At 72.1% G+C, this 115,343-nt stretch carries 104 protein-coding genes and 1 riboswitch (2 of these 105 running past the window's edge); of the genes, 31 read left to right on the top strand and 73 right to left on the bottom strand.

The genetic code is table 11. From position 1 onward, the window contains the following. Both Van01_RS02455 and leuE read left to right on the top strand, forming a co-directional pair. Window positions 1-561 carry the 3' end of a bifunctional pyridoxamine 5'-phosphate oxidase family protein/GNAT family N-acetyltransferase gene (locus Van01_RS02455; RefSeq protein WP_203998849.1) on the top strand. The gene continues 684 nt to the left of window position 1, outside the view, so 561 of the gene's 1,245 nt are visible here — the last part of the coding sequence; its start codon lies beyond the left edge, outside the window; the stop codon is at window positions 559-561. After that, the gene (gene leuE / locus Van01_RS02450) at window positions 558-1,220 is read left to right on the top strand and encodes a leucine efflux protein LeuE (protein WP_203998846.1); all 663 of its coding nucleotides are present in this window, start codon (window positions 558-560) and stop codon (window positions 1,218-1,220) included. The genes Van01_RS02455 and leuE overlap by 4 nt, the downstream gene beginning before the upstream one ends. A gap of 50 nt (window positions 1,221-1,270) precedes the next feature. On the opposite strand, the gene Van01_RS02445 is transcribed toward leuE, so the two are convergent. From Van01_RS02445 to Van01_RS02400, 10 genes are all read right to left on the bottom strand, one after another. Beyond that, a complete protein-coding gene (locus Van01_RS02445) occupies window positions 1,271-2,212 on the bottom strand; it encodes a sporulation protein (RefSeq protein WP_203998843.1) in 942 nt (313 codons plus the stop codon). 11 nt (window positions 2,213-2,223) lie between these two features. Continuing rightward, on the bottom strand, window positions 2,224-3,291 hold the full coding sequence (locus Van01_RS02440) for a hemolysin family protein (RefSeq protein WP_203998839.1): 1,068 nt from the start codon (window positions 3,289-3,291) through the stop codon (window positions 2,224-2,226). After that, window positions 3,288-4,640, bottom strand: a complete 1,353-nt coding sequence (locus Van01_RS02435) for a hemolysin family protein (RefSeq protein WP_203998836.1) — start codon at window positions 4,638-4,640, stop codon at window positions 3,288-3,290. Before Van01_RS02435 ends, Van01_RS02440 begins: the two co-directional genes overlap by 4 nt. Window positions 4,641-4,805: 165 nt before the next feature. After that, window positions 4,806-5,141, bottom strand: a complete 336-nt coding sequence (gene mnhG / locus Van01_RS02430; protein ID WP_239098816.1) for a monovalent cation/H(+) antiporter subunit G — start codon at window positions 5,139-5,141, stop codon at window positions 4,806-4,808. Beyond that, entirely contained in the window at window positions 5,138-5,401 is a 264-nt protein-coding gene (locus tag Van01_RS02425; protein WP_203998833.1) for an MrpF/PhaF family protein, read from the bottom strand. Before Van01_RS02425 ends, mnhG begins: the two co-directional genes overlap by 4 nt. Then, on the bottom strand, window positions 5,398-5,994 hold the full coding sequence (locus Van01_RS02420; protein ID WP_203998830.1) for a Na+/H+ antiporter subunit E: 597 nt from the start codon (window positions 5,992-5,994) through the stop codon (window positions 5,398-5,400). The genes Van01_RS02425 and Van01_RS02420 overlap by 4 nt, the downstream gene beginning before the upstream one ends. Further along, window positions 5,991-7,493: a Na+/H+ antiporter subunit D gene (locus tag Van01_RS02415; protein WP_203998827.1), complete on the bottom strand. Its 1,503-nt coding sequence runs from the start codon at window positions 7,491-7,493 to the stop codon at window positions 5,991-5,993. The genes Van01_RS02420 and Van01_RS02415 overlap by 4 nt, the downstream gene beginning before the upstream one ends. A gap of 22 nt (window positions 7,494-7,515) precedes the next feature. After that, complete coding sequence (locus Van01_RS02410) at window positions 7,516-7,977, bottom strand: Na(+)/H(+) antiporter subunit C (RefSeq protein ID WP_203998824.1); 462 nt, start codon at window positions 7,975-7,977, stop codon at window positions 7,516-7,518. Further along, a complete protein-coding gene (locus Van01_RS02405) occupies window positions 7,974-10,811 on the bottom strand; it encodes a Na+/H+ antiporter subunit A (protein WP_203998821.1) in 2,838 nt (945 codons plus the stop codon). The genes Van01_RS02410 and Van01_RS02405 overlap by 4 nt, the downstream gene beginning before the upstream one ends. A 148-nt stretch (window positions 10,812-10,959) precedes the next feature. After that, window positions 10,960-11,340 carry a hypothetical protein gene (locus Van01_RS02400; protein ID WP_203998818.1) on the bottom strand — a complete coding sequence of 127 codons (381 nt, stop codon included), beginning with the start codon at window positions 11,338-11,340 and terminating at the stop codon, window positions 10,960-10,962. Between the two features lie 180 nt (window positions 11,341-11,520). Here Van01_RS02400 and Van01_RS02395 point away from each other — a divergent pair, with 180 nt between their 5' ends. After that, a complete protein-coding gene (locus Van01_RS02395; RefSeq protein WP_239098815.1) occupies window positions 11,521-16,071 on the top strand; it encodes an ATP-dependent helicase in 4,551 nt (1,516 codons plus the stop codon). An 8-nt stretch (window positions 16,072-16,079) separates the two neighbouring features. Here Van01_RS02395 and Van01_RS02390 read toward each other — a convergent pair whose 3' ends face one another. Beyond that, window positions 16,080-16,694, bottom strand: coding sequence for a hypothetical protein (locus Van01_RS02390; protein WP_203998815.1), 615 nt, complete (start codon window positions 16,692-16,694; stop codon window positions 16,080-16,082). Between the two features lie 192 nt (window positions 16,695-16,886). Here Van01_RS02390 and Van01_RS02385 point away from each other — a divergent pair, with 192 nt between their 5' ends. Further along, window positions 16,887-17,789, top strand: coding sequence for an SAM hydrolase/SAM-dependent halogenase family protein (locus Van01_RS02385; protein ID WP_203998813.1), 903 nt, complete (start codon window positions 16,887-16,889; stop codon window positions 17,787-17,789). Window positions 17,790-17,815: 26 nt separating this feature from the next. Next, window positions 17,816-18,058 carry a CPCC family cysteine-rich protein gene (locus tag Van01_RS02380; protein WP_099847069.1) on the top strand — a complete coding sequence of 81 codons (243 nt, stop codon included), beginning with the start codon at window positions 17,816-17,818 and terminating at the stop codon, window positions 18,056-18,058. An 87-nt stretch (window positions 18,059-18,145) separates the two neighbouring features. Here the strand turns inward: Van01_RS02380 and Van01_RS02375 are convergent, their stop codons facing one another. Beyond that, window positions 18,146-19,348: a DUF8814 domain-containing protein gene (locus Van01_RS02375; protein WP_203998810.1), complete on the bottom strand. Its 1,203-nt coding sequence runs from the start codon at window positions 19,346-19,348 to the stop codon at window positions 18,146-18,148. Between the two features lie 110 nt (window positions 19,349-19,458). Between Van01_RS02375 and Van01_RS02370 the strand changes: the two genes are divergently transcribed. Next, window positions 19,459-20,262, top strand: coding sequence for a DNA-formamidopyrimidine glycosylase family protein (locus Van01_RS02370; RefSeq protein ID WP_203998807.1), 804 nt, complete (start codon window positions 19,459-19,461; stop codon window positions 20,260-20,262). Window positions 20,263-20,600: 338 nt separating this feature from the next. Next, the gene (locus tag Van01_RS02365) at window positions 20,601-24,275 is read left to right on the top strand and encodes a hypothetical protein (RefSeq protein ID WP_203998804.1); all 3,675 of its coding nucleotides are present in this window, start codon (window positions 20,601-20,603) and stop codon (window positions 24,273-24,275) included. Window positions 24,276-24,315: 40 nt separating this feature from the next. Here Van01_RS02365 and pspM read toward each other — a convergent pair whose 3' ends face one another. From pspM to Van01_RS02330, 7 genes are all read right to left on the bottom strand, one after another. After that, window positions 24,316-25,098: a phage shock envelope stress response protein PspM gene (gene pspM, locus Van01_RS02360; protein ID WP_203998801.1), complete on the bottom strand. Its 783-nt coding sequence runs from the start codon at window positions 25,096-25,098 to the stop codon at window positions 24,316-24,318. A 23-nt stretch (window positions 25,099-25,121) separates the two neighbouring features. Next, complete coding sequence (locus Van01_RS02355; protein WP_203998798.1) at window positions 25,122-25,982, bottom strand: PspA/IM30 family protein; 861 nt, start codon at window positions 25,980-25,982, stop codon at window positions 25,122-25,124. A 182-nt stretch (window positions 25,983-26,164) separates the two neighbouring features. Further along, on the bottom strand, window positions 26,165-26,623 hold the full coding sequence (locus tag Van01_RS02350) for a helix-turn-helix domain-containing protein (protein WP_099847075.1): 459 nt from the start codon (window positions 26,621-26,623) through the stop codon (window positions 26,165-26,167). A gap of 274 nt (window positions 26,624-26,897) precedes the next feature. Further along, a complete protein-coding gene (locus tag Van01_RS02345) occupies window positions 26,898-27,407 on the bottom strand; it encodes a CinA family protein (protein ID WP_203998795.1) in 510 nt (169 codons plus the stop codon). Window positions 27,408-27,466: 59 nt separating this feature from the next. Continuing rightward, complete coding sequence (pgsA, locus tag Van01_RS02340) at window positions 27,467-28,057, bottom strand: CDP-diacylglycerol--glycerol-3-phosphate 3-phosphatidyltransferase (RefSeq protein WP_203998792.1); 591 nt, start codon at window positions 28,055-28,057, stop codon at window positions 27,467-27,469. Window positions 28,058-28,128: 71 nt separating this feature from the next. Next, entirely contained in the window at window positions 28,129-29,616 is a 1,488-nt protein-coding gene (gene rimO / locus Van01_RS02335) for a 30S ribosomal protein S12 methylthiotransferase RimO (protein WP_203998789.1), read from the bottom strand. A gap of 57 nt (window positions 29,617-29,673) precedes the next feature. Next, window positions 29,674-30,597, bottom strand: a complete 924-nt coding sequence (locus Van01_RS02330) for an ornithine cyclodeaminase family protein (protein ID WP_203998774.1) — start codon at window positions 30,595-30,597, stop codon at window positions 29,674-29,676. A 90-nt stretch (window positions 30,598-30,687) separates the two neighbouring features. Continuing rightward, a riboswitch (guanidine-III (ykkC-III) riboswitch) is annotated at window positions 30,688-30,754 on the top strand. 58 nt (window positions 30,755-30,812) lie between these two features. Between Van01_RS02330 and Van01_RS02325 the strand changes: the two genes are divergently transcribed. Both Van01_RS02325 and Van01_RS02320 read left to right on the top strand, forming a co-directional pair. Next, window positions 30,813-31,127 (top strand): DMT family transporter, encoded by a 315-nt coding sequence (locus Van01_RS02325; protein ID WP_203998771.1) that lies wholly within the window; start codon window positions 30,813-30,815, stop codon window positions 31,125-31,127. Between the two features lie 83 nt (window positions 31,128-31,210). After that, window positions 31,211-31,438, top strand: coding sequence for a hypothetical protein (locus Van01_RS02320; RefSeq protein ID WP_099847079.1), 228 nt, complete (start codon window positions 31,211-31,213; stop codon window positions 31,436-31,438). 369 nt (window positions 31,439-31,807) lie between these two features. Here Van01_RS02320 and Van01_RS02315 read toward each other — a convergent pair whose 3' ends face one another. Both Van01_RS02315 and Van01_RS02310 read right to left on the bottom strand, forming a co-directional pair. Then, complete coding sequence (locus tag Van01_RS02315; RefSeq protein WP_239098814.1) at window positions 31,808-32,107, bottom strand: VOC family protein; 300 nt, start codon at window positions 32,105-32,107, stop codon at window positions 31,808-31,810. Then, complete coding sequence (locus Van01_RS02310) at window positions 32,100-34,547, bottom strand: FtsK/SpoIIIE family DNA translocase (RefSeq protein WP_203998754.1); 2,448 nt, start codon at window positions 34,545-34,547, stop codon at window positions 32,100-32,102. Before Van01_RS02310 ends, Van01_RS02315 begins: the two co-directional genes overlap by 8 nt. A gap of 112 nt (window positions 34,548-34,659) precedes the next feature. Between Van01_RS02310 and Van01_RS02305 the strand changes: the two genes are divergently transcribed. Next, window positions 34,660-35,139 carry a type III secretion system chaperone family protein gene (locus Van01_RS02305; RefSeq protein WP_203998739.1) on the top strand — a complete coding sequence of 160 codons (480 nt, stop codon included), beginning with the start codon at window positions 34,660-34,662 and terminating at the stop codon, window positions 35,137-35,139. Beyond that, window positions 35,136-36,773, top strand: coding sequence for a type III secretion system chaperone family protein (locus Van01_RS02300; RefSeq protein WP_373306191.1), 1,638 nt, complete (start codon window positions 35,136-35,138; stop codon window positions 36,771-36,773). Before Van01_RS02305 ends, Van01_RS02300 begins: the two co-directional genes overlap by 4 nt. 51 nt (window positions 36,774-36,824) lie before the next feature. Here Van01_RS02300 and Van01_RS02295 read toward each other — a convergent pair whose 3' ends face one another. From Van01_RS02295 to Van01_RS02270, 6 genes are all read right to left on the bottom strand, one after another. After that, window positions 36,825-38,009, bottom strand: coding sequence for a S1 family peptidase (locus Van01_RS02295; RefSeq protein ID WP_203998734.1), 1,185 nt, complete (start codon window positions 38,007-38,009; stop codon window positions 36,825-36,827). A gap of 166 nt (window positions 38,010-38,175) precedes the next feature. Continuing rightward, window positions 38,176-39,867: a ribonuclease J gene (locus tag Van01_RS02290; RefSeq protein WP_203998731.1), complete on the bottom strand. Its 1,692-nt coding sequence runs from the start codon at window positions 39,865-39,867 to the stop codon at window positions 38,176-38,178. 52 nt (window positions 39,868-39,919) lie between these two features. Continuing rightward, entirely contained in the window at window positions 39,920-40,846 is a 927-nt protein-coding gene (gene dapA, locus Van01_RS02285; protein WP_203998728.1) for a 4-hydroxy-tetrahydrodipicolinate synthase, read from the bottom strand. Between the two features lie 79 nt (window positions 40,847-40,925). Beyond that, on the bottom strand, window positions 40,926-41,669 hold the full coding sequence (gene thyX / locus Van01_RS02280) for an FAD-dependent thymidylate synthase (RefSeq protein ID WP_203998962.1): 744 nt from the start codon (window positions 41,667-41,669) through the stop codon (window positions 40,926-40,928). A 62-nt stretch (window positions 41,670-41,731) separates the two neighbouring features. Then, on the bottom strand, window positions 41,732-42,355 hold the full coding sequence (locus Van01_RS02275; RefSeq protein ID WP_373306190.1) for a DUF2752 domain-containing protein: 624 nt from the start codon (window positions 42,353-42,355) through the stop codon (window positions 41,732-41,734). Next, on the bottom strand, window positions 42,352-43,581 hold the full coding sequence (locus tag Van01_RS02270) for a winged helix-turn-helix domain-containing protein (protein WP_203998725.1): 1,230 nt from the start codon (window positions 43,579-43,581) through the stop codon (window positions 42,352-42,354). The genes Van01_RS02275 and Van01_RS02270 overlap by 4 nt, the downstream gene beginning before the upstream one ends. Window positions 43,582-43,659: 78 nt before the next feature. Between Van01_RS02270 and Van01_RS02265 the strand changes: the two genes are divergently transcribed. Continuing rightward, the gene (locus tag Van01_RS02265; RefSeq protein ID WP_203998722.1) at window positions 43,660-44,214 is read left to right on the top strand and encodes a GNAT family N-acetyltransferase; all 555 of its coding nucleotides are present in this window, start codon (window positions 43,660-43,662) and stop codon (window positions 44,212-44,214) included. Here Van01_RS02265 and Van01_RS02260 read toward each other — a convergent pair. After that, a complete protein-coding gene (locus Van01_RS02260; RefSeq protein WP_203998719.1) occupies window positions 44,110-45,399 on the bottom strand; it encodes a glycosyltransferase family 87 protein in 1,290 nt (429 codons plus the stop codon). The genes Van01_RS02265 and Van01_RS02260 overlap by 105 nt on opposite strands. Window positions 45,400-45,434: 35 nt before the next feature. Here Van01_RS02260 and Van01_RS02255 point away from each other — a divergent pair, with 35 nt between their 5' ends. Beyond that, a complete protein-coding gene (locus tag Van01_RS02255; RefSeq protein WP_203998716.1) occupies window positions 45,435-46,016 on the top strand; it encodes a GNAT family N-acetyltransferase in 582 nt (193 codons plus the stop codon). Between the two features lie 14 nt (window positions 46,017-46,030). Here the strand turns inward: Van01_RS02255 and Van01_RS02250 are convergent, their stop codons facing one another. The 7 genes from Van01_RS02250 to truB form a co-directional block, all read right to left on the bottom strand. Continuing rightward, a complete protein-coding gene (locus Van01_RS02250; protein WP_203998700.1) occupies window positions 46,031-46,504 on the bottom strand; it encodes a GNAT family N-acetyltransferase in 474 nt (157 codons plus the stop codon). A gap of 69 nt (window positions 46,505-46,573) precedes the next feature. Then, on the bottom strand, window positions 46,574-47,347 hold the full coding sequence (dapB, locus tag Van01_RS02245; RefSeq protein ID WP_203998697.1) for a 4-hydroxy-tetrahydrodipicolinate reductase: 774 nt from the start codon (window positions 47,345-47,347) through the stop codon (window positions 46,574-46,576). Window positions 47,348-47,452: 105 nt separating this feature from the next. Further along, on the bottom strand, window positions 47,453-48,832 hold the full coding sequence (locus Van01_RS02240; RefSeq protein WP_373306199.1) for a M16 family metallopeptidase: 1,380 nt from the start codon (window positions 48,830-48,832) through the stop codon (window positions 47,453-47,455). 122 nt (window positions 48,833-48,954) lie between these two features. After that, the gene (locus Van01_RS02235) at window positions 48,955-51,315 is read right to left on the bottom strand and encodes a polyribonucleotide nucleotidyltransferase (protein WP_203998694.1); all 2,361 of its coding nucleotides are present in this window, start codon (window positions 51,313-51,315) and stop codon (window positions 48,955-48,957) included. Between the two features lie 221 nt (window positions 51,316-51,536). Next, a complete protein-coding gene (gene rpsO / locus Van01_RS02230; RefSeq protein ID WP_099847095.1) occupies window positions 51,537-51,806 on the bottom strand; it encodes a 30S ribosomal protein S15 in 270 nt (89 codons plus the stop codon). A 193-nt stretch (window positions 51,807-51,999) separates the two neighbouring features. Continuing rightward, entirely contained in the window at window positions 52,000-52,929 is a 930-nt protein-coding gene (locus tag Van01_RS02225) for a bifunctional riboflavin kinase/FAD synthetase (protein WP_203998679.1), read from the bottom strand. Between the two features lie 52 nt (window positions 52,930-52,981). Then, on the bottom strand, window positions 52,982-53,866 hold the full coding sequence (gene truB, locus Van01_RS02220; protein WP_203998664.1) for a tRNA pseudouridine(55) synthase TruB: 885 nt from the start codon (window positions 53,864-53,866) through the stop codon (window positions 52,982-52,984). A 144-nt stretch (window positions 53,867-54,010) separates the two neighbouring features. Between truB and Van01_RS02215 the strand changes: the two genes are divergently transcribed. After that, on the top strand, window positions 54,011-54,331 hold the full coding sequence (locus tag Van01_RS02215) for a hypothetical protein (protein ID WP_203998661.1): 321 nt from the start codon (window positions 54,011-54,013) through the stop codon (window positions 54,329-54,331). Here Van01_RS02215 and Van01_RS02210 read toward each other — a convergent pair whose 3' ends face one another. The 10 genes from Van01_RS02210 to rimP form a co-directional block, all read right to left on the bottom strand. Beyond that, window positions 54,332-55,663: an MATE family efflux transporter gene (locus tag Van01_RS02210; protein WP_203998658.1), complete on the bottom strand. Its 1,332-nt coding sequence runs from the start codon at window positions 55,661-55,663 to the stop codon at window positions 54,332-54,334. 526 nt (window positions 55,664-56,189) lie between these two features. Next, window positions 56,190-56,399 (bottom strand): DUF6186 family protein, encoded by a 210-nt coding sequence (locus Van01_RS02205; protein WP_203998950.1) that lies wholly within the window; start codon window positions 56,397-56,399, stop codon window positions 56,190-56,192. Beyond that, window positions 56,399-56,806: a hypothetical protein gene (locus Van01_RS02200; RefSeq protein WP_203998953.1), complete on the bottom strand. Its 408-nt coding sequence runs from the start codon at window positions 56,804-56,806 to the stop codon at window positions 56,399-56,401. The genes Van01_RS02205 and Van01_RS02200 overlap by 1 nt, the downstream gene beginning before the upstream one ends. A 63-nt stretch (window positions 56,807-56,869) precedes the next feature. After that, the gene (locus Van01_RS02195) at window positions 56,870-57,865 is read right to left on the bottom strand and encodes a DHH family phosphoesterase (protein WP_239098820.1); all 996 of its coding nucleotides are present in this window, start codon (window positions 57,863-57,865) and stop codon (window positions 56,870-56,872) included. Between the two features lie 158 nt (window positions 57,866-58,023). Then, window positions 58,024-58,524, bottom strand: a complete 501-nt coding sequence (rbfA, locus tag Van01_RS02190) for a 30S ribosome-binding factor RbfA (protein WP_203998652.1) — start codon at window positions 58,522-58,524, stop codon at window positions 58,024-58,026. Window positions 58,525-58,656: 132 nt separating this feature from the next. Then, complete coding sequence (locus tag Van01_RS02185) at window positions 58,657-58,950, bottom strand: DUF503 domain-containing protein (RefSeq protein ID WP_203998649.1); 294 nt, start codon at window positions 58,948-58,950, stop codon at window positions 58,657-58,659. 91 nt (window positions 58,951-59,041) lie between these two features. After that, window positions 59,042-62,029, bottom strand: a complete 2,988-nt coding sequence (gene infB / locus Van01_RS02180) for a translation initiation factor IF-2 (RefSeq protein WP_203998646.1) — start codon at window positions 62,027-62,029, stop codon at window positions 59,042-59,044. A 115-nt stretch (window positions 62,030-62,144) separates the two neighbouring features. Then, entirely contained in the window at window positions 62,145-62,453 is a 309-nt protein-coding gene (locus Van01_RS02175) for a YlxR family protein (protein WP_239092964.1), read from the bottom strand. Window positions 62,454-62,469: 16 nt separating this feature from the next. Then, window positions 62,470-63,513 carry a transcription termination factor NusA gene (nusA, locus tag Van01_RS02170; RefSeq protein ID WP_203998643.1) on the bottom strand — a complete coding sequence of 348 codons (1,044 nt, stop codon included), beginning with the start codon at window positions 63,511-63,513 and terminating at the stop codon, window positions 62,470-62,472. Then, a complete protein-coding gene (gene rimP / locus Van01_RS02165) occupies window positions 63,510-64,151 on the bottom strand; it encodes a ribosome maturation factor RimP (protein WP_203998630.1) in 642 nt (213 codons plus the stop codon). Before rimP ends, nusA begins: the two co-directional genes overlap by 4 nt. Window positions 64,152-64,319: 168 nt before the next feature. Between rimP and Van01_RS02160 the strand changes: the two genes are divergently transcribed. The 7 genes from Van01_RS02160 to Van01_RS02130 all read left to right on the top strand — a co-directional run bounded on the left by Van01_RS02160 (window position 64,320) and on the right by Van01_RS02130 (window position 70,817). Then, window positions 64,320-64,823 (top strand): hypothetical protein, encoded by a 504-nt coding sequence (locus Van01_RS02160; protein ID WP_203998947.1) that lies wholly within the window; start codon window positions 64,320-64,322, stop codon window positions 64,821-64,823. Window positions 64,824-64,854: 31 nt separating this feature from the next. Continuing rightward, entirely contained in the window at window positions 64,855-65,286 is a 432-nt protein-coding gene (locus Van01_RS02155; protein ID WP_203998627.1) for a ferritin-like domain-containing protein, read from the top strand. Window positions 65,287-65,371: 85 nt separating this feature from the next. Continuing rightward, on the top strand, window positions 65,372-65,953 hold the full coding sequence (locus Van01_RS02150) for a PadR family transcriptional regulator (RefSeq protein ID WP_099847106.1): 582 nt from the start codon (window positions 65,372-65,374) through the stop codon (window positions 65,951-65,953). Next, window positions 65,950-66,768 (top strand): ABC transporter ATP-binding protein, encoded by an 819-nt coding sequence (locus Van01_RS02145; protein ID WP_239098813.1) that lies wholly within the window; start codon window positions 65,950-65,952, stop codon window positions 66,766-66,768. The genes Van01_RS02150 and Van01_RS02145 overlap by 4 nt, the downstream gene beginning before the upstream one ends. Further along, entirely contained in the window at window positions 66,765-69,485 is a 2,721-nt protein-coding gene (locus Van01_RS02140; protein WP_239098812.1) for an ABC transporter permease, read from the top strand. The genes Van01_RS02145 and Van01_RS02140 overlap by 4 nt, the downstream gene beginning before the upstream one ends. Before the next feature lie 28 nt (window positions 69,486-69,513). After that, window positions 69,514-69,990 (top strand): nitroreductase family deazaflavin-dependent oxidoreductase, encoded by a 477-nt coding sequence (locus Van01_RS02135; RefSeq protein ID WP_099847108.1) that lies wholly within the window; start codon window positions 69,514-69,516, stop codon window positions 69,988-69,990. Between the two features lie 107 nt (window positions 69,991-70,097). Next, window positions 70,098-70,817: a nucleotidyltransferase domain-containing protein gene (locus Van01_RS02130; RefSeq protein WP_373306198.1), complete on the top strand. Its 720-nt coding sequence runs from the start codon at window positions 70,098-70,100 to the stop codon at window positions 70,815-70,817. Between the two features lies 1 nt (window position 70,818). On the opposite strand, the gene Van01_RS02125 is transcribed toward Van01_RS02130, so the two are convergent. Both Van01_RS02125 and map read right to left on the bottom strand, forming a co-directional pair. Further along, window positions 70,819-71,535, bottom strand: coding sequence for a VIT1/CCC1 transporter family protein (locus tag Van01_RS02125; RefSeq protein ID WP_203998624.1), 717 nt, complete (start codon window positions 71,533-71,535; stop codon window positions 70,819-70,821). Further along, window positions 71,532-72,389 (bottom strand): type I methionyl aminopeptidase, encoded by an 858-nt coding sequence (gene map, locus Van01_RS02120; RefSeq protein ID WP_203998621.1) that lies wholly within the window; start codon window positions 72,387-72,389, stop codon window positions 71,532-71,534. Before map ends, Van01_RS02125 begins: the two co-directional genes overlap by 4 nt. A 94-nt stretch (window positions 72,390-72,483) precedes the next feature. Between map and Van01_RS02115 the strand changes: the two genes are divergently transcribed. After that, window positions 72,484-72,798, top strand: a complete 315-nt coding sequence (locus Van01_RS02115) for an STAS domain-containing protein (protein ID WP_203998618.1) — start codon at window positions 72,484-72,486, stop codon at window positions 72,796-72,798. A 51-nt stretch (window positions 72,799-72,849) separates the two neighbouring features. On the opposite strand, the gene Van01_RS02110 is transcribed toward Van01_RS02115, so the two are convergent. The 5 genes from Van01_RS02110 to Van01_RS02090 all read right to left on the bottom strand — a co-directional run bounded on the left by Van01_RS02110 (window position 72,850) and on the right by Van01_RS02090 (window position 80,702). Continuing rightward, complete coding sequence (locus Van01_RS02110) at window positions 72,850-76,554, bottom strand: SpoIIE family protein phosphatase (protein ID WP_203998615.1); 3,705 nt, start codon at window positions 76,552-76,554, stop codon at window positions 72,850-72,852. A 174-nt stretch (window positions 76,555-76,728) separates the two neighbouring features. Beyond that, window positions 76,729-77,496 carry a 3-oxoacyl-ACP reductase gene (locus Van01_RS02105; RefSeq protein WP_203998612.1) on the bottom strand — a complete coding sequence of 256 codons (768 nt, stop codon included), beginning with the start codon at window positions 77,494-77,496 and terminating at the stop codon, window positions 76,729-76,731. 2 nt (window positions 77,497-77,498) lie between these two features. Further along, a complete protein-coding gene (locus Van01_RS02100) occupies window positions 77,499-78,854 on the bottom strand; it encodes an aldehyde dehydrogenase family protein (RefSeq protein ID WP_203998609.1) in 1,356 nt (451 codons plus the stop codon). A 129-nt stretch (window positions 78,855-78,983) separates the two neighbouring features. Next, on the bottom strand, window positions 78,984-80,348 hold the full coding sequence (locus Van01_RS02095) for a glutamine synthetase family protein (RefSeq protein ID WP_203998606.1): 1,365 nt from the start codon (window positions 80,346-80,348) through the stop codon (window positions 78,984-78,986). 93 nt (window positions 80,349-80,441) lie between these two features. Beyond that, entirely contained in the window at window positions 80,442-80,702 is a 261-nt protein-coding gene (locus tag Van01_RS02090; protein ID WP_203998602.1) for a YciI family protein, read from the bottom strand. A 59-nt stretch (window positions 80,703-80,761) separates the two neighbouring features. On the opposite strand from Van01_RS02090, the gene Van01_RS02085 reads away from it, so the two are divergent. The 3 genes from Van01_RS02085 (at window position 80,762) to Van01_RS02075 (ending at window position 83,952) form a co-directional block, all read left to right on the top strand. Continuing rightward, window positions 80,762-81,445 carry a Crp/Fnr family transcriptional regulator gene (locus Van01_RS02085; protein ID WP_203998598.1) on the top strand — a complete coding sequence of 228 codons (684 nt, stop codon included), beginning with the start codon at window positions 80,762-80,764 and terminating at the stop codon, window positions 81,443-81,445. Window positions 81,446-81,664: 219 nt separating this feature from the next. Further along, window positions 81,665-83,089 carry a rifampin monooxygenase gene (gene rox / locus Van01_RS02080; protein WP_203998595.1) on the top strand — a complete coding sequence of 475 codons (1,425 nt, stop codon included), beginning with the start codon at window positions 81,665-81,667 and terminating at the stop codon, window positions 83,087-83,089. A 182-nt stretch (window positions 83,090-83,271) separates the two neighbouring features. Next, complete coding sequence (locus Van01_RS02075) at window positions 83,272-83,952, top strand: DNA alkylation repair protein (protein ID WP_203998591.1); 681 nt, start codon at window positions 83,272-83,274, stop codon at window positions 83,950-83,952. Between the two features lie 221 nt (window positions 83,953-84,173). On the opposite strand, the gene Van01_RS02070 is transcribed toward Van01_RS02075, so the two are convergent. The 4 genes from Van01_RS02070 to pcaF all read right to left on the bottom strand — a co-directional run bounded on the left by Van01_RS02070 (window position 84,174) and on the right by pcaF (window position 89,052). After that, the gene (locus Van01_RS02070) at window positions 84,174-84,674 is read right to left on the bottom strand and encodes a DUF456 domain-containing protein (protein ID WP_203998588.1); all 501 of its coding nucleotides are present in this window, start codon (window positions 84,672-84,674) and stop codon (window positions 84,174-84,176) included. A 72-nt stretch (window positions 84,675-84,746) separates the two neighbouring features. Beyond that, window positions 84,747-86,909 carry a putative bifunctional diguanylate cyclase/phosphodiesterase gene (locus Van01_RS02065; protein ID WP_203998585.1) on the bottom strand — a complete coding sequence of 721 codons (2,163 nt, stop codon included), beginning with the start codon at window positions 86,907-86,909 and terminating at the stop codon, window positions 84,747-84,749. Window positions 86,910-86,913: 4 nt separating this feature from the next. Next, entirely contained in the window at window positions 86,914-87,732 is an 819-nt protein-coding gene (locus tag Van01_RS02060) for an SAM-dependent methyltransferase (RefSeq protein ID WP_203998582.1), read from the bottom strand. Between the two features lie 117 nt (window positions 87,733-87,849). After that, on the bottom strand, window positions 87,850-89,052 hold the full coding sequence (gene pcaF / locus Van01_RS02055; protein WP_203998579.1) for a 3-oxoadipyl-CoA thiolase: 1,203 nt from the start codon (window positions 89,050-89,052) through the stop codon (window positions 87,850-87,852). A gap of 102 nt (window positions 89,053-89,154) precedes the next feature. Between pcaF and Van01_RS02050 the strand changes: the two genes are divergently transcribed. From Van01_RS02050 to Van01_RS02040, 3 genes are read left to right on the top strand one after another with little or no spacing between them, the layout of a single operon-like run. Then, the gene (locus Van01_RS02050; RefSeq protein WP_203998576.1) at window positions 89,155-90,120 is read left to right on the top strand and encodes a glutathione S-transferase family protein; all 966 of its coding nucleotides are present in this window, start codon (window positions 89,155-89,157) and stop codon (window positions 90,118-90,120) included. After that, window positions 90,113-90,835: a DUF998 domain-containing protein gene (locus Van01_RS02045; protein WP_239098811.1), complete on the top strand. Its 723-nt coding sequence runs from the start codon at window positions 90,113-90,115 to the stop codon at window positions 90,833-90,835. Before Van01_RS02050 ends, Van01_RS02045 begins: the two co-directional genes overlap by 8 nt. A gap of 28 nt (window positions 90,836-90,863) precedes the next feature. Then, the gene (locus Van01_RS02040) at window positions 90,864-91,931 is read left to right on the top strand and encodes an NADH:flavin oxidoreductase/NADH oxidase (protein WP_203998569.1); all 1,068 of its coding nucleotides are present in this window, start codon (window positions 90,864-90,866) and stop codon (window positions 91,929-91,931) included. 64 nt (window positions 91,932-91,995) lie between these two features. Here Van01_RS02040 and Van01_RS02035 read toward each other — a convergent pair whose 3' ends face one another. The 8 genes from Van01_RS02035 to Van01_RS02000 all read right to left on the bottom strand — a co-directional run bounded on the left by Van01_RS02035 (window position 91,996) and on the right by Van01_RS02000 (window position 102,632). Beyond that, a complete protein-coding gene (locus Van01_RS02035; protein WP_203998566.1) occupies window positions 91,996-95,712 on the bottom strand; it encodes an ABC transporter ATP-binding protein in 3,717 nt (1,238 codons plus the stop codon). Window positions 95,713-95,822: 110 nt separating this feature from the next. After that, complete coding sequence (locus tag Van01_RS02030) at window positions 95,823-96,662, bottom strand: GNAT family N-acetyltransferase (RefSeq protein WP_203998551.1); 840 nt, start codon at window positions 96,660-96,662, stop codon at window positions 95,823-95,825. 186 nt (window positions 96,663-96,848) lie between these two features. Next, window positions 96,849-98,021, bottom strand: coding sequence for a flavodoxin-dependent (E)-4-hydroxy-3-methylbut-2-enyl-diphosphate synthase (ispG, locus tag Van01_RS02025; protein ID WP_203998548.1), 1,173 nt, complete (start codon window positions 98,019-98,021; stop codon window positions 96,849-96,851). 9 nt (window positions 98,022-98,030) lie between these two features. After that, a complete protein-coding gene (locus Van01_RS02020; protein ID WP_203998545.1) occupies window positions 98,031-99,281 on the bottom strand; it encodes a M50 family metallopeptidase in 1,251 nt (416 codons plus the stop codon). Next, window positions 99,281-100,492 (bottom strand): 1-deoxy-D-xylulose-5-phosphate reductoisomerase, encoded by a 1,212-nt coding sequence (dxr, locus tag Van01_RS02015; protein ID WP_203998542.1) that lies wholly within the window; start codon window positions 100,490-100,492, stop codon window positions 99,281-99,283. The genes Van01_RS02020 and dxr overlap by 1 nt, the downstream gene beginning before the upstream one ends. A gap of 100 nt (window positions 100,493-100,592) precedes the next feature. After that, entirely contained in the window at window positions 100,593-101,264 is a 672-nt protein-coding gene (locus tag Van01_RS02010) for a Uma2 family endonuclease (protein ID WP_203998539.1), read from the bottom strand. 303 nt (window positions 101,265-101,567) lie between these two features. Next, window positions 101,568-102,221, bottom strand: coding sequence for an endonuclease V (locus Van01_RS02005; protein WP_203998536.1), 654 nt, complete (start codon window positions 102,219-102,221; stop codon window positions 101,568-101,570). A 27-nt stretch (window positions 102,222-102,248) separates the two neighbouring features. After that, window positions 102,249-102,632 (bottom strand): hypothetical protein, encoded by a 384-nt coding sequence (locus Van01_RS02000; RefSeq protein ID WP_203998533.1) that lies wholly within the window; start codon window positions 102,630-102,632, stop codon window positions 102,249-102,251. A gap of 269 nt (window positions 102,633-102,901) precedes the next feature. Here Van01_RS02000 and Van01_RS01995 point away from each other — a divergent pair, with 269 nt between their 5' ends. Both Van01_RS01995 and Van01_RS01990 read left to right on the top strand, forming a co-directional pair. After that, window positions 102,902-103,780 (top strand): YhjD/YihY/BrkB family envelope integrity protein, encoded by an 879-nt coding sequence (locus tag Van01_RS01995; protein WP_203998530.1) that lies wholly within the window; start codon window positions 102,902-102,904, stop codon window positions 103,778-103,780. A 67-nt stretch (window positions 103,781-103,847) separates the two neighbouring features. Beyond that, complete coding sequence (locus Van01_RS01990) at window positions 103,848-105,446, top strand: phytoene desaturase family protein (protein WP_203998503.1); 1,599 nt, start codon at window positions 103,848-103,850, stop codon at window positions 105,444-105,446. Here the strand turns inward: Van01_RS01990 and Van01_RS01985 are convergent. Then, window positions 105,435-107,003 carry a Rieske 2Fe-2S domain-containing protein gene (locus Van01_RS01985; protein ID WP_203998500.1) on the bottom strand — a complete coding sequence of 523 codons (1,569 nt, stop codon included), beginning with the start codon at window positions 107,001-107,003 and terminating at the stop codon, window positions 105,435-105,437. The genes Van01_RS01990 and Van01_RS01985 overlap by 12 nt on opposite strands. 190 nt (window positions 107,004-107,193) lie before the next feature. Between Van01_RS01985 and Van01_RS01980 the strand changes: the two genes are divergently transcribed. Beyond that, a complete protein-coding gene (locus tag Van01_RS01980) occupies window positions 107,194-107,415 on the top strand; it encodes a DUF2631 domain-containing protein (RefSeq protein ID WP_099847142.1) in 222 nt (73 codons plus the stop codon). 159 nt (window positions 107,416-107,574) lie between these two features. On the opposite strand, the gene Van01_RS01975 is transcribed toward Van01_RS01980, so the two are convergent. The 8 genes from Van01_RS01975 to Van01_RS01940 form a co-directional block, all read right to left on the bottom strand. Then, window positions 107,575-108,693, bottom strand: coding sequence for a DivIVA domain-containing protein (locus Van01_RS01975; RefSeq protein WP_203998498.1), 1,119 nt, complete (start codon window positions 108,691-108,693; stop codon window positions 107,575-107,577). 31 nt (window positions 108,694-108,724) lie between these two features. Then, window positions 108,725-109,876 carry a dual-specificity RNA methyltransferase RlmN gene (rlmN, locus tag Van01_RS01970; RefSeq protein ID WP_203998494.1) on the bottom strand — a complete coding sequence of 384 codons (1,152 nt, stop codon included), beginning with the start codon at window positions 109,874-109,876 and terminating at the stop codon, window positions 108,725-108,727. A gap of 104 nt (window positions 109,877-109,980) precedes the next feature. Continuing rightward, window positions 109,981-111,282, bottom strand: a complete 1,302-nt coding sequence (locus tag Van01_RS01965; RefSeq protein ID WP_203998491.1) for a phosphatidate cytidylyltransferase — start codon at window positions 111,280-111,282, stop codon at window positions 109,981-109,983. Window positions 111,283-111,562: 280 nt separating this feature from the next. Continuing rightward, entirely contained in the window at window positions 111,563-112,120 is a 558-nt protein-coding gene (gene frr / locus Van01_RS01960; protein WP_203998934.1) for a ribosome recycling factor, read from the bottom strand. Between the two features lie 81 nt (window positions 112,121-112,201). Continuing rightward, a complete protein-coding gene (gene pyrH, locus Van01_RS01955; protein WP_093401681.1) occupies window positions 112,202-112,969 on the bottom strand; it encodes a UMP kinase in 768 nt (255 codons plus the stop codon). A gap of 154 nt (window positions 112,970-113,123) precedes the next feature. After that, window positions 113,124-113,951 (bottom strand): translation elongation factor Ts, encoded by an 828-nt coding sequence (gene tsf, locus Van01_RS01950; RefSeq protein ID WP_099847146.1) that lies wholly within the window; start codon window positions 113,949-113,951, stop codon window positions 113,124-113,126. Window positions 113,952-114,084: 133 nt separating this feature from the next. Further along, on the bottom strand, window positions 114,085-114,969 hold the full coding sequence (gene rpsB, locus Van01_RS01945; RefSeq protein WP_203998488.1) for a 30S ribosomal protein S2: 885 nt from the start codon (window positions 114,967-114,969) through the stop codon (window positions 114,085-114,087). A 295-nt stretch (window positions 114,970-115,264) separates the two neighbouring features. Continuing rightward, window positions 115,265-115,343 carry the 3' end of a hypothetical protein gene (locus tag Van01_RS01940; protein WP_239098810.1) on the bottom strand. Its footprint extends 866 nt past the window's final position, so 79 of the gene's 945 nt are visible here — the last part of the coding sequence; its start codon lies off the right edge, out of view; the stop codon is at window positions 115,265-115,267.

Here is a 115,343-nt window from a genome sequence, read left to right as displayed (position 1 = left end):
GAGCCGCTCGATGAGGCCCACACCGACGAGTTGTACGCCGCCACCGACGACGCCGAGGTCTGGCAGCACCTGAGCCGACCGCTGCCGACCGGGCCGGAGCAGGTGCGTGAGGTGATCGTCGCAGCGCTCGCCGAACAGCACCGGCAGGAGCGGGTCGCCTGGGCGCAGCGCTGCGCGGTCACCGGCGCGATTGTCGGCACCACCTCGTACTACGAGATCGACCCGGAACGTCGGTCGGTGGCGATCGGGCACACCATGCTCGGCCGGCCCTGGTGGCGCACCGGGATCAACACCGAGGCGAAGCTGCTGCTGCTCACCCGGGCCTTCGAGGAACTCGACGCGGTGCGGGTGGTCTGGCACACCGACATTCGCAACGAGCGCTCGCAGCGTGCCATCGAACGACTCGGCGCGACCCGGGAGGGTGTGCTGCGGATGCACCGGTTGCGGCCCGACGGCTCGTGGCGGGACACCGTGCAGTATTCGATGACCGTCGACGAGTGGCCGAAAGCACAGGTCAGCCTGCGGGAAAGGCTTCGCTCTCACGCCACGTCGGCCCGATGATGTCGGACGTGCTGGGAATCACCGACCTGTGGACGTACGTGCTGGGCACCGTGGCCATCGTGCTGCTGCCCGGCCCCAACTCGCTGTTCGTCCTCTCCACCGCCGCCCGCCGTGGGGTCGGCGTCGGCTACCAGGCGGCGAGCGGCGTCTGGGTCGGTGACGCGATCCTGATGTTCCTCTCCGCCGCCGGGGTGGCCTCGCTGCTCAAGGCGTACCCGCCGATCTTCCTCGTGATCAAGTACGCGGGTGCCGCGTACCTGGGCTATGTGGGGTTGACCATGCTGCGCGGCGCGTGGCGGCGCTGGCGGGACCGCAACGACCCGAGCACGCCGCGGCTGATCGACGCCGCGGAGCCGGCGGCGACCCGCAGTCCGTTCCGCAAGGCGCTGGTAATCAGCCTGCTCAACCCGAAGGCGATCCTCTTCTTCGTCTCGTTCTTCATCCAGTTCGTCGACCCGACCTACTCCTGGCCGGCGCTGTCGTTCCTGCTGCTCGGCCTGATCGCCCAGGTGACGAGCGCGCTCTACCTGACCGCGCTGATCTTCGCGGGCACCTTCCTGGCCGCCCAGTTCAGCCGACGCCGCCGGCTGGCGGCCGGTGCGACAAGCGCGGTGGGCGCCCTCTTCCTCGGCTTCGGCCTCAAACTCGCCCAGGGCTGACGAACCGCGCCGGCACTCCCAGTGATGGGGGCGTGCCGGCGCGGGCGGTGTCAGGTGCCGCCGCCACCACCGCCGCCACCGCCCTCGCCGCCACCGACACCGGCGCCGCCCGCGTCGCCCCCGGGTTCCGGGCCGGGCGGTAGCGGCCGGTCGGGCGGACGACTGACGTGGGCCGACTCGGAGACAGGGGCCGACCAGTCGGCATGCGCCGCGGCGGCGGCGTGCCTGTTGATGGCCTCGCGCAGCCACCCGTCCACGGTGCTCACCCAGTCCCGCTTGTCGGCACCGACGTGCCAGATCCGGAACCGGCTGATGCTGGTGTGGGTGATCCCGGCCAGCGCCAACCGCCTGTCACACCAGAGGATCACCTCCAGTCCTGCGGAGTTGGCCACGAAGATCACCTCCAACTCGGTGATCGGCCCGGCGTAGAGCGGACCGACCCAGAAGCCCCACCGCTGATGCAGCGGCAGGGCCTGCTCCACGCCGGGCAGCCGAGCGTCGACGAGCCCGGACTGGCGGACGCTGAAGCCGAGCGTGTCCAGGGCGGCCAGCACGTGCTGCTGGGTCGGCAGTGGGTGGACGAAGACCGGCACCATCGCGCCCTGGTCCAGCGTGGCTTCGATCGCCACCTCGGTACGCAGTCCCATCCGCAGGCTGAGCAGCGGCACTCCACCCAGCGTGGTCACCGGCGTCTCCCACGGCACCGGGAACTCGAACGGAATCGAGCGGGCCCGTCCGGCCCGCAGCACCAGGGCGCCGGCCACCTGCGTCTGGTGGAACTGCACCAGCCGGCGGGGAGCCTCCGGATCGTCCGGCTCGGCCGCGCTGACCAGGCCGAGCCGGACGTGCAGGACCGGCACGTCGACGGAACCGGCGATGAGGTTCACCCGCCCCGGCAGTCGCAGGCCGGGGCGGGTGCTCGGGTTGGCCAGCGCGGTCTGCACCGTCAGGCCCGTACCGCCCGACCCCGGTGACACCCCCGTCAGCCGCACCCGTGTGCCCCCTATCTGAGCCGGCGTACCGCGCGTGGAATCGGATCGGTCTCGTCGTCGAACTCCCCGATGACCTCCTCCAGGAGGTCCTCCAGGGCGACGAAGCCGACCGGCCGGGTCGGACCACCGCCGTTGCGGACCAGCGCGAGTTGCGACTGCCGGGCCCGCATCACGGCGACCGCCTCGGTCACCGTGGCGGTGTCGGGGATCGTGATGGCGTCATTCATCAGGTCGGCCGCGATGGCGTCGGGTCGGCCGGCCGTGGCCCGCACCGCCTCCCGGACGTGCACCAGGCCGCAGACGTGACCGGCGGCGTCCAGCACCGCCAGCCGGGACCTGCCGCTGTCCCGGCTGACCTGCTCGATGCGGTCCACCGGATCGTCGCGGCGGACGGTCACGATCTGGTCGAACGGTTCCATCACCTGTGCCACGGTCGTGCCCTGCAACTCCAGCATGCTGGTGAGCAGTTCGTGCTGGGCGGCGCCGAGCAGGCCGTGTTCCCGGGACTGCTCCAGCAGCATCCGCAGCTCGTCGGGGCCGTGCACCTGGGCCAACTGGTCCTGCGGGTTGACCTTCACCAGCCGCAGCATCGCGTTGGCCACCGCGTTGAGCACCGACAGCACCGGACGGGCCACCCGGGCGAAGGCCCGGAACGGCAGCGCCAGCAGCAGCGCGGAGCGCTCCGGGTGGGTGATCGCCCAGGACTTCGGCGCCATCTCGCCGACCACCAGGTGCAGGAAGGTGACCAGGCTCAGCGCGAAGATCAGCGCGATCACATGGCTGGCGCCGTACGGCAGGCCGACGGCGTGCAGCAGCGGACCGAGCAGCCGTTCGATCGCCGGCTCGGCCAGGGCACCGAGACCCAGCGTGCACAGGGTGATGCCGAGCTGGGCGCCGGCCAGCATCAGTGACAGCTCGCGTACGCCGTCGAGGGCGGCCCGGGCCGCCCGGCCACCGCTGGCCGCGGCCTGTTCCAGGCGGTACCGCTTGCTCGCCACCAGAGCGAACTCGGCGGCGACGAAGAACCCGTTGAGCCCCAGGAGCACCACCGAGGTGATCAGCGCGAATCCGGTGCTCATGCGGTCACCTCCGCGGGCCCGTCGGTGAGTTGGAGGCGGACCGAGTCGGCCACGTGCCGGTCCACCGCGAGCACCTCGACCAGGGCACGCGGCGGGACCTGACCGTTGTCGCCGTCGGCCGGCAGGTTGATCTCCAACCGGTCACCGACCTCCGGCACCCGGCCCAGTTCCCGCATGACCAGGCCGGAGATGGTGTCGTACTCCGGGCCCTCGGGCAGGGCGATGCCGGTGCTGTCGGCGACCTCGTCGATACGCCAGCGGGCGGGCACCACCCAGGAGCCGTCGTCCTGCCGCGCGGGGGCCCGCTCCGGCGGGTCGTCCTCGTCGCGGATCGGGCCGACCAGTTCCTCGGCGATGTCCTCGAGGGTGATGACGCCCGCGAAGCCGCCGTACTCGTCCACCACGCAGGCGAGCTGGCGGTGCCCCGAGCGGAGCCGGTCCAGCACGGTGGGCAGCGGCAGCGTCTCGGGCACCAGCAGCGGGGGTACGGCCACCGCGCTGACCGGGGTGCTGGCGCGCTCGGCCGGCGGCACCTGGAGCACGTCGGCGATGCCGATCACGCCGACCAGGTCGTCGACGCCCTCCGTGCCGCGTACCGGGAAGCGGGAGCGGCCGGTGTCGAGCAGCTCGACCACCCGGCTGACCGGCTCGTGTGCCCGCACGGTGTGCACGTCCACCCGGGGCACCATGGCCTCACCCGCGGTCAGCTGCCGGAAGTCGAGCCCCCGGTCCAGCAGGGTCGACATGTCGGCGTCGAGGTGCCCCTCCAGCCGGGACTCGGCGATGATCTGTTCCAGGTCCTCCGGGGTGGCGCCGCTGGGCAGCTCCTCGATGGGCTCGATGCCGACCCGCCGCAGCAGCCGCACCGCAGACTTGTCGAAGAGCTTGATCAGCGGGCCGGCGATGGCCAGGTAGACCAGGGTGGAACGGGACAACGCCCGGGCCACCTGTTCGGGACGGGCGATGGCCAGGTTCTTCGGGGCCAGCTCGCCCACCACCATCTGCACCACAGTGGCGATGACCAGGGCCAGCGCGACGGACAACGGCAGGCTGACGCCTGTGGAGACGCCGGCCAGGCCGAGCAGCTCGGCCAGGCCGGCACCGAGGTACGGCTCGGCGGCGTAACCGACGAGCAGGGCGGTCACGGTGATGCCGAGTTGGGCACCGGAGAGCATGAACGACAGCCGTCCGGTGACCTCCAGGGCGCGGGCGGACGCCTGGTCACCCTCGGCGGCGCGTTGCTTCAGCTTGCCGCGGTCGACCGCGACGTAGCCGAACTCCTGCGCGACGAAGTACCCCGTCGCGACGGTCAAGACGATGATCAGAAGAAGGCCGACGAGGATCAACACGGGAGGTTCAGGGCTCCCGGGGTCGTCGGTCCGTGGGGATGCCGGGGCCTACCCGGCTGGCTACTGCTGCCCTCCTGGGCAGAAGAGTCGATCATGCGGTCATTCTACCGGCGTCGGGGTCCGGGTCGGGCGGGAGTGCGTACTCATTGTGGTCGCCCGGCCGGTTCAGCGGTCGGCCAGTTCGTCGGCGTCGAGCAGGTTCCGGTCCACCCGCCCGGCGCGGTACCCGGCCCGACCGATCATCTGCGCGGCGACCGGAGCGGTGGCCAGTTGAAAGACCCCGACCAGGACGATCATGCCCAGATCGGCGGGGCTGCGCAGCCGCAGCCCCAGGCCCAGCAGCAGGAGCAGCACACCGAGCACCTGCGGCTTGGTGGCCGCGTGCATCCGGCTCAGCGTGTCCGGGAACCGCAGCACCCCGATGGCCGCGGCCAGGCTCAGCAACGCTCCGGCGACCAGGCTGCCCGCGCCCAGCCAGTCGGCGACGTCACCCGGTGTCACGCCCGGTCCCGGACGGCGAAGCGGACAAGCGAGACGGAGCCGACGAAGCCGAGCAGGGCGAGCACCACGAGCACCGGCAGGGTGGTGGCGTGCCGGTTGACCGCCGCCTCCGCACCCACGGCGCCGACCATCGTGGCGAGCAGCATGTCGGCGGCGACGACCCGATCCAGCAGCGACGGACCCCGGTAGAGGCGGACGAGGGCGAGCAGAGCGGCCACCGACAGCAGGCTGGTGAGGACGATGGCGAGGAAGACGGTCACGGAGACTCCTTGTCGACGGGTCCGGTACGCACCCGGCGCAGTTCGGCGTTCGAGCCGACCGCCTCGACGATCCGCCGCTCCACCTCGCGGACCTGGGCCCGGTGGGCGTCGAGGTCGGCGGGGCCACGTACGTCGAGCACGTGCACGTAGAGGATTCCGGCGTCCCGGTCCACCTCCACGATCAACGTGCCGGGCACCAGCGAGAGCACCTCGGCGGTGAGGGCCAGGTTGAGGTCGGTGGGCAGGCGCAGCCGCACCGCGATGATTGCCGAACGGGGGGTGTAGCCGGGCTGCACCGCGATCCGGGCGATGTGGGCGCTGGCCCGGACCAGTTCGACGACGAACCGGCCGCCGAACACCAGCAGTCCCCACGGCCGGAGCCGGCCGTGGAAGGTGACCGGCGGCAGCGGGAAGAAGAGCAGCACCACGGCGGCGACAAGCAGCCCGCCCACCAGGTTGCCCCAGGTGAACTCCCCCCAGAACAGGTTCCAGGCCAGCACCAGCCAGCCGTAGGCGATCAACTGGTCACGCCACCGACCCATCCGGGTCTGCCGGTCCGCCGACGCGGGCGGCAGGGCGCCCGGCGCGGTCATGACGCTTCGCCCGGCAGGACGGCGCGCACGTACGGGGTGCGCTCGATCAGATCCGTCGCGGCCCGCCCGGTGTACTCGAACAGCGGACCCGCCACCACTGTCAGCGCCACCCCGAGCGCCACCAGGGCGACAGTGGCACCGACCATCAAGGCGGGCAGTCGTGCGGTAGGCGCGACCGTCTCGCAGGGTGAGCGCCAGAAGGCGATGTTCCACACCCGGCTCGCCACGTAGAGGGTGAGCAGGCTGGTCACGGTGCCCACGGCGACGAGCGTCCAGGGCAGCGGCCCGCCGGCGGCCACCCCGGCCTGGAGCAGGCCGAGCTTGCCCAGGAAACCGGAGAAGGGCGGGATGCCGGCCAGGTTCATCGCCGAGACGAAGAAGAGCACACCCACCATGGGTGCCAGCCGGGCCAGCCCGCCGAGGCGGCGCAGGTCGGTGCTGCCGGCCCGCTGCTCGACCAGTCCGGAGATCAGGAACAGGGTGGTCTGGATGGTGATGTGATGGACCACGTAGAAGATGGCGCCGACCAGCCCGGCGACAGTGCTCAGCCCCACCCCGAAGATCATGTAGCCGATGTGGCTGACAAGCGTGAACGACAGCAGCCGCTTGATGTCGGACTGGGCCACCGCGCCGAGGATGCCGACGAGCATGGTCAGGCCGGCCGCCACCATCAGCAGTTCCCCGGCCTGCTGCCCCGGGAAGAGCAGGGTCTGGGTCCGGATGATCGCGTACACGCCGACCTTGGTGAGCAGGCCGGCGAAGACCGCGGTGACCGGGGCGGGGGCCGTCGGGTAGCTGTCCGGCAGCCAGGCCGACAGCGGGAAGACCGCCGCCTTGATGCCGAAGGCCACCAGCAGCATCAGCTGAAGGCTCAGCCGTACGCCGTCCGGCAACGCGTCGAGCCGCGCGGTGAGCTGCGCCAGGTTCAGCGTGCCGGTGGCCGCGTAGACCAGGCCCACCGAGATCAGGAAGATCATCGACGCCAGGACGTTGACCACGACGTAGGTGGAGCCGGTGCGGATGCGGGGCGCGGTGCCGTTGAGGGTGATCAGCACGAAGCTCGCGGCGAGCAGCATCTCGAAGCCGACGAAGAGGTTGAACAGGTCACCGGCGAGGAAGGCGTTGCACACACCGGCGGTCAGCACCAGATAGGTGGGGTGGAAGATCACCACCGGGGAACTCTCCCCGGTCTCCGCCTGACCCTGCCCGATCGAGTACAGCAGCACGCAGAGCGTCACCGCCGAGGACACCACGAGCATCAGCGCGGCCAACTGATCGGCGACAAGCACGATGCCCACCGGCGCCGGCCAGCCGCCGATCTGCATCACCAGCGGCCCCTCCCGGTACGCCTGCACCAGCAGCACCACCGCCACCACCAGGCTCGCGCTCAGACAGCCCACGCTCACCGTCCGCTGGGTCCACGGGCGGCTGCCCAGCAGCAGGGTCAGCGCGGCGCCCAGCAGCGGCAGCACCACCGGCAGCGGCACGAGCGTGCTCATCGCCGCCACCGCCCGTACCGGCTCATCCCCGGTCCTCCTCACGGGGTGGGGCCGGCGCGTCGACCTGCTGCGGGTCGGCGACCGCGGGTTCGCTGGCCAGGTCGGCGGCGGACACCTCGCGCCGGGCCGCCCGCCGGACGATCTCCCGGTCCTCGATGTCGTCCGGGACCTCGTCGTCGCCGGTCAGATACCAGCTGCGGTAGCTGATGGCCAGCAGGAAGGCGGTGAAGCCGAAGGTGATGACGATGGCGGTGAGCACCATGGCCTGGGGCAGCGCGTCACTCATCGCGCTCTCGTCGCCGACCCCGACCACGGGCGGCTCCCCGGCCCGGCCGCCGAAGACGATGAGCAGGTTGACGCCGTTGCCGATCAGGATGACGCCGAGCAGGACCCGGCTCAGGCTGCGTTCCAGCAGCAAGGTCACCCCGCAGCCGACGAGGACTCCGATCGTGACGAAGGAGACCAGGTTGGCGCCCGCGCTCATGGCCGCGCCTCCCCTTGCCGACCGGCCAGCCCGCCGCCGGCCCCACCGGCCGTCTCGATGTGGCGGTCCACCTCGGCGCCGAGGCTGCGCAGCACGTCCAGCGCCAGACCGATCACCACCAGATACACGCCGACGTCGAAGAAGAGGGAGGTGACCAGGTAGAAGTGGCCGATCAGGGGCAGCCACAGGTCGACAGTGGTGCTCTCCAGCACGGTGCCGCCGACGACCAGGGAGACCACTGCGCTGCCGACCGCGAGCAGCAGACCGGCGCCGAGCACCGTGCCGGCACCGATAGGCGCCGCCTCGACCAACTCGTAGCGGCCACCGGCGAGATACCGCATGGTCAGGGCCAGGCTGGCCACCAGTCCACCGGCGAAGCCGCCACCTGGCGCGTTGTGCCCGGAGAAGAGCAGGTAGAGGGAGAAGAGCACAGCGGTGTGCGAGATCAGCCGGGTGACCACCTCCAGCACGATCGACCGTTGCCGCTCGTGCAGGGTGGCTCCACCGCGTAACCAGACCTCGCGGCCCGCGGGTTCCGCGTCCTCGGCGATCTCCCGTCGACGGGGACGGGGCCCGGTGCGGGACTGGTGGAAGATCAGACTCGCCACCCCGGTCGCGGCGGCCACCAGCACCGCGGCCTCCCCCAGGGTGTCCCAGGCGCGGATGTCCACAAGGGTCACGTTCACCACGTTGCGGCCGTGCCCCTGCTCCACCGCGAGGTGCGGGAATTCCTCGGAGATGGAACGCGCCTGCCGGGCCGCCGCGGCCCCGACCGCCAGCGCGGCGACAGTCGTACCGACGATCGTCCCGATGGTCCGCCGGATCCAGCGGCTACGCCGCAGCGGTCGCATCGAGAACCGCTCGGGCAGTCGACGCAGCACCAGCACGAAGATCGCGATGGTCATGGTCTCCACGAGGAACTGGGTGAGCGCCAGGTCTGGCGCGCCGTAGAGCACGAACAGCATCGCGGTGCCGTAGCCGGTCATGCCGACCAGGAGCATCGCTGTCAACCGTCGGCTGGCCCCCACGGCGAGCAGCGCGGCGACGCAGACCACCAGCAGCACCACCGGCTGCGCCGGGGTGGCCCACAGGTCCAGTGACTGCTCCCAGGGCCGGATGAGGAACACCGCCCCGCCCGGCACGGCGGCCAGGACGATCAGGATGAGACCCAGGTACTGCGGCAGCGATCCCCGCTGGGTGACGCTTGTGACGTCCACCGCGACCCGGTCGAAGCGGTGCGTGATCCACTCGTACCCCCGTTGGCCGGTGACCGGCCAGCGCAGCCTGGCCACCGCCGGGGCCAACGGGCCCCGCAGGGCGAACAGTGCGGTACCTCCGGCCAGGGCGAGTACGGACAGACCGAGGGCCGGGGTGAGTCCGTGCCAGAGGGCCAGGTGCTGGCCGACGGCACCGAAGAGTTCGGGGTACGGGCGGAGCAGGTGATCCAACGCTCCGGCGGCTGGCCCGGTGACGAGCCCGACGACGGCCAGCAGGGCCGGCGGGATCAACAGCGACGGCGCGATCCGGCCCAGATCGGTGGCGACGGCGCCGGAACGGTCGGCGAACGCACCCCAGACGAACCTGATGCTGTACGCGACGGTGAGCACGGTCCCGGCGACGAGCACCGCCAGCACCAGCGGCTGATCGGCGAAGGCGGCGAACACGGCCTCCTTGGCGACGAAGCCGAGCAGGGGTGGCAGTCCGGCCATCGACGCCGCGGCGAGCACGGCAACCCCGGTCAGCACCGGCGCGGTGCGTCGCAGCCCGGACAACGCGCGCAGGTCCCGGGTCCCGGCGCCGTGGTCGATCACGCCGACCACGAGGAACAGCGCCGCCTTGAACAGCGCGTGGGCCAGCAACATGGCGGCCCCGGCGAGCGCGGCGTCCGCGGTGCCCACTCCGACGACCACCGTCAGCAGCCCGAGCTGGCTGACCGTGCCGTGGGCCAGCAGCAACTTGAGGTCGGTCTGCCGCAGCGCCGCCCAACCGCCCACCAGCATGGTGGCCAGGCCGGCGATCACCACCACCGGCCGCCACGGCCCGACCACGGCGAGCACCGGGGTGAGCAGGCCCAGGAGATAGACGCCGGCCTTCACCATCGCCGCCGCGTGCAGGTACGCGCTGACAGGTGTCGGCGCGGCCATCGCCACCGGCAGCCACGAGGTGAACGGCAGCACCGCCGACTTGGACAGCGCGCCGAGGAGGATCAGCAGCACCGCGACGACCAGGTACGCCCCGCCGGGCAACGGCTGCTGCCCGAGTTCCGACCAACGGTAGGTGCCGGCGTGGTGGCCGAGCATCAGGAACCCGATGAGCATGGCCAGGCCACCGAGGGTGGTCACGGTGAGCGCCTGGGCCGCCGCCCAGCGGCTCGACCGACGCTCGCTGCTGTGCCCGATCAGCAGGTACGAGAAGACAGTGGTGAGTTCCCAGCACACGTAGAGCAGCAGCAGGTCGTCGGCGAGGACCAGCCCGAGCATCGCCCCGGCGAAGGCGACCATCACGCCCGCGTACCGCGAGTTGCCGAGCGCGTCCGGCGGGAAGTACCGGGCGCTGTAGCCGAGCACCAGCGCGCCCACGCCGCCGACCAGCAGGGTCATCAGCCAGGACAGGGTGGTCATCCGCAGCGCCAGGTCCAGCCCCAGTTCCGAGATCCACGGGTACGTCTCGACCACCGCACCGCCGTGGGCCACCTCGGGAGTGCGAACCAACGCCCAGCCGAAGGCGCTGGCCGGCACCAGGGCCAGCAGGTAACAGGCGCGCGGACCCCACCGGCGGACCAGCAGTGGCGCCACCACGGCCGCCACCAGGTGCAGGATCAGCAGTACGAGCACGCGCGCTCCCGGTCGAGGTGGCCGAGACGCCCCCCGGGGGTTGGGGCACCTAGGAGCGATCAGACGACAGTTCGGCGCGCTATGGATGCTTTTTCCGAAATGAGCACACTTTCGCCGTCAATGCGGCCGAAAGCGCGCAGCGACCGAATCAGTTGTGCGCGGCGACGTCCGGCGCGGCGCTCCCGCCGGCACGACCCGGGCGCCCGTCGACGACCAGGTCCGGCCGACCGAGCTGGAACGCGGCCCTGTTGACAAGTCGCTGGGCGGCGGCCAGGGAGCGGACGGACAACAACCGGCCACGGCTCTCGCGACGCAGCACGAAGTAGTGCACGGCGGCCCGCACCTGGGCCCGGTCGGCCGCGCTGGCCTGCGCGGTGGAGACGACAAGCTCACGTAGGCAACTGGCGAGCCGCTCGGCCAACTCGAGATCGGGGCCCTGCAACCCGGCGCGCAGGGCTGTGACATGGCTGTCTACCTTGCGGATCAGGACGTCGGTGCCGGGTCCGGAACTCCGCTCCTCGACGGCCATCCGACTCCCTCCACCGCTCGCCACGACGCGGGTGAAGTTACTTTATGTTGCCCCTCAAGAGCAAGCAGTTAAGTAAGACTTAACGGATTCTAAGCGTAAGTCACTCTTAACGCCTTAACAAGACATATCCCGCCCAGCTCGCGGTGAACGAATGTCGGCACCCGGGGGCAGGATGGGTTCGTGGCGGATTCCAGCACGGCCCCCGGCGAGCAGGTGCTCGCCCGGTTCGGCCCGGCGACCCGGGAGTGGTTCGGTGCGGCGTTCGCCGCGCCGACGACGGCGCAGGCCGGCGCCTGGAACGCGGTGGCCGCCGGCCGGCACGCCCTGGTCGTGGCCCCCACCGGCTCCGGCAAGACCCTCGCCGCGTTCCTGTGGTCCCTCGACCGGCTGTCCCGCGAGACAGCCCCGACCGATCCTCGGCGGCGCTGCCGGGTGCTCTACGTCAGCCCGCTCAAGGCACTCGCCGTCGACGTCGAACGCAACCTGCGCGCCCCCCTCACCGGCATCCGGCAGGCCGCCACCCGGCTCGCCCTGCCCCCGCCGGAGATAACCGTCGGGATGCGCACCGGTGACACCCCCGCCGACGAGCGGCGGGCCTTCGCGCGTACCCCGCCGGACATCCTGATCACCACGCCGGAGTCACTGTTCCTGCTGCTCACCTCGGCCGCCCGGGATTCGCTGCGGGGCGTGGAGACCGTGATCGTCGACGAGGTGCACGCGGTCGCCGGCACCAAGCGCGGCGCCCACCTGGCCCTCTCCCTGGAACGGCTCGACGAGTTGCTGCCCGCCCCGGCGCAGCGCATCGGCCTCTCCGCCACCGTCCGGCCGCTTGACGAGTGCGCCCGCTTCCTCGGCGGCGCCCGCCCGGTCGAGGTGGTGGCCCCGGTGACCGCCAAGACGATAGAGGTCAGCGTCCAGGTGCCGGTGGAGGACATGACCCGCCTCGACGAGCAGGCGGTGCCTGAAGACGATCTCGCCGGTCCTCGCACGGCGTCCATCTGGCCGGCTGTGGAGGAACGGGTTTTCGCCCTGATCAGGGCGAACCGTTCGACGATCGTCTTCACCAACTCCCGCCGCAGCGCCGAACGCCTCTGCGCCCGGCTCAACGAACTCGCCGCCGACGAGACAGCAGTGGCACCACCGGCTGCCCGGACACCTGCCGAGATGATGGCCCAGGCCGGCGCGGTCTCCGGGGCCCCGCCGGTGATCGCCCGGGCGCACCACGGCAGCGTCTCCCGGGAGGAACGCCGGCAGATCGAGGAGGCGCTCAAGGCGGGCCGGCTGCCGGCGGTGGTGGCCACCTCCAGCCTCGAACTCGGCATCGACATGGGCGCTGTCGACCTGGTGGTGCAGATCGAGGCACCGCCGAGCGTGGCCGCCGGTCTCCAGCGGGTGGGCCGGGCCGGGCACCAGGTCGGCGCGGTGTCGCGGGGGGTGGTCCTGCCCAAGCACCGGGGCGACCTGCTCTCCTGTGCCGTGGTCGCCGAGCGGATGGGCGAGGCCGCCATCGAGGAGCTGCACCATCCGCGCAACCCGCTGGACGTGCTCGCCCAGCAGATCGTCGCGATGGTCGCGCTTGACGAGTGGCGGGTCGGCGACCTGGCGAGTGTGGTCCGCCGGGCCGCGCCCTTCGCCGAGCTGCCCGACTCCGCGCTGCACGCCGTACTGGACATGCTCTCCGGCCGTTACCCGTCGACCGCCTTCGCCGAGCTTCGGCCCCGACTGGTGTGGGACCGCGCCACCGACGTGCTCACCTGTCGTCCGGGTGCCCAGCGGCTCGCGGTGACGAGTGGCGGCACCATCCCCGACCGGGGTCTGTTCGGCGTCTTCCTGGCCGGCGCGGAACGGGCCGCCCGGGTCGGCGAGCTGGACGAGGAGATGGTCTACGAGTCCCGCGTCGGTGACGTCTTCCTGCTCGGCTCCTCGTCCTGGCGGATCGAGGAGATCACGCCGGACCGGGTGCTGGTCTCCCCCGCCCCCGGGCAGGCGGCGAAGATGCCGTTCTGGAAGGGCGACCAGCCGGGCCGGCCGGTGGAACTGGGCCGGGCGATAGGTGCCCAGGTGCGGGCCCTGCTGCGGCAGGACACCGAGCAGGCCACCGCCGCGCTGCGGGCCACCGGGCTGGACGACTGGGCCGCCGGAAACCTCCTGACCTACCTGCACGAGCAGCGGGCCGCGACCCGGGCCCTACCGGACGACCGGACGGTGGTCGTCGAACGTTTCCGCGACGAGCTGGGTGACTGGCGGCTGGCCGTGCACAGCGTGCTGGGTGCCCGGGTCAACGCGCCCTGGGCGCTTGCCATCGGTCGCCGGCTCGCCGAACGGTACGGGGTCGACGCGCAGGTGATGCCCGCCGACGACGGGATCGTGGTGCGACTGCCGGACACCGCCGACACCCCGCCCGGCGCGGATGTGGTGGCCTTCGATCCGGAGGAGATCGCCCAGCTGGTGGAGGAGTCGGTGGGCACCTCGGCGCTGTTCGCCGCCCGGTTCCGGGAGTGCGCCGCCCGGTCGCTGCTGTTGCCCCGCCGCGATCCGCGCCGCCGCCAGCCGCTCTGGCAACAACGGCAACGCGCCGCCCAGCTGCTCGACGTGGCCCGCGAGTACGCCGACTTCCCGGTCACCCTGGAGGCGGCACGGGAGTGCCTGCAGGACGTCTTCGATCTGCCCGCCCTGACCGAGGTGATGCGTGACCTGGCCGGCCGCCGGGTGCGACTGGTCGAGGTGGAGAGCGCCCGGCCGTCCCCGTTCGCCCGGTCGCTGCTCTTCGGCTACGTCGGTGCCTTCCTCTACGAGGGCGACGCCCCGCTGGCGGAGCGCCGGGCCGCGGCACTCACGCTGGATTCGGCGCTGCTCGGCGAACTGCTCGGCCGGGTCGACCTGCGCGAGCTGCTCGACCCGGCGGTGCTCGCCGAGACCGATCGGCAACTGCGTTGGCTCACCACCCAACGCCGTACCCGCGACGCGGAGGACGTGGTCGAGCTGCTCCGCCAGCTCGGCGACCTGAGCACCGGTGAGCTGGCCGAGCGCGGAGCGCCCGAGGCGTGGCTGATCGACCTGGCCGCCGCCCGGCGGGTGCTACGGGTCCGCATCGCCGGGGAGGAACGCTGGGTCGGCGTGGAGGACGCCGGCCGGTTGCGCGACGCCCTCGGCGTGGCCCTGCCGGTCGGCGTGGCCGAGGCGTACCTCGAACCGGTGGCCGACCCGCTCGGCGACCTGGTGACCCGGTACGCCCGCACGCACGCCCCGTTCACCGCAGCCGCCTGCGCGGCACGGTTCGGGCTCGGGGTCTTCGTGGTCGAGCAGACGCTGCGTCGGCTGGCCGCCACCGGTCGGGTGGTCTCCGGTGAGTTCACCCCGGACACGGCCGGCACCCAGTGGTGCGACGCCGAGGTGCTGCGCCTGCTGCGCCGCCGTTCCCTCGCCGCGCTACGCCGGGAGATCGAGCCGGTGCCGCCCCGGGCCCTGGCCACCTTCCTGCCCCGCTGGCAGCAGGTGGGCTCCTCGGCTCGGGGGGTGGAGGCGGTGGCGGCCACCGTCGAGCAGTTGCAGGGTGTCTCGGTGCCCGCGTCGGCCTTGGAACGGCTGGTGCTGCCGGCCCGGGTCGCCGACTACTCCCCCGCCCAGCTCGACGAGCTGTGCGCCAGTGGCGAGGTGCTGTGGGCCGGCGCGGGGGCGATCTCCGGTGGGGACGGCTGGGTCAGCCTGGCGTACGCCGACTCGGCCGCGCTGCTGCTCCCGCCGCCGGACGAGACTCTCGCCCGGACGCCCCTGCACGACGCCGTGCTGGACGCCCTCGACGACGGGCAGGCGCTGTTCTTCCGGCCACTCGCCGACCGGGTCGGCGCCACCGACGACGCCGAGTTGACGGCCGTCATCTGGGACCTGGTCTGGGCAGGTCACCTCAGCAACGACACCCTGGCACCGTTGCGGGCCGTCCTCGGTGTCGGCGGCGCGCATCGCGCCCGCCCGACCGCCGCCCGGGGCCGTTACCGGCGCCCGGGGCGGGTGGCACTGCCGAGTCGCGGCGGCCCACCGACCGTGGCCGGACGCTGGTCGCGGTTACCGGCGCGGGACACCGACCCGACCCGCCGCGCCGCCGCACTCGCCGACGTCCTGCTGGAACGGCACGGTGTGCTGACCCGGGGCGCGGTCCTGGCCGAGCAGGTCATCGGCGGGTTCGCCGCCGTCTACCCGGTGCTCGCCGCGCTTGAGGAGCGTGGCGCCGCCCGGCGGGGATACTTCGTCGACGGGCTGGGTGCGGCGCAGTTCGCGGTGCCCGGCGCGGTGGACCGGATCCGCGCCGAGCCGCTGGACGGCGGACGGCCCCGGGGCGGAGCCGCAGTGGTGCTGGCCGCCACCGATCCCGCAAACCCGTACGGTGCGGCGCTGCCCTGGCCGGAGCGGGTCGTCGACTCCGGCGACGCGACCTCGCCGCCGGCCACCGGGCACCGGGCGGGTCGCAAGGCCGGGGCGCTTGTCGTGCTGGTCGAGGGTGAGCTGGCGCTCTACGTGGAACGCGGTGGGCGGACGCTGCTCTCCTTCACAGACGACGCGGACGCGCTGGGCGCGGCCGGCAAGGCACTTGCCGACGCCGTCCACTCCGGCGCGTTGGGCCCGATGTCCGTGGAACGTGCCGACGGCGAATCCGTACGCTCGTCGCCGCTGCGCGACGCGCTGACCGCCGCCGGCTTCCGCACCACCCCCCGCGGCCTCCGCCTCCGCGCCTAGTGCCCGGGTCAACGGAGGGTGTCGAGGACCTTTTCGTAGCGGGGGCGGTCGGTGCGGGGGGTCGGTGCCTCAAGGTAGTTGAGCACCACAGTGCCGCTGCGGTAGGCGGCTCCACTCCACAGCTCGGCCAGGTCGCCGGCGCTGCTCTCGTCGGGGAAGACGTAGACGGCCACGTTGTCGGTCACGACAAGCTCCGAACAGCCCAGCCCCAACCCGTCAGGTCCACAGTCAACGGAACGGTCGCGGACGTTCGCCGCCTTGAGCCCGGCCGCCCGGAACGCTGCCACGACCTCCCGGCCGGTCGGTGCGCCGGCCTGGCGTGGCGGCAGCTCCACAGGCGGCGGGCTCGGCGGCCGCCGCTCGGTGGTCCCACCCGCCCCCGGACCGGCCGCCGACGGCCGGGGCGCGGCGTTGCTCGGCGCGGCCGGCGCGGCGGGGCTTGCCTCGCCGGTGGGGGCGGGCACGGCAGCCGGGCCGGTCGGTGAGGCCGGGTCCGCCGACGGTACGGCGACTGTCGGTGTCGGTGCGGCGGCGGGCGACCTGTCCGGCTCCTCCGCACCACAGGCGGTGACCGCGACGGTGATCATGATCAGGGCGACGGCTGGCAGGATCCGGTGGCTCACCCCGGCAGTCTGCCCAACCGGTGCGGCCCGCAGGCAGTGGCCGGTCGGTCAGCCGTGCTGTCGGCTATCCGGCAACGGGACGCCGACGGTACCCGCGACAGCGACAGCACCGGGGGACGCCGCAAGCACCGGCCGCGCCCATCGTCGCCGTCGTCACCCGTGACGGAGGATCCGGGCGTACGATCCGGTGCCGTGACCAGCAGCAGCAGCGCCCGCGAGTCGCGAGCACCGGCCGGGGTCGTCTCGCTGACCACTGACTATGGGCTCGCCGACGGGTTCGTGGCGGCCTGCCACGGGGTGATCGCCCGCCTCGCTCCCGCGCTGCGGATCATCGACGTGACCCACCTGGTGCCGCCGGGTGACGTTCGTCGGGGCGGCGCGGTACTGGCCCAGACCGTGCCGCACCTGCCGCTCGGGGTGCACGTGGCGGTGGTCGACCCGGGAGTCGGCACGCGCCGCCGGGGTGTCGCCCTGGATACCCCCGCCGGTCTGCTGGTGGGCCCCGACAACGGCCTGCTGCTGGACGCCGCCGGGGCGCTCGGCGGGATCACCGGGGCGGTGGAGCTGACGAATCCGCGCTGGCTGACCCCTCGGGTCTCGGCCACTTTCCACGGACGCGACGTCTTCGCGCCTGTCGCGGCCCGGCTGGCCCTCGGTGCCCCGCTGGCCGAGGCCGGCCGGGCTGTCGATCCGGCGTCGCTGGTACGGCTACCGGAGCCGCTGGTCCGTCGGTTGCCTGACGGGTTCGTCGCCGAGGTGCTGACGGTGGACGGATTCGGCAACGTGCAGTTGGCCGCCCGGTCCGAACTGCTCGACCCGCTGCCGGCACGGGTCCGGGTAGGTCCGGTGGCCGGCGATCCGGCCGCTGCGGACAGCCCGGCGGGCATCGGCGGGTGGGAGCGGGAAGCGGTGCACGGGCGTACCTTCGGCGACGCCCCGGTCGGTGCCCTGGTGGCGCACGCCGACTCGGCCGGCCGGGTGGCACTCTCCGTCAACGGTGGACACGCCGCCGCACTGCTCGCGGTGGTCCCGGGTACGCTGCTGCGGGTCCGGGGTTCCGGCGTCGTGGGGGACGCCCCCGGACAATACGGATGAACCGTCTACTGTGGAAAGCTGTCAAGGTGGATGATCGCTGGGTTCCCGCCGCTTGCCCCTGCTGCGCGTACCGGACCGGCGGCGGCACCTGCCCGGTCTGTTTCTGGACAGATGACGGTCAGGCCGACGCGGACGCGGACGTCGTCCGTGGCGGGGCGAACGGGGACCTGAGCCTGTCGCACGCCCGCCTCAATTTCGCCGTCTACGGCGCCTGCCACCCTCGGTACCAGGAACTGGTGCGGACGCCGAGGCCGGAGGAGATGCCCTGAGCCGGCCGACCGGGCGCTGCTGAGCACCAGGTGACGCGGCGGGCCGGGCCGGCGTGGGAGGACACCGGCCCGGCTCGGGGTGCCGCCTCAACAGAGCGGCACCGACCCACCCCAGACCGCCGAGATGTACGCGTGACTGACGAACTGCCCACTGGCCAGGCGGTTCCACCGGTTGGTGGTGCGGTACGGCCCGACGACTGTCTGCCCGGCCACGTAACACTGGATCGGCACGTTCGCGTGCTGGGCGGCCAGGCCCCGGGACTGGTAGCCGGTGCCGGGTCCGGCCCGCACGGTCAGCGGTCCGTCACCGACCACCCCACGGGGGCCGCTGCCGGTCCACAGGTACGCCACGTCGACCCAGGCGTTCGTGGTCAGCTGCAACCCGTCCCAGAACGTCCCGTCGGCGAGGTCGATGCCGGCCGGGTTGAGCACCACCCGACCGAACTGGTCCCGCCCGCCGTTGTAACCGTTCTGGTAGGCGGCCTGCGCCTGCGGCCTGCCCTGCGGCAGGGCCTTCCAGTTCTCCCGCACGGCGCTGAGGTTCCAGTAGTCGTCGCGGGTGTTCCACGGGCCCACGTCCCAGACCGGGGCGTACTCGCAGCGGCTGCCGGTGACGGTGCAGACCCGCACGGTGTAGTCACCTGTGTTGCGCGGGGACAGTCCCCGGCGGGACGGCAACGCCACGAAATGGTCCCGGGCGCGGACCGTGTGGCCGTTCGCGGTCACCTCGCCGACCAGTCCGACCCGGGTCGCGTACACCCGGTAGGTCAGGCCGGGAGTGGCGGCGGTGGTGGCGGCGACGGTGTCGGCGGTGAGCCGGACGGCGCGGACCTCGGTGCTCGCGCCCGAACGGCTGCCGGTGAGCACCACCCGGGCCTGCACCCGACGGACCGGCTGGTCGAAGACGGCCGTCGGCGCGGCGTCGCGCCATTCCGTCCAGCCGGTCGTCCGCCAGCCACGGACCTGGACGGTCGCGGTGGCACCCGGCCTGGCGGCGACGGTGACCTGGGCGCGGATCCGGTTGGCGGAACGACTGAGGGCACGCGGTGAGGCCACCAGCATGCCCTCGGCGACCGCACTGCGCCGGGCGGGCACACCTGGTGGCCGGGCGTCGGCCAGTCGCAGGCCCGCGCGGGTGTGTCGCACGTTGACATCGTCGGCGTCGACGACCGACAGGTCGGCGGTCCACCGGTCGGGGCGGGCGGCCGATGAGGCGGAGGTCGGATGCAGAGCTACGACGAGGGCGGCGGCCAGTAGGACGGCCAGGACGGAATTGCGGGGATGATTCATCAGCATTCTCCTCAGAACTCCCCGATAGTGCCTATATCCGTAGATCGAATAGAAGCGTCATACAAATAGCGATACATGTGAATTGCGCTCGGGTGAGGGAGAATGGTGCCGTGCCCGAAGGTGACACCGTCTGGAACACCGCCCGCGTCCTGGAACGCGCGCTTGTCGGCGCCCGGCTGACCGGCAGCGACTTTCGGGTGCCCTCGCTCGCCACCACCGATCTCGCCGGCTGGGCGGTACGCGACAGCGCCAGCCGGGGCAAACACCTGCTGCTCCGGCTGGACGCCCCCGCCGGCACCGGCGAGTCGCGCTGGACGCTGCACTCGCACCTGCGGATGGATGGCACCTGGCGGACGTACGCCCCCGGGCAGCGGTGGACGGCCCGGCCGGCGCACCTGATCCGGGTGGTGCTGCGCGCCCCGGTCGCGACAGCCGTCGGTTACCACCTGCACGAGGTGGCGCTGGTGCCCACCGCCGACGAGTCGCGCCTCGTCGGTCACCTCGGCCCCGACCTGCTCGGCGCCGACTGGGATCCGGCCGAGGCGGCCCGTCGAATCGCCGCCCACCCGGACACCCCGGTCGGCGTGGCGGTGCTCGACCAGCGCCTGCTGGCCGGAGTGGGCAACCTCTACAAGTGCGAGGTGCTGTTCCTGCGCGGCATCCACCCGCGTACCCCCGTGCGGGAGGTGCCCGACCTCCTCGGCCTGGTGACCCTGGCGCAGAAGTTGCTGGCCGCCAACCGGGGGCGCTGGACGCAGAGCACCACCGGCTCGCTGGCACGTGGCCGGACCAGCTACGTGTACGGCCGGCGGGCGCAGCCGTGCCGGCGCTGCGGCACCGCCATCCGCAAGGAGGACCTGGGCGAACGGGTCACCTACTGGTGCCCCACCTGCCAGCCGGGCGATCCGACCTGAGCCCGCCGTGCCTGCCGCGAACCGGCTGGTGCCGGCGGGCATCTTCCACACCGCGATCTGGGCTGCCGCGCATCTTCCACGCGGCGGTCTGGGCTGCCGCCGTGCATCTTCCACGCGGCGGTCTGGGCAGGTCGGAGCCGGTGGACGGCCGGTCACGCGACAGGCGCGGAGTGGCGGCGGCGACACGCCGGCAGCTCGGCAGATTGGCACGAAAGGGGACTTCCTAACCGACCACCGCGCGTCGCATGCTGCGGTTGAGGGCTCACGGAACGTCAGCACGCGCGTCCGCGCCGCCACGTCGGGGTGGTGGCCGCCGCGCCCCGATCACCGGGAGAGCCATGGCCGTGTTCCGCAGACTCCGGTCGACCTGGCTGGACCGCGCCGCCCGCACCGACAAGCCGGGCCCGCCGAGCGCCGTCCCTGCTGCCCGACCCGGCCCGGACGCGGAGAACGACAGCGCCCCGACCGCCGCGTCGCGAGCAACCGCACCGCCCGCGTTGCCGCACCAGGTGGCAGCCGCGCCGCCGACACCTGCCACTCTCGATCCGGCGGCGACGCCCCGCTGCTTCGGTCCGGTGCCCAACCACGCCTACAGTCCGTTGCCCGCCCACGACGAGGACGGACAGGTGGTCACCGGCACCGGGATGCGCAAGTTTCTCGACCCGCTGCCCGGCCTCGGCCCGCTGGGTCGCACTCCGCTCGGCGCGCACCTGCCGGTCGCGGTACCCGACACGATCACTCATCCGGGATGCGACTACTACGAGATCGGACTCCAGGAGTACACCCAACGGCTGCACCGGGACCTGCCGGCCACCCGGCTGCGCGGCTACCGCCAACTCAACCTGGGCACTGACCCGGACGGGCACAACACTGTCGCCCCGCCACGACGACCCTGGCACCTCGGTCCGGTCGTGCTCGCCCGACGCGGCCGGCCGGTACGCATCAAGTTCATAAACCAACTGCCCACCGGTGACCTCTTCCTGCCTGTCGACCCGACGGTGCCCGGTGCCGGCCCGGGGCCCCTCGACGGGCCGGCACCCTACCCGCAGAACCGGGCGGTGCTGCATCTGTGCGGCGCGCTCACCGGCTGGATCAGCGCCGGGAACCCGTGGCAGTGGATCACTCCGGCGGGCGAGATCACCCCCTACCCCACAGGTGTCAGCCTGGCCCACGTGCCGGACATGGCCCACCCGGGGCAGGGCGCCACCACCCTCTACTACCCCAACGACCAGAGCGGTCGCCTGCTCTGGTTCCACGACAACACCGTCGGGCTGTCCCGGCTGACCGTCTACTCCGGTCAGCTCGCGCTCTACCTGCTCACCGACGACGCGCAGGAGCGGTTGATCGCCGACGGGACGCTGCCGGCCGAGCAGTTGCCGCTGGTCTTCGAGGACAAGACGTTCGTGCCGGACGACGCCCAACTCGCCGCGCAGGACCCGACCTGGGACCGGGACCGCTGGGGGACCCGGGGTTCCCTCTGGCACCCGCACGTCTACCAGTCCCGCCAGAACCCGTACCGCCGCGACGGCGTCAACCCGACCGGCCGGTGGGACTACGGGCCCTGGTCGCGTACCGTCACCGCCGCCGGTGCCGACGCGTCCGCCGCAACCGTGGCCAACCCGCACCACGACCCGGTCACCGACCCGAACGAGCCGCCGGAAGCCCCAGGTGTACCGCACCCGAGCGCGGTGCCGGCGGCGTACGGCGACACGGTCCTGGTCAACGGTTCCGCGTACCCGTACCTGGAGGTGCAGCCGAAGCTCCACAGGTGGCGCATCCTGAACGCCTGCACCGACCGTTGGCTGAACCTCCAGTTGTACCGGGCCGCCTCGGACGCGCCGATGTGGACGCCGGAGGGTCAGCTCGCCGACGCCGCCGCCGGTGAGGTGCCGATGGTCGAAGCGGTACGCGCCCCGGACCGACAGGCGGACTGGCCCACCGACGGGCGTGCCGGCGGCGTGCCGGACCCGGCGGCGGCCGGCCCGGAGATGATCCGGATCGGCAACGAGGGCGGCCTGCTGCCGGCGCCCGTGGTCGTGCCGAACCGGCCGATCGGCTTCCGTTACGACCGACGCGACCCGACAGTGCTGAACGTCGACGGTCACGCGCTGCTGCTCGCCCCCGGCGAGCGGGCCGACGTGCTCGTGGATCTCGCCACCGTCGAACCCGGCACCACCCTGATCCTCTACAACGACTGCCCGGCCCCGCTGCCCTGCTTCGATCCCCGCTACGACCACCACACCGGCGGGCCCGACCGCACCGCCGAGGGCGGCGCGCCGCCGACGGTGCCCGGGTACGGCCCGAACACCCGCACCCTGATGCAGCTACGGGTGACCGGCACCCGGGCCACGCCGTACGACCTCGACCGACTGCGGGAGCGCCTGCCCGGCGCGTACGCGGCCAGCCAACGCCCCCCGGTGGTCCCGCACCCGGCCTACGATGCCTGCTTCGGCACCACGAGCGCGGCGACCCGGATTCCGGTGCACGCCACCACAGTCGAGTTCACCCCGCCCGGCGGCGCACCGGTGAACCTGCCGCTGGCCGTCACCTCCGTGCGGCAGGTCTTCGAGCCCGAGTACGGCCGCCTCACCGGCCGCCTCGGCGTGGCCCATCCGCACGGCGGACCACGGGGTGAGGCCACCCTGCCGCTCGGTCCCACCGAACCGGCGACCGAGGTGGTGCACGCCAGCGACCCGGCGCTGGCGGTCGGCACCCCTGGTGACGGCAGCCAGCTCTGGCGGGTACGTGGCTGCGGGCGGCAGAGCCATCCGGTGCGGTTCGACGGCCTCGACGTTCAGGTGATCGGCCGGGTCGGCCGGGACGGCGCGATCCGGCCACCGCATCCCGGCGAACTCGGCTGGAAGCAGGTGGTGCGGGTCGATCCGGGAGAGGACGTGCTGCTCGCGCTGCGTCCGGAGGCACCGTCGCTGCCGTTCAAGATCGGCGACAGCGTCCGGCTGCTCGACCCGGCCCGACCGGCCGGTGCCCGGCTCGACGCCACCCCGATCAGCCCGGTCGACGGGCGACAGGCGTCGGTGGTCAACCACCTTGTCAACCTGGGCTGGGAGTGTCGCTGGGGCAGTGCGGCGGCGGGCCTGCGGGACCAGGGCATGAGCCGCCCGCTTGTGGTGCGGGTCTCGCCGCGGGCGCCGACCGGGCTCACCGCCGCACCGGCCCCCGGTTCGGCGACCGCGCTGCCGGCGATCACCCTCGCCTGGACCGGGAACGGCAGCCGCCCACCGGCCACCAGCCACCTGCTGCAACGGGCCACCGACGTGACGTTCACGAACGGTCTGACGACAATCACCGTGGCGGCCACGGCGACCCGCTACACCGACGCCACAGTCACCCCCGGCGTCACCTACCACTACCGCATCCGGGCGGAGAACGCGGCGAGCTGCTCCACCTGGTCGAACAGCGTTCCCGCGTCGGTGCAGCTCACCGCGCCGGCCAAGCTGACCGCGGCAATTCCCCCCGCCGCACCGCTGCGGGTCGCGTTGCGCTGGGCCAACCACTCGTTCGCCACCGGCATCGACGTGCAGCGCGCCACCAACCCGACGTTCACCAGCGGGCCCGGCACCACCGCGATAAGTGTCGGGGACAACCACCTGGACCCGGCGGTCGCGCCCGACACCACCTACTACTACCGGGTCCGCACCACCTACCTGGGTGCCGCCTCGCCCTGGTCAACTGTGGCGACGGTGACCACCCCGCCCGCGCCCGGCACGCCGACCTCGGTAAGCGTGGCCACCACCGCCCCCGGCCCGGACACCGCCACAGTGGTGCTGGGCTGGTCCGCCAGCACGCCCGCCGGCCAGGGTGCCGGCTTCACCGTGGAACGGGCCCTGGATCCGCAGTTCAGCCGCGAGCTGGCCACCTTCACCGTCACCGGTCGCGGCTTTACCAACACCGGCCTGGCCCGAGGCGTCACCTACCACTACCGGGTGCGCTCGTTCAACGTGGTGGGCGCCTCCCCGTACACCGGCCCCATCCCGGTCACCACCCCCGAGTGACAGTCCTCGTTCCCGGCCCCGGCGGTGGCTCCGTACGGGATCAACGCGACGGGGCGGGGTGCGAGACGGCGCGTAGCTCCGACAGGGCTGAGGCGAAGCCCTGGAGGAGGTCGGTGGCCTCGGTGAGGCGGGCGGCGGCGGGGTGCTCGGTTTCCGGGCGGTACTCCTCGGCCAGGTAGCCTGCGGCGGCGACCACCAGGCGCTCGTACGCCGCCACACCCGCCTCCAGTTGCCCGGTGAGCGCGCGGTGCGCCTCGGCAAGTGGTGGCTTCGCGTCGGCGGGAGCGAGACGGACCGCGCGTTCCACACTGGCGACCCGGTTGGCCAGTTCACGCAGCGACTGTTCGGCGGCGGAGGCTTCACCGACTGCCGGTTCGGCGAGGCCGGTCAGCCGGCCCGCCATGGATGCCATCGTCGCGGCGGCCCGGTCCAGCCGCTCCCACGGCTGGGCGGCGGCGGTGCCACGCAGCGCGGTACGGGAGCGGACCCGACGCACCTCGGCCAGCACGCCGGCACCGGCGGGGAGCCGTTCCACGGCGGCCACCAGGCGGGCCCGGTTGCGGGCGGCCACCTGGGCCGGGTCCAGCGGTGGCGGAGCGGGTTGGGCGGCGAGGGCACGCAGGTCCACCCAGCGCCAGCCGGCCAGCGCGGTGGCCGCGCCCGCGGCGGCGGCCCAGGCCGCGTCGGCCAGACCGATCCCGGCGTACGGGGTCAGCACAACTGTCGCGCCGCCGAGCCCGCCGGCCAGCACGCTCCACCGCCGGGCCGAGCCGCGTAGCCTGCTCAGCCTGCGGAAGTACCGGGTGCGCTCGTCCGCTGCCACCGTGGCCTCCTCGATTTCCCCGCTCAGCCGGCGGCCGTGGTGTCGCCGGTGCCGCGCTCACGGCTCATGCTGGCGCGAATCTCGTCGAGCCGGGCCACCGCCGGGTCGGCCGTGGCCGGCTGATCGGCGACGGAGCCCCGGTCAGCGCCCGCGCCGAGCTGATCGCCGGCCATGCTGGCGCGGATCTGGTCCAGCCGGGCGGAACCGGCGGTGTCCAGGGTCGCCTTCTGGATTTCCAGCATCCGGCCCTCGGTCGAGTTGCTGGCCAACTCGGCGCGGCCCATGGCGTTTGCGTAACGGCGCTCGATGCGGTCGCGTACCTCGTCGAGCGTGGGGGTGCTGCCGGGAGCGGTGAGCGCCGACATCGACTCCAGCGACGCGGCGACGCTCTCCTGCATCTTCGCCTGCTCCAGCTGGCTGAGCAGCTTGGCGCGCTCGGCGAGCTTCTGCTGGAGGATCATGGAATTGTTCTCCACCGCCCGGCGGGCCTGCCCGGCGGCGGCCAGCGCCTGGTCGTGGAGGGTCTTCAGGTCCTCGGCGGACTGCTCGGCGGAGACGAGCTGGGTGGCCAGGGTCTGTGCGGACTGCTCGTACCGCCCGGCCTCGGCCTCGTCACCCTTGGCCCGGGCCTGATCAGCCAGGACCAGCGCCTGGCGGGCGTTGGCCTGCAACCGCTCGACGTCGGACATCTGCCGGGACAGCTTCATCTCCAGCTGCCGCTGGTTGCCGATCACCGCGGCGGCCTGCTGGACGAGGGCCTGATGCTGCCGGTGCGCCTCGTCGATGGCCTGCTGGAGCTGCACCTTCGGGTCGGCGTGCTCGTCGATGCGGGCGCCGAAGAGCGCCATCAGGTACTTCCACCCCTTGACGAACGGGTTCGCCATCTCCGCGGTATCCCCTCAATCACGTCGCTGTGCCTGCCCCACCCCCGGTGACCGGCCCGGCTACCGGCGATGGTGGATCCATCGTCCCAGCCGGGCGCCAACACGGCATCCGTACCGGCGAGAGCGGACGTCCGCGATCAACCCTACGCGGCGGGAGCTACCGCGACCATCGGCCGCGAGGCTCAGGCGGCGCAGACCACGTCCCGGTCGCTGCGGTCGGCGGGCCGGACCCGGGCGGTACGCAGCGTGGCCTTGAGCGGGGAGTCCTGCCGCACGGAGACGGCGACGTTACCGTCGGAGGTGACCTGGCGTACGCCCCGACCGGTGGCCTTGTGCACCGACGCGGCGGCGACAGGCGTCGACTCGGTCGGCTCGTCCTGCACCGGCACCAGCACGCCCGGCATCTGCTCGGCGAGCGCCACCGTGTCGCTGACTTCGCGCAACAGCTCGGAGAGACGGGCGCCCAGCGCGTCGCAGATCGCCGCGAGCAGCTCGCTCGAGGGTTCCTTCTGACCGCGTTCGATCTCCGACAGGTAGCCCAGGCTGACGTTGGCTGCGGACGAGACCTCGCGCAGCGTGCGGTGCTGCCCCTGCCGGCGCGCCCGTAGTGCGTCACCGATCACCCGGCGTAGCAGGACCATCGCACCTCCCCTGAGGGACACAGTTCGCCCGGCCGACCGGCCTGTGGGAGCACCGGCTGTCGGAGCTTTCCCGCAACCGTACCCGCTGCGCGCCGCCGCGACATCCCGCCCCGCCCGGTCATCCCACTGGCCGCCACCGACCGCGCCACCGACCTGTGGCAGTCCAGGTGTCCGACACGCCGGGACACCAGCATCTGGAATGCCACTGACCGGCTGGCGGGCCCGGGGCGACCCCCAGCACGACAAGCCCGACGGCGTGCAGACCGCCAGCGGCTCAGGTCGGGTCGGGGGCCTGGATGTGCTCGGCAATCAGGCGCAACGCCTCGGTCACCGCGGCACCCCGGATGCGGTCACGGCCGCCGTCCAGGTCGAGTTGGCGTACCTCGGTGCCGTCCGGGCCGGCGACCGCGACGAAGACCAGCCCGACCGGCTTGCCGCCCTGGGGCTCCGGCCCGGCCACCCCGGTGGTGGCCACGCCCCAGTCGGCCCCGCAGCGTCGCCGCCCACCCTCGGCGAGCGCCTTGGCCACGTCGGCATCGACCGGGCCGCGCTCGGCCAGCAGTGCCGCCGGTACGTCGGCCAGCCGCTCCTTCAGCTCGGTGGCGTAGACCACAAGTCCGCCGCGGTAGACGGCGCTCGCCCCGGCGATCTCCACGACCGTGGCGGCCAGCAGACCGCCGGTGAGCGACTCGACGGTGGCGAACGTCTCCCGCCGCTCGGTGAGACGGTGCACCACCCCCGCCGCCACGGCGCCCATCGCACCCTCAGCCTCTCGCACACCCATGATCTGCATCCTTCCCGGCCCCGACGTGGTCTACGCGTCGCAACGCCGTCGAGAGGCGCTCACGTCTGAGTGCGACGCAGCCGGGTGGCCTGGGCGATGTAGTCCAGCCCGGTGACGAGGGTGACCGCGACCGCCGCGCCCATGATCCAGGGCCCGATCGGGGTGAGTGCCGCCGGCATCGGCCACAGGTACCAGGTGATGGCCAGTATCTGAAGCGCCGTCTTGATCTTCCCGCCCCGGCTGGCGGCGATCACGCCGCGCCTGATCACCCAGAATCTCAGCGCGGTGATGCCCAGTTCCCGGGCCAGGATGATCGTGGTCACCCACCACGGCAGCCGGTCGTACCAGGAGAGCAGCAGCAGGGCGGCGCCGGTGAGCGCCTTGTCGGCGATCGGATCGGCCACCTTGCCCACGGCCGTGACAAGCGCGAACCGCCGGGCGATCCACCCGTCGACCAGGTCCGTGACCGAAGCCACGGCGAAGATCACGCAGGCGATGACCTGCCATCCGGCGTGCGTCATCCCCGACATGACCACCGAGGCCGCGAAGACCGGTACGAGCACCAGCCGTAGCGCGGTCAGGGCGTTTGCGGCGTTGACCACGGGCACCGCCACCACCGGCACCGGTGGTGACTCCGTCGCCCCCGTCACGGCATCGCCCCGCTCGGCTGGCACACCCGGCACCGCACCTCGTGCCTCCTCCGCCTCGTCCCGGCCCACCGTCACCGCGCCGCGCCGGGCGCGGCGGAGATCATCTCATCCGGTACGGCGAGCAGGTCCACTCCCTCGGTGCCGGTCACCGTGGCGCGGACCAGGTCACCGGGGCGTAGCGCGGTCAGGTCGACGCCGCCACCGTCCGGGGCGACGAGCGTTGTCGACCCGTCCACCTCCGGCGCCTGGTGCGCCGCCCTTCCCTCGACGATCCCGCCGTCGACCGAATCGACGAGCACCTCCACTGTCGAACCGAGGCGGTCCTCGGCCCGCTGCGAGCACAGCTCGTCGGCGAGCGCGCTGAGCTTGTCGTACCGCCGTTTGATGGTGGCCGCGGAAACCTTGCCCGGTAGTCCGGCGGCTTCGGTGCCGTCCTCGTCGCTGTAGTCGAAGACGCCTATCGCGTCGAGCCGGGCCTCGGTGAGGAACCGCACCAGCTCGTCGACGTCGCCCCGGGTCTCGCCCGGGAAGCCGACGATGAAGTTGCTGCGCGCGCCGGCCTCCGGTGCCAGCTGCCGCGCGGCGGCGAGCAGCTCGAGGAAACGGTCGGTGGAGCCGAAACGACGCATCCGGCGCAGCACCGGCTCACTCGAGTGTTGGAACGACAGGTCGAAGTAGGGCGCGACTCCCGGCGTGCTGGCGATGGCCTCGATCAGCCCCGGCCGGGTCTCGGCCGGCTGGAGGTAGCTGGCCCGTACCCGGACGATGCCGTCGACGGCGGCGAGCTGCGGCAGCAGCTTCTCCAGCGCACGCGGGTCGCCCAGGTCCTTGCCGTAGGAGGTCGAGTTCTCGCTGACCAGCACGAGTTCCCGGACGCCGCTCTTGGCCAGCCACTCGGCCTCGGCGAGCAGCTCGTCAGGGGTGCGGGAGACGAAGGCGCCCCGGAAGGCGGGAATGGCGCAGAACGCGCAACGCCTGTCACATCCGCTGGCCAGCTTGAGCGAGGCCACCGGGCCGCTGTCCAACCGGCGACGCAGCACCGTACGCAGGTGGGCCGGGGTGTGCTCGTCGACGTCGGCGCCCCGGCCGTGCCCGGGCAGGGACACCGCGCTGTCGCGCCGGGCGATCGGGGTCAGCGGCAGCAGTTCACGCCTGTCGCGTGGGGTGTGCGCGGCGACCTCCCGACCGGCAACCACCGCGTCCAGCCGAGCGGCGATGTCCGGGTAATCGTCGAAGCTGAGCACCGCCTGCGCCTCGGGGAGGCTGTCGGCGAGTTCCCGGCCGTAACGCTCGGCCATGCAGCCCGCGGCGACCACCTTCGCGCCGGTGTCGGCGGCGGCCAGCAGGGTCTGGATGGAGTCCTGCTTGGCTTTCTCCACGAAGCCGCAGGTGTTGACGACCACCACGTCGGCGCCCTCGCCGTCGGTGGTCACCTGCCAGCCGTCGGCGTGCAGGCGGGCGGCCAGCTCCTCCGAGTCGACCTCGTTGCGGGCACAGCCCAGGGTCAGCAGCGCGACCCGGCGACCGTCGGGGGAAGGCGAGGAGGTGGCAGACACCATCCGAGGGTACCGGGCGGCGGTGCCCGCACCGGCGACGGCGGTACGGGGCGGGCGGCCTCAGACCGCCGTGGCGAGGATCCGGACCACGCGGTCGAGCAGAAAGACCTCCGTGCCGGCCAGGCCGACCGAGCAGAAGACCGAGATCTGGTCCGCACCGGTGCGGCCGGGTGCCGCGCCGGCCAGCACCGCGCCCAGGTCACGCAGCCGGGAGGCGTACGGCGGCTGGGCGGCGAGCATCGGCGGAGCGTACGACGTGGCCTGTGCCACCGAGTCGCTGACCAGCACGGCGGCGGCGTCGAGCAGGTCGGTGCCGAACTCCGCGCGGTCCACCTGTTTGAAACCGACCGCGTTGACGTGGGTACCGGGGCGCAGGTCGGCGGCGCTCAGCACCGGTGTCGGGCTGGTGGTGGCCAGCACCACCAGGTCCCGGTCGCGTACCGCCTCCTGAGCGGTCTCCACCGCGCGGGCCGGAATCCCGAGTTCGGCCCGGACCCGGGCGGCGAACGCCTCCCGACGGGCTGTCGACCGGCTGTGCACTGTCACCTGGCGCAGGCGTCGCACGGCGGCGGCGGCCCAGACCTGGGTCCATGCCTGCCCGCCGGATCCGATCACGCCGACGGTGGCCGCGTCCGGACGGGCCAACGCGTCGACAGCCACCCCGCCCAGCGCGCCGGTACGCCGAGAGCCCAGTTCATCCCCCACGGCCACCGCCCGCACCGCGCCGGTCTGCCCGTCGTGCAGCACCACCACCTGCTCGGTCTCCGGGTGCCCGAACGTGTCGTACGCCCGGTATCCGTACCACTGTCCGACCAGGTGCCCGGCGGTGAGCACCATCCGGCCGGCGCCGAGCGACGCGGCGGCCCGGGGCGGGGCGACGAGCCGCCCGTCATGAGCCGCGAGCAGAGCCTGACGCATCGCGTCGACCGAGGTCGCTGCGTCAAGCGCGGCGGCGACCTCCGGATCGGAGATGAGCACGGTCACGGATCAATGGTGCAGCTTGAAGCAAGCTTGAGGTCCACCCCGGGTGATCCGTCTCACCCCGGCACCCCACGACCCGGTGCTACGGTCGGTTCCGGCGGCCCGCGTGGCCGCCCCGGACGAGTCGTGGGCGTACCCGGTCAGGCCAAGACGCCCCGCGTGCTGGACCCGACTCGTCCCGGCCCCGGTGGCCGGGCCCCTGCTGAAGAGGTGACCCGATGGCCTGGATCGTGCTTGTGCTCTCCGGACTGCTCGAAACGGCCTGGGCGATCGCCCTGGACCGCTCCGCCGGCTTCACCCGACCCGTCGCCTCGGTGGTCTTCGTGATCACGCTGGTGCTGAGCATGGCCGGGCTGGCATACGCGCTGCGGGAGATTCCGGTCGGCACCGGCTACGCGGTGTGGGTCGGCATCGGGGCGGTCGGCACCGCCCTCGTCGGCATGGTGGCGCTCGGCGAGCCGGCCAACCTGCCCCGCCTGCTCAGCCTGCTACTGGTGGTGGCCGGCGTGATCGGGCTGAGGCTGTTCCACTGATGCGTGGGCGGGTGTGCGTGGCGATCGTCCGTAGTGGGTAGAGACCGGACGGCAGACATGAGACTCACCCACTGGAGGAAGACATGGCCACCAGCACCGTCCGCTCGACCAGCGCCGCCCGCATCTGCACCATCGTGGGCTTCGTGTGCGCGGTCCTCGCGCTGCTGCTCAACCCGATCCTCTTCGGAGTCATCGGTCTGGTCCTCGGCGTCGTCGGCGCGGTGCTCGGTGACAAGCCGCTCGGCTGGTACGCCGCCGCGGCCAACGTGGTCGCCATGCTGCTGAGCATGCTGATCCTCAGCTCGCTCTGATCTCTTCGCGACTCGACGGCCCGCCGCGTCACGCGGCGGGCCGTCTGCGCATGGGCCCTTCCCACCCTCGTCCCCACATGGCTTGTCCGCCGTACGACGCACGGCCGAGCACGGTTACGGACAGCATTCTTCCCGCCGGTGACGATGCGTAGCGTTGGCCGCCACCATCCTCCACTCCCCCTCCGCCGCTTTGCTCTGCTTCAACCCACGCACCAGTTCCTGAGCTGCGGCGATAGCGTGCCGGCCGGCGGCGCCCCGAACACTGAACGTGACCTTCGGTAACCGTTGCGTATGGTGAAGCAGAGCAAAGGGCGCGGGAGGGTGGGGCGGCTCCGGGCCGGGAATCACCAGGTGTGACGGAGGGACCTGTCAGCCGCGGTCGGCGACCAGGACCCGGTTGCCGTCCGGGTCACGGACGATCGCCATCCGCTCGCCCCACGGCTGCGTCTGCGGCTCGGCGAGTACCTCGACGCCCGCCCCGGCCAGCCGGGCCAGTGCCGCGGCGCAGTCCGCGACGTACACCCAGAGGGTCGCCGGGCCGGCGGGCTGCTCGCCGGCCTCCTGCCGCCCGATGCCCAACTGGCCGTCACCGAAGCGCAGTGCGGCGTCCAGGTCGGCGGCCGTGATGATCGGGAACAGCTCGCTGGCCAGTGCCGCCGGCTCAGCCATCGCCGCCCCGCAGACCCTCAAGCACCTCTTCCAACTCATCCGGCTTGACCAGCACGTCGCGCGCCTTGGAGCCCTCCGACGGGCCGACCACGCCCCGGGTCTCCATCAGGTCCATCAGCCGGCCGGCCTTCGCGAAGCCCACCCGCAACTTGCGCTGGAGCATCGAGGTCGAGCCGAACTGCGAGGTGACCACCAGCTCGACCGCCTGCACCAGCAGGTCCAGGTCGTCGCCGATGTCCTCGTCGATCTTCTTCTTGCTGTCCTGCGCGGGGGCCAGTACGTCCGGGCGGAACTCCGGCTCACGCTGGTCCTTGCAGAACTTCACCACGTCGTTGATCTCGCGCTCGGTGACCCAGGCACCCTGGATCCGCACCGGCTTCGAGGCGCCCATCGGCAGGAACAGCCCGTCACCCCGGCCGAGCAGCTTCTCCGCGCCCGGCTGGTCGAGGATGACCCGGGAGTCGGCGAGCGACGAGGTGGCGAACGCCAGCCGGGACGGCACGTTGGCCTTGATCAGGCCAGTCACCACGTCGACCGAGGGGCGTTGGGTGGCGAGTACCAGGTGGATGCCGGCGGCCCGGGCGAGCTGGGTGATCCGCACGATCGAGTCCTCGACGTCGCGCGGGGCCACCATCATGAGGTCGGCCAACTCGTCCACGATCACCAGCAGGTACGGGTACGGGCGCATCTCACGCTCGCTGCCCGGTGGCGCCTTGATCTCGCCGTTGCGCACCTTCCGGTTGAAGTCGTCGATGTGCCGGACCCCGTTCGCGGCGAGGTCGTCGTACCGCATGTCCATCTCACGGACGACCCACTCCAACGAGTCGGCCGCCTTCTTGGCGTTCGTCACGATCGGCGTGACCAGGTGCGGGATGCCCTCGTAGCCGGTCATCTCGACCCGCTTCGGGTCGATCAGCAGCAGCCGCACCTCGTCCGGCGTGGCCCGGGTCAGGATGGACATGAGCAGGCTGTTCAGGCAGCTCGACTTGCCCGCGCCGGTGGCCCCCGCGATCAGGATGTGCGGCATCTTCGCCAGGTTCGCCACCACGTAGCCGCCCTCGATGTCCTTGCCGAGGGCGACCACCATCGGATGGTGGTCGCTGGTGGCGGCGCGCGACCGCAGCACGTCACCGAGGGCCACGTTCTCCGGGTCGGTGTTCGGGATCTCCACACCCACAGCGCTCTTGCCCGGGATCGGGCTCAGGATGCGGACGTCCGGCGACTTCACCGCGTACGCGATGTTGCGGGAGAGCTGGGTGATCCGCTCGACCTTGACACCGTGGCCCAGCTCGACCTCGTACCGGGTCACCGTCGGCCCCCGGGTGAAGCCGGTCACCGCCGCGTCCACGTCGAACTGGTCGAAGACACCGGTGAGGGCGGCGATCACCTCGTCGTTGGCCTTGCTGCGGGTCTTCGGAGCGGCCCCGCTGCCGAGCATGTTCGACGGGGGCAGCGTGTAGTCGCCGGCCAGGCCGGTGAGCGCGAGCTGCTCGGCGCGGGTCGGCGCGGGCGAGTGCTCCGGCGGCTCGGCGGGTTTGCGGCTGGCCGGCACCCGGGACGGCGTCTTGCGCGGCAGGACCATCGTCTCCTGGAGGTCCGCGCCGTCCAGGTCGTCGAACTCGTCCGGGTCGACCGGCGGCACCGCCCGTTTGGTGGGGCGCCGCCGCGTCGGCGTGGCGGGTGCCTCCGTCGACTCCGTCTCGTCCTGCCCGACCATGCCGCCGGCCAGCAGACCGAGCCGCTCGGGGATCTTGTTGATCGGCGTCGCGGTGACCACCAGCAACCCGAATACCAGTAGCAGGACCAGCAGTGGCACCGCCACCCACGCGGTGACCGCGCGTTCCAGCACGCTGCCCACGCCCGCGCCGATCAGGCCACCGGCGAAGTCCCGCTCGCGCGGGTCGACCGGCTGCTGACCGATGTGCAGCAGCGCGGCGGTGGAGATCAGCATCGAACCCCAGCCGACCAGCCCTCGCCCCCGGTGCTCCGGATCGCCGGGCTGGCGCATCAGCCGCCACGCGCCGATGCCCAGCAGCACCGGCACCACTATGGAGATCGCCCCGAGGAAGAGCCGCACCGTGTCGGCCAGTCGGGCACCGACCGGACCGGCTGCCGAGAACCAGATCGCGCCGGCACCGAGCAGGGCGAGACCGATGAACAGCAGGCCGGCGCCGTCGCGGCGGTGCTCCGGGTCGAGGTCGCGGGCCGAGGCCGCCTGGCGCCCGGCGGCGCGCACCGCCCAGCCGACCCCGTGGGCCAGCCCCATCCACAGTGCCTGGATCGCCCGACCGACGTACGCTGCCGGGCCCGGACCCCTCGTCGAGGTACGGCGCCGTACCGGCGTACGGGTCTTCTTGGCCGGCTGGCGGGCACGGCTGTTCGTGCTGCCACGCGGCGACGCGCCGCGCCGCCGACTCGCCTGAGGGGTACGGCCCGCCATAGCATCACCGTAACGGCGGGCCGGGTGATTGGCCGGTCATCCTGGTCGCTCCGCGTGTCGCAGCGCGGTCCCCGCCGCCTGCCGTGATATTCGCCTCGCGAGGGAGTGTCCGATGGGGTCGCCGGAGTTCGAGGACCGTACCGGCGACCCGTTGGCGGGTCATCCGTCGACGCTGCGGCCGTTGACAGGTGATCTCCTCGCCGCCGTGCTGGCCCACCGCGGTTGCGCGGTGGCCGGTGACGGCGACGGCGCGCTGGTGGGCAGGTGGGCACAGGGACACATCTGGTTCCTCCGCGCCGGTGACGCCGGGGAACTGCTCCAGGTGCGCACCGTCGCCACCCACGCCTTCACTGTCGAGGACGTGCCGCGGCTGCACGACTTCTGCAACACGTGGAACCGCGACCGGTTCTGGCCGAAGGCGTTCGTGCACGTCGACGACGCCGGCCGGGCCCGGGTCTACGGCGAGGTGATCACCGACCTGGAACGGGGCGTCACGCCGCACCAGCTGGATCTGCTGCTGAACCGGGGCATCTCGGCCGGCTGCCGGCTGGCCGACGAGGTGGGTCGGCTCGCGGGGACGGGACGCCGGTGACCGGCGGTGACCGGGGCCCCGCCCGGGCACGCGTCAGTGGCCGAGCGGGCGACAGGGGACGCGCAGCCCGGCGGCCCGCCGCCGCCCTCAACGATGCCCGGGACATGCCCGACGGCGAGGTACGCGTCGGCGAACTGGCCCGGGTCGCCGCGCTCGCCGAGGCGGACGGCGATCGACGGACCGCACTGGACGCCTGGTCCGAACTGGTCGAGACGCACCTGCGCGGTGGCGAGCGGTGGCGGCTGTTCGAGCCCGTCCAGCGGTGCCTGGCCACAACGGGCCTGGACGACGACACCCGGCGCCGCTACCTGCGGTACGCCGTCGAAGCGCTGCTCGGCACCCCTCGCATCGGACTGGACCAGGCGCGCGGCGTGTTGGACGGCCTCGCCGACGAGGTGAACGCGACGCTTGTGGCGCAGCTGCGGTGCCGGATCGCCGATCATGTGGGCGATGAGCCGGCCGCCCGGCGCTGGTTGGCCCGGTGGCGGGACGGTGCACCCGATCCGGCCGCCGGTTGCCCCGACTGCCTGCCCGTCCGGCAGGCGGAACTGTTCGCCGGGTGGGGCGACTGGGCCGCCGCGCTCGACCTGCTCGACCCCCTGCTCGACGCGCCGGCCGGCTGCACCGCCCAGCCGGAGGCCGCCCTGGCCGCGGCGCTGCTGCCGTGGCTGCGCGCGGGCCACCCGCAGCGGGCGGGCCGCGCCCACGTACGGGCGTACCGGCGGCACCGGGCGGAGCCCGGCGGGTTCGGTTACCTCGCCACCCACCTGCGCTTCTGCGCCCTGGGTGGGTACCTGGAGCGCGGCGTGGAGATCGTCGTCGAGCAGCTGCCGCGGCTGGATCAACCGCACGAGGATCTGTCCGTGATGGAGTTCGCGGCGGCGGGGGCGCTGGTCTGCGCGCTGGTGGGCGAGACGGTCGCCGACCGGGTGGTGCGCCGGCCGGCGTACGGTGGGCGACCGGCCGCCGAGGTCACCGTGGGCAAGCTCGGCGCCGAACTGCTCGCCGTCGCGACCACACTGGCCGGCAGCTTCGACGCCCGCAACGGCACCGGGCACCAGTCCGGCCGGATGGCCGCCTGGCTGGCCGAGCGTCCGCTCGCCCCGGCGGTGCCGCTGCCCGCCGACGAGGAGTGCGAGCCGGACGACGAGTTCGGGGTGGACGGGGAGCCCGGGCCCGGCGATCCGCCGGAGCCGGACGGCGGGATCGCCGGGGTGCCGGTGGACGACATCGGCGCGTTGACCGTGGCCATGATCACGAAGGCGTTGGACGAGCGGGGTGACGACTACACCGTCGACGCCGCCGGCACGGTGCTCGGGCGGTGGGGCGACGCGGTGATCCAGTTCCGGCGGGCCGGCGAACGCCACGACATCCTGCACGCCCGGGTGGTGGCTGGGCGTCGACTGGCGGCGACCCGGCGTGCCGAGGCGTACGCCTTCTGCAACGCCTGGAATCGGGACCGGCTGCTGCCCAAGGCGTACGTCCACGAGCCGGACGACGGCGAGCTGGTGCTGGCCGGCGAGGTGACCACCGATCTGGCGTACGGAGTGGCCCCGGCTCAGGTCACGGTGCTTGTCGACGCGGCGGTCCGCACCGGCGTCGGGTACGCGGAGGCGGTCGCCGCCCTGCCCTGACACCACACGTTCCCGGCCGGGTCCGGACAGCGACCCGGCCGGGAAGGCGGATCAGCGCCGGCCGCTCAGGGCGCGGAAGTTCTGCGTGGTGAGCAGGGTCAGGTTGTTGCGCTGGAGGATCTCGTTGACCGGCTGGTAGAACGTGGTCCCACCGCGGACGCAGTCGCCGGATCCACCGGAGGTCACGCCCTGCGCCTGGTTGCCCGAGATCCACGAGCCACCGGAGTCACCGGGCTCGGCGCAGACGTTCGTCCGTACCAGCCCACTGACCAGCCCTTCCGGGTAACGGACCGTGGCGTTGCGGGCCTGCACCGTGCCGCAGCTGACGCCTGTGGTGGAGCCGGAGCGGCAGATCGACGAGCCGACCGGCACCTCCTGCGAACCGGCCACCCGGGCCACCCCGCCCCGGAAGTCGGTAACCTCCGGAAGCATCCTGGTGTTGTTGTTCACCTGTACGAAGGCCCAGTCGTCACCGGGGAACGAGGAGGCTCGGAAGACACCCTGCGGCGCCCGGTCCGCGCCGGTGGTGCGGTCGCCGACCCGCCCGCAGTGCCCTGCGGTCACGAAGCCACCGGTCACCGCGAAGCCGACCGAGCAACGGCCGCTGCCGATGAAGAACGGCTCGCCGCCGCGTACGTCGGCGAAGAGGCGCGGCTGTTCCTCAGTGGCCATCCGCACCGCGGTTCGCGGCACGCCGGCACGGGCCACGAACCGCCACCCCGCCGCTTCCGCACCGGGCTCCGCCAGCACCACTACCGTGTTCGAGGCGACGTCGACGTACCAGCCGGAGACCTGCTGGGCGCGGGCGGCGGTACGGTCCATCCGAGTCTTGAGGGTGTCGAGCTGGCCCACCCCGCGCTCGACCACCTTCGGCACCGCCCCGGCGGCCCGCACCCGCTGCGCCTGCCCCTCGTCGGCGACCGCGACGTTGAGTTCGTCGCCGTCGGCGCTGAGCCAGCTTCCGCCGTAGGCCGCACCGAGGTCCGCCCGGAGCTGGTCGACCACCCCGGAGGCCCAGCGTTCGGTCTTCAGTCGCGCGGCCACCTGCGACTCGTTCAGCCGCAGGTCCCGTCGCATCGCCTCGACCACGTCCGGGTCGGCGCCCGCCACCGCCCCGCTGGTCGGTGCGCCGACCGGCGCGCCACCGTCACCGGCGAACGACGGCAGGGCTACGGCCGCCGCCGCGCCCAGGGCCGCCACCACGACACCGATGGCTGTCAATCGTCTGCGGTCCATCCGCCATGCTCCTCCCGGCTGGCGCGGTTACGCCTGCCGGCTCGGAGTACGGGCAAAAGGCTCGAACGGTTGAACTCGCACGCCGACCAATCGATTTGCTGACGCCGATGGGCCACCACCCGGCGGGTGCGGTGGCCCATCGAAACCGGTCAGGTACTCCCGGTGGTCAGACCTCGACGACTGTTGGAACGATCATCGGGCGACGCCGGTACGCGTCGTTGACCCAGCGGCCCACGGTCCGCCGGACGATCTGCTGGAGCTGGTGCGGATCACTGATCCCGTCCGCCGCCGCCCGGTTGAGCGCCTCGGTCACCAGCGGGACCACCGCGTTGAACGCGCCCGGGTCCTCGGAGAAGCCCTTGGCCGAGACGGTCGGGCCGGCGACGACCTTGCCGGTGACCGAGTCCACCACCACTGTCGCGGCGATGAAGCCACCGTCGCCGAGGATGCGCCGCTCGGTGAGCAGCGACTCGCTGACGTCGCCGACAGCCAGGCCGTCGACGTAGACGTACCGGCTCTTGACGTGACCCACCAGGCTGGCCCGCCCTTCCACCAGGTCGACCACGTCGCCGTCCTCGCAGAGCACCACCCGGTCGGCCGCCACGCCGGACTCGATGCCGAGCCGGGCGTGCGCACGCAGGTGCCGCCACTCGCCGTGCACCGGCATCAGGTTGCTGGGCCGGACCACGTTGAGCAGATAGAGCAGTTCCCCGGCCGGTGCGTGTCCGGAGACGTGCACCTTCGCCACGTCCTTGTGCACGACCACCGCACCGGCCCGGGCCAGTCGGTTGATCACCCGGTAGACGGAGGTTTCGTTCCCCGGGACCAGCGACGAGGCGAGCACCACCGTGTCACCGGGTGCGATGGTGATGTGCCGGTGGTCGCCGCTGGCCATCCGGCCCAGGGCGCTCATCGGCTCGCCCTGCGACCCGGTGGACATCAGCACGATCTGCTCGGGCGGCATCGAGGTCGCCTCGTCCAGCCCGACGACCAGGCCGGCCGGGATGTTCAGCAGGCCCAGATCGCGCGCGATGCCCATGTTGCGGACCATCGACCGGCCGATCAGGGCGACCTTACGGCCGTGTTCCAGCGCCGAGTCGAAGACCTGCTGCACCCGGTGCACGTGCGAGGCGAACGACGCGACGATGATCCGGCCCTTGGCCTTCGCGAAGATCGCGTCGAGGACCGGGCCGATCTCCCGCTCGGGCGTGACGAAGCCCGGGATCTCCGCGTTCGTGGAGTCCGACAGCAGCAGGTCCACGCCCTCGGCGCCGAGCCGGGCGAAGCCGGCCAGGTCGGTGATCCGGCCGTCCAGCGGCAGCTGGTCCATCTTGAAGTCGCCGGTGTGCAGCACCAGCCCGGCCGGGGTCCGGATGGCCACCGCGAGCGCGTCGGGGATCGAGTGGTTCACGGCGAAGAACTCACACTCGAACGGACCGAGCCGCTCCCGGCCGCCCTCCCGTACGGTGAGCGTGTACGGCTGGATGCGCCGTTCGGCCAGCTTCGCCTCCACCAGCGCGAGGGTGAACTGCGAGCCGACAAGCGGGATGTCGGGCTTGTGTGCGAGCAGGTACGGCACCGCGCCGATGTGGTCCTCATGGCCGTGCGTGAGCACGATCGCCTGGATGTCGTCGAGCCGGTCGAGGATCGGCCCGAAGTCCGGCAGGATCAGGTCGACACCTGGCTGTTCCACGTCCGGGAAGAGCACACCGCAGTCGACGACGAGCAGCTTGCCGTCGTACTCGAAGACGGTCATGTTCCGGCCGATGGCGCCGAGCCCGCCGAGCGGTATGATCCGCAGTCCGCCCTCCGGCAGCGGCGGTGGAAGTTGGCCCTCCTCGTTGTGCGCCTCGGTCACGCGTTCACCTCATTCTGCGACGCCGTCACCCGGCGTCCGTCGTGTCGTTTGATCATTCAGGGAGCGGCAGGCCCGCCGCCGCGCAGTCGGCGCGCAGCTGGGCGAGCTCGCCGTCGGTGGCATCCACCAACGGCGGTCGGACCGGCCCGCCCGGCAGGCCCTGCACCGCCAGGCCCGCCTTGACCAGGATGACGCCCTGGGAACGGAAGATCCCCGTGAACAGCGGCAGCAGGCGGCGGTGCAGCGCCAGTGCGGTTGCCGTGTCCCCCGTGTCGTACGCCTCGATCATCCGCTTGGTCTCGGCGCCGGTGAAGTGCGTGGAGGTGCCCACCACACCGACGCAGCCGACGGCCAGGGCGGGCAGGGTGAGCGAGTCCTCGCCGCTGTAGTACGCCAGCTCCGCCCGACTGGTCACCCAGCTCGTCGCCGTCAGGTCGCCCTTGGCGTCCTTCACCGCGACGATCCGGCCGTGCTCGGCGAGCTGGACCAGGGTCTCGGTCTCGATCGCCACACCGGAGCGGTGCGGGATGTCGTAGAGCATCACCGGCAGCCCGGTGGCGTCGGCCACCGCGGTGAAGTGGCGCAGCAGACCTGCCTGCGGCGGCTTGTTGTAGTACGGCGTGACCACCAGCAGCCCGTGCGCGCCGGCCTTCTCCGCCGAGGTCGCCAGCTCGATGGTGTGTCGGGTGTCGTTGGTGCCGACCCCCGCCACCACCCGGGCCCGGTCACCGACCGCCTCCACCACGACCCGGATCAGGCGCTCCTTCTCCGCGTCGGTGGTGGTCGGTGACTCACCGGTGGTGCCGTTTACCACCAACGCGTCGTTGCCCTGCTCGGTGACCAGATGATCCGCCAACCGCGCCGCGCCGTCGAGGTCGAGCGCCCCGTCGGCGGTGAACGGGGTCACCATGGCCGTGAGCACCCGGCCGAACGGGCGGGAGGCCGTCCGGACCGGAGCGTCAAGGTGGTCGTGCGTCATGGTGACAACCTATCGGACGGCCCACGGCCGGCCACCGGGGAAGGGCTCACCACCCCCGGGCGTGCGGTCCGAGGACCGTTCAGGACCCCTGGGCGTGCGGGCTCTGGGCCACCTCGGTGCCGTCGGGCAGCGTGGAGATGGTGAAGTCGGCGAAGACGTTGGGGGCGACCCGCTGCAACTGTCGGAGGCACTCCACCGCCAGCTCACGGATCTCCACGTCGGCGTGCTCGGTGGCGCGCATGCCGATGAAGTGCCGCCAGGCCCGGTAGTTGCCGGTCACCACGATGCGGGTCTCGGTGGCGTTCGGCAGCACCGCCCTGGCCGCCTGGCGGGCCTGCTTGCGGCGCAGAGTCGGGTTCGTCACGTCGGCGAAGCGACGTTCGAGCCCCTCCAGCAGGTCGTTGTAGGCCCGTACGCTCGCCTCGGCGGCCTCGACGAACCGCTTGTGCAGCTCCGGGTCCTCGGCGATCACCGTCGGCTCGACCATCGCGGCGTCCCGCTCCGGCACGTACCGCTGCGACAGCTGCGAGTACGAGAAGTGCCGGTGCCGGATCAGCTCGTGGGTGAACGAGCGGGACACGCCGGTGAAGTAGAAGCTCACCGAGCCGTGCTCCAGCACCGAGAGGTGGCCGACCTCCAGGATGTGCGCCAGGTAGCCGGCATTCGTGGCCGTCGCCGGATTCGGCTTCTTCCAGCTCTGGTAGCAGGCCCGCCCGGCGAACTCCGCGAGCGCCTGCCCCCCGTCGGCATCGGTCGACCAGGGCACGTCCTCCGGCGACTCGAACTGGGTCCACGCGATCAGCTTGACCTGGGGCTGCACCATCTCCGGCATTCCTGGGACTGTAGCCGACACCCTCTGACGACCAGAAAACGCCGGTCCGGGCGCTACACGTAGAGAGCGGTGAAGGGGGGCCAGGGGAGGTTGCGGACCACCGAGAAGGCCAGCCAGGCGGCGAGGAAGCCGCCGATCAGCTTCGGGCCGATGCGCAGCTCGGGAAGCCGCCAACCGAACGCCTGCCGCCCCGCCCAGGCGACGAAGAGGTACGCCAGGAAGGGCAGCGCGAAGACGAAGAGGAAGTGGTGGCGGGCGGCGGCCGGCAGGTCGGCGTGCAGCACGTACCAGAGGGCGCGGGTGCCGCCACAACCCGGGCAGTCCAGCCCGGTGGTCAGCTTGAGCAGGCAGGTCGGCAGCGCGTCGGGCGCCGACCGGGTGGGGTCGCTGAGCAGCGTGTAGCCGATGCCGGCGGCGACACAGCCGACGGCGGCCAACGGCACCACCCAGCGCGGCGTGCGGGCGTGGGCCCGCTGCACGAAACGGGTGAGCCGGTCGGACTCGACCACCGGGTAGCCGGCGGGGTAGGCAGCCGCCCAGTCGCCCGGCACCGCCCCATCCGTCGGCGCGCCGTGCGGGGGGCCGGCCGGAACCGGTGTGCCGCCGGGAGCTGTCGACTCCATGGCGGGATGCGGCTGGGCAGCGTCCGATCGGTCAACGCTCGTCACGTGCCTCACCGTACACCGGCCACGCCCACCAACGCGGCGGCCAGCGCAGCCGCGAGGTCACCTGCGGCAGGTGGTGCCACCGCGTCCAGGCCGAGCCAGCCGGCCAGGCGGTACAGCTCGGCGGCGAGGGCGATCGCCGTCTCTCCCGGGTCGACGCCCGGCTCCACCCAGGCGGCCGGCACCAGCAGCACCCCGGTCTTGCGGTCCGCCTTGAGGTCGACCCGGGCGGTGAAGCGTTCGCCCTGACGGAACGGCAGCACGTAGTAGCCGTACACGCGTTGCGGTGCGGGCACGTAGATCTCGATGCGGTAGCTGAAGCCGAACAGCCGCTCGGTGCGGGTGCGCTCCCAGACCAGCGGATCGAAGGGGCTCACCAGGCCGTTGCCGCGCACCCAGCGGGGCAGCCGGGCCTCGGCGTGCAACCAGGCCGGCTGCCGCCAGCCCGGCACGGTGACGGGCCGCAACTCTCCCGCCTCGACCAGCTCGGAAATGGCCTGCCGCGCACCGGCCACCGGCAGCCGGAAGTAGTCCCGCAGCTCCAGCTCCCCGGCCACCCCGAGCGACCGGGCGGCGATGCCCACCAGGGTGCGGTACGCCTCCGCGTCGGTAGGCGTCGGCGCGTCCAGCACTTCCGCCGGCAGCACCCGTTCCGGCAGGTCGTAGCGGCGGGCGAACGAGGTGGTGCGCTCTGCCGCACACACCTCGCCAGCCCAGAAGAGGTATTCCAGGGCCTGCTTCACCGCCGACCAGTTCCACCCCCAGTTGCCGGTCTGACGGGGTACGTCGTGCTCGATCTCGGCCACCGTCAGCGGGCCACGGGCGGCCACCTCGTCGCGTACCCAGGCGACCAGGGCGGGTTGCTCGGCGGCGATGCGGCGCATCCCACCCCAGGCGTCGGAGTGTGCCCGGGCCATCCGCCAGCGCAGCGCCGGATGCCTGGCGACCGGCACCAGCGACGCCTCGTGGCCCCAGTATTCGAACAGCTCGCGGGGCCGGCGGTAGGCGGCGGCGTCGAGCAGGGTGGTCGGGTAGGGCCCGAGCCGGCTGTAGAGCGGCAGGTAGTGCGCCCGTTGCAGCACGTTCACCGAATCCATCTGGATCAACCCGACCCGGTCGAGCACCCGACGCAGGTGCCGGCGGGTGGGCGCCCCGGTAGGGGTCGGATCGGCGAAGCCCTGAGCGGCCAACGCGACGCGGCGGGCCTGGGCGAGCGAGAGCGATTCCGGTGCGGCCATCGCAGGCAGGCTACGACAGGCGTACGACATCGGTGCGGACGCTGGACCTGCCGCCCCGGGCCGCCTAGAACTACTTCCATGCCCAGCATCCGCCGCGAGGAGCCCGACGACGCCGAGGCGGTCGCCCGGGTGCACGTACGCGGCTGGCAGGCCGGCTACGCCGGGATCATGCCGGACGAGGTGCTGAACCTGCTCAACCCCGTCGCCTGGGCGCAGCGCCGCCGGGCCCTCGGCACGGCCGACCCGGACCACCCGTTCACCACCCTGCTCGCCGAGGAGGACGGCACGCCCGTCGGGTTCACCACCTTCGGGCCGTACCGCAACAACCAGGACCGTGGCGACCTCGACCCGGCGTACGGCGAGGTGGTCAGCCTCTACGTCACGCCCGACCACTGGGGTGACGGCACCGCGCGGGCCCTGTTCGCGGCGGCGCGGGCGGGCCTGCGGCAGCTCGGCTGGACGGAGTACCGGCTCTGGGTGCTGGCCGACAACGACCGGGCCCGCCGGTTCTACGAGCGGGCCGGGTTGTCACCGGACGGTGAGCGGTCGACCTATCCGGTGCCGTTGTCCGGCGGGCGACCGGCGATCGGGCTTGTCGAGCTGCGGTACAGCGGCCGGCTCGACGGCTGTTGAATCCCCCGAAGACCAGGCTACGGCGGGGCGGCGCACCGGCAGGAAGGCCAGCAGCGCCAGGCTGATCCAGACGTAGGTGTTGCTGAACAGGAAACCGTCGAGGCCGGAGAAGTCCTCCTCCCACGCCCAGACGATCCGGCTGATCAGGAACGCGTACCCGATGCCCACGCAGGCCAGCAGGACCCGGCGTCGGCGACCGCCCGGCGGCGCGGCCATGCCCCGGTCCAGCAGGAGCAGCAGGCCCGGCAGCAGCCAGACCAGGTGATGTACCCAGGTGACCGGGCTGACCAGGCACATCACCGCGCCGGTCAGGGCCAGGCCGGTGGCCTCGTCGCCGACGGACGCGGCGACCCGGGACCGCCACGCCCAGAGCACGAGCGTCGCGGCGACCAGCAGCAGCCAGGCCAGCGTGCTGGGACTCTGCGGGTCGAGCCGGGCCACCACGCCACGCAGGGACTGGTTGGAGACGAAGGCCAGCTCACCGACCCGCGCGGTGTTCCACAGCGCGCTGGTCCAGAACTCCCGCGAGGCGTCCGGGAACAGCGCCGCGGCGACAACTGTCGCGGCGGTCGCGGCGCCCGACGCGGTCACCGCCGCACGCCACCGTCGGGTCACCAGCAGGTAGACGATGAAGATGCCCGGGGTGAGCTTGATCGCGGTGGCCAGGCCGATGCCGATCCCGGCCCATCGGCTGCCGCCCGGCAACAGCCGGAGCAGGTCCACCGCGACCAGGAAGAGCAGCAGCGTGTTGACCTGGCCGAAATTGATGGTCTCGCGCATCGGCTCGAAGGCGGCGACCAGGCACAGCGCCACCGCGAAGGTGAACCAGCGGGTCCAACCGGCGCGCCGGGCGACCGGATCCAGCAGCCACCAGATCAGCACCGCGGTGGTCACCACGCCGGCGGCCACGCTCACCACTATCGCCGCGTGCCAGGACAGGTACGCCATCGGCAGCATCACAAGCGCGGCGAACGGCGGGTAGGTGAAGCCGTACTGGGTGCCGGGCTTGAGGTAGTCGTAGATCTCCCCGCCATCGTGCACCCACCAGACCAGAGCGCCCCGGTAGACGTGCAGGTCGAAGAAGCCGTGCCGGACCGCCGCCACGGACAGGAACCCGGCCACCGCGACGGCGAGCACGATCACCGCGGCGACCTGTCCGGCCGTCCGCCTGGCACCCTGCGCCACAGTCGTCTCCCTCGCCCTGCGTAGGCTGTCGTGCCATGAGTCTCGGGTACGTCCGCCCGGCGCGTCCGGAGGACGCCGCCGAGATCGCCCGCATCCAGCTCGCGACCTGGCGGGTCGCCTACCGGCGGCTGCTGCCCCGGGACGTGCTGGACGGCCTCGACGAGGCATCGCTCGCCGAACGCTGGGACGCCTCGGTGCGCAGGCCACCCGGCGACACCCACCGGGTGCTTGTCGCCGTCGAACAGGCCGAACAATCGTATCTGGTGGGCTTCGCCGCCTCCGGTCCGGCCGACGCCGAGGCGCTGGCCCCGAACGAACCGGCCGAGGCGCTCGGCGCGGACGTGGTGGCCGTGACCGACCTGCTCGTCGAACCTCGGTGGGGCCGACGCGGGCACGGTTCCCGGCTGCTCGCCGCCAGCGTCGACCTGTGGCGGGAGTCCGGCTTCGACCGCGCGGTGGCGTGGGTGTTCGAGGGCGACCAGGCGTCCCGCAAGTTCCTCAGCACCGCCGGCTGGGAGCCCGACGGCGCGGGACGCGCGCTTGACGTCGACGACATGCTGGTCCCCCAGCTGCGCCTGCACGTCGCCGTCCCCACCGAACCGCCCCGGGCGAGCTGACCGGGCGGGCCGCGTCAACCCCGGGGTTCGGCCAGCTCCGCGACGAGTTCGTCGTCCTCCCAGACGCCCGTGGGCGCGAAGCCGAGACTGGCGTACAGCCGCGCCGCCGAGCTGTTCTCCGGGTGGTACGACAGGCGCACCGGGCGGCCCTGGGCGGCCAACCAGTCGCAGAGGGTCCGGACCACCGCCCGGCCGACCCCACAGCCCTGCTGCGCGGCGTCGATGAGCATGCCGCCGATCCACCGCGACCCGTCCTCGTCGACACCCCACATGACGTGCCCGACCACCGTGTCGTCGGCGTAGGCGGCAAGCGAGTTCCACACCTCGGACCGCTCGGTCAGCAGCAGGTACCGGGCGGCCAGCGCGGGCACCCAGTCACGCTGGTCGTCGCGCGGGGCCACGTCGGCGACCGCCCGCCAGTTGTCGTCGTCCACCGGGCGAAGGGTGATCCGGCGTCCGCGCCGGTCGGTCAGGCCAGAGTCGATCATCGGCGCAGCCTATGGGTGCCCCGGCTGCGGGTCGACGTCATTTCGGGCCTGGCCTGCACGAGCACGCGTTCAGTCGAGCAGGGCGTCCAGGCCGAGGGTCAGGCCCGGTCGGTTCCGCACCGCGCGTACCGCGAGCAGCACGCCGGGCATGAACGAGACCCGGTCGTACGAGTCGTGCCGGATGGTGAGCGTCTCACCCGTGGTGCCGAAGAGCACCTCCTGGTGCGCGACAAGTCCGGTGGCCCGCACGGCGTGTACGCGTACCCCGTCGATGTCGGCGCCGCGGGCCCCGCCCAGGTCGTCCTTCGTGGCGTCCGGCACCGGACCGAGACCGGCTTCGGCGCGCGCCGCCGCGACCAGGCGCGCGGTGTGCATGGCGGTACCGCTTGGCGCGTCGAGCTTGCGTGGATGGTGCTGCTCGACGATCTCGACCGACTCGTAGTAGCGGGCGGCGCGGGCGGCGAACTGCATCATCAGCACCGCGCCGAGACCGAAGTTGGGGGCGATCACCACGCCCACGTCGGGGCGGCCGGCCAGCCAGCCGCGTACCTGCTCGATCCGCTGCTCGGTGAAGCCGCTGGTGCCGACCACCGCGTGGATGCCCTGGTCGATGCACCAGCGCAGGTTGTCCAGCACGACGTCGGGGGTGGTGAAGTCGACGAGCACCTCCGCCCCGGCCTCCGCGGCGCTGACCAGCCAGTCGTCCTGGTCGACTGTCGCCACGAGTCGCATGTCGGCGGACGTCTCGACGGCCCGGCACACCTCGGCACCCATCCGGCCACCGGCACCGAGCACGCCAACCTTGATCAACCCGGGCGTGCTCTTCTGCTGCTCGTCAGTCACGCGGCACAACCTATCCCAACGGGGAGGGGTCGCGTCGCGTGATCCACTCCGTATCGGCGATGTCGGCCGTGCCGATCACCACCGACCACCGAACGTACGGGCGGATCAGCCGGTGAACTGCCGGCCGGCGAACGGGCCGACGACCGCGAGGGACATCGGCCGGCTCAGCAGCTCGGCGGCGAGGGAGTTGACGTCGTCGAGGGTGACCGCGTCGACCCGGTCGAGCAGCTCGTTGACCGGCACCAGGTCGCCGTAGAGCAACTCGCCCTTGGCCAGCCGGCTCATCCGGGAGCCGGTATCCTCCAGGCCGAGCACGAAGGACCCCTTGCTCATTCCCTTGCCCCGGGCCAGCTCCGCGTCGGTGATGCCGTCCGCGGCGGTACGGGCCAACTCGGCCCGGGTCAGCTCCAGCACCTCGTCGACCCGACTCGGGGCGCAGCCGGCGTAGACGCCGAACAGGCCGCTGTCGGCGTACTGGCTGGCGTAGGAGTAGACGGAGTAGGCGAGGCCACGACGCTCCCGGATCTCCTGGAACAGCCGGCTGGACATGCCGCCGCCGAGCACGTTGTTCAGCACGCCGAGGGCGAAGCGGCGCTCGTCGAGCCGGTCGATGCCCGGGCAGCCCAGCACGACGTGCGCCTGCTCGGTCTCCTTGACCTCCACCACTGTGGCGGCGGCCCGGGTCCGTACGCCGGGAGTGGCCGGCCGGTGCGGAGCGGGCACCGCCGGGTCGGTGTCCAGCGGGGTGCCCCGCAGCGCCTGGCGGACCAGCCGCACCACGGCGGCGTGGTCGAGGTTGCCGGCGGCGGCGATGACGATCTGCGGCGCCACGTAGCGTCGCCGGTAGAAGCTCTGGATCTGCCGCCGGGTCATCGGGGTGACGGTGTCGGTGGTGCCGGAGATCAGCCGGCCCAGCGGGTGGTCACCGTAGACGGCCTGGGCGAACAGGTCGTGCACCTCGTCGCCGGGCTCGTCGTCGTGCATGGCGATCTCTTCGAGGATCACGCCGCGCTCGGTCTCCACGTCGGCCGGCTCCAGCACCGAGTCGGCGACCAGGTCGCACATGACGTCGATGGCCAGGGGCAGGTCCTCGTCCAGCACCCGGGCGTAGTAGCAGGTGTACTCCTTCGTGGTGAAGGCGTTCGTCTCGCCACCCACCGCCTCGATCGCCGAGGAGATCTCCAGCGCGTTGCGCTTGTGGGTGCCCTTGAACAGCAGGTGTTCCAGGAAGTGGGCGGCACCGGCCTGCGGGCCGGTCTCGTCCCGCGAGCCGACCGCCACCCAGATGCCGAACGAGACGCTGCGCATCGCCGGAATCGCCTCGGTGAGCACGCGCAGGCCGTTCGGCAGCACCGTGCGACGCACCGTGCCGCCCAGCGGGTCGTCGCTCAGGGTCCGGGTCACCGCCCGGGTCGATCCACCGGCGGCCCGAGCGGTCGCGGTGGCGTGCCGGCCGGCACCTGGCGGTGTCACCCCGGTCGTGATCGCGGGGAGAGACGAACGCCGGGTGCGGCTCACGGCAACCTGCTTCCAGTACGACGAGGTGGTGGAGGAGTTGACGAACCGGCCGGGCGACGGTGTCGCCCGGCCGGTCAGCGGTTCACGTGTCAGCTGTGCCGGGTGCGGCGTCGGGGACGGTTGTCGCCGCCACCCTCGCCGCCCTCGGGGCCACGGCCGCCCCGGTCGCCACCACGGTCCCGGTCGCCCCGGTCCCGCGGACCCCGGTCGCCACCCCGGTCACGGCCGGCCGGCCGCTCGCCGTCCGCCTCGGCCGGAGCCGGTGCCTCGGCGCCCTCCGGGCGGACCTTGTCCAGGTAGATCTTGCCGCGCTGGTCGATGTCCGCGATCTCGACCTCGACCCGGTCACCGACGTTGAGGAAGTCCTCGACCTTCTCGACCCGCTTGCCGTCGCCCACCTTCGAGATGTGCAGCAGGCCGTCGCGGCCGGGCAGCAGCGAGACGAACGCGCCGAACGGGGCGGTCTTCACCACGGTGCCGAGGAACCGGTCGCCGACCTTGGGCAGCGTCGGGTTGGCGATCGCGTTGATCCGCTCGACCGCGGCCTGCGCCGACGGACCGTTCGTCGCGCCGACGTAGATGGTGCCGTCGTCCTCGATGGAGATCTCGGCGCCGGTCTCGTCCTGGATGGCGTTGATGGTCTGGCCCTTCGGGCCGATCACCATGCCGATCTTGTCGACCGGGATCTTGACCGTGGTGACCCGCGGCGCGTAGTCGGACATCTCGGCCGGAGCCTCGATCGCCCGCTGCATCACGTCGAGGATGGTCTGCCGGGCCTCGTGGGCCTGCTGGAGCGCGGCGGCCAGCACGTCGGACGGGATGCCGTCGAGCTTGGTGTCGAGCTGGAGCGCGGTGACGAAGTCGCGGGTACCGGCGACCTTGAAGTCCATGTCACCGAAGGCGTCCTCGGCACCGAGGATGTCGGTGAGCGTCACGTACTGGGTCTTGCCGTCGACCTCGTCGGAGATGAGGCCCATGGCGATGCCGGCGACCGGCGCCTTCAGCGGCACACCGGCGCTGAGCAGGCCCAGCGTCGAGGCGCAGACCGAGCCCATCGAGGTGGAGCCGTTGGAGCCGAGCGCCTCGGAGACCTGCCGGATGGCGTACGGGAACTCCTCGCGCGAGGGCAGCACCGGGATCAGCGCCCGCTCCGCCAACGCGCCGTGCCCGATCTCGCGGCGCTTCGGCGAGCCGACCCGGCCGGTCTCACCCGTGGAGTACGGCGGGAAGTTGTAGTTGTGCATGTAGCGCTTGGACTTCTCCGGGGAGAGGGTGTCCAGCGCCTGCTCCATGCGCAGCATGTTGAGCGTGGTGACGCCGAGGATCTGGGTCTCGCCGCGCTCGAACAGCGCCGAGCCGTGCACCCGGGGCAGTACGCCCACCTCGGCGTTCAGCGGCCGGATGTCGCGCGGACCCCGGCCGTCGATGCGGACCTGCTCGCGCAGCACCCGGTTACGCACCTCGGACTTGGTGAGCGAACGGAAGGCGGCGGAGAGCTCCTTCTCGCGGCCCTCGAAGCGGGCGCCGAGTTCCTCGTGCACCCGCAGCTTGATCGCGTCCAGGGCCTCCTCGCGGTCCGCCTTGCCGGCGATCTGCAGGGCCTCGGCGACGTCGGCGCGGGCCAGGTCGGCGACCGCGTCGTACGCGTCGTCCTGGTAGTCCAGGAAGACCGGGAACTCGGCGACCGGCTTGGCAGCGACCTCGGCCAGCTCGCTCTGCGCCCGGCACAGCTCGCGGATGGCGGGCTTGGCGGCCTCCAGGCCGCTGGCCACGACCTCCTCGGTCGGTGCGGGCGCCCCACCGGCGACCAGCTTCACGGTGTGCTCGGTGGCCTCCGCCTCGACCATCATGATCGCGACGTCGCCGTCGGCCAGGGCGCGGCCGGCAACCACCATGTCGAAGGTCGCCCGAGCCAGTTCCTCGTGGGTCGGGAAGGCGACCCACTGGCCGTCCACGTGGGCCATCCGGGTGGCCCCGATCGGGCCGGAGAACGGCAGGCCGGACAGCTTCGTCGACATCGACGCGGCGTTGATCGCGACGACGTCGTACGGGTGCTGCGGGTCGAGCGCGAGGATCGTCTCGACGACCTGGACCTCGTTGCGCAGGCCCTTGACGAACGAGGGACGCAGCGGGCGGTCGATCAGGCGGCAGGTGAGGATGGCGTCCTCGCTGGGCCGGCCCTCACGACGGAAGAACGAGCCGGGGATCCGGCCCGCGGCGTACATCCGCTCCTCCACGTCGACGGTCAGCGGGAAGAAGTCGAACTGCTCCTTCGGCTGCTTGCCGGCGGTGGTGGCGGAGAGGACGACCGTCTCGCCGAGCTGGGCGATGACGGAGCCGGCGGCCTGTCGGGCCAGCCGGCCGGTCGAGAAGGTGATCTCGCGGGTGCCGAACGACCCGTTGTCGATCACGGCGGTGCGGATTTCGGTGCCGAGTTTGGTCTCGGTCATGCTGCTTCAATGCTCCTTCGCATCGGGGGCCACGACGCGGGAGCTGTACGGACGGCCGGTCTTCGATCGAAGCGCCCGGGACCACCGGCGGGATGCCGGGGTGCCCGGAGGCCACTACCGGAGACCGGTACGCCGACGCTCCCTTGTCTGGGTGGTCGTGGCCCGTTTCTCGGTTGGGACGCCGACGGGGGAGTGACCTGGTGGGCCACTCCCCCGTCACGTCACCGGCGCAGGCCGAGCCGCTCGATGAGCGACCGGTAGCGGTTGATGTCCTTCTTCTGTACGTAGTTGAGCAACCGGCGGCGACGGCCGACCAGCAGCAGCAGCCCACGGCGGCTGTGGTGGTCGTGCTTGTGCACCTTCAGGTGCTCGGTGAGATCGGCGATCCGCTTGGTGAGGACCGCGACCTGCACCTCCGGCGACCCGGTGTCACCCTCGGCGGTCGCGTACTCCTCGCGAATCTTGGCCTTTGACTGCTGGTCGAGCGCCATGTTCTCCCTGTTCTGGTGGGTTGTCTCGATGCTGTCCGTCGGGCCGGGCTACGGCACCGGTGACGGACGGTCCTCGCACCCGCGGCGTCGAGCAGGCAGGCGAGGCCCCACGTCGGTCAGCCGACGTCTCCGCCAGCCTACCAGCCCCCGGTCGAAGCGGCCGGTCAAGGGCCACTGGCGGGTCGACGACGGATCAGCCCAGCACCCGGCGGGTCCGCTCGACGTCCTCGGCGATCTGGGCGATCAGCGGCTCGATCGCATCGAAGCGGACCTGCCCCCGCAGATGCGCCACGAAGTCCAGCGCCAGCCGCTCGCCGTAGAGGTCGCCGTCGAAGTCCAGCGCGTACGCCTCGACCCGGCGTTCCCGGCCGGAGAAGGTCGGGTTCGTGCCTATCGACACGGCGGCGGCCAGCGGCTCCCGCTGGCCCCGACGGACCATCCGGGCGGCGTAGACGCCGTCGGCGGGTACCGCCGCGTACCTGTGGCAGAGCAGGTTCGCGGTCGGGTAGCCGAGTTCCCGCCCGCGCTGGTCGCCGCGGACGACCACCCCCTCCAGCCGGTGCGGGCGGCCCAGCGCGTTGGCCGCCGCTGTCACGTCGCCCGCGTCGACGCACGATCGGATGTACGTCGAGGAGAAGACCGTGCCGGACTCGGCCACCAGCGGTGGCGCCTCGACGGCGAAGCCGAACGTGCGGCCGAGCCGCTCCAGCAGCGCCACGTCACCGGCGGCCCGATGGCCGAACCGGAAGTTGTCGCCCACCACGACGAGTGCGGCGTGCAGGTGCTCGACAAGCACGTCGTGCACGAACGCCTCGGCCGACAGCCGGGAGACCTCCGGCGTGAACGGCATCACACAGAGCACGTCCGCCCCGAGGGCCTCGATCAGCTCCGCCTTGCGGGACGGCTCGGTCAGCACCGCCGGGTGGGAGCCGGGTCGCACGACCTCGGCCGGGTGCGGGTCGAAGGTGACCACCACCGACTGCACGCCCAGTTCACCGGCCCGCGCCACGGCGTGCCCGATCGTCGCCTGGTGCCCCTTGTGCACGCCGTCGAAGACGCCGATGGTGACGACCGACCGTCCCCAGCCACCGGGTGCCGCGTCGTACCCCCGCCACCGCTGCATGCTGCTCCTCCGCTGTCGTTGAGCCCTACCGTCGGCGCTCGGCCGGGCGGCGTCAGGCCGGGGCCAGCACGATTTCCGCCCGGGCCCGGCCCGCCCGCTCGCTGACGATAGCGATCAGCCCGCCGGCCGGATCGAAGACCGCGTACGGCCCGGTGTGGCCGACCGGGTCGAGCGGACCGCCATGGGAGAGCACCTTCGCCTCCTCGGCGGTGGCGTCCCGGCGGGGGAAGAACCGCTCGGCCGCGACCGCGAGCGGCAGGCCCACCACGTCCGGCGCCCGGCGCTCCAGCTCGTCGAGGGTGGCGGCCTCCGCCAGGGTGAACCCGCCCACCGCGGTACGCCGCAGTGCGGTCAGGTGGCCGCCGACCGCCAGGGCCAGGCCCGCGTCGCGGGCGATCGCCCGGATGTACGTCCCGGTCGAGCAGGCCACGTCGACGTCGACGTCGACCACGTCGGGCCGATCTCGTCGGATCGCCAGCACGTCGAGCCGGGACACGGTGACCCGCCGGGCCGGCAGGTCGACGCTCTCCCCCTCGCGGACCCGCTTGTACGCCCGCTGCCCATTGATCTTGATGGCGCTCACCGCGCTCGGCACCTGGTCGATCTCCCCGGTCAGCCCGGCCAGCACCTCGCGGACCGCCTCGTCGGTGAGCGTCCCGGCGGGCGTGGTCGCGATCACGTCGCCCTCCGCGTCGTCGGTGACCGTGGCCTGACCGAGCCGGATGGTCGCCGTGTAGCTCTTGTCCGCGCCGATCACGTACGTCAGCAACCTGGTGGCCCGGCCCACCCCGATCACCAGCACCCCGGTGGCCATCGGGTCGAGCGTGCCGCCGTGACCGACGCGCCGGGTCCGGGCCAGCCGGCGGATCCGGGCCACCACGTCGTGCGAGGTCATACCGCCGGGCTTGTCCACCACGATCAGGCCGTCTGTGCTCACGACGTGCAAGCCTGCCAGACCGACCGGCGGGCCTGAGCACCGGACAGGGAGTCGAAAACGGGATGTCCGGGCTGGTGTATCCCTGACACGATTGACGTATCGGCGACGGTGAGCGCCGCGCCAGCAGACCACGGGGAGCACGAGATGACCACCGACCGAGGTCCAGATCGAACGCGCCAGCCCGGCGATCCGGTCCGCCTGCGTACGCCCGACCAGCCCACCGTCCTGCCGGACTGGATGCTGGACCCCCCGCCGCCGAGACGCACGCTCGGCGTCCGGATCGCCGAGGGCGTGGCCGCCCTGCCCGGCGCCGGGGCGGTCCGGCGTCGCTGGTGGGCCTGGCAGGGACGACAGCGCCTGCGCGATCGCTACCCGAACACCGTGAAGGTCATCGCCATGCTCGTCTCCTTCGCGGCGAGCCTGGCCCTGGTGCTCTTCGCCTACGCGCTCTTCAGCCAGGTCTGATCAGGCGGCGCCGCGGACCGCGCCGGTCACCGCCCAGGCACCGCTGCGCAGCCGCAGCAGCAGCCCGACCAGGCGGATCACGGTGAACAGCATCAGCCCGGCCCAGATGCCACCGAGGCCCAGATCAAGGGCGTACGCCAGCCAGATCGCCGGCAGGAAACCGCCGAGCGCACCGGCCACCGTGAGGTTGCGCAGGTAGCGGATGTCACCCGCGCCGATCAGCACGCCGTCGAGGGCGAACACCACCCCGGCCAACGGCAGCATCGCGGCGAACCAGGGCCAGGCCACCAGCGCCTGGTCGTGTACCGCCGGATCGGAGCTGAACCAGGTGGGCACCACACCCGCGCCGGCCGCCGCGAGCACGGCGAACGCCGTACCGCAGATCGCTCCGAGTCGGCTGATCCGTCGGGCCAGCGCCCGGGCTGTCGCGTCGTCACCGCCACCGAGCGCCGCTCCGACAAGCGCCTGCGCGGCGATGGCAAGCGCGTCGAGCACCAGCGCCGCGAAGAACCAGAGCTGTACGGCGATCTGGTGGGCACCCACCGTGGCGGCACCGAACCGGGCGGCCACCGCCGTGGCGGACAGGAAGCTGGCCTGGAAGGCCACGCCCCGGACCAGCAGGTCCCGGCTGAGCACCAGTTGCTGGCCGATCACCCGGGGGCGCGGGCGCAGTGCCACCCGCTCGGCCACCAGGGCGGCGGCGAAGAGAGCACCGGAGAGGGTCTGCGCGATCACGTTCGCCACCGCCGAGCCGTTCAGCCCCATGCCGACCGGGTAGACGAGCACCGGGCAGAGCACCGCGGAGAGCAGGTTGGGGCCGACCACGAAGAGCAGCGGCCGGCGGGTGTCCTGCACTCCCCGCAGCCAGCCGTTACCGGCGGCGGCGAGCAGCAGCCCCGGGGCACCGAACGCGGCGATCCGCAGCCACTCCGCCGCGGCGACGCCCACCTCACCGCCGCCGGCCAGGGCCCCCGCCAGGGCGCCACCGCCGAACTGCATGCCGACCACGACCGCCAGCCCCGCGCCAAGTGCCGACCAGGACGCCTGGACGCCCTCGGCCACCGCGGCGGCGCGGTCGCCGGCGCCGAACCGGCGGGCGGCGCGGCCGGTCGTGCCGTACGCGACGACGGTCCCGATCCAGGCGGTGAGGGTCATCACGGTCCCGCCGACGGCGACCGCCGCCAGCGGCACCCGGCCCAGATGGCCGACGACCGCGGTGTCGACGAGCACGTAGAGAGGTTCGGCGGCGAGCACCACGAGGGCGGGCAGGGCGAGCGCGGCGATCCGGCGCGGCGAAGCGACCCGGCCGGCGGCGGCTGTGGACTGGCTCATCGCCGCCGATGGTGGCACGGGATACGTAAGGGGAGCAAGGCTGTAGACCACTTACCCCGGCGAGCGCTCCCTCGGGGCTGCGCCGGTCCAGCCCGGCCACCCGGAGGGACGACCGGACCGGCGGTGCCGTCGTACGCGTCGGCGGCTCGGCGTCACCGCCGGTCGGACAGCGTCACTGCCGGGTGTCCATGGAGGTCTGGAGGGCGCGACGGGCCTGCTCACGGGCCTCGTCGGTGGTTTCGGGCTTGGGCTTGGCGGCCATTGTGGCTTCCTTCCAGGGCACGCGTCACCGAGCGCGGCGGCGCGTCAGGGCGGTGCTACGACTGTCGCCCGAAGCCGGTTCCGGGGTCGCCGGGGCGGCGGATGGGCGGCCTGGTGGCCCGGGTCGGTCGACCCTGAAACGAGGCGGCACCGGGTATGGCTCCGCCCCCTGACCTGCGCCGAAGCGGCGCTGACCGTTTCCCAAGTTATCGTTCAGGTCCACATGGTGCGCGCTGTTCCCGCGATCTGGACAGGTTGGCTCCGGTCACCGGGCCAGGAAGTGCCAGCCGATCCACCACCAGAAGCCGAACAGCCCGATCCGGCCCACCGGCACCGGACCCACCTCGTACCGCATGACGTAACCGCAGAGTTCGCCGAGCGTCGGGATCTTCGAGCCCTCCCGCCGGGCCAGCCACTCGACGAGCCCGAACAACGCCAGCCCGACCAGGAAACCGCCGATCGCCAGGACCCGCATCATCGCCGCACCAGTCCCCAGAACGCCGACAACCACACCAACCAGGCCGCCGAACGGACCAGGCGGTCCTCCAGCAGCGGGTCGGCCAGCCGGGAGAAGGTGGGGAAATCGTCACCGGCCGCCGCGACGAAGGTGGCACCCTCGAAGATCCCGAAGACCACCACCGGCAGCGCCCACCAGACCGCGCCGGACCGCAATCGCTCGGGCGCCGGCCGCGCCTGCACCCGCTTGGTCAGGCCGAGCCAGATCAGCACCCCGCCGGCCCCGAACACATAGACGTTCGCCTCGGTCGAGAAGGACGGGAAGCGGCCGCCGACAAGCGAGAGGGCGACAAGCACCGGTACGCAGACAACCGGCCGCTCCCAGGTGCGCGGGGCGTCGACGGTGAGATCGTGGGGCTGCTCCATCATCCGATTCTCCCCGTCCTGTCCAGGTGCCGAAGCGCCGACGCCCCGGAGCTGACCCTGAAATCACCCCTGCTGGTCGGCACCGCTCTCCGGGGCGTACGTCCTCAACTGCGTCCGGATCCGCTCGATGACCTCGTCCACGGTGCCATGGGCGGTGAAACCGGCGGCCAGCCGGTGGCCACCACCACCGAGCGCGACCGCCACCCGGCTCACGTCCGTACCACCCTTACTGCGCAGCGAGACAGCCCACACGCCCGGCGCGGTCTGCTTGATCACACAGCTCACGTCGGCCTCGGCGGTGCAGCGCACCGGATCGATGAGTGCCTCCAGCACGTACGGCCGCTGCTCGTGCCGGGCCAGGTCGTCCAGGGTCGCGTAGGTCCACACCAGGCCCTGTCCGCCGGCCTCCGCAGGCTCCAGCCTGGCCCGCCCGAGCACCTCGCCGAAGAGCCGCACCGCGCCGAACGGCCGGCTGTCGAACACCTGCCGGGAGATTTCCCCCGGCCGGATGCCGGTGGCCAGCAGGCGGGCGGCCATCTCGTGCACGGCCGGGGTGGTCGCGTCGAACCGGAACGAGCCGGTGTCGGTGCTCAACGCCACGTACAGGCACTCGGCGATACCGGCGTCCAGCGGTACGCCGAGCCGGGCCAGCAGTTCCTCCGCGACCACCGACGTGGCCGCCGCGTCCGGGTCGACCAGGTTGACGTCGCCGAAACCGCTGTTCGAGGCGTGGTGGTCGAGCACCAGCGCGGTGCCCTTCCCGGCCAGCCGGTCGGCCAGGTCACCGAGCCGCGACTCGCTCGCCGCGTCGAAGCAGATGACCAGGTCCGGCTCGGTCTCCACCGCCGACTCGGGCACCAGCAGATCCAGACCGGGCAGGCCGCTCAACGGCTCGGGCACCTCGAGCGGGCCGGGGAAGGTGGCCTGCAACAGGCGTACGCCGAGCCGCCGCAAGCCGAGCGCGAAACCGAGCATGCTGCCCAGCGCGTCGCCGTCCGGATTGACGTGACAGATCAGCAGCACCCGACCGTCAGCCGGTAGCTGGCGTACCGCTGCCACCGCGGCGTCCCAGTCGGCCTCGGTGGGGCCGGCGGAGACCGCCCCGCCAGCAGCCTGGACCGCCGGTCCGGCGGCGCCCGCCGGACCGGACCGGCCGGGGCCAGCCTGCCGCAGGACGGCCGGGTCCGAGTCGGTGAGGGCACCACCGGAGGGAGCGGTCACCGCCGTTCCCCGCCCCTGGCCTCGTCAGTGCCCGCCTCGGCGGTCTCGCCCTCGTCGGCCTCGTCGGCCTCGTCCTCGTCCGCGTCCAGCCGGTACGGCTGCGGCTCACCTGCGTACTGGGCCCGAGCGGCGAGGCGCTGCACCTCGGCGTCGGCGTTGCGGGCGGCGGCGAGCAGGTCGTCGATGTGCTTGACCTGATCCTGGACGTCGTCCAGAACGAAGGTCAGCGTCGGCGAGTGCCGCAGGCCGAGGGCTTTGCCGACCGTGCTGCGCAGCATGCCCTTGGCACTGTCCAGCGCGGCTGCGGTGCCCGCCTGGGCTGCCGCGTCGCCGAGCACCGTGTAGAAGACAGTGGCGTCGCGCAGGTCGGCCGTGATCCGGGCGTCGGTGATGGTGATCATGCCGAGTCGAGGGTCCTTGATCTGACTCCGCACCACCGACGCGACCAGTTCGCGCACCCGCTCCGCGTGCCGGCGTACCTTGGCCGCATCCGTCATCTCCGCCACCTCCACGGCGTCCCGCTACCGGCCGGGACCAGTGACGCCGGCGTCACCGGAGCCCGGACCGACCCCAACACTCGAACCCTACCCGCGCCGTCCGCCCCGGCGTGCGGGGCGGCGGCCAACGGCTCAGTCGTCGTCGCCGTGCAACCGGCGGCGTACCGACAGCAGTTCGACCTCCGGACGGCTCGCGACCAACCGCTCGCACGAGTCGAGCACCTCGCGGGCGTGTGCCGCCTCGGCGGCCACCACCGCCACTCCTATCTCAGCTCGCCCGTGCAGGTCGAGCGCCCCCACCTCGGCGGCCGACACGTCGAACCGGCGAAGTGCCGCGACGATCGGCCGTACGTACGACCTCTTGGCCTTCAGCGAGCGGGAGTCCCCCGGCAGCAGCAGGTCGAATACTGCGGTTTCGGTGTACATCGTCTCGGGACACTACCCGCACCCCACCCCACATGATCAAGGGGTTTACGCCGCGCGGCGTAAACCCCTTGATCAGTGCGTCACCGCAGGATCAGGCGCGAACCTTCTCCCGCATCTCGAAGGTCTCGATCACGTCGCCGACCTGGACGTTGTTGTAACCACCCAGGGTCAGACCGCACTCGAAGCCCTCGCGGACCTCCGTCGCGTCGTCCTTGAACCGCTTGAGCGAGCTGATCGTGAGGTTGTCCGCCACGACCGTGCCGTCGCGCAGCAGGCGCGCCTTCGCGTTCCGTCGGATGACACCCGATCGGACGATGCAACCGGAGATGTTGCCGATCTTGGACGAGCGGAACACGTCGCGGATCTCCGCGGAGCCCAGCTCGACCTCCTCGTACTCCGGCTTGAGCAGGCCCTTGAGCGCCGCCTCGATCTCCTCGATGGCCTGGTAGATGACGGTGTAGTACCGGATCTCCACGCCCTCGCGGTCGGCCATCTCGCGGACCTTGTTGGAGGCCCGCACGTTGAAGCCGATGATCGTGACCGGCTCGGACGACGCGCTCGCCAGCATGACGTTGCTCTCGGTGATCGCGCCGACACCCCGGTCGAGGACCTTGAGCTGGACCTCCTCGGGGATGTCGAGGTTGAACAGCGCGTCCTCCAGGGCCTCCACCGAACCGGAGACGTCACCCTTGAGGATGAGGTTGAGCGACGTCTTCTCGCCCTCCTTGAGCTGCTCCATGAGCGTCTCAAGAGTGGCCCGACCACGGGAGTTCGCGAATGCCGCCGCCCGCCGCCGCGCCTGCCGCTGCTCGGCGATCTGCCGCACCGTGCGGTCGTCCGCCGCGGCGAGGAAGGTGTCGCCCGCTCCCGGCACCGCGGTCAGGCCGAGGACCATGACCGGACGCGCCGGACCCGCCTCGTTGACCTGGTTGCCGTTCTCGTCGAGCATCGCCCGGACCCGGCCGTGCGCCCCACCGGCGACGATCGAGTCGCCCGCCCGCAGGGTGCCCTTCTGCACCAGCACCGTCGCCACCGCACCACGGCCCTTGTCCAGGTGCGCCTCGATGGCCACACCCTGCGCCGGCCCGTCGATCGGAGCGGTCAGCTCCAGCGACGCGTCAGCGGTGAGCAGCACCGCTTCGAGCAGATCCTCGATGCCGATGCCGGGCTTCGCGGCCACGTTGACGAACATGGTGTCGCCGCCGTACTCCTCGGCGACCAGGCCGTACTCGGTCAGCTGCTGGCGGACCTTGTCCGGGTTCGCCTCCGGCTTGTCGACCTTGTTGACCGCCACCACGATCGGCACCTCGGCCGCCTTGGCGTGGTTCAGCGCCTCGATGGTCTGCGGCATGACACCGTCGTCGGCCGCGACCACCAGGATCACGATGTCCGTCACCTGGGCACCACGGGCACGCATGGCGGTGAACGCCTCGTGACCCGGAGTGTCGATGAACGTCACCGCGCGGTCCTCGCCCTCGTGCGGCACGTGGACCTGGTAGGCACCGATGTGCTGGGTGATGCCTCCGGCCTCACCGGCGACGACGTTCGCCTTGCGGATCGCGTCGAGCAGCTTGGTCTTACCGTGGTCGACGTGGCCCATGACGGTCACCACCGGGGCCCGGCTGACCAGGCGGTCCTCCGCGACCTCGGCGTCGAGATCGATGTTGAACTGCGCGAGCAGCTCGCGATCCTCGTCCTCCGGGCTGACGATCTGCACGTTGAAGCCGAGGTGCTCACCCAACAGCAGCAGCGTGTCGTCGGAGCACGACTGGGTCGCCGTGACCATCTCGCCCAGGTTGAACATCTCCTGGACCAGCGAGCCGGGGTTAGCGTTGATCTTGTCGGCGAAGTCCGACAGCGAGGCGCCCCGGGAGAGCCGGACCACCTGACCCTGACCCCGGGGGGCACCCGAGCTCATGGTCGGGGCCGACAGGTTGTCGAACTCCTGTCTGCGCTGCTTCTTGGACTTGCGGCCACGGGTGGGCTTGCCACCCGGACGCCCGAAGGCACCGGCGGCTCCACCGCCCCGGCCACGACCGCCGCCACCTGGGCGACCGCCGCCACCGGCCGGCGCACCCGGGCGGAATCCACCGCCACCGGCACCACCACCGGGACCGCCACGGTAGCCACCGCCACCGCCGCCACCGGCACCACCACCGGGACCGCCACGGTAGCCACCGCCGCCACCGGGACCGCCACGGTAGCCACCGCCACCGCCGCCGCCACCCGGACGACCGGCGCCCCCACCGGGACGACCGGCACCCGGACCACCCGGACGACCTGGCCGCTGGCTCGGCATCGAAGCCGGACTCGGCCGCGGCGGCATCGAAGCCGGGCTGGGCCGCGGCGGCATCGAAGCCGGGCTGGGGCGGGAACCACCGGCACCGGCGGCCGGCGGACGTTGCTGCTGGCTGCCCTGGATACCGAAGGGGTTGTTACCGGCGCCGCGCGCCGGCGGGCGACCCTGCCGGCCACCCGGACCCGGGTTTGTCGCACCGGGACGACCCGCGGCCGGAGAACCCGGGCGGGGCGGCATGGTGCCAGGACCGGGTCGGGGACCCGGACCCGGACGGGAACCACCGTCGGCCGGGGGCTCCCGGCGGACGTTCTCCCGCTGCTGCTGGCGGGCGGCCTGTGCGGCCTTGACCGCGGCCTCCTGCTCAGCCTTCAGCGCGGCGGCACGCGCCTCCGCGGCGGCCACCTCGATGTCGTGAGCGCTCGCCGGCTTGGCGACCGGGGCCGCCGGTGGCGGCGGACCGGGCACCGGGCCCTTCGGCTTCGGCCCGGGCACCGCCGGACGCCGTGGTGGCGTCGGCTTGGCGGTGACCCGAGGCTCGCCGGAGGTCGGCGACGGGGTCGGTGCCGCCGTCGGAACCGGTGCGGCCGACGGCGCGGCCGACGGGGCACCAGGGCCACCCGAGGCGACGAACGCGCTGCGCAGCCGTCGGGCGACAGGCGCCTCGACAGTGCTCGACGCGGACTTGACGAACTCGCCCATCTCCTTGAGCTTGGCGAGTACGGTCTTGCTTTCGACCCCGAGCTCTTTTGCAAGCTCGTGTACGCGGGCCTTACCTGCCACTGCACTCCTCACTCCGAGGTCGTGCGGGCAGCACCCGCAGCGACCTCACTCGTGCACTTGAAGCCTGATCATTTCTGGGACTTCATCGTGTGCTCATGTCGGTCGTCCTACCTTGCTAGCGGCCCTCGTCCGGTCGGGTGACCGGACGTGGTGGTTGACGCGTCAGGTACTCCGCGAGGGCCCCGTCATCCGGGACCCCGGCGAGGCGCAGCGCGCGCCCGAAGGCACGACGCCGCACTGCCTGCGCGAAGCAGGCCGGATCCGGGTGCATGTTCGCTCCCCGACCCGGCAGCCTGCGGGCCGGATCGGGTCGGAGGCTGAGACCAGCCTCGTCGCCAATCGCGACGATCCGCAGTAATTCACTGGCCGGTGCGCGCCGTCGGCAACCCACACAGGTGCGCTCCGGCAGCGCGCGTCGTGCCACTGGTGGAAGTCTACCCCTAGCTACCCGACACCGCTCCGCCCGGTTCCCGGACGTGATCAGCGCCGGACCGCCCAGGGGGGTCGGTCTGCTCGGCGTCGGAGCGGATGTCGATCCGCCAACCGGTCAGTCGGGCAGCAAGCCGGGCATTCTGCCCCTCCCGCCCGATCGCGAGCGACAGCTGGAAATCCGGAACGGTCACCCGCGCGGCCCGGTTGGCCAGGTCGACCACCTCGACACGCAGCGCCTTGGCCGGGGAGAGCGCGTTACCGACGAAGGTCGCCGGGTCGTCCGACCAGTCGATGATGTCGATCTTCTCGCCGTGCAGCTCGCTCATCACCGCGCGGACCCGCTGGCCCATCGGGCCGATGCAGGCACCCTTGGCGTTGACTCCGGCGGCGGTGGAACGCACCGCGATCTTCGTACGGTGACCCGCCTCACGGGCGATCGCGCCGATCTCGACGGTGCCGTCGGCGATCTCCGGCACCTCCAGGGCGAAGAGCTTCTTCACCAGGTTCGGGTGCGTGCGGGACAACGTGATCTGCGGGCCACGCATTCCCTTGGCCACGTGCACCACCACGCACCGGATCCGCTCGCCGTGGGTGTACCGCTCGCCGGGCACCTGCTCCGACTGCGGCAGCACCCCCTCCAGCTTGCCCAGGTCGACGGTGACGATGCCCTTCTCGGCCCGCGCCTCGTGCGCCTGCACCACCCCGGTGACCAGGTCGCCGTCGCGGCCGACGTACTCACCGAAGTGCACCTCGTCGGTGGCCTCCCGCAGCCGCTGGAGGATCACCTGCTTGGCGGTCATGGCCGCGATCCGGCCGAAGTCGTGCGGGGTGTCGTCCCACTCCCGCTCCACGGTGCCCTCGGTGCTCAGCTCCTGGGCGTAGACAAGTGCCGCGCCGGTCTTCCTGTCGATCTCCACCCGGGCGTGCGATTCGGCGCCCTCGGTGTGCCGGTACGCGGTCAGTAGCGCGGTCTCGATCGCCGCGAGGATCGTGTCGAACGGGATCTCCCGCTCGCGCTCCAGTGCGCGCAGCGCCGCGAGGTCGATGTTCACCTCTCCTCGTCCTCCACATCGTCATCGTCGTCGACGTCTTCTGATTCGGCCAACTCGTCGAGGCGGGTGAACTCGACCTGCACCCGGCCCGGCCCGAGATCGGCGTAGGCCCACTCCGCGCGGTCCGCGTCGGTCTCCAGCACCACCCGCTCGGCGTCGGCGTCGACCACCCGGCCGGTGACCTGCCGGTCGACCCCCGGCTGCCCGTCGGGCGCAGCGCCGCGCACGGTCACCCGGACCAGTCGCCCCACGTTGCGGCGCCAGTGCCGGGGCAGCGTCAGCGGGCGGTCCACCCCGGGCGAACTGACCTCGAGCTGGTATTCGCCGGCGACGATGTCGCCGGCAGTCTCCTCCGCCGCGTCGAGGGCGGCGGAGACGGCGCGCGACACGTCGGCCACCGCGTCCAGGTTGATGCCGCCGTCGGCGTCGACGATCACCCGCACCACGTGCCGGCGGCCGGCGCGGGAGACGGTGAGATCCTCCAGGTCGTAGCCGGCGTCCTGCACCACCGGCGCGATCACCGAGCGCAGCCGGTCGCGGCGGGTGGCGAGGTCACCGCGGGAGGGCTGACCCGCGCGTGCAGCCTGGCCACCGCGGGGTCGCCCCGTCGTCCTGGTGGCACGGCCACGCTGCGTCATCCGAAGAACCCTTCCGCTGCTCGCCGACGCCATGCCGGCACGCCACCGGTGCGGACGCGCCGGTGGCTGCGCAGAGCGTAACGCGCCGCCGGGACGACGGCCCCGGCGGCGCACCGACGCCACCGCCGGACACGGGTCACGACGATGGTGTTGACTTGTCCGGTGGCGATGGGCATAACGACTCGGCAGGACGGATCGTCCGAGCTTTCCCGACGGGCGGTACTGCGGGCCGGTGCGCTGCTGGCCCTCGGCGGGGCCACCGCACCGCTCACCGGTTGCGGCCTGCTCGACCGCGACGAACAGCCGCCGCGGCCCGATCCGCTGGCACCGCTGCTGGAGGAGTCGCTGCGGCTGGCCGGGGGTCTGCGGGCCGCCGCGACCGTCCACCCCGACCTGGCCACCCGGCTGCTCCCACTCGCCGAGTCACACGAGGCCCACGCGGCGGAACTGGCCCGGCTGACAGGCGTCACGATCGCCTCCGCCACGCCTGCGGCCTCCCCGTCCGGTCCGTTGCCCGCCGATCGCACCGCCGCGCTGGCCGCCCTACGAAAGTCCGAACGCGCCGGCCGCGAGTCGGCGATCCGGGCCTGCGCCGACGCCCCCGCCGAGCGCGCCGCCCTGCTCGGCTCGGTCGCCGCGGCACGCGCCACCCACCTGGAGGCGCTGCGATGAACGAGCGCGGCGAGCGAAGCGGAGTGCCGTCATGAGCGAGACGTTCGAGGCGCTCGCCGGTGCCCTCACCGCCGAGTACGCGGCGATCTGGGCGTACGGCCCCATCGGGGTACGGCTCAGCGACGCCGAACGCAAGGCGGCGGTGGCTGCGGAGGCCGCACACCGGGCCCGCCGGGACGCCCTGGTGATGCAGTTGAGCACCGCCGGTGGCACCGTCCCGCCGGACCGGGCCGGATACGCGCTGCCCTTCCCGGTGACCGACCGGGCCAGCGCACTGCGCCTCGCCGTGCAGGTGGAGGAACGCACAGCGGCCTTCTGGCGCGCGGCGCTGCCGGTCAGCACCGGCGCCGACCGGGATCGCGCCCTGGCCGCCCTGGTGGAGTACGCGGTGCGGGCGACCCGCTGGCGGCGCAGCGCCGGCATCACCCCGTTGACAGTGCCGTTTCCGGGCCGCCCGGCGTGAGTCGAGCGGCCTGACGCACCGGGCGTAGGCGAGCTCACTCCCGCGCCGGTTGCGGACGGCATACCAGGTATGCATACTCCGGTCCATGTCCATCCGCCACGGCCTGCTCGCCCTGCTCGAACGCGGGCAGATGTACGGCTACCAGCTCAGGGCCGCCTTCGAGGAGTCGACCGGCTCCACCTGGCCGCTGAACATCGGGCAGGTCTACACCACGCTGTCCCGGCTGGAGCGGGACGGCCTGGTGAGGTCGCTGCCGGAGAGCGAGGCCGGCCAGCGTCCGTACGAGATCACCGACGCCGGGCGGGCGGACCTGGCCCTGTGGTTCGCCACCCCGATCAGCCGTACCGACCGCCCCCGGGACGAGCTGGCGATCAAGCTGGCGCTGGCGTTGACCACCCCCGGCGTGGACGTCCGCTCGGTGGTGCAGACGCAACGGACCGCCACCATGCGCACGTTGCAGGAGTTGACCCGGTTGAAGTACTCCAGCGACAGCCCGGCGGATCTGCCGTGGCGGCTGGTGCTGGACGCCATGGTGTTCCAGGCCGAGGCCGAGGTGCGCTGGCTCGACCACTGCGAGAGCAGCCTGGTGCGGCACCGCCCCCCGGTCGCCGGCCCAGCGCCCCTCTCCGAGGCGGTGGGCCACAGTGGTGAGGAGGCGCGACGGTGAGCACCGCCGGCGGGCGGATGCCGGCCGCCCCCGATCCACGAGCGGCGTCCGATGCCGCGGCGACCGCCGACCCGGCAGCCCACGGTCCGCCCGGCGACGCCGTGCTGGACCTGCGTGACGTACATCGCACGCACGGCAGCGGCCCGGCCGCGGTACACGCCCTGCGCGGGGTGAGCCTGGCCGTACGCCCCGGCGAACTGGTCGCCGTGATGGGCCCCTCCGGCTCCGGCAAGTCCACCCTGCTCACCCTGGCCGGCGGGTTGGACAGCCCGACCGCCGGTGAGGTGCACGTCGAGGGGCAGCCGCTGCATGCCCTGGACCGGCGCGGGCTGGCCCGGCTGCGCCGCCGCCGCATCGGCTACATCTTCCAGAACCTGAACCTCATCGGCAGCCTGACCGCGGCGGAGAACGTCGCCCTCCCCCTCGAACTGGACGGCTCCGGGGTACGCGCGGCCCGTCGGCTGGCGCTCGACGCGTTGACCGAGGTGGGTCTGTCCGAGCTGGGTGACCGGTTCCCCGACCAGCTCTCCGGTGGTCAGCAGCAGCGCGTCGCCATCGCGCGGGCGCTTGTCGGGCAGCGGCGGCTGGTGTTGGCCGACGAGCCGACCGGGGCGCTGGACTCACAGACCGGCGAGGCGGTGCTGCGGCTGCTGCGCCGCCGGGTGGACGCCGGGGCGGCCGGGGTGCTGGTGACCCACGAGGCGCGCCACGCCGCTTGGGCGGACCGGGTCGTCTTCCTGCGCGACGGTGTGGCTGTCGACTCGACAACCCCGCTCGCCGGCGTGGAGGCCCTGCTCAGCGGCAGCGGCCGGTGAGCTGGCGAACACCCCGGCTGACCAGCGGCGCCCGGCTGGCCGAGCTGCTCGGCTCGTGGCGGGCCGCGCTGCGCATCGCCAGACGTGAGGCGAAGCGGGCCCGTGGCCGGACCACGCTGGTGCTGGCGATGATCATCCTGCCGGTGCTGGCGTTGAGCTTCATCGCGGTGAGCGTGGACATGGCCCGGCTGACTCCGGCCGAGCGGATGGACCGCCGACTCGGCAGCGCCGACGCGGAACTGCAGGTGGTGGGCCGCACGCCTGTGGAACAGAACGCCGACGGCACTGGCTGGACCTCCGGGAGCGAGGACCGGCCGCTCACCGCGCCGGTCACCGCGGATCACGTCGCCGCGCTGCTCCCCGAGGGCAGCCGGGTGCTGCCGATACGTCGCTGGGTACCGTTCAGCGCCTGGCAGGACGGCCGCTTCCGGGACGACGTCGCCGCGACCGCGATCGACCTGACCGACCCCCTCGGGCACGGCTTCGCCCGGATCCACCGGGGCCGGGTGCCGGCCAACGCCGACGAGATCGCGGTGAACCTGGCCGCCCGCCGCAGCCTCGGTGTCGACCTCGGGGACCGGGTCGCCGCCGGGGACGGCACCCGCACCTGGACGGTCGTCGGCGTCGCCGAACTACCCGAGCAACTGACCCCGATGGTCGTCCTGCATCCCGCCGGGGCACCTGCGCAGACCCACCCCGATGAGGTGTTCCTGGTCGACCTGCCCGGCCCGATCACCGACGACATCTTCCGGCACCTCAACCGCAACGGCATCGTGGTCGCCGCCCGGACGCCCGCGCCGCCCGGAGTACGGCTCCAGCACCTCGACCCGCCGGACGGCGGGATGACGTTGGAGGAGGTCAGCACCGGCGTACTTGTCGGCGGGCTCGGCCTGCTCGAGGTGGTGCTGCTGGTCGGGCCGGCGTTCGCCGTCGGGGTCCGCCGCCGGCGGCGGGAACTGGCCCTGGTGGCGGTGGCCGGTGGTGACGCCGCCCACCTGCGCCGGGTGGTGCTCGCCGACGGCGTGGTGCTGGGCGGGGTCGGTGCGGTGACCGGGATCGCGCTCGGGGTGGCCGCCGCCTTCGCCGGGCGGCCCCTTGTCGAACAGTTCATCTTCCAGCAGCGGTTCGGCGGCTACCGTGTCTGGCCTGCGGCACTTGTCGTGATCGCGCTTGTCGCGGTGCTGGCCGGGGTGCTGGCCGCTCTGGCACCGGCGTGGACGGCCGCCCGGCAGGACGTGGTGGCCGGACTCGCCGGACGGCGTTCCCCGCCCGTGCACCGCCGCCGGTGGCTGACCATCGGCATCGCGCTGGCCGCCGGCGGGACCGTGGTGGCCGCGATCGGTGCGGTCGTCACCTCGCAGGCGGTGATCCTCGCCGGGCTGGTCCTGGGCGAACTGGGGCTGGTGTTCGCCACCCCGACACTTGTGGGACTGCTGGCCCGACTCGGCCGGTTCCTCCCGCTGGCACCCCGGATCGCGGTACGCGACGCCAGCCGCAACCGTGCCTCGGCCGCACCAGCGATCTCCGCCGTGATGGCGGCCGTCGCCGGCAGTGTCGCCCTCGGTCTCTTCCTGGCCAGCGAAGAGGCCCGGGGCGACCAGCAGAACCGGGCACTGCTTCCGGAACACACGGTGCTGGCGACCACCAGTGGGGATCCCATCTCGGACCGCCCGCCAACCCTCGACGAGATCAGCGGCCCGGCCCGGGAACTGCTCGGCGCCGGCACGATCGCCCCGCTGAAGTCCGCCGGGTGCTCGCCCGACTTCTACGCCTGCACGGTCACCGCGACCATTCCGCCCGAGCGGGCCTGCCCCTGGCAGCCGTACGAGCCGCTCAGTGCGGCCGACCAACTGGAGGCCCGCGCCGACCCCCGCTGCCAGCACGCCGACGACACCCCGCACGGCCCGTACCTTCGGGTCGCCGTGGACGACGGCACCGCGCTGCGGCTGCTGACCGGCGTAGCCCCGGCCGACGCCGCAGCCGCCACCGCGACGCTGCGGTCCGGTGGCGCCGTGGTCACCGACGCCCGCCTCGTGCGGGACGACCGGCTGGATCTCCGGGTCGACCACGGCAGCGAGACACGGCCGGCGGACACCGCCACGGTGCCCGGGCACGCGGTGCACACCGGGCTCGGCGAGCACTGGCTGCTGCTCTCCCCCACCGCCGCCGACCGCCTCGGGCTCACGACCCGGCAGATCGGCTGGGCACTTGACGTCACGCGGCCTCCGGACGGGCAGCGACAGGACGAACTCGACGCCGCGCTCCGCTCCCTGGGAATCGCGCTGGAGCGGAACCAGGACTACGACGATGACACCCGCCCGCTGCTGCTGTTGCTGGCGGCGGTCTCCGCGGTGGTCACCGTCGGCGCCGCCGGCATCGCCACCGGTCTGGCCGCCGCCGAGGGACGGGCCGACCTGTCCACCCTCGCCGCGGTCGGTGCGGGCCCGGGCGTACGCCGGTTGCTGTCGCTCTGCCAGGCCGGTCTGATCGCGGTGCTCGGCTCCACGCTGGGCATCGTCGCCGGCCTCGCCTCGGCCCTGATCGTGCTGACCTTCACCAACCAGCGCTACGCCGACCGCTGGCCGATCGAACCGCCCTACCCGCTGGTGATGCCCTGGCTCACCCTCGGCGTGCTGGTCGCGGTACCACTTGTGGCGATGCTCGGCGCGGCGCTGTTCACCCGCTCCCGGCTACCTGTGGAACGCCGCCTGGACTGACCGGCACCCGGCACCCCAGACTGTGCGGATGTCCGTTCTGGGAAGCCTCACCCGCCGGGTCGGTCGGCACCGCTGGTTCGGTGCCACCATCCGGCTGCTGGTACCTGTCGACCGGGCCGTCGGACGACTGACCCGGGGACGGGTGGTCGCCCTCGGGCTCGTACCGTCCCTGGTGATCACCACAACCGGCCGCAGGTCCGGTCTACCGCGCAGCAACCCGCTGCTCTACGTGCCCGACGGGGACTGTTACGTGGTGGTCGGCTCGAACTGGGGCCAGGCTCATCAGCCGGCGTGGTCGCTGAACCTGCTCGCCGAACCGAGAGCCGAGGTGGACGTCAAGGGACGTCGGATCCCGGTTCGCGCCGAGGTGGCCACGGGCGCCGAACGCGACCGACTGTGGCGGCTCCTGGTCGACGAGTGGCCGGCCTACGAAACGTACGTGGAGCGAGCCGGCGGCCGGGAGATCCGGATCTTCCGCCTGGTGCCCGACGAACCACGAACATGATCTGACATCACGCTGAGCGTCCCGGGCCGGCGCAGGGCTTAGGGTGTGCGGTGACCGGGACGTCGCTGTCGGCGACGGTGTGGGTGCGCGATCGCGGGGTGGTCGACGTGGACGGTGTTCAGGAACACCGGGACGATCCCCGGTGGGACGTGGCCGAGCGGGTCGCCGTGGCCATCCGGCGGCGCTTTCCGGCCGACGTGCTCGCGGTCGCGGTCCACGGTCCGTTGGCCCACGGCGACGATGACGGCGGTGGCGACGGCGAGGTGGGGCTGCTGGTGGCCACCTACCGGCCGGGCACCGGACCACCGCCGGCGACCCGCCGGGTGGACGGCGTGCTCGTCGACCTGACAGTGGTCGCCGCCGAGGAGCGGCTGCGTCAGGCCCGGCAGCTGACCAGCCGGTGGCCGCTGACCGCCGACCGGTACGTGACCACGCGGGCGCTGCACGACCCGACCGGATGGTTGGCCACGCTGCGCGACGAGCACCTCGGCCGGCTGGCCCGGGCCCGCCCGGCCGAGTTCACCTCGGCCGCCCGCAGGGCGTGGTACCGGGGCAGCGCCGCACATGCCCGGGCCGCCCGACTGGCCGAGTGGTACGAGACGGACCAGGCTCTGCTGATGCTCGGCGAGGCCCGGCTCGGCGCGGCCACGGTCAGCGGGCTGCTCAGCCGTACCTACTTCCGGGATCCGGGCGACGCGGTGCGGCGGACCGGGCTGGCCGGCGCGGACATGACCGAGGTGGGTGCCGTGCTGGCCCGCCAGTCGGCGGAACTCACCGCCCGGGGCCGCCCCGTCGACGGCACCATCGACGACCTGCTCGACGGCTGACTCAGCCGAGGCCGCCCTGCACCCCGATGAGCGTGCCGATCAGGTATGTCGCCACCGCGGCGGCGGCGCCGAGCAGCAATTGGCGCAACCCGCCCGACCACCACCGGCGGTTGGTGAACCGGGAGACGACGGCACCGGCGACGAAGAGCCCGAGCCCGCCGATCGCCAGGGCCAGCACCAGGCTTGTCGCCCCGAACAGGTACGGCAGCAGCGGCACCAGCGCCCCGACGGAGAAGCAGAGGAACGACGAGAGCGCCGCCTTCCACGGATCGGGTTGTTCGTCCGGGTTGACGCCCAGTTCCTCCTGCACGTGCATCCGCAGCGCCTGCTCCGGTTGGCTGCGTACCGCCTCGGCGACCTGGATGGCGAGGTCCTCCGGCAGGCCCCGCGCGACCCACATGTCGGCGAGTTCCCGGGCCTCGGCCTCCGGGTGACGCTCCAGTTCCTGTCGCTCCTTGGCCACCTCGGCGGCGATCTGCTCGTTGGCGGACCGCACGCTCGTGTATTCACCGAGCGCCATCGAGATGGCGCCGGCGACCAGGCCGGCGGTGCCGGTGAGCACGATGGTGTGGGGCGAGACGCCACCGCCACCCACCCCGGCGATCAGGGCGATGTTGGTGACCAGGCCGTCCATCGCACCGAACACAGCCGGGCGCAGCCAGCCGCCGGACACGTCGGCGTGGTGGTGCTCGCGCAGCGCCGCCGGGGTCTCGGTCATGGCAGCGTCAGGATCTCGTGGCCGTCCTCGGTCACCAGCACTGTGTGCTCGAACTGGGCGGTCCACTTCCGGTCCTTGGTGACCACCGTCCAGCCGTCGTCCCAGAGGTCGTACTGGTAGGTGCCGAGCGTGATCATCGGCTCGATGGTGAAGGTCATTCCCGGCTCCATCACGTCGGTGGGGCGCGGACTGTCGTAGTGCGGTACGTAGAGCCCGCTGTGGAACGCCTCGCCGATGCCGTGCCCGGTGAAGTCGCGGACGACGCCGTAGCCGAAACGCTTCGCGTACGACTCGATGACCCGGCCGATCACGTTGATCTGCCGACCCGGGGCGACCGCCCGGATCCCCCGCATCATCGCCTCGTGGGTCCGCTCGACGAGCAGTCGGTTCTCCTCGCTGACCTCGCCGACGCAGAACGTCGCGTCCGTGTCGCCGTGCACCCCACCGATGTACGCGGTGACGTCGACGTTGATGATGTCGCCGTCGGCGAGCGTTGTCGTGTCGGGGATGCCGTGGCAGATCACCTCGTTGAGGCTGGTGCAGCAGGACTTCGGGAAGCCCCGGTAGCCAAGCGTCGACGGGTAGGCGCCGTTGTCGATGAGGAAGTCGTGCACCACCTGGTCGATCTCGTCAGTGGTCACGCCGGGTTTGCAGTGCTCCCCCGCCAACTGCACCGCCTGGGCAGCGATCCGGCCCGCCAGTCGCATCTTCTCGATGGTCTCCGGCGTCTGGACGTGCGACCCCTGCCAGGGTCGGGGGGCCTTCTTGCCGACGTACTCCGGCCGGGTGATGTGGGCGGGTACCGGCCGCCACGGGGAGAGCGTGCCGGGGGTCAGCGGCGCACGGACGGTCATGACACAAGCCTATCGCCGCCCCCGTAGTGACCCCCACCACCGGCCGCTGCGAGCGGTTGTTGCCCTGCCACAAGCACTGTGTCAAGGTGTCTGCGTGGATCAAGGGGGCGCACCTCCCATTTTCTCCGCCAGCGCGGAGACCAATGGTGATCATCTGAGCGTGGTGGTCACCGGCGAGGTCGACATGGCCACCGCCGACACCATGCTCCAGACCGTGCTCGGTGAGCCGGCCGGCCGGGTGACCCTCGACCTGCGGGCGGTCACCTTCTTCGACTCGGCGGCCATCCATGCGGTGGTCCGGCTCGCCGGCCATTACCCGGACACGTTGACGGTGCTGCCGTCCCGGCAGGTCAGTCGGGTACTGGAGATCGCCGGCCTGGGCAGTCAACCCTGGCTCCATCCGGCCTGATCCGCGCCTGTCGCGTCCGGCGCCGGCCGGCTCGGACCGACCGGCGCCCGACTACGCGCTCAGCTCCCGGCGCAGGGTGACCCGCGTCCCCTGCGGGGTGTGCTCGACCGAAAGATCCCCGAGTGCCCGGATCAGCGACAGCCCACGACCCCGGAAGCCCGAACCTGTCGACTCGCGCCACCGTCCGCTGTCGCACACCGTCGCCACCACGGTGCGGTCCTCCACCCGCACCTCGACCTCGACCACCGGCTCCACCGGGTCGACCGGGTGTTCGATGGCGTTCGCCGCCGCCTCGGAGACCGCCACGGTCAGGTCGAACAGGTCCGTCTCGCCCACCCGGTGCGCGACGAGGAAGTCCTCCAGCCGCTTGCGCAGCACGCTCAGCCGGGTCGGGTCGGCGGGCAGCCGCAGCTCGAAGCGGTTGAGTTCGACCGCCTCCAGGGCGAGAACCGCCACGTCGTCCCGTCGGAGCCGGCCGGCGACCCGCGCCACCACCGCGTCGATCAGGTCGGCCACGTGCTCACCCGACCGGGCCGCGTCGGCACGCAGCAGGGCCAGCGAGTCGTCGATGCCGACCTCCCGGTCCTCGATCAGGCCGTCGGTGTAGAGCAGCAACCGATCTCCGGCCCGCAGCTCGCCCGAGACGGTCTCGTACTCGGTGCCGGCGATGGCGCCGACCGGCGGCCCGAGCGCCCGGCCGTGCAGGAACGCGACGTCGTCTCCCCGGATCACCAGGGGCGACGGGTGCCCGGCGCTGGCGTAGCGCAGCCGACCCGTGCGGGGACTGAACCACAGGCAGAAGACAGTCGCGAACGAGCGTGACTCGGTGGAGCCCACCAGCCGGTTCAGCCGGGTCAGCGACTCGCCGGGGTCGAAGCCCTCCAGCACGTACGCGCGCAGCGCGTTGCGTAGCTGGCCCATGGCCGCCGCCGCCGGCACCCCCTTGCCGACCACGTCGCCGATGACAAGCACGAGTTCGTCGTCGTCCCGGGCCACCACGTCGTACCAGTCGCCGCCCACCTCGACGTCCGCGCTACCCGGCAGGTAACGGCTGGCCACCACGGCTCCGGGCAACTGGGGCAGGGTGCGAGGCAGCAGGCTGTGCTGGAGGGTGGTGGCGATCCGGTGCTCGACCTCGTAGAGCTGGGCGTTCTCCATGCGCACCCCGACCAGGCGGGCGAGCTGCGTCAACGCGGCCTCGTCGGCGTCGGCGCTCTCGGCGGCCGGATGCCACACCCGCAGCTCACCGAGCGGCTGGTCGGCCACCCCGGTCAACGGCAGGACGAACGACGGCTCGACGCTGCTGGCCCCACCGGCGTCGGCCTCGTAGCGCGCCCCACCGGCGGAGACCACCACCCGGACAGCTTCGGCGAGACTCAACGCGTGGCGGGCGGCGACCTGGAGCACGTCGGCGGTGGAGCGGGCGGTGTTGACCGCGACCGCGGCGTCCGCGAGCGCCCGCAGCCGCCGGATGATCTGGTTGCGCAGTTGACCGAGGGCCATGTTGGCGCGGACCCGGGCGATCAGCTCCTGCCCGGAGAAGGGTTTGGTGAGGTAGTCGTCGGCACCCACCGACAACCCGGCGACCTCCTCGGCCGAACCGGCGCGGGCGGAGAGCAGCACGATCGGCACGTACCGGGTACGCGGGTCCGCGCGCAGCGCGGCGACCAGCCCGAAGCCGTCCAGACGCGGCATCATCACGTCGGTCAGCACCAGGTCGAACGCCTCCTCGGTGGCCAGCCGCAGCGCCTCCACCCCATCGGCGGCGGTACTCACCTCCCAGGTGGGCACGAGCAGTCGGTTGACGTGTTCGCGCAGATCAGGGTTGTCGTCGACGACAAGGACGCGGCCGGCGGGCGCGGCGGTGGGGAGCTGCGGCACGGACTCCGTCGGGGAGTCGACGCCCGGCATGGTCGGGGCGTCCGTCGGGTGGGACACGGCCGCGACCGGGCCGGCGGTCCACTGCGCGGTCTCGGCGACGAAGAACGGCGCCTGCCGCGGCTCCCGCACTGTGTGATCGGTGTCGGCCACCCGTTCGGCCGGCAGGTGCGCGGCACCGAACGGGATGGTGACCACGAAGGTGCTGCCGGCGTCGAGCCGGCTCGTGGCGCTGACCCGGCCGCCGTGCATCTCGACAAGCTCGCGGACCAGGGCCAGACCGATCCCGGTGCCCTCGTGGCTGCGCGAACGGACCCCCGGCACCCGGTGGAACCGCTCGAACACGTGCGGTAGCTCGCCCGCGTCGATGCCCACCCCGGTGTCGGACACCTCCAGCCGAGCCATACCGTCAACAGCACGGACCCGGATGCTGATCTCACCCTCGAAGGTGAACTTCAGAGCGTTGGAGATCAGATTGAGGACGATCTTCTCCCACATGTCCGGATCGACGAACACCGGCTCCGCCAGGGGCGGACAGTCCACCACGAACCGCAACCCGGCACGCTCGGTGGCGGAGCGGAACGTGCTGGCCACCCGCGAGGTGTAGTCGGCCAGGTCGGTGGGCTCGTAGTGGGCCACCAGCCGCCCGGACTCCAGCCGGGAGAAGTCGAGCACCGTGTTGACCAGCTTCAGCAGTCGCAACGCGTTGCGGTGCATGACCGTCAACCGCTGTGTGTAGTCCTCGCTGAGCGACGGGTCGGCGAGCAGGTCCTCCAACGGGCCCAGCACCAGGGTCAGCGGGGTGCGGAACTCGTGACTCACGTTGGCGAAGAAGTTGGTCTTGGCCAGGTCCAGGGCGGCCAGCTCCGCGGCGCGGGCCCGTTCCTGCTCGTACGCCCGCTGCTTGCCGACCGCCCGGGAGATCTGTGCGGCGACCAGCTCGAAGAACGTGCGGTAGTCCTCGGTGAGGGGCAGCCGCCGGGCCACTCCCAGCACCAGCACGCCGACCGGATCGTTCGTCGCGCTGATCGGCAGCACCATCGCCTCGTCGGCGGCATCGGCCGGCACCTGGCCGAGCAGGTCGGCGGTGGCCAGCACCTCACCGACCCCGGTCGCGGCCACCTCGATCAGCCGCGCGGGCGGATCGCCCGCGCTGGTCCCGGCGCCGCTGACCCCGGTCAGGCGCAGGAAGCCCTCGCTGTCCCGCAGGTAGAGCAGCGCGAACGGCACATCGGCCCGGTACCTGTCGAGCACCGTCGCCGCGACCTGGCCGAGTTCGTCGCTGCCGACCGGATCGGCCAGCTCCGAGCCGAGTTCGGCAAGTACGCGGAGCCGGCGTTCGCTGAGCACCCGCCCGGTGGTCTCGCTACAGATACAGAGCACCCCGCTGATCGTTCCGTCGACGTCACGGATCGGGTCGTACGAGACGTCGAAGTAGACGTCCTCCACGAAGCCGTGCCGGTTGAGCAGAAAGTGACGGTCCGGGGCCTGGTACGACTCACCGCCGCGCAGCACCCCGGTCAGCAACGGCCCCAACACGTCCCACGTCTCCGTCCAGTGGTCCCGGGCGGGTTCGCCAAGCACTGCCGGATGCTTGTCACCGATCGTGGGTCGGTACGCGTCGTTGTAGAAGGCGCGCAGGTCCTCGCCCCAGAACATGGCGATCTGCGCCTTGGAGGCGAGCATCGTGCTGATGGCGTTGCCCAGTGAGGTGGGCCAGCGCTCCGGGGGACCGAGCGGGTTGGCCGACCAGTCACGATCGCGCAGCAGCGCCCCCATCTCTCCGCCACCCGCGAATGCCGCCGCGAGCAGCGGAGACATTCCCTCTTCCGCAGCGGACGGCTGACCACCGTCCACGCCCCCCTGGGCCGAGTTCATGCAGCCTCCCCGGCCGTGTCCGCACCGCGCCCGATCATTGAATGCCCTGACCCGCCTTCTACCCAGAGGGATCAGCAACGTAACGCATACGACTGATCAGACGCTGTTCAGCTCCGGACGAGCACAGGTGTCCACTCGGCTGACCGCTGTTGCCCACCCTCCGGGTAAGCGAGATCACAGGGGGGTGACGTACGCGCCGGTGATGCCGCCGTCGACCACGAACTGCGCGGCGGTCATGAACGAGGCGTCATCGCTGGCCAGGAAGGCCACCGCGGCGGCGATCTCGGTCGGTTCACCGAACCGTCCCATCGGCACGTGCACCAGCCGACGGGCGGCCCGTTCCGGATCGGCCGCGAACAGCTCCCGCAGCAGCGGCGTGGCCACCGGCCCCGGGCAGAGGGCGTTGACCCGGATGCCCTCCCGGGCGAACTGCACGCCCAGTTCCCGGGTGAGCGCCAACACCCCGCCCTTGCTCGCGGTGTATGCGATCTGGGACGTCGCCGCGCCCATCAGCGCCACGAACGAGGCGGTGTTGATGATCGAGCCCCGGCCCTGCCTGCGCATGTGCGGGATGACGTGCTTGCAGCAGAGGTAGACGCTCGTGGTGTTGACCCGCAACACCCGTTCCCAGGCATCCAGCCCGGTCTCCAGGATGGAGTCGTCGTCCGGCGGAGAGATCCCGGCGTTGTTGAACGCGATGTCCACCCGCCCGTACCGCTCGACCACCCCGTCGAAGAGGTCGCGTACCGCCGGCTCGTCGGCCACGTCGGCCGCGACGAAACTCCCACCGACCTCGTCGGCCGCCCGCTGTCCGGCCTCGGCGTCGACGTCGACGCAGACCACCCGGGCACCCTCGGCGGCGAACCGTCGCACGGTGGCCAGTCCGATACCGCTGGCCGCCCCGGTCACCACTGCCACCCGGTCCTGCAACCGTCCCTGCATGCTCACTCCTCGGTGCTGACGAAGACGTTCTTCACGTCGGTGAACGCGTGCAGGGCGTCGGGCCCCAACTCCCGGCCCAGGCCGGAGCGCTTCATCCCGCCGAACGGCGTCCAGTACCGCACCGAGGAGTGCGAGTTGACGCTCAGGTTGCCGGCTTCCACGGCCCGGGCCATCCGCAGCGCCCGGCCCACGTCGCGGGTCCAGATCGAGCCGGAGAGACCGTACTCGGTGTCGTTCGCCAACCGGACGGCGTCATCCTCGTCGTCGAACGGGAGCACCGAGACGACCGGACCGAAGATCTCCTCCCGCCAGTGACGGTCCCCGGGTGAGTCGGCGAGCAGCACTGTCGGGGGGTACCAGTATCCGGAGCCGTCGGGCCGCGAGCCGGTGAACGCCACCCGGGAGCCGTCGACGTACCCGGCGACCCGGTCCCGCTGCCCGGCCGAGATCAGCGGTCCCATCTCGGTGCTCTCGTCGGCCGGGTCACCGACCCGGAAGGCGCGTACCGCCGGTTCGAGAAGTTCCAGGAAGCGGTCGTACACCGAACGCTGCACCAGCAGCCGGGACCGGGCGCAGCAGTCCTGGCCGGCATTGTCGAAGACGGCGTACGGCGCGCCCGCGGCGGCGCGGTCCAGGTCGGCGTCGGCGAAGACGATGTTCGCAGACTTGCCGCCCAGTTCCAGGGTCAACCGCTTCACCTGGCGGGCACAGCCGGCCATGATCCGGGTGCCGACCTCGGTCGAGCCGGTGAAGCAGATCTTGCGGACGGCCGGGTGGCTGACGAATCGTTCACCGACCACCTCGCCCCGCCCGGGCAGTACGGTGAACACCCCCTCGGGCAGACCCGCCTGGTCCGCCAACTCGGCCAGCCGCATCGCTGTCAACGGGGTCAACTCGGCAGGCTTGAGCACCACCGTGTTGCCGGCGGCGAGCGCGGGGGCGAAACCCCAGGCGGCGATGGGCATGGGAAAGTTCCACGGAACGATCACCCCGACCACGCCGAGCGGTTCGTGGAAGGTGACGTCCAGTCCGCCGGGCACCGGGATCTGCCGCCCGGTGAGTCGCTCCGGCGCACCCGCGTAGTAGTCGAGCACGTCCCGGACGTTGCCCGCCTCCCACCGCGCGTTTCCGATGGTGTGCCCCGCGTTGGCGACCTCCAGCCGCGCCAACTCCTCCAGGTGCTCGTCCACCACCGCCGCGAAGCGCCGCAACAACCGCCCGCGCTCCCCCGCACTGACCCCCCGCCACCGCTCGAACGCCGTGGCGGCCCGCCCCACCGCCCAGTCCACGTCCCCGACGGAGCTCTCCCCAACCTCCCGCAAAACCACCCCACGAGCCGGATCCCATACCTCACCCACCCACCCTCACCCCACCCACTCTTCGCCGATCATGCAGTTGTGGCACGGGAGAAAAGCCGCTTACTGCCGTCTTCGGGCGCCACAACTGCATGATCGCGGTGGGCCGGGCCGGGGCCGGAGAACTGGGGGTCAGAGGCGTTCGAAGCCACGGGTCAGTTCCCAGTCGGTGACGGCGGCGTCGAAGGCGGCCAGCTCGACGCGGGCCATGTTGGCGTAGTGGGCGACCACCTCCTCGCCGAAGGCGTCGCGGGCCACCGTCGAGCCTTCCCAGAGGGTGAGGGCGTCGCGGAGGGTGCCGGGGACGCGTTCGGCGCTCGCGTCGTCGTACGCGTTGCCGGCGCACTCCTGGCCGAGTTCCAACTCGTTCTCGATGCCGTGCAGCGCGCCCGCCACCAGGGCCGCGATGGCCAGGTACGGGTTGACGTCGGCGCCCGGCACCCGGTTCTCCACCCGCATCCCCTGCCCGTGCCCCACCACCCGCAGCGCGCAGGTGCGGTTGTCCGTGCCCCACCGCAGTGCGGTAGGGGCGAACGAGCCCGGCTGGTAACGCTTGTACGAGTTGATGTTCGGCGCGAAGAGCAGGCTCAGCTCCCGCATGGTGGCGAGCAGCCCGGCGAGCACCCGCTGCCCGGTCGGGCTCAGGTGCGCCGGCCCGTCACCCAGCATCGCCGAGCCGCCGGAGGCGTCCCGCAGCGAGAAGTGGATGTGGCAGGAGTTGCCCTCCCGCTCGTTCGGCTTCGCCATGAAGGTGATCGACATGCCCTCCTGGGCGGCGATCTCCTTCGCCCCGTTCTTGTAGATCACGTGATGGTCGGCGCAGGCCACCGCCTCGTCGTAACGGAAGGCGATCTCGTGCTGGCCGAGGTTGCACTCCCCCTTCGCGCTCTCCGGAACCAGACCCGCGCCGGCCATCTCGGTACGGATCCGCCGCAGCAGTGGCTCCACCCGGGCGGTACCGAGCAGGGAATAGTCCACGTTGTACTGGTTGGCCGGGGTCAGCTCCCGGTAGCCGCGCCGCCACGCCTGCTCGTACGAGTCACGGAACAGCACGAACTCAAGCTCGGTGCCGGCGTACGCGGTCAGCCCGTACGCGGCCAGCCGGTCCAACTGCCGGCGCAGGATCTGCCGCGGCGAGGCGATCACCGGGCCGGCACCGTCAAGCCACTCCAGGTCGGCCAGGAGCAGGGCGGTGCCGGGCTGCCAGGGCACCCGGCGCAGGGTGTCGAAGTCCGGCTTCATCGCGAAGTCGCCGTAGCCGCGTTCCCAGCTCGACATGGCGTACCCGTCGACGGTGTTCATGTCGACGTCGACGGCGAGCAGATAGTTGCACCCCTCGCTGCCGTGCGCGACGACCTGGTCGAGGAAGTACGGGGCGTGGAACCGCTTGCCCTGCAACCGGCCCTGCATGTCGACAAGGGCCAGCACCACCGTGTCGATCTCGCCCTCGGCGACGGCGACCCGCAACTGTTCGAGCGTGAGCGGTGGTTTCCTCATCCGCCAGCCTCCATCACCAAGGTCTACCGGCCAAGCCGATCACCGTCAACAGGACGCTCCGCCGGTACCCTCATCCGCTCCCCCGGCAAACCGTCAGGGACCGACGACGGGTCGCCATCCGCGCACCGCCACGACGCGCACACCGGCGGTGGTGAAGTAGGGATCCGCGGCCATCAGCCGATCGACCTCCGCCCGGTCGCCGGTGAAGACAAGCATCGCTCCGGAGTCGCCGTCCCAGGGGCCGGCGACAAGCAGCGCGCCCTGCTCGTGCAACGCCCGTAGCCGGTCCCGGTGCGCCGGACGGGCCACCAGCCGGGCAGGCTCGTCGGTGAAGGAGAGTTCCACGCAGATCATGGCTGGGAGGGTAAGGAGCCGGCGGTCGTACGGCTGTATCCCGCGATACGCTCCGCGAGATGGACCGGGTGGAACTGGCGGCGGTGCCGCTGTTCTCGATGCTCGACGAGGCACGCCTGGCGTGGCTCGGCACCGAGTGTCCGCCCCGCGACCTGGCCCGGGGCGCCACCGCCGCACGCGTCGGCGAGCCGGCCCGGCACCTCGTCGTGCTGATCCGCGGGACGCTCTCCGCCGGCTACGACACCAGCCACGGCGCACGGGTCCGATTCGCGACGGTGACCGGCCCGTGCGTGATCGACAAGGCAGCCGTGTTCGGCGGCGGATCGCACACGGCGACCTGGACCGCGTCGACCGCCTGCCGGATCCGCCTGCTGCCGGCGGACCTCCTACGAGATCTCATCGACCAGGTGCCGGCGCTCCGCGACCACGTCCTACGCCACCTGTCCGACCAGGTGCACCGCGACCGCCGGGCCCAGGTCCGCCGCGCCGCGCCGGAGCCCGTCGCGCGGATCGCCGCCTGGGTCGCCGAATCGATGCGTACGCAGGGCACCCGGATCACCCTGCCGGGGGCGCAGCAGGGGCTCGGCGAGGAGATCGGTCTGTCCCGGGTGACAGTCAACCGTGCGCTCCAGGTACTCGTCGGCGCGGGCGCCATCCGCGTCGAGCCCGGCACCATCGTCGTGCTGGACCCGACCCGCCTCACCGCCGCTCGGGACGCCGCGCCGGGACGCGATCGGGGCTGAGCTGGGCTCGGCGCACCGCGGCCAGCAGCCCACACAAGACAGAAGGCAGGAAGAAGGATCTCCCTGCCACTCCTAACGTATATCGCGTCTGGGGTCTTGCCGCAAGACCCGGGTGATGCCGCAGAATCTGCGGCCGGGGCCAGGACCTGCGGAAACAGAGATCCGCACGGCACGCGCCGGACCGCGCGGCAGCTGGCCGAACACCAGTTGGGGGTACGGATGTTCGACGTGATCATCGCCGGGGGTGGGCCGACCGGTCTGCTGCTGGCCGGCGAGTTGCGGCTGCACGGGGTACGCACTCTGGTGCTGGAGAAGGAGACCGAGCCGACCTCGTTCGTCCGCGCGCTCGGTTTGCACGTACGCAGCGTCGAGCTGCTGGACCAGCGCGGCCTGTTGGACCGGTTCCTCGCGCTCGGCCAGCGGCACCCGGTCGGCGGCTTCTTCGCCGCCGTGGACAAGCCCGCACCGGACCGGCTGGACACCGCCCACCCCTACGTGCTGGGCATCCCGCAGCCGGTCACCGATCGGCTGCTGGCCGAGCGGGCCGCCGAGGTCGGCGCGGAGATCCGGCGCGGCTGCGAGCTGGTCGGGCTGAGCCAGGACGAGCACGGGGTGACAGTCGAACTGGCGGACGGCAGTCGGTTGGCCGGCCGCTACCTGGTCGGCTGCGACGGCGGCCGCAGCACCGTACGCAAGCTGCTCGGGGTGGCTTTCCCCGGCGAGCCGAGCCGGGTCGAGACGCTGCTGGGTGAGATGGAGGTGGGCGTACCGCCGGAGACGGTGGCCGCCGTGGTGGCCGAGGTCCGCAGGACCCAGAAGCGGTTCGGGCTCGGGCCCCTCGGCGACGGCGGGTACCGGGTCGTCGTGCCCGCCGACGGGCTGGCCGCCGACCGCTCGGTCCCGCCGACCCTTGCGGAGTTCACACAACAGCTGCGGGCGCACGCGGGCACCGACTTCGGTGTGCACTCACCGCGCTGGCTGTCCCGCTTCGGCGACGCCACCCGGCTGGTCGAGCGGTACCGGACCGGCCGGGTGCTGCTGGCCGGTGACGCGGCCCACATCCACCCGCCGACCGGTGGGCAGGGCCTCAACCTCGGCCTCCAGGACGCGTTCAACCTCGGCTGGAAGCTGGCCGCCGAGGTGGCCGGCTGGGCGCCGGACGGGCTGCTGGACAGCTACCACGCCGAACGGCACCCGGTCGCCGACGACGTGCTGAACAACACCCGCGCACAGATGGAACTGCTCGCCACCGAGCCGGGCCCCCTGGCGGTACGCCGACTGGTGGCGGAACTCATGGACTTCGAGGAGGTGAACAGGTACCTGGTCGAGAAGGTCACCGCGATCGGGGTCCGCTACGACTTCGGCCCGGGACATGACCTGCTCGGTCGCCGGATGCGGGACGTACGGCTCACGCGTGGCCGTCTCTACGAGCTGACGCACGCCGGGCGCGGTCTGCTGCTCGACCAGACCGGCAAACTCTCGGTCGACGGCTGGGCGGACCGGGTCGACCAGGTCGTCGACGTCAGCCAGGAGTTGGACGTACCCGCTGTGCTGCTGCGACCGGACGGTCACGTGGCCTGGGTCGGCGACGACCAGCAGGATCTGCTCACCCGGTTGTCCCGGTGGTTCGGCTCCGCCACCTGATCGCGTCGCGTGCCCCGGATGAACCGACAATCTCAACCTATGCTGCCCGGGAACCAGCGACGACGACACCGCCGCGACCGTCGCCTTCGCGGTACAACACTTCTCCCCGCAGACCGACCACACCCACTGACGACCGGATGTGCCCGCGGCGCGAGTGATCCACGTGAGAGGCAGGAGGCTGGATGACCGAACCGACAGTGGCCGAGGTGATGACCGAACTGGCCACGTATGAGGACCCGAAGACGCGCGAGGTGAACGAGAAACACGGTGACGATCACGGTGTGAAACTCAGCCTGCTGCGCGCGCTCGCGAAACGCCTCAAGACGCAACAGGAACTCGCCCGGGAGCTCTGGAAGACGGGGGACACCGCAGCGAGACTGCTGGCTGTCCTGATCTGCCGCCCCAAGGCGTTCCCGCGTGACGAGTTGGACGTCATGTTGCGCGAGGCGCGCACCCCCAAGGTGCAGGACTGGCTCGTGAACTACGTGGTGAAGAACAGCCCGCACGCCGAGGCGTTGCGCCTGGCCTGGTCCGCCGATCCGGATCCAGCTGTCGCGAGTGCCGGCTGGGCACTGACCACCGAACGCGTGGCGAAGAACGCCCAGGGCCTCAGCCTCGCCGGACTGCTCGACGTCATCGAGGCGGAGATGAAAGCTGCCCCGGACCGGCTGCAGTGGGCGATGAACCACTGCCTCGCTCAGATCGGGATCGAGCATGCCGAGCACCGCGACCGCGCCCTTGACATAGGTGAGCGTCTCGAAGTCCTCAAGAACTACCCGACGCCCCCGAACTGCACGTCCCCGTACGCCCCGATCTGGATCACCGAGATGGTGCGCCGACGGCACGACGCAGCCGGACGGTGACCCGACCGCCGGCCGCGCAATTGCGTTGCCGACCGGGCCGGCGTAGCCCATCCTTAGGCGTGTGACCAGGCCCGATCGCGACGGGCCGACCACCGGGCCCTCGGAACGGCCCGGCCGCCGCGGCGGCGCGGGGAAGCGTCACCTCTCTCTCGGGTACGGCGTCACGCCCTGCCCTGACTCCGCCCCCGCGCCGCTTCGGTCAGCACCAGCGCCCAGCTCGGTCAGGCCATCACCAGACCGGCCACCCAGAGGGCGCCGATCACCATGCCGGAGAGGAACTCCACGAGCATCGACAGCCCGGCGGCGGCCACCGCCTGCTTCGTCGCCGGCCAGGCCAGCCGGGTGTCTCCCAGCCGCAGCCGCTCCATCACGAAGATGCCGCCGACGAAGCCGATGACCAGCCCGACCACCGGGATGACGAAGAAGCCGACCAGGCCGAGCACCGCACCGGCCAGCAGCGACGTGGTGGGCACCCCGGCCCGCTTGAGGTTACGACCGGGCCAGGCGTACTTGACCACGGTGCCGGCGACGGCGACGAGCGTCGCGGCGGCGAGTACCAGCCACCGGCCGGCTCCGGCGTCGCCGAACAGGGCCCACACCAGGACGCCGCCCCAGCACAACGGCAACGCCGGCAGACCGGGCACCACCACCCCGGCCAGCCCGGCCAGGATGGCGAGCGCGGCGACGACCGACACCACAGCTCCGGTCTCCGTCAGCCCCACGTCGACTCTCCATCCGCTCGGTCCGACCCTGATGCGCTAGCCGTGTCTGTACCCGGAAACGTCACGTTCTGATCATGACGGCCGGTCGCCACGCAAGCGGGCCACCACCGTCTCAGCCGGACCCGGCGGGGCGAACAACCGCCCCTGCGCGGTGTCGCACCGCAACGCCCGCAGCCGCTCCGCCTGCGCCTCGGTCTCCACCGCCTCCGCGGTGACCCACAGCTCCAACGCGTGGGCCAGCCGCACCAGCGCGTCGACGATGCGTTCGTCGCGGTGATCGGCGTCGGCCGGCTCGGTGCCCCGGATCCCCTCGACGAACGGGCCGGCCAGCTTCAGGCAGGTGATCGGCAACCGGCGCAGGTACGCCAGATTCGAGTACCCGGTGCCGAAGTCGTCCACGGCCAGCCGTACGCCGAGCGCGGCGAGCCGGTGCAGCGTCCGCAACGGCTCCCCCGCGGACCCCATCACCGCACTCTCGGTCAGCTCCAGTTGCAGCAGTTCGGCCGGCAGTCCGCTGCTGGCCAGCGCGTCGGCCACGGTGTCGACGATCGCCGGTCGGTCGGCCTGGCGGGCGGCCAGGTTGACGCTCACCACCAGCCTGGCGTCGGGAAATTCGGTGTGCCACAGCTGGGCGTCGCGGCACGCCTGCCGCAGCACCCACTCGCCGAGCCGGACGATCAGACCGGTCTCCTCGGCGAGCCCGATGAACCGGTCCGGGCCGATCAGCCCCAGGTGCGGGTGCTGCCAGCGGACGAGCGCCTCGACGGCCAGCATGCGACCGTCGAGCAGGGACACGATCGGCTGGTAGTGCAGCACGAACTCGCCCCGGTCCAGGGCCACCGGCAGCCCGGCGGCCAGCGCCGACCGGGCGCTGTCCCGGGCGCTGCGTTCGGGATCGTAGACCGCCCACCTGTCACGACCCTCCGCCTTGGCCCAGTAGAGCGTGGCGTCGGCGGCCTTCATCAGCTCCACGACGCTGGTGCCGGCTACCGCCGAGTCGACGATGCCGATGCTTGCCGAGATGGCGAGTTGCTGGTCACCGACACATACCGGCGCGGAGACGGCGGCCAACGCCGACTCGGCCACGGCGATCACGTCCTCGACGGCGGCCACCCCGTCGACCAGGATGACGAACTCGTCACCACCCATCCGGGCGACCAGGTAGCCCTGTTCGGCCACGCAGTCGGCCAACCGCCGGGCGATCATCACGAGCAGCCGGTCACCGAGGGCGTGCCCGAGACTGTCGTTTATCGCCTTGAACCCGTCCAGGTCGAGGAAGCAGACACCGACCCGGCCAGGCGCGTCGGGCTGCTCCACCAGGCCGGCCAACGTGTCGAAGAACAGCGTCCGGTTGGGCAGGCCGGTGAGCGGGTCGTGCAGCGCCTGGAAACGCAGCCGCTGCTGGAGTTCGTACCGTTCGGTGATGTCCTCGACCACGGCCACGGTGAACCGGGGTCGGCCGTCGTCGTGACGGATGAGCGAGACGGCCAGGTCCGTCCAGACGGCGCTGCCGTCCTTGCGGTAGTAACGCTTCTCGACCCGGACCGCGTCGTGCTTGCCCTCGATCAGTTCCTGGTACAGCTCCCACATGCCGGCCGCGTCGTCGGCGTGGAAGAGTGACGCCACGTTCAGCTGCCGCAGTTCCTCGACGGGGTAGCCGAGCATGTCGGCGAAGGTGTGGTTGACGTCGATGATCGTCCCGTCGACCCCGGCGATGCCGATACCGATGGCGGCGCCGTCGAAGACCGCCCGGAACCGGGCCTCGCTGTCGCGCAGCGCCTGCTCGGCGTCGTCCCGCGCCTGCCACATGGCGCGGGCGATGCCCTCCTGCTGGACGAAGGTCCGCTGACGCAGCGCGCGGGCGAAGCCGGCCGCCAACGCGGCCTGCGTCGCCGCGATCCGTTCGTCGAGCCCCGGCCGCCCGGCGGCGTCGGCGAGCACCTCGGCGCGGAACCGCCCGCTGAGCGTACGCACCGACCACTCGACCACCCCCGGCTCGGCGAGGTGCGCGTCGACAAGGGACCGTCCGATCTCCTCCGCCACCCGGGCCGGCGGCTCGGCGGAGAGCAGCGCCTCCGCCAACCGGACGGTGTGCCCGAGCAGCAGCTGCTCGGTCTCGGCCGCGGTCAGCGGCACGAAGCCGAACCGGTGCACGGCCCGCGCCCAGTCGGCGGCGTACCGTCTGGCACCCGCCGGATCGACGGTGTTCCCGCCGGAGGCCCCCACGGCGGCCATGGGATCAGCCGGCAGACCGGTCATTCCGGGCGACACCACCGAAGGCACCGAAGCGCTGCCCGTCGGCGGTCGTCTCGGACGACGAATCGGGACGCCACAGCTCCATGTGCACGACGCCCGGCTCCACAATGGTCCAGTCCCCGAAGAACCCGGTGATCTCGGCCCGCGAGCGGAGCGTTATCTCGGTGGCGGTACGCGCCGACAGCCGTTGCGCGTCAAGCATCTCCTGCGGCTGATCCTCGAATGTCGAGTGCGAGATCACCAGGTGACTGCCGGGGGCGGCGGCCTCGCGCAGGGTGGCCAGGATGGCACCGGGACTGTCGGCGTCCGGGACGAAGTGCACCACCCCGGCGAGCAGGATGCCCAACGGCCGACCGAAGTCGAGCAGGTCCAGCGCACCGGCCTCGGCCAGGATCCGCTCCGGATCCCGCAGGTCGCCGTGGATGGCACTGGTCAACTCGTTGCCGGCGAGCAGTTCCCGGCTGTGTGCCACAGCCACCGGGTCGATGTCGACGTAGACCACCCGGGCCTTCGGGTTCGCGGCCTGGGCGACCTCGTGCACGTTGCCGACGGTGGGGATGCCGGAGCCGATGTCCAGGAACTGGTCGATGCCGGCGTCGAGCAGGACGCGTACGGCCCGGCGGAGGAACTCCCGTCCGGCCCGCATGGTCGCCGGCAGGTTCGGCGTCATGGCCGCGATCTGCTCGGCCAGTTGCCTGTCGATCTCAAAGTTGTGGGCACCGCCGAGAAAGTAGTCGTAGACCCGCGCCGCGCTGGGCCGGGAGAGGTCGATCTCGGCGGGAAGTCCGTCCGGCTGCTGCACTGGTTGCACCTCACGTCGTCGCCGTGGGTCGTGTGATGCTGACCACTCTAGGCGGGTCCGTCGCGCGGGGGGAGATCCACAAGGCTCTTTTCCCGATCTCCCGCCGGTGCCTGCGGATCAGACGGCCTCCAGCAGCAACGCGATGCCCTGCCCCACCCCGATGCACATGGTGGCCAGCGCCCGCCGCCCGCCACGTCGGCGCAGCTCCAGCGCGGCGGTCAGCGCGAGCCGGGCACCACTGGCACCGAGCGGGTGGCCAAGCGCGATGGCGCCCCCGTTGGGATTGACGTGCTCCGCGTCCTCGGGCAGGCCGAGCTCCCGCAGCACCGCCACGGACTGGGCCGCGAACGCCTCGTTCAACTCGATGACGTCGATGTCGGCAAGCGCCACACCACGCCTGTCAAGCAGCCGCCGGGTCGCCGGAACCGGACCGATGCCCATGACCCGGGGCGCCACACCGGCCGCCGCCGTGCCGGTCACCCGGGCCAGCGGCGTGAGGCCGTACGCCGCGACAGCCGCCTCCGAGGCGACAAGCAGGGCCACCGCGCCGTCGTTGACACCCGAGGAGTTGCCCGCGGTCACCGTGCCGCCGTCACGGAACGGGGTGGGCAGCGCGGCAAGCTTCTCCAGCGAGGTCTGCCGGGGGTGCTCGTCGACCTCGACCAGCCGGGTCTCCCGCCGCCCCGCCGGCACGGTCACCGGCACGATCTCCTCGGCCAGCCGGCCGTCGGCCTGGGCCTTGGCGGCCCGCAACTGCGAGCGGTACGCGAACTCGTCCTGCGCCGCCCGGTCCACGCCGTACTCGGCGGCCACGTTCTCCGCCGTCTCGGGCATCGAGTCGATGCCCCAGCCCCGCTCCATCAACGGGTTGACCAGCCGCCAACCGATAGTGGTGTCGTACACCTCGGCGGATCGGGAGAAGGCGGTGGTCGCCTTCGGCATGACGAACGGCGCCCGGCTCATGCTCTCCACCCCACCCGCGACGACCAGGTCCGCCTCGCCGGCGACTATCGAGCGGGCGGCGGTGGCCAGCGCGTCCAGGCCGGAGCCGCAGAGCCGGTTGACAGTGCTGCCCGGCACCTGCTCGGGCAACCCGCCGAGCAGCGCCGCCATCCGGGCCACGTTGCGGTTGTCCTCGCCGGCCTGGTTGGCGCAGCCCAGCACCACGTCGTCGGTACGCGTCCAGTCCACCGACGGATGCCGCGCGACCAGCTCGCGGATCACGTGGGCGGCCAGATCGTCGGGGCGTACGCCGGCCAGCGCGCCCGCGTACCGGCCGATCGGGGTACGGACACCTGCCACCAGATATGCCACGGTCATCGCGAGTCCTTCGGGGGTGGGAAGGGCGGAACGGTGCGTCCACGGGTCCACGGGCTCACCGACGGCCAGGATATCCCCGGTGGCTGCCGATAGGTTGGGGGCATGGCACGGGCCCAGTTCAGCGCGGAAACCAGCGGCGGCGGCGCGTTCGTCCGCCAACCCAACAGGTTCACCGGTCGGGTGACCCCGCATTCGACCGCGCCGCCGGGTGGTGGGCCGGACGAGCAGGACCGCTGGCCGCTGGAGCCGGGCCGCTACCGGCTGATCTGGTGCCGGGCCTGCCCGTGGGCGCACCGCGCGCTGATCGTGCGTAACCTGCTCGGGCTGACCGACGCCATCTCGCTGGGCACCGTCGACCCGATCCGGGACGATCGCGGCTGGCGGTTCGCCCTCGACCAGGACGGTTTCGACCCGGTGCTGGGCATCGGTTTCCTCTCCGAGGCGTACCTGGCCACCGATCCGGACTACACCGGCCGGGTGACAGTGCCGGCGCTTGTCGACACCCGTACCGGCCGGGTGGTCACAAACGACTACCCGCAACTGACCCTGGACCTGTCCACCGAGTGGCGGCAGTTGCACGCTCCCGGCGCGCCGGACCTCTACCCGGTCGAGCTGCGCCCGGAGCTGGACGCGCTGATGGCCGAGATCCACCGGGACGTCAACAACGGCGTCTACCGATGTGGCTTCGCCACCACCCAGCAGGCGTACGACGAGGCGTTCGAGGCCCTGTTCATCCGGTTGGACGCGCTGTCGGAGCGGCTGGCCGGCCGGCGTTACCTGATGGGTGACTCGATCACCGAGGCGGACGTGCGCCTGTTCACCACCCTGGTTCGCTTCGACGTGGCGTACCACGGGCACTTCAAGTGCAACAGGCAGAAACTCACCGAGATGCCGGTGCTGTGGGCGTACGCCCGGGACCTGTTCCAGACGCCCGGCCTCGGGGAGACAGTCGACTTCGACCACAACAAGCGGCACTACTACGCCACCCATGGCGAGATCAACCCGACAGGCATCGTTCCACTCGGTCCGGATCTGCTCGGCTGGACGACGCCGCACGGGCGTGGCTGAGCCGCCGGCGTCGGTCCGCCGGTCGGTGCGGCGCGGCGCCGCGCTTGTCGCCGCGCTCTGCGCCCTGGCTGGCGCGGCTGCGGTGACACTCGCCGTGGTCGCCGGCCCAGGACCGGGCCTGACCGGGTACGTGAGTGAGGCAGGTGTCGTCGACAGCGACTACGCCTGGACCTACCGGATCGGAGTGTTCGCCCTGGCCGGGGCGCTGCTGCTGCTCGCCGTCGCGCTACGGGTCGGTGCGCCGCGCTGCGGCGACGCGGCCCTTCGGGTCGCCGTGACGCTACTCGTGGCGGCGAGTCTGTGCACGGTCCTGTCCGGAGCGGTGACGTGCAGCGCGGGCTGCCCACTGCCGCCGTTCGAACGGGCCACCGTGGCGGATCTGGTGCACGGTGCGGCAAGTGTCGCCGCGACGGCGGCTGTGGTCTTCGCGATGCTGGCGGTCGCCTTCTCGCCGGTGGCGCGCCGCCGGCTGCGGCGCACGGGCGTCGTCGCGGCAGCGGTGTCGCTGCCACTCGCGGGCGCTGTCGGTCTGGCGATGCTCCTGGTCGGCCGGAGTCCGCTGGTCGGGGTGCTGGAGCGGCTGCTGCTGACGGTTGCCGTCGGCTGGGCCCTGGCCACCGCCGGAGCGTTGGCGGTACGCGACCCCACAACGGTGGCGGCGCAGGACCACCGGACACCGACCGTGCGCGAGCCCACAGCTCGCCGTCGGCGCTGAGGTCGCGCAACCGGGAGAGGATGGCCCAATGAGTTCGTTGTTCACGCCGCTGACGCTGCGGACGGTCACCCTGCCCAACCGGATCGCGCTGGCACCGATGTGCCAGTACAGCGCCGGTCCCGACGGCCTGCCCACCGACTGGCACCTGGTGCATCTCGGCACCCGGGCGATCGGTGGCGCGGGCCTGGTGATGACCGAGGCGACCGCCGTGCTGCCGGAGGGCCGGATCAGCCCGCAGGACACCGGGTTGTGGTCCGGCCGCCATGTCGACGCCTGGCGGCCGGTGACCAGGATGGTGGCCGCGCACGGCGCGGTGCCCGTGGTGCAGCTCGCGCATGCCGGGTTCAAGGCGTCGACGTACCGGCCGTGGGAGCCGCGCCAGGGTGGCGTGCCGGACGCCGAGGGCGGCTGGACTCCGGTCGGCCCCACCGGTGAACCGTTCGTGCCGGAGTACCGGGTGCCGTCGGCCCTGGACGAGACCGGGATCGCCGATGTCGTCGCGGCATTCGCCGAGTCCGCCACGCGGGCGGTGGCGGCCGGCTTCGCCGCCGTGGAGATCCACGCTGCACACGGCTATCTGCTGCACGAGTTCCTCTCCCCGCTGACAAACAATCGGGCCGACGGCTGGGGCGGTGAGCGGGCCGGGCGGATGCGGCTGACGCTGGAGGTGGCTCGGGCGGTGCGCGCCGCTGTCGGTGAGGACGTGCCGGTACTGGCCCGGATTTCGGCCACCGACTGGGTGTCGGGCGGCTGGACGGTCGAGGACAGCGTGGCCCTCGCCGCCGAACTCGCCGCCGCCGGGGTGGACCTGATCGACTGCTCCTCCGGCGGGGCGTCGCCATCCGCGAAGGTCCCGGTCGGGCGCGGCTACCAGGTGCCGCTTGCCGCTCAGGTCCGCCGCGAGGCTCAGGTGCCGACCGGCGCGGTCGGCCTGATCGTCGAACCGGAGCAGGCCGAGGCGATCATCGCCGACGGCGAGGCCGACATGGTGCTGCTCGGCCGGGAACTGCTGCGCAATCCGTACTGGCCGCACCAGGCGGCGGCCAAGCTGGGCGCCGCGCCCAACTGGCCGGCCCCGTACCTGCGGGCGGCCTGACCGGCGGGTCCGGCTGCCCGGTGACGGCCGAGGGCAGCCGGATCTGCGGATCTCAGACCCGCTCTCAGCCGGCCAAGTGACCCCAGCGCCGGTCCAGGTCACGCCACGGACCCTGGGCGGCCACCGTACCGGCGATGAGCACCACCACGTGGTCGGCCCGCACCAGCGCGGCCCGCTTCGAGGTGGAGCCGACGACCGTGACGCCCCGGTCCCGCAACGCCTGCCACAGCGCCAGTTCGGTGGTGACGTCGAGCGCTGAGGAAACGTCGTCGGCCACCAGCAGCTCGGTACGCGGAGCCAGCGCCCGGGCCAGCGCCAGCCGTTGCAGCTGTCCACCGGAGAGCCGGGTGCCCTTGTGCCCGATGAGCAGGCCGAGCCCGCTACCGGTGGCGGCCAGGTCGTGCTCCAGCTGGGCGGTGCTTACCGCGTGCGCGGCGTCCACCTGATGCCCGAGGGTGATGTTGTCGGCGACCGTGCCGGACAGCACCCGGGGCAGCTGCCCGACGTAGCCGACCTGGTTGGGGCGCAGGAACAGCTCCGGTTCGGTCACCGGCTCGCCGTTCCAGGCCAGCAGCCCGGTGTGCGGGGCGATTCCCGCGAGGGCCCGCAGCAGCGACGACTTGCCCGAGCCGACCGGTCCGACCACGAGGACCAGTTGGCCGCGTTCCACTGTCAGGTCCACGTCGCGTACGGCTGTGGTGCCGTCGGTGTGCCGGACGCCGAAGCCGACAAGTTCCAGCCGCCGCAGCGCGGTACGCGGTGGCACCGTCGGGGCGGGGGCGGTGCCGGCGGCCAGGTCGACTCCCGGCACCCGCGCCGAGTACGCCTCGATCCCGGTCATCTCCGCCGTCCGCCGGGTCCAGACCCGCGCCGACGGCACCTGCGAGATCAACGACGCGGTGGTCCACGCGAACCAGCGTGCCGCGCCCAGCGTGGCGACCGCGACCAGCGCCGCTCCGGTGGAGAGTCCGCCGGCCAGGAACAGCGCCCACACGCCGATCGGGAACAGCCCGCTGGCCACCGCCGGCGTGGAGCGCGCCCAGACCTGCACGGCGATCTCCCGGCGCTGCCGTTCGCTGCGTACGGTGTCGAGGTTGGCGAGGTGGGCCAGCACCGGCCGGGTGGCGCCGGCCAGCTTCACCGTGCGGGCCGCCGACAGTGTGGAGACCAGCGCGGTGGCGAAGGCAGCCCGGGCGGCGACGGTGTCCCGGGCCGCCCGTTCCAGTCTCGGCCCGAACGCGGTGGCGGCCAGCCCGGAGAGCACCATCGTGCCGAGGAAGAACAGTCCCGGTACCACACTGTCGGTGATCAGGGTCATGGCGACAAGCAGGATCAGACCGACGGTCTGGTCGAGCACGTTGTCGGCGAGCTGGACCACCCGCTCGGTGTCACCGCCCTGGGCGACCACCTCGGCCGGGGTGTGCCGGCTGACCCGGCGCGGGCCGGTCTGGCCGTGCACGAGTCGCGCGCTGATCCGCAGCATCTGCCGGACCCACCAGGCCGGGAACCACAGGTGGGTCCAGTAGTGCGCCGGGATGGCGAGGATCAGCCCGGCCGCGATACCCACGGCGGGCAGCCAGGGGTCGCCGGTGCCGTCGACCACGTCGGCCCAGAGCCAGGCGAGCACCGGCCCGTCCAGGCCGAGGATCGCCAGCACGGCGAAGATGCCCACCGCCGCGGCACCGTACCGGGGGTCGTTGAGGCAGAGCCGGCCGATCTCCCGCAGGGTCCGGGCCCGGGACGCCTGCCGCTGATCATCCGTACCGCCGGGTGGCGCGTCGATCGTCGACCGCCCGAGGTCACGTCCGCCCACCTCGTGTCCACCGGTCTCCCGACCCTCGGCCGGTTCCACCGGCTCGGGTCCGACCACTGGTGCGGGATCACCGACGACGGACCGGGTCGGTGGGTCCGGTGGGGCGGCGTCGGCACGCGAATCGGTACCGTCCGGCGGGCCGGCGGCCCGGATGCCCTCGACGACCGGGCCGGTCGGGTCACCTCTGTCGGCGGCGATCGTCGCCTCCGCCGAGAGGGCCCCGACAAGTACCGGTTCCGGTCGCGGCCAGTCCGCCCCGGCCAGCAGGTCGAGCCCGGCGTCGCCGGTCACACCGCCCGCGTGACTGGCGGCGAGGAGTTCGGCGAAGCGACGCGACTCGGCCAGCGGGGCGGCCTCGACCACCGCGCCGTCGGCCAGCACCACCACCTCGTCGCAGCGGCTCACCGACGACAGCCGGTGGGCGATGACGATGCCGATCCGGTCGCGCAGCAGGCGCTCGGTGGCCTGTTGTACCCGCGTCTCGGTGACCGGGTCGAGTCGGGCGGTGGCCTCGTCGAGGATCACCACGTGCGGATCACGCACCAGGATCCGGGCGAAGGCGACAAGCTGTTCCTGACCGGCGGAGAGCACGTGACCGCCCTCGCCGAGGCGGGTGTCCAGGCCGGCCGGCAGCTCGGCGATCCAGTTGGCCAGCCCCAGCTCATCGAGGGCCCGGGCGGCGGCGTCGAGCAGCGCCGGGTCGAACAGCGCCACATTCTCGGCGAGGGTGCCGGCGAGGATCTCGGTACGCTGCGGCACCACGGCGATCCACTGGCGCAACTGCTCCACGTCGAGGTCGAGCACGTCGCGCCCGCCGAGCCTAACCGTCCCCGCCGGCACGTCGACCGCCCGGGTGAGCACCTTGGCCAGTGTGGACTTACCCGACCCGGTCCGGCCGACCAGGGCGTACGAGCGGCCCCGTACGAAGGTCAGGTCGATGTCGCGCAACGCGGGACCACGCTCGGCGTCCGGCCCGGTGCTCGGGTAGCGGTAGGTCAGGTCGCGGATGACCAGGTCGCCGTCGCTGGGGGCGGCGCCGCCGCTGGGTTCCTGCGCGGCGGCGGCGAGCAGTTGCACCCGCCCCCACGCGCCGAGTGCGTACTGCACCTCCGGCACCATCCGGCTGACGTGTTCGACTGTCATGCCGAGGGAGAGTGCGAGCAGCCAGATCGCGGTCATCCGGGTGGCGTCGACCCGGCCGGTGGTGAGCGCCCAGACCCCGCCGAGCACGACGAGTGCCACCCCGGCCCGGGTCACCCCGGCCGCGACCGTGTTCACCTGCGCCGACATCTGCCACACCCGGTGGCCCCGGCGCAGCACCTCGGCGGCCCGGCGGGCGTACAGCCGCAGCACGTACGGCCGGGCCAGACTGGTGCGTACGTCGTCCTGGCCGTGGATCGACTCCTCCATCACCGCCGCGAGGTCCGACCAGGCCGCCTCCTCGTACATCCGGGCCGGGGCGATCCGGGCGGCGGGACGGCGCAACGTGAACGCGAGCAGAACGCAGAGCAGCAGCATGCCGAGCCCGGCCGGCCACCAGACGGTGAGCGCGACGAGCGTGGACAGCAGGCCGACGGCCAGCGCCTGGGCCAGCCGTACCCCGGGGCCGCGCACCCCCGACGCAACGTCATACACATCGCCGTCGATCCGGTCGAGCATCTCCCCCACCGGTGTCGTCTCCAGGGCGGGCACCGGCTGCCCCATCGCCACCCGGCACAGTCGGCGACGCAGGTCAGCGGACCAGTCCGCGGTCAACCCGGCCATCACCAGGCTGACCACCAGGTCGCTGAACACCGCCGCGACAAGTGCCACCGACAGCAGCACGAAGAATCCGACGGAGCGATGCAGCAGCACCGGCCCGGCGAGCGCGGCGGTGGCCGCCTGGCCGATGCCGCCGAGCATTATCAGGACGGCCACCAGGGTCATCCGGCGCGAAGAGGTGACCCACAGATCACGGAGCAGGCGCATGGGTCGGTTCCTCCGGTCTGGTGGCGGAGTTTCCAGCCTGCTTCGCCAGGCGGCCTGGCTCAACGCATTTTCACGGACAGCAGACAGCCGGCGAAGAACCGCCGGGCAGGTCAGAACAGCACTGTCGCCAGGGTGCCGACCGGGCGGAAACCGCAGCGCTCGTAGACGCGCCGGGCGGGCAGGTTGAAGTCGTTGACGTACAGGCTGACCGTCGGGGCGATCCGGGCCAGCGCGTCACTGACCACCGCGGCCATCGCGGCGGTGGCGATCCCCCGCCCTCGCCACTCGGGTGCCACCCACACCCCCTGGACCTGCGCGGTGCGCCGGGTGACGACCGCCAGCTCGGCCTTGAAGACCACCTGGCCGTCGACGAAGCGGGCGTACGCCCGACCGGAGCGGATCATGTCGGTGACCCGGCGCCGGTACCCGCGCCCGCCGTCGTCGACGAGCGGCGAGACGCCGACCTCCTCGGTGTACATCGCCACGGCCGCCGGGAAGAGCTTGTCGATCTCGCCGCTACGCACCCGGCGTACCTGCGGGTCGACCGGGACCAGGGGCAGCGCGTCGGTGACCAGCAACGGCTGGTTGGGGCGTACGTCGCGGGCCGGGCCCCAGGTGTCGGAGAGGCGGTCCCACAGTTGCAGCACGGCGTCGGCGCGCCCGACGATCGAGGAACAGAGCCGTTCCTCGCCGGCGAGCAGGTCGGCGAAGGCGGCGATGGCCTGCGGGCCGGCCAGCACCGGGGTGAGGTTTCCACCGAGCCAACAGACCGATTCGAGGTGACGGCGGGAGCCGTACCCCAGGACCCGGCCCTCGGCCCGCCACCACGCCAGCCCGCGCGCGGCGACCCGCTCCGCGACCTGAGCGCTCGCGAACGGGTCCAGGTCGAGCAACCGCTCGACCGCGCGCCGTTCCGATTCCCCGAGTTGCCGCACCGGCGCCGTCAGCACGGTTACCAGCCTGCCAGATCCGTTCACCGCGTGTTGGCTGACGGTAACCACCGCTCAACCCCCAGGACACCCCAACCGGACAGACCCGGACGGACCACCCGCACACCCCTGTCGATCAAGTAGTTCCGGTCGGGAACAATGCTCGAGTACCGACGAGAACTTCCTGATCAACAGGGGGTTGATGCGTCAGTGCACGGTGACGGTGGCACCGGGAACCAGGTCGCGTAGTTCCTCGGGCAGTTCGGCGCCCATCTCGTCGGCGAGACGCAGCGCCTCCTCGATCAGGGTCTCCACGATCTGCCCCTCGGGCACGGTCTTGATGACCTGGCCCTTGACGAAGATCTGGCCCTTGCCGTTGCCGGAGGCCACGCCGAGGTCGGCCTCACGGGCCTCACCGGGACCGTTCACCACACAGCCCATCACGGCGACCCGCAGCGGCACCGGCAGCCCTTCCAGGCCGGCGGTGACCTCCTCGGCCAGCTTGTAGACGTCCACCTGGGCCCGCCCGCAGGACGGGCAGGAGACGATCTCCAGGCCACGCTCGCGCAGCCCGAGCGACTCCAGGATCTGGTTGCCGACCTTGATCTCCTCGACCGGCGGCGCGGACAGCGACACCCGGATGGTGTCCCCGATCCCCTCGGCCAGTAGCGCCCCGAAGGCGACAGCCGACTTGATGGTGCCCTGGAACGCCGGGCCCGCCTCGGTCACCCCCAGGTGCAGCGGGTAGTCACACTGCTCGGCGAGCAGCCGGTACGCCCGGATCATCACCACCGGGTCGTTGTGCTTCACCGAGATCTTGATGTCCCGGAAGCCGTGCTCCTCGAACAGCGAGCACTCCCACAACGCCGACTCGACGAGCGCCTCCGCCGTGGCCCTGCCGTACTTGGCCAGCAGCCGCTTGTCCAGCGAGCCGGCGTTGACGCCGATCCGGATCGGCGTACCGGCGGCGGAGGCCGCCGCCGCGATCTCCTTCACCTTGTCGTCGAACTGGCGGATGTTGCCCGGGTTGACCCGGACCGCCGCGCACCCGGCGTCGATCGCGGCGAAGACGTACTTCGGCTGGAAGTGGATGTCGGCGATCACCGGGATCTGCGACTTCTTCGCGATAGCCGGCAGCGCCTCCACATCGTCCTGGCTGGGCACCGCGACCCGGACGATCTGGCACCCGGACGCCGTCAACTCCGCGATCTGCTGGAGCGTGGCGTTGATGTCAGCGGTCAACGTGGTGGTCATCGACTGGACGGACACCGGCGCGCCACCGCCGACCGGCACGGACCCGACCATGATCTGGCGGCTGGCCCGGCGGGGCGCTAGCGGCGGCGGCGGTACGGGCGGCATACCGAGACTGACAGCTGTCACTTCAGGCACTCACTTTGGGAAGAGGGTGATCGGGTTGACCACGTCCGCGGTGATGGTGAGCAGTGTGAACACCCCACCGATCAGGATCACCACGTACGTGAAGGGCATCAGCTTGAAGTAGTCCACCCGGCCCGGGTCGGGCTTGCGCAGCCGCGCGTACACCCAGGAACGGGCCCGTTCGAACCAGGCGATGGCGATGTGGCCGCCGTCCAACGGCAGCAGCGGCAGCAGGTTGAACACCCCGATGAAGAAGTTCAGCGAGATGAACAGCATGACGAAGATTTCCCAGGCGTTGTTGGCCACCGCCTCACCACCGAGGACGCTGGCGCCGACCACGCTGATCGGGGTGTCGATGTCCCGCTCGCCGCCGGTGATGGCGCGCCACAGCGCGGGGATCTTCTCCGGCAGCCGCTGCAACGCCTGCGCGGTGGCCACCGCCATGTCGCCGATGAAGGTGCTTGTCGCGCCGACCGCCTCCACCGGGCCGTAGGTGACCAGGCCGGGGGTGCTGATGATCAGCCCGATGCCGAGCGCGGGAACGTCGGTGACCGGCCCGTCCGGGTTGTCGATCGGGGGACGCTTTGTGGTGCCCAGCACGGCCTCGACGTTGCCGGCCTGGCCGTCGCGCTCGTAGCCGATGGCGGCGGTGGCGCCCGGGCTGGCGGTCCGCAGGGCGGTGAGCAGGTCGCCGTAGTTGTTGACCGGCGTGCCGTTGAACGAGGTGATCCGGTCGCCGTCGCGGAGCCCGGCGGCGGCGGCCGGGCTGGCCGCGTCGCTCGCGGTGCACTCGCGGAAGGTGGTGTCCGGCAGGACGCAGTCCTGGAGGGCGATCACCGCGGGCTCGGCGCGGACCTGCGCCTCGGTGGTCACGCGGTCCGGGTTGGGCAGGCCGAAGGTCATCGCGGCCAGCCAGGCGGCGAAGATCGCCAACCCGAAGTGGGTCACCGACCCGGCGGACATCACGATGGTGCGCTTCCACACCGGGTAGCGCCACATGGCGCGCTTCTCGTCACCGGGCTCGACGTCGTCGTCCTGCGGCGTCATGCCGACGATCTTGCAGAAGCCACCGAGCGGGATGCCCTTGAGGCCGTACTCGGTCTCGCCCCGCTTGAACGAGAAGATGGTGGGGCCGAAGCCGACGAAGTAGCGGGTGACCTTCATGCCGAAGGCCTTGGCGGTGAGCATGTGCCCGGCCTCGTGCAGGCTCACCGAGACGAGGATGCCGAGGGCGAAGAGAACCACCCCGAACGCGAACGACATCAAGCTCCTTCCACCGCAGCAGCGATGATCTCCTGCGCGTGTGCGCGCGCCCACGACTCGGCTTCGAGTACGTCCTCGACGGTACCCGGTTCACCGAAATCGGGAGCGTCCTCCAACACGCGCCGCAACGTGTCGACGATGCCGAGGAACGGCAGCTGCCCGGCGACGAACGCCGCCACGCACTCCTCGTTCGCCGCGTTGTAGATCGCCGGCCGGCACCGACCGGCCTCCCCGGCCGCCTTGGCCAGCGCCACCGCCGGGAACGCCTCGTCGTTGAGCGGTGCGAACTCCCAGGTGTGCGCCGTGGTCCAGTCGACGGCGGCGGCGGCCTCGGGCACCCGGTCCGGCCAGCCCAACCCGAGGGCGATCGGCAACCGCATGTCCGGCGGGCTGGCCTGCGCCAACGTCGACCCGTCGACGAACTCGACCATCGAGTGGATCACCGACTGGGGGTGCACCATCACTGTGATGTCGGCGTACGGCACGTCGAACAGCTCGTGCGCCTCGATCACTTCCAGCGCCTTGTTGACCATGGTCGCCGAGTTGATCGTGACGACCGGTCCCATGTTCCAGGTCGGGTGGGCGAGCGCCTGCTCCGGCGTGACAGCCGTCAACTCGTCGCGCCGCCGCCCCCGGAACGGGCCGCCACTGGCGGTCACCACCAGCCGACGCACCTCACCCCGGGTGCCGCCGCGCAGGCACTGGGCCAACGCCGAGTGCTCCGAGTCCACCGGGACGATCTGCTCCGGCCGCGTCACCGCGCCCTTGACCAGCGAGCCGCCGGCCACCAGCGACTCCTTGTTGGCAAGCGCGAGCGTACGCCCGGCGCGCAGCGCCGCCAGGGTCGGCGCCAGCCCGAGCGACCCCACCACCCCGTTGAGTACGACGTCACACGGCCACTGCGCCAGCTCGGTCATCGCCTCCGGCCCGGCCACGATCTTGGGCAGCTTGAACTCCCCGCTCGCCCAGCCCCGCCGGCTCGCCTCGGCGTAGAACGCCAGCTGGAGATCCTGCGCGGCGGACGCCTTGGCCACCCCGACCACGTCGACACCGAGTTCGAGCGCCTGGGCGGCGAGCAGCCCGATGTTGCCGCCACCGGCACCGAGCGCCACCACCCGGAACCGCTCCGGGTTACGCCGCACGATGTCGATGGCCTGGGTACCGATCGACCCGGTACAGCCCAGCAGCACAAGATCACGGGGGGACGTCACGCCGCCCATTGTTACGCACTACCGCTGAGTGCAAGGCAGGGCACCTTGTTTAATACCTCTGGTAGAGCAGGGGCCCTGTGCTGGCAGGAAGCAGCTACCGTCAGCTCTCCCCGAGCGGAGCATCTTCGTCCTCCATCGGAGCTTCCTCGCCGAGCAGGTCACCCGGATCGACCGAGAACTCGAACGGCTCCCGCATCACGAAGGTGCTTCCGGCCGCAGCGGCGGCCACTGGTCGGTACTCGCCGTCGGTCAGCTCGAACAGTGCGATGGTGGGGACTCGGTTACGCAGGTCGACCCGGAGGAAGAACGGTACGCCGGCCGTACCGTACTCGCGCGGACGATCGATGATGTCCTTACGCCGGTTGCCGGGCGACACGACCTCGCCAAGCAGAACGGCATGCCTGATGTCCATCGTCGTGCGCCCCCCGCCGGGAACGCGCAGCACGACGAGGTCGGGGATGAACAGATCCTGTCCGGAGACGACGTTCGCCTCCGCGTAGAGCCACAGCTTGGCCTTCCGGGCAGCCTGCTTCAACAGATACGCGAGGTCAAGCTCGGCATCCTGGTGGTCATATCCGGCGTGGGGTGTCACGATCACGCTTCCGCTCAGGACCTCAACCTTGGGGCCGTTGGTCTCCGGCAACAGGTCGAGGGCGAGCTGGGCGGTCCACGGCTCGTCGTGCCACCGCAGCACGTCGAACGACGGCCCGGTGGGCCGGTCGTCGGCACCAGCGTCCGGCGCGGGCTCGGGCGCGTACGCAGCCTGGGCCATCGGGCTCACCCCCTCAGCGGAACATCTTGCTCAACTCAGCCTAGCCAGCACAGCCCGTACCGCACGCCATCGCACAAGGTGTCCGACGCAGCCGGGGCGAACGACGTCGACCAAGGCCCACCGTCTCGGTGACCGGTCGGCTGTGACAACCTGGCTTAGCTGCTGGATACAACGGCCCGGAATCTCGCCGCCGGGCGGCGGGCCCACGATCCACGCACCGGGCGAGCGACAGGGCGTCGCTCAACAGCTCGGTCTTCCGGTCGCCCGATAGCGCAGCGGGCTGTGCCGAGCCGGTCGGATCGGTCAGCGGAGCGCTTCGCGGGAGAGGAAGTCGGCCCGACGGATCACCTCCGGCAGGCGGTAACGCGCGCTCAGGTCGAGAGTCAGCGTGGTCGCCCGGTCGAGGCTGGTGCGGTGACCGACCGACACGAACACCGGCTTGACGCCGGTCTGGGTACGCAGCACCCGGCCCAGCACCTCGTCATCGTCGCGTAGGGCCGACCAGTCGCCCCGCCGTACGCCCGGCTCGTCGAAGGAACCGACGAAGGGCGTCTTGGCCACTCCGAAGGTCGGCAGGCCGGTCACCACGCCGAGGTGGCAGGCCAAGCCGAACCGTCGGGGATGCGCGACGCCGTACCCGTCACAGACCACCACGTCAGGTCGATGACCGAGCCGGTCCAGCGCCGCCAGCACGAGCGGCACCTCCCGGAAGGCCAGCAGTCCGGGCAGGTACGGGAAGCTCACCTCGCCGGGCACCACTACCGACTCCACCTCCACGCCGGTCGTCAGGTCGACGACGACGGCGGCGGCGGTGATCCGAGGCGACACCTTGTCGTACGACACGTCCACGCCGGCCACCAGCGTGGGCGCGGCGGGCAGGCAGTCGTCCAGGACGAGGCTCTGCCGCAGCGCCTGCTGGATCCGCTCCGCCTCCGCCACGGATTCCGCGCCCGGCACCGACTCGCCGTCGAAGGCCGGACGACGTCACGCCGTCCCCGCCCGCTCGCCACCGGCCGATTCTCCATCGGTGAGGCACGCCCGCAGCCGCCGTATCTCGGTCACCAGACGCGGTACGGCGTCCCGTGCCATCGCGATGAACGCGGCGTTCTCGTCCCAGCGTTCGTCGCCCACGTCGACATAGCGGGGCTGCTGTACCAGGGTCGCGGCGACGATCTCCCGGGCAGCGAAGTCGGGCCATCTCGCGCCGCGACCGTCGTCCGCCACCACACTCACCGCCACCAGGCTCATCGCATGCTCGTCATCCAGCACCCGCACGAACCACGGCCCGGGCGTCGCCGCCGCGGACAGTTCGTCGATCACCGCCAGCTCATCGTCGGACAGCGGCCGGCCGGCAGGGGCGATCGTCATGAGGCGTGAGCTTACGACCGATGGCCGGCGGGATGGCGGTAGCGGCCACGATCCGTTGACGCGCTCAGCTCGACAGCGCCGACCAACAACAGCTACGGGTTCTCGTGTCGACCCGGCCGGCGGAGCGGCGCGGCACCGACCGGGGCCGTCCCGGTGCACCGCACGCCGGAAGGGACGCCGACGCGGTCCGGACGCACGTCTCGGCTCGACCCGTGCGGCGCTGATAACAGAAACGGTTGCCGGGGCAACGGACGGGGAAATGGAGCGCGATGGGCGGAGCGTGGGATCGGACGCAGCGGATCACCCGGGCGGCGTTCCGCCCGGTGCGTGGTCGGGATCTGTCGCTGCACGCCGCCTCGATCACGTTCTACGGGGCGATCGCCGTGGTGCCGGTGGCTCTGCTGGCGATCTGGCTCACCTCACTGCTGGTGGGAGCGTCCCAGGTACGGCGACTCACCGGGTACGCCGTGGAGGCCCTGCCGGACGCGATAGGTGCGCCGCACGCGGTGGCCGCGCTCGTCGAGGCCGGGGTGGGCCTGACGCCGTGGCTGGCGCTGGCCGCGCTGCTGCCGGCCTCGCTGTACGGCGAAGGGCTGCGCCGGGCGTTCGTCTCGGTCGCCGCGCCCCGCTCCGACGAGCATCTGGTCGGCTGGCGGGGCCGGTTGCTGCTGCTGCCGCTGCTGGCCCCGGCTCCGGCGTTGTTGCTGTCGATCCTGCTGGCCCTGCCGACCACCACCGGGCTGGTCCGGCGCGGCGGCTGGGCAGGCGCGCTCGGTGTGGTGCTGTCGTTCCTGGCGGTGTGGCTGGTGCTCACGCCGGTGCTGATGTGGGTGTTCCGAGTGGTCGGACCGGCCTCGCCGGACTGGCTCTCCACGCTGGCGCTGGGGTCCTTCACCGCCGCGAACCTGTCCGGCTTCCTGCACGGTTTCGTACTCTTCGCCTCGTTGCCACTCGACCTGGGCGTGCCCTTCGGCGGCCTGGTCGAGGTAGGTGCCGCCGTGGCGATCCTGCTCTGGCTCTACCTCTTCCACGTGATCGTGCTGGCTGGCTACTCCGCCACCCTCGCCCTCTCCTCCTGGCGCACCCGCCGCGCCAACCCTGTCGATCATGAGGTTAGCGGCACCAAAGTAGATCAAGACCGCCGCTAACCTCATGATCGACGAGGTCAGGGGCAGGAGCGGGCGGTAAGGGGCGGGTAGGGGTTAGGGTGCGGGGATGAGGGGTGCTGGGGTGCCGGGGCGGGCTGACGTGGTGATCGTCGGGTCGGGGCACAACGGGTTGGTGTCGGCGATTCTGCTGGCCCGGACCGGGTTGGACGTGCTGGTGCTGGAGGCCGCCGACGTGATCGGCGGGGCGACGCGGACCGAGAACCCGTTCCCGAAGGTGCTCGAACTGCGCCACTCCACCGGGTCCTACCTGCTCGGGCTGATGCCGCCGGAGCTGCTGGCCGCGCTCGACGTCCGGATCCCGGTGCTGCGCCGCGACCCGCACTATTTTCTACCCACCCCCGGCGGGGTCGGCTCGCCGTACCTACTCTTCGGCACCGACACGGTGGCCACCCGGGCGCAGCTCGCCGAATTCTTCTCCCCCGCCGACGCCGCCGCCGACGCGGCGTTGCAGGCCGAGTTGGCCGCGTTGCGCGAGGATCTCGCCCCGGCCTGGCTGGCCGAGCCGCTGAGCGTCGAGGAGACCGCCGACCGGTACGTCCGTCCCGAGCTTCGCCAGACCTTCGTCAATCTGGTACGCGGCTCCGTCGCCGACTACCTGGCCCGGTTCGACTTCCGCTCCGAGCTGCTGGTCAGCATGTACGCGGTCACCGACGGCCTGTCCGGGCTCAACGCCGGCCCCGACGACCCCGGCACCGGGCACAACTTCCTGGTCCACAACATGTGCCGGCTGCCCGGATCCGGCGGCACCTGGATGATCGCCGAGGGCGGCATGGGTACCGTGTCGCGGATCTTCGCCGACGCGGCCCGAGCCTCCGGCGCCCGGATCGTCACCGGAGCGGCGGTCACCGCGATCACCCTCGACGGTGGCGCCGCCAGCGGCGTGGTGCTCGCCGACGGACGCCAGATCGGCGCAGAGGTGGTGCTCGGGGCCTGCGACCCGTACCGCCTGATGGAGCTGCTGCCCGACGGCGCGCTGCCGACCACGCTCAGCGGACGGATGGCCGCCGTCCGGCGCACCGGCAGCACCCTCAAGCTGAACCTGGCGCTGCGTGGCCTGCCCCGCTTCTCCTGCCTGCCCGAGGGTGCGCCGAGCCCGTTCGGCTCGACAATCCACCTGTTGCCCGGCTCGGCGTCACTGAGCGGCGGCGCTGGCGAGTCACCGATGGCCGCGCTGCGCGCCATGTGGGCCGACGTGCAGGCCGGTCTGCTGCCCGACGAGCCGACAATCGAGTGGTACCTGCACACCACAGTGGACCCGTCGCTCGCCGACCCGGCCGGGCACCACTCGTCGGCGCTCTTCGTCCAGTCGGTGCCGTACGAGCTGGCCGGCACCACCTGGGACGCGGCACTGCCCGGTTACGTCGACAAGCTTGTCGGCATCTGCGAGCGCTACGCCCCCGGCACCGGCGACCTGATCGCCGACGCGGTGCCCCTGCCGCCGCCCGGCATCGAGGCGCACTTCGGCATCACCGGCGGCCACATCCACCACGTCGACAACACCGTCTCGTTCGCCGACCGGATGCCCTACGCCACAGGCGTCGACGGGGTGTACGCCGGTAGCGCCGGCTGTCACCCGGCCGGCAGCGTCATCGGTGCCGCCGGCCACAACGCCGCCCAGCGCATCCTCGCCGACCTAGGTCGTTGAGGCGGGAGCCTCTTCGCCGACCCGGTGGGCGCGGACCTTGTGGCCGACGCTTGTCAGGCACCGCCCGCTGGGCAGGTCGAACCGCCAGCCGTGCAGCTGGCAGGTGAGCTGGTCGCCGTCGACGATGCCGAACCGGCTCAGGTCCGCCTTCAGGTGCGGGCAGCGCCGCTGCACCACCCAGTCGCCGAGGGTGATGTCCTCGGCGTCCACAGCCCGCTCGTGCTCGTCGTACCAGCCCTCGGCGTACTGGAGACGCTCGGTGGACAGACACTTGAAGAAGGCGTAGACGAACTCGTTGTACTGCCCGATCCGGGCGGCGGAGAACCGGCAGGACAGGAAGAGCGAGTTGACCCAGTCCACCTCGCCGATGTGCAGCAGGTGCTCCACGAGGGCCCGCTCGGTACGGAACCGGTAGCGCACCTTCTCGTCGGCGTACGGCCGCACCTGCTTGCCGGGGAAGTCCACAACTATCGACTCGACGCTCTCACCGTCATAGCCGACCAGGTCGAAGCGGACCGGGCCGCCGACCCCCTTGGCCAGGTAGATCGACTCGTCGAGCAGCGGCTCGATGCGCCGCTTCAGCTCCTTGAGCACGTCCACCTCGGGGTGCCGCCAGGACGCCTTCTCCGCCTCGATGATGGGCCGCTTACGCTCGCGCATCTCCTCCAGGTGGGCGACCTTGTTGGCGAAGAACTCCTCCACCGGCTGCGGATGGGTGGTCGTCGCGCCGGAGGTGGTGACCTCGGTGACGCTGCCGGGCAGCAGCACGATGCCGTTGGTGCCGCCGACCTTCGCGTACTCGGCCAGGAACACCGACTGGTCGGGGAAGATGTTCCCCTCGTCGCCGAAGATGTCGTTGAACTGCCACAGCTCGTCGTCCAGGAAGCACGGCGGGCCGGCGATCGGGAAGACGTGGTCGGCCTTGAGGTCGTCGATGTAGCGCCAGGTACGGTCGAACTGCCGGTCCCGCTTCTGCTTGCCGAAGGCGGTCTTCGCCGCGTTCGGCAGTTCGTAGACCATCGGGTACCAGATCGCACCGGAGAACTGGAGCAGGTGCGCGTGCACGTGGCCCAACTCGGCGAAGGTGCTCAGGTCGGTCGGACGGGCGTCGTTCTGGTTGAGCAGCCGGACGCCGTCGTACTCCACCCAGAGCGAGGAGTCACCGATCGGGCCGTCGGTGGGGCTGGTCAGCGCCTGGATCATCACCTTGAGGCCGCCGTCCAGCTCGACGACCTCCTCGTTGCGGGTCTTCAGGAAGTTCGTGAAACCCAGCGCGCGGAACTCGTCCTCCATCTCCGAGGTGGGGAACTCGGGCAGCAGCACTGTGGCCTTCTTCGACACGTACCGCTTGAGGTGAGCCGCGTCGAAATGGTCCCGGTGCAGGTGGGAGATGTACAGGTAGTCGACGTCACCGAGGGCCTCCCAGTCGAGCTGGGAGTTGTCGGGGAACGGGAACCACGAGGCGAAGTAGGCCGGATTGACCCACGGGTCGCACAGGATGCTGCCCGCGGCCGTGTCGATCCGCATGCTCGCGTGCCCCGTACCGGTCACTCGCACCGCAGTTCCCCCTCAAAAAGACAATCAAGGTGTACGCCCCAGAACGCTACCGGAGGCAGTCTGGTCCTCGCCCCGCGACGCCGGTAGTGCCCTTCCACCCACCTGAGCGGGGCCCATCGGCCCTGGCCGGAAACCTTCGCGGGGGACGTGCCAGACTAGCCGGAGATCCGTTCCCGAGGAAGGACCGACAGTGGCAGGAAGCGAGCCGGTAACGTCGCCAGACCAGCACAAGCCCGGGCATCGTAAGGCCGGGCGGATCGGCGCGGTGCTCACCGCGTTCGCGCTGCTGGCCATGCTCTGCGGCAACCACGAGGGCAGGGTCGAGAACCTCTGGCTGATCGGTCTGGCCGCGTTGCTGCTGCTCATCGTGATCGGTGACGCGGTGCTGCGCCGCAACGGCCTGCGCTCCTGACGCACCTGTCGCCGCGCGACGGCCTGCGCACCTGAGGGACCGGGCCCCGCGTCGACCTGTCGACCCGCCGTCGCACCCACCTGGACGACGACGCGCGAGGGCCCGCCCCGGTAGCCGGCGGCGGGCCCTCGCGCGTCGATGTCTGTCAGCGCCGAATCGTCAGCGGCCGAAGAGGATGTCCTGCACGTTCTTCAGTGCGGCGTCGACCTCGGCCTCGAAGTAGCCACCCTGCACCAGGCCGAAGCGCAGCGTGTCCAGGTCCTTCGGGTTCACCGGCATCTGGTTGCGCCCGGCCATCCCGCCGAGCAGCGACTCGAAGAACCGGTCCACCTGGTCAGGGTCGTACCCGCTGCCGAAACGACGGACCTGGAAGCTGCGCCGGATCTGGTCCACCCGGTAGAGGTCGCTGCCGGGTGGGCCGGCCATCGGCGGCCCACCCATCGACGGTCCGGCCATCGCCGGAGGGCCGCCCATCGGGGGCCCGCCAAGCGCCTGCTGCGGCATGCCGGGAGGCCCGGCCGGGCCACGGCGCGGGTCCCGGTCCGGCAGCCGGATCTCGGCGGTCATGTCGGTGCGGCCGTGCCGACCCGCCTCGAACCCGTCGAAGCGCTGCTCGTCCGGCGGACCGTAACCGCCGGGAGCGTCCGGGGGTCCGTAACCACCGGGGCCGTCGGGCGGGCCGTAACCGCCCGGGCCGTCCGGCGGGCCGTAGCCGCCGGGGCCGGCAGGCAGACCACGCGGCGGGGGCCCGCCGTGGCCCATGCCGCCGGGAGGACCCATCGGCGCACCCGGACCCATCGGGGCGGCGGCACCGCGCGGGCCGTCATAACCACCCCGGGGAGCATTGTCGTACCCACCGGCGAAGGCACCTGTCGGCTCGTCGTAGCGGCCGTAGGGCGGCCCGGCCTGTGCCGGCATCGCCCGGGGCGGCATCGGCGGCTGCGGCACCGGGGACATGCCACGGTCCTCGCGCATGCCGGGACCCATCCGCTCCAGCGGCCCCATCCGGCCATCGCCACGGCCGGCCACGCCGCCGCGCTCCTCCAGCTCCGCCAGCTGCCGCTCGACCCGGTCGAGGTGCAGGTCGACCTGCCACTCGTCGTAGCCGTTGAAGCGAACCCGGAAGACGACGTCATGGACCTCCTGCGAGGCCACCGGCGCTCCGACCGGCTGGCCGGCGAGTGTCGCCTCGACCCGGTCCAGGAAGGCGTCCACCTCGTCAACCTTGTATCCCCGGCGGAGCGCCTTACGCCGGAAACGCTGACCCTGACTCGCCACTATGTCTCCTGGTCTCGTTCGCCACGCCCGGTCACGCCGTCATCTCCCCGGCCGGGTCAGTGCCACTGTCCTCCGCGGCGGCCAGCTGCCCACATGCTCCGTCGATCTCGCGACCTCGGGTGTCCCGCACCGTGGTGGACACCCCGGCGTCGCGCAACCGCCGGACGAACTCCCGCTCGACCGGCTTCGGGCTCGCGTCCCAGCGGCTGCCCGGAGTCGGGTTGAGCGGGATCAGGTTCACGTGGGCCAGCTTGCCGGCCAGCAGCCGGCCGAGCAGGTCAGCTCGCCACGGCTGGTCGTTCACGTCCTTGATCATCGCGTACTCGATCGACACACGACGGCCCGTACGGGCCGCGTAGGCCCAGGCTGCGTCCAGCACCTCGGACACCTTCCAGCGCTGGTTGACCGGCACGAGTTCGTCGCGCAGCTCATCATCGGGGGCGTGCAGCGACAACGCAAGAGTCACGGAGAGGTCTTCGCTGGCCAGTCGGTGGATGGCCGGCACCAGCCCGACCGTGGAAACGGTGATGTGCCGCTGTGACAGGCCGAGACCCTCGGGTGCCGGCGCGACCAGGCGGCGGATCGCCGCGATCACCCTGTTGTAGTTCGCCAGGGGCTCGCCCATGCCCATGAAGACCACGTGCGACAGCCTCGGCGGTGACCCCGCTACCTTGCCGGAGGCGGCCACGCCGGCCAGGTAGACCGCCTGGTCGACGATCTCGGCGGTGGAGAGGTTACGGGTCAGGCCGGCCTGGCCCGTCGCGCAGAACGGGCAGGCCATGCCGCAGCCGGCCTGGCTGGAGATGCAGACGGTGACCCGGTCCGGGTAGCCCATCAGCACGCTCTCCACCAGCGACCCGTCGTGCAACCGCCACAGCGCCTTGCGGGTGGCGCCGTCGTCGCAGGCCAGCTCGCGTACCGGGGTGAGCAGCCGGGGCAGCAGCTGGTCGGCGAGGCGCTCGCGGGACGACGCCGGCAGATCGGTCATCAGCGCGGGGTCGCGCACCAGCCGGCCGAAGTAGTGGGTGGAGATCTGCCGGGCCCGGAACGCGGACTCGCCCAACGTCGTGACCAGGTCCTTGCGGCCGGCCAGGTCGAGGTCGGCGAGGTGCTGCGGTGGCATTGCCGCCCGGCGCGCACCTGGCGCGTCCGGGTCGACCGGGATCAGGGGAAGACTCGTCATGGCACGTCCAGTCTGGCACGCCCGGCCCGGAACGCACCTGTGCGGAGGTGCCGGATCCGCTCCCGCCTCGTCCGCGCCCCGGTTCCGCCGGCGTGGGCCATGCCTCAGTTCACCGCCGGAACGAGCACCACGAGCAACAGGTACGCCGTCGGCACCGCGAACAGGACGGAATCGAGCCGGTCCATCAGGCCGCCGTGGCCGGGTAGCAGGTTGCTCATGTCCTTCACGCCGAGATCGCGCTTGATCATAGATTCGGCGAGGTCGCCGAGGACCGCGGCGCCCGAGACCGCCACCCCGAAGACGGCACCCCACCAGGGCGCGACGTCGAACAGCGCCCAGAGCAGCACGGCACTGCCCAGCGCCGCGGCACCTACCGAGCCGGCGAAGCCCTCCCAGGACTTCTTGGGGCTGATCGTCGGGGCCATCGGGCGCTTGCCGAAGTTGGCGCCGGCCGCGTACCCGCCGGTGTCGGAGAGCACCACCGCCACCAGCGTCACCAGTACCCGCAGCGCCCCGTCACCGGGCGAGGACGCGAGCAGGGCGGCGAAACCACCGAGGAACGGCACGTACACCGAGATCAGGGTCACCGCTGTCATGTCGCGCCGGAGGTTGGCCGTACCGTCGCCGAGCCGCCAGACCAGGGTGCCCGCGACGGTGACCAGGAGACCGAGCAGGAGCGCGTCCAGCCCGGCGAACCAGGCAAGGGTGACGGTGAGTACTCCGCCGGCGACGAGGGGCACCAGCGGCACCTCGGCGCCGCCACGGCGTACCGCGCGGGACATCTCCCAGATGCCGACGCCGAACGCGGCGACGAGCACCAGCAGGAACGCCGGGGTGTACAGGAACAGCGGCAGCAGGACCACCGCACCCAGGCCGACCCCGACCGAGATGGCCGCCGGCAGGTTCCGCCCGGCCCGGCTCGCGCTCTGCTGGGTGGCCGGGCGGCCGGCACCGGCCCGACGCCGGCCACGGTGGCGTCGACCCGGCGCGTCCGTCGCGTCGGCCGGTGCCGCCTCAGGGTCCGCGTCGCCGGGCGGCACTGCGGCGAGCTGGGTGGTGGGTGCGTCGCCGTGCTCCAGGCCGGGTCCGACCCGTACCGGCGTCAGCTGGGTGGTGGGGGCGTCGTCGTGGTCCCGACCGTCACCGACCCGAACCGGCGCGATCTGGGCGGTGGGTGCGTCGCCGTGCTCCAGGTCGCGGGCTCCGTTGCGCCCGTTCGGCGGCTGGTCCCAGCCGGCAGGTGGGTGTCCGTTCCGGCCTTCCTGGGCGGGCCGGTCGCCGACGTACCGGCCGCGGCCCCACGGACCGGGCTCGACGTCCGGGTCCGGCCAGGGCAGCGAGGTGGGGCGGTCCGGGCGATCCCAGTCACGGGCCTCGGCGCCGCCGTAGGGGTCGAGGTGGGACATCACGCACCAGGGGGGAGCGGTACGAGATCCACCACTTGACGCACAACCACTACCATCCCCTACCCGCGCGAGGCGCTCCGTCTGATGTGCCGGCCTGTCGGCTGGCCGATCCCCACCGTTCACCGTCGGGTCACCGGGAATCGTGCCGAGCCTACTGCACCCACCCGCCCGGAGGGACGTACCGGTGCCCGCCCCCGCCACCTTGATCATGAAGTTGTCACCACGCCACGCCGGTGGCGGCGGCGGCAACTTCATGATCAAGCAGGCGATGACCTGGGCATCAGACTTCCAGGAGTTCGGACTCCTTGTGCTTGACCAGCTCGTCGACGTGGGCCACGTAGCGCTGGGTCAGGTCGTCCAGTTCCTTCTCCGCGCGCCGACCCTCGTCCTCGCCGACCTCGCCGTCCTTGACGAGCCGGTCCAGCTCCTCCTTGCCCTTGCGGCGGATGTTGCGGATGGCGACCTTCCCCTCCTCACCCTTGTGCCGGGCCACCTTGATCATGTCGCGGCGGCGCTCCTCGGTCATCTGCGGGAGCAGGATGCGCAGTTGGTTGCCCTCGTTGTTCGGGTTGACCCCGAGGTCCGAGTCGCGGATCGCCTTCTCCATGGCGTTGATCTGCGAGTTGTCGTACGGCTTGATGATGGCCATCCGGGGCTCGGGGACGGCCACCGACGCCATCTGCGTCAGCGGGGTCGGGCTGCCGTAGTAGTCGATGATGATCTTGGAGAACATGGCCGGAGTCGCGCGGCCGGTGCGGATGGCGCCGAACTCCTCCTTGGCGTGCTCGACCGCACGCTCCATCTTCTCCTCGGCCTCGAGGAGGGTGTCGTCGATCACCTGTCTCCTCGCCTCCTTCTTGTGCTCGTCGTGGGCTTGTCGGGTCACCGGGACCGCCGGGATCACCGTCGGCGGTCGCGCTCAGGTGGTGATCAGCGTGCCGATCTTGTCGCCACCCACGGCCCGGACGATTGTGTCGTCGCCCTGCGCGCCGAAGACCAGCATCGGCAGGCCGTTCTCCATGCAGAGGCTGAAGGCGGCCGCGTCGGCGACCCGGAGGTTGCGGCGCAGCACCTCGGAGAAGGTGATCGAGTCGAACTTGCTGGCGGTCGGATCGATCCGGGGGTCGGCCGTGTAGACGCCGTCCACCCCGTTCTTGCTCATCAGCACGACGTCCGCGTGGATCTCCAGCGCGCGCTGGGCGGCCACCGTGTCGGTGGAGAAGTACGGCATGCCCGCGCCGGCGCCGAAGATGACCACCCGACCCTTCTCCAGGTGCCGGATCGCCCGCAACGGGATGTACGGCTCAGCCACCTGGGCCATCGTGATGGCGCTCTGTACGCGGGTCTCGATGCCCTCCTTCTCCAGGAAGTCCTGGAGGGCCAGGCAGTTCATCACCGTGCCGAGCATGCCCATGTAGTCCGCCCGGGCGCGGTCCATGCCCCGCTTCTGCAACTCCGCGCCGCGGAAGAAGTTGCCGCCGCCGACCACCACTGAGACCTGCACACCACGGCGTACCACTGTGGCGATCTGCCGGGCGATGGCCTGCACCACGTCCGGGTCGACGCCGATCGCGCCGCCGCCGAACACCTCGCCGGACAGCTTCAACACCACCCGCCGGGCCCGGCCGGGCGGTGGTGCCGTCGGATCGTCCGCCGCCAACGTCCGGTCACTCACAACCTGCGTCATCCGCCCGTCCTTCCCCCACTGGCGCGCTCAGGTGCGCGTACCTGCCGCTGCCGACCTTATGGGACGAGGAGGCCGCGGTGTGTGTCGCGTACACCGGCGGCCTCCTCGTCTAGTCGTTGCTCCCAGCCCACGGGCGCGGTGCGCCCGAGCCGGCTCAGGCCTGGCCGACCTCGAACCGCACGAAGCCGGTGACCTCGATGCCGGCCTCGGCCAGCACCTGCTTCACCGTCTTCTTGTTGTCGGTGACCGAGGACTGCTCCAGCAGGACGAAGTCCTTGAAGAAGGAGTTGACCCGGCCCTCGACGATCTTCGGCAGCGCGGCCTCGGGCTTGTTCTCCTCGCGGGCGGTCTGCTCGGCGATGCGCCGCTCGGACTCGACGACCTCGGCCGGCACCTCATCGCGGGTGAGGTACTGCGGCCGCATCGCGGCGATCTGCATCGCCGCGCCGCGCGCGTCGGCGTCGCCCGCCTCGTCGGTCTTGCCGGCGTACTGCACGAGCACGCCGACCGCCGGGGGCAGGTCCTGCGCCTTGCGGTGCAGGTAGACAGCGACGGTGCCGTCGAGCTTGGCGAACCGGTTGAGCACCAGCTTCTCGCCGATCTTGGCGGACTGCTCCTGGACCAGGTCGGCGACGGGACGACCGTCGATCTCGCTGGCCAGCAGTTCCTCGGCGCTGCTCGCGCCGGAGCGCTCGCCGTGCTCGACCAGCTGCTGCGCCAGCGCGATGAAGGCATCGTTCTTGGCGACGAAGTCGGTCTCGCAGTTGAGTTCGAGCAGCGCCTTGCCGGAGTGCGCGATCAGACCGTTCGCGGCGGTCCGGCCGGCCCGCTTGCCGACGTCCTTGGCGCCCTTGACGCGCAGGATCTCGACGGCCTTGTCGAAGTCGCCCTCGGCCTCGGTCAGCGCCTTCTTGCTGTCCATCATGCCGGCGCCGGTCAGGTCGCGGAGCTTCTTGACGTCCGCGGCGGTGATCTGGGACATGGCTCTCTCTTCGGTGTTGAGACTGCGTGGAATGGTCTGCGGTGACGATTACCCGGTTCCGAGAGGTTCGTGCCCGGTCTACCCGCCGCCGGTCACCGTCAGCGGAACGGACGGTGACCGGACGGCGGCACGATCACTGACCGGAGACGGCGGCCGGCTGCTCGGCGGCCGGCTGCTCGGCGGCGGGCTGCTCGGTCGCCGGCTGCTCGGCCGCGGGCTGCTCGTCGGCCTTCTTCGGCTCCTCGAGCAGCTCGCGCTCCCACTCGGCCAGCGGCTCGTCGGTGGCGACACCCGCCTCGGGCTTCTCGTCGCCACCCCGACGACGACCGGAGCGGGCGATCAGACCGTCGGCCACGGCGGCGGCGACGACCCTGGTCAGCAGCTCGGCCGAGCGGATCGCGTCGTCGTTGCCCGGGATCGGGAAGTCGACCTCGTCCGGATCGCAGTTGGTGTCGAGCACGGCGATCACCGGGATGCCCAGCTTGCGGGCCTCGTCGACGGCGATGTGCTCCTTCTTGGTGTCGACCACCCAGACCGCGGCCGGAAGCTTCTGCATGTCCCGCAGGCCGCCCAGGGTACGGGTCAGCTTGATCTTCTCGCGGGAGAGCTGCAGGGTCTCCTTCTTGGTGTAACCGGCGGCGGTGCCGCTGAGGTCACCGAGGGCCTCCAGCTCCTTCATCCGCTGCAGCCGCTTGTACACCGTCTGGAAGTTGGTCAGCATGCCACCGAGCCAGCGGTGGTTGACGTACGGCTGACCGACCCGCGTCGCCTGCTCGGCGATCGCCTCCTGGGCCTGCTTCTTGGTGCCGACGAAGAGGATGCTGCCACCCTCGGCCACCGTGTTGCGCACAAACTCGTACGCCTTCTCGATGTAGTCGAGAGTCTGGCGGAGGTCGATGATGTAGATGCCGTTACGCTCGGTGAAGATGAAGCGCTTCATCTTCGGGTTCCAGCGCCGGGTCTGGTGCCCGAAGTGAACACCGCTCTCCAGCAGCTGACGCATGGTCACGACGGCCATGATTCGTACTCCTTGCGGTCCCTGGTTGTCCCGCCCGGCCGGCGGCCGGGCGTCCTGGTGCCCGGTCGTCGACCATGATGGGCCCGACCGGGTCGGGACCAGGGAGGCCGCCGCCACACGACGACTCGTGAGGAGGGCACGCGAGGTCGACCGCACGAGGCGGTCGCCGGTTGACCAGTGTACGCGCCCGCCCGGCCGATCCACGCCCGGGTGCGGCGAGACCCCCGCAGCCGACGGCCACGTCCCGCTCAGCGCGGTGGCGCGAACCAGCTCAGCGCGGTGGTGCCAACCCCGCTCAGCCGGCGGCGAGCGCGGCCACCAGGAAGAGCGCCAAACCGACCGTCAGGTACGCGGTCGGCGGTCGCAGCCACCCC

Origin of the sequence: Micromonospora andamanensis (genome assembly GCF_016863495.1) — a bacterium.
Lineage (GTDB): Bacteria > Actinomycetota > Actinomycetes > Mycobacteriales > Micromonosporaceae > Micromonospora > Micromonospora andamanensis.
The sequence above is the reverse complement of the archived record's forward strand: the minus strand, read 5'-3'. Positions and strand labels throughout refer to the sequence as shown.

Bases quoted from the DNA above. Each gene is read 5' to 3' on its own strand.
- leuE (WP_203998846.1), top strand. From the start codon at position 558: ATGATGTCGGACGTGCTGGGAATCACCGACCTGTGGACGTACGTGCTG.
- Van01_RS02440 (WP_203998839.1), bottom strand. From the start codon at position 3,291: ATGAGCACCGGATTCGCGCTGATCACCTCGGTGGTGCTCCTGGGGCTC.
- Van01_RS02420 (WP_203998830.1), bottom strand. From the start codon at position 5,994: ATGACCGCGCCGGGCGCCCTGCCGCCCGCGTCGGCGGACCGGCAGACC.
- Van01_RS02415 (WP_203998827.1), bottom strand. From the start codon at position 7,493: ATGAGCACGCTCGTGCCGCTGCCGGTGGTGCTGCCGCTGCTGGGCGCC.
- Van01_RS02410 (WP_203998824.1), bottom strand. From the start codon at position 7,977: ATGAGCGCGGGCGCCAACCTGGTCTCCTTCGTCACGATCGGAGTCCTC.
- Van01_RS02400 (WP_203998818.1), bottom strand. From the start codon at position 11,340: ATGGCCGTCGAGGAGCGGAGTTCCGGACCCGGCACCGACGTCCTGATC.
- Van01_RS02375 (WP_203998810.1), bottom strand. From the start codon at position 19,348: ATGAATCATCCCCGCAATTCCGTCCTGGCCGTCCTACTGGCCGCCGCC.
- Van01_RS02365 (WP_203998804.1), top strand. From the start codon at position 20,601: ATGGCCGTGTTCCGCAGACTCCGGTCGACCTGGCTGGACCGCGCCGCC.
- Van01_RS02355 (WP_203998798.1), bottom strand. From the start codon at position 25,982: ATGGCGAACCCGTTCGTCAAGGGGTGGAAGTACCTGATGGCGCTCTTC.
- Van01_RS02350 (WP_099847075.1), bottom strand. From the start codon at position 26,623: ATGGTCCTGCTACGCCGGGTGATCGGTGACGCACTACGGGCGCGCCGG.
- Van01_RS02345 (WP_203998795.1), bottom strand. From the start codon at position 27,407: ATGGGTGTGCGAGAGGCTGAGGGTGCGATGGGCGCCGTGGCGGCGGGG.
- rimO (WP_203998789.1), bottom strand. From the start codon at position 29,616: ATGGTGTCTGCCACCTCCTCGCCTTCCCCCGACGGTCGCCGGGTCGCG.
- Van01_RS02325 (WP_203998771.1), top strand. From the start codon at position 30,813: ATGGCCTGGATCGTGCTTGTGCTCTCCGGACTGCTCGAAACGGCCTGG.
- Van01_RS02320 (WP_099847079.1), top strand. From the start codon at position 31,211: ATGGCCACCAGCACCGTCCGCTCGACCAGCGCCGCCCGCATCTGCACC.
- Van01_RS02315 (WP_239098814.1), bottom strand. From the start codon at position 32,107: ATGGCTGAGCCGGCGGCACTGGCCAGCGAGCTGTTCCCGATCATCACG.
- Van01_RS02310 (WP_203998754.1), bottom strand. From the start codon at position 34,547: ATGGCGGGCCGTACCCCTCAGGCGAGTCGGCGGCGCGGCGCGTCGCCG.
- Van01_RS02305 (WP_203998739.1), top strand. From the start codon at position 34,660: ATGGGGTCGCCGGAGTTCGAGGACCGTACCGGCGACCCGTTGGCGGGT.
- Van01_RS02295 (WP_203998734.1), bottom strand. From the start codon at position 38,009: ATGGACCGCAGACGATTGACAGCCATCGGTGTCGTGGTGGCGGCCCTG.
- dapA (WP_203998728.1), bottom strand. From the start codon at position 40,846: ATGACGCACGACCACCTTGACGCTCCGGTCCGGACGGCCTCCCGCCCG.
- thyX (WP_203998962.1), bottom strand. From the start codon at position 41,669: ATGGTGCAGCCCCAGGTCAAGCTGATCGCGTGGACCCAGTTCGAGTCG.
- Van01_RS02270 (WP_203998725.1), bottom strand. From the start codon at position 43,581: ATGGCCGCACCGGAATCGCTCTCGCTCGCCCAGGCCCGCCGCGTCGCG.
- Van01_RS02265 (WP_203998722.1), top strand. From the start codon at position 43,660: ATGCCCAGCATCCGCCGCGAGGAGCCCGACGACGCCGAGGCGGTCGCC.
- Van01_RS02255 (WP_203998716.1), top strand. From the start codon at position 45,435: ATGAGTCTCGGGTACGTCCGCCCGGCGCGTCCGGAGGACGCCGCCGAG.
- Van01_RS02250 (WP_203998700.1), bottom strand. From the start codon at position 46,504: ATGATCGACTCTGGCCTGACCGACCGGCGCGGACGCCGGATCACCCTT.
- Van01_RS02235 (WP_203998694.1), bottom strand. From the start codon at position 51,315: ATGACCGAGACCAAACTCGGCACCGAAATCCGCACCGCCGTGATCGAC.
- rpsO (WP_099847095.1), bottom strand. From the start codon at position 51,806: ATGGCGCTCGACCAGCAGTCAAAGGCCAAGATTCGCGAGGAGTACGCG.
- Van01_RS02225 (WP_203998679.1), bottom strand. From the start codon at position 52,929: ATGCAGCGGTGGCGGGGGTACGACGCGGCACCCGGTGGCTGGGGACGG.
- Van01_RS02215 (WP_203998661.1), top strand. From the start codon at position 54,011: ATGACCACCGACCGAGGTCCAGATCGAACGCGCCAGCCCGGCGATCCG.
- Van01_RS02210 (WP_203998658.1), bottom strand. From the start codon at position 55,663: ATGAGCCAGTCCACAGCCGCCGCCGGCCGGGTCGCTTCGCCGCGCCGG.
- Van01_RS02205 (WP_203998950.1), bottom strand. From the start codon at position 56,399: ATGCGGGTCCTGGCGATCGGCGGTTTCCTGGTCGGGCTGGCGTTGTTC.
- Van01_RS02200 (WP_203998953.1), bottom strand. From the start codon at position 56,806: ATGGAGCAGCCCCACGATCTCACCGTCGACGCCCCGCGCACCTGGGAG.
- rbfA (WP_203998652.1), bottom strand. From the start codon at position 58,524: ATGACGGATGCGGCCAAGGTACGCCGGCACGCGGAGCGGGTGCGCGAA.
- Van01_RS02185 (WP_203998649.1), bottom strand. From the start codon at position 58,950: ATGTACACCGAAACCGCAGTATTCGACCTGCTGCTGCCGGGGGACTCC.
- rimP (WP_203998630.1), bottom strand. From the start codon at position 64,151: ATGACGCAGCGTGGCCGTGCCACCAGGACGACGGGGCGACCCCGCGGT.
- Van01_RS02160 (WP_203998947.1), top strand. From the start codon at position 64,320: ATGGGCATAACGACTCGGCAGGACGGATCGTCCGAGCTTTCCCGACGG.
- Van01_RS02155 (WP_203998627.1), top strand. From the start codon at position 64,855: ATGAGCGAGACGTTCGAGGCGCTCGCCGGTGCCCTCACCGCCGAGTAC.
- Van01_RS02150 (WP_099847106.1), top strand. From the start codon at position 65,372: ATGTCCATCCGCCACGGCCTGCTCGCCCTGCTCGAACGCGGGCAGATG.
- Van01_RS02135 (WP_099847108.1), top strand. From the start codon at position 69,514: ATGTCCGTTCTGGGAAGCCTCACCCGCCGGGTCGGTCGGCACCGCTGG.
- Van01_RS02125 (WP_203998624.1), bottom strand. From the start codon at position 71,535: ATGACCGAGACCCCGGCGGCGCTGCGCGAGCACCACCACGCCGACGTG.
- map (WP_203998621.1), bottom strand. From the start codon at position 72,389: ATGACCGTCCGTGCGCCGCTGACCCCCGGCACGCTCTCCCCGTGGCGG.
- Van01_RS02110 (WP_203998615.1), bottom strand. From the start codon at position 76,554: ATGAACTCGGCCCAGGGGGGCGTGGACGGTGGTCAGCCGTCCGCTGCG.
- Van01_RS02105 (WP_203998612.1), bottom strand. From the start codon at position 77,496: ATGCAGGGACGGTTGCAGGACCGGGTGGCAGTGGTGACCGGGGCGGCC.
- Van01_RS02095 (WP_203998606.1), bottom strand. From the start codon at position 80,348: ATGAGGAAACCACCGCTCACGCTCGAACAGTTGCGGGTCGCCGTCGCC.
- Van01_RS02090 (WP_203998602.1), bottom strand. From the start codon at position 80,702: ATGATCTGCGTGGAACTCTCCTTCACCGACGAGCCTGCCCGGCTGGTG.
- Van01_RS02085 (WP_203998598.1), top strand. From the start codon at position 80,762: ATGGACCGGGTGGAACTGGCGGCGGTGCCGCTGTTCTCGATGCTCGAC.
- rox (WP_203998595.1), top strand. From the start codon at position 81,665: ATGTTCGACGTGATCATCGCCGGGGGTGGGCCGACCGGTCTGCTGCTG.
- Van01_RS02075 (WP_203998591.1), top strand. From the start codon at position 83,272: ATGACCGAACCGACAGTGGCCGAGGTGATGACCGAACTGGCCACGTAT.
- Van01_RS02065 (WP_203998585.1), bottom strand. From the start codon at position 86,909: ATGGCCGCCGTGGGGGCCTCCGGCGGGAACACCGTCGATCCGGCGGGT.
- pcaF (WP_203998579.1), bottom strand. From the start codon at position 89,052: ATGACCGTGGCATATCTGGTGGCAGGTGTCCGTACCCCGATCGGCCGG.
- Van01_RS02050 (WP_203998576.1), top strand. From the start codon at position 89,155: ATGGCACGGGCCCAGTTCAGCGCGGAAACCAGCGGCGGCGGCGCGTTC.
- Van01_RS02040 (WP_203998569.1), top strand. From the start codon at position 90,864: ATGAGTTCGTTGTTCACGCCGCTGACGCTGCGGACGGTCACCCTGCCC.
- Van01_RS02035 (WP_203998566.1), bottom strand. From the start codon at position 95,712: ATGCGCCTGCTCCGTGATCTGTGGGTCACCTCTTCGCGCCGGATGACC.
- Van01_RS02020 (WP_203998545.1), bottom strand. From the start codon at position 99,281: ATGTCGTTCGCGTTCGGGGTGGTTCTCTTCGCCCTCGGCATCCTCGTC.
- Van01_RS02010 (WP_203998539.1), bottom strand. From the start codon at position 101,264: ATGGCCCAGGCTGCGTACGCGCCCGAGCCCGCGCCGGACGCTGGTGCC.
- Van01_RS02000 (WP_203998533.1), bottom strand. From the start codon at position 102,632: ATGACGATCGCCCCTGCCGGCCGGCCGCTGTCCGACGATGAGCTGGCG.
- Van01_RS01995 (WP_203998530.1), top strand. From the start codon at position 102,902: ATGGGCGGAGCGTGGGATCGGACGCAGCGGATCACCCGGGCGGCGTTC.
- Van01_RS01990 (WP_203998503.1), top strand. From the start codon at position 103,848: ATGAGGGGTGCTGGGGTGCCGGGGCGGGCTGACGTGGTGATCGTCGGG.
- rlmN (WP_203998494.1), bottom strand. From the start codon at position 109,876: ATGACGAGTCTTCCCCTGATCCCGGTCGACCCGGACGCGCCAGGTGCG.
- Van01_RS01965 (WP_203998491.1), bottom strand. From the start codon at position 111,282: ATGTCCCACCTCGACCCCTACGGCGGCGCCGAGGCCCGTGACTGGGAT.
- pyrH (WP_093401681.1), bottom strand. From the start codon at position 112,969: ATGACGCAGGTTGTGAGTGACCGGACGTTGGCGGCGGACGATCCGACG.
- tsf (WP_099847146.1), bottom strand. From the start codon at position 113,951: ATGTCCCAGATCACCGCCGCGGACGTCAAGAAGCTCCGCGACCTGACC.
- rpsB (WP_203998488.1), bottom strand. From the start codon at position 114,969: ATGGCCGTCGTGACCATGCGTCAGCTGCTGGAGAGCGGTGTTCACTTC.